The sequence below is a fragment of the Anabaena sp. WA102 genome, from assembly GCF_001277295.1.
In the GTDB taxonomy this organism is placed as follows: domain Bacteria; phylum Cyanobacteriota; class Cyanobacteriia; order Cyanobacteriales; family Nostocaceae; genus Dolichospermum; species Dolichospermum heterosporum.
Genome location: NZ_CP011456.1, coordinates 1 through 115,343, shown reverse-complemented (window position 1 = coordinate 115,343; position 115,343 = coordinate 1). Strand labels below are relative to the sequence as shown.

The 115,343-nt window shown below is 39.4% G+C and carries 79 protein-coding genes and 1 pseudogene (1 of these 80 running past the window's edge); 53 read left to right on the top strand and 27 right to left on the bottom strand.

Translation table 11 applies throughout. The features are described 5' to 3' along the window. From AA650_RS00390 to rnhA, 3 genes are all read left to right on the top strand, one after another. On the top strand, positions 1-2,476 hold the 3' portion of the coding sequence (locus AA650_RS00390) for an FkbM family methyltransferase (protein WP_053537526.1). Its footprint begins 1,649 nt before the window's first position; 2,476 of the gene's 4,125 nt are visible here — the last part of the coding sequence; the start codon falls outside the window, past its left edge; its stop codon occupies positions 2,474-2,476. Positions 2,477-3,017: 541 nt separating this feature from the next. After that, positions 3,018-3,452 (top strand): GNAT family N-acetyltransferase, encoded by a 435-nt coding sequence (locus AA650_RS00385; RefSeq protein WP_053537525.1) that lies wholly within the window; start codon positions 3,018-3,020, stop codon positions 3,450-3,452. Between the two features lie 87 nt (positions 3,453-3,539). Continuing rightward, the gene (gene rnhA / locus AA650_RS00380; protein ID WP_053537524.1) at positions 3,540-4,448 is read left to right on the top strand and encodes a ribonuclease HI; all 909 of its coding nucleotides are present in this window, start codon (positions 3,540-3,542) and stop codon (positions 4,446-4,448) included. A gap of 356 nt (positions 4,449-4,804) precedes the next feature. Here rnhA and AA650_RS00375 read toward each other — a convergent pair whose 3' ends face one another. The 4 genes from AA650_RS00375 to corA all read right to left on the bottom strand — a co-directional run bounded on the left by AA650_RS00375 (position 4,805) and on the right by corA (position 10,404). Next, a complete protein-coding gene (locus AA650_RS00375) occupies positions 4,805-6,685 on the bottom strand; it encodes an ABC transporter ATP-binding protein (RefSeq protein WP_053537523.1) in 1,881 nt (626 codons plus the stop codon). A gap of 47 nt (positions 6,686-6,732) precedes the next feature. After that, positions 6,733-7,197 carry a hypothetical protein gene (locus tag AA650_RS00370; RefSeq protein ID WP_053537522.1) on the bottom strand — a complete coding sequence of 155 codons (465 nt, stop codon included), beginning with the start codon at positions 7,195-7,197 and terminating at the stop codon, positions 6,733-6,735. Between the two features lie 484 nt (positions 7,198-7,681). Continuing rightward, positions 7,682-8,734: a uroporphyrinogen decarboxylase gene (hemE, locus tag AA650_RS00365; RefSeq protein ID WP_053537521.1), complete on the bottom strand. Its 1,053-nt coding sequence runs from the start codon at positions 8,732-8,734 to the stop codon at positions 7,682-7,684. Positions 8,735-9,252: 518 nt separating this feature from the next. Further along, positions 9,253-10,404, bottom strand: a complete 1,152-nt coding sequence (gene corA / locus AA650_RS00360; RefSeq protein ID WP_053537520.1) for a magnesium/cobalt transporter CorA — start codon at positions 10,402-10,404, stop codon at positions 9,253-9,255. A 110-nt stretch (positions 10,405-10,514) separates the two neighbouring features. On the opposite strand from corA, the gene AA650_RS27420 reads away from it, so the two are divergent. From AA650_RS27420 to AA650_RS00345, 4 genes are read left to right on the top strand one after another with little or no spacing between them, the layout of a single operon-like run. Beyond that, complete coding sequence (locus tag AA650_RS27420) at positions 10,515-10,691, top strand: hypothetical protein (protein WP_199924350.1); 177 nt, start codon at positions 10,515-10,517, stop codon at positions 10,689-10,691. Then, on the top strand, positions 10,628-11,002 hold the full coding sequence (locus AA650_RS00355) for a hypothetical protein (protein WP_053537519.1): 375 nt from the start codon (positions 10,628-10,630) through the stop codon (positions 11,000-11,002). The genes AA650_RS27420 and AA650_RS00355 overlap by 64 nt, the downstream gene beginning before the upstream one ends. Positions 11,003-11,031: 29 nt before the next feature. Next, the gene (locus tag AA650_RS00350) at positions 11,032-11,838 is read left to right on the top strand and encodes an SDR family oxidoreductase (RefSeq protein WP_053537518.1); all 807 of its coding nucleotides are present in this window, start codon (positions 11,032-11,034) and stop codon (positions 11,836-11,838) included. Between the two features lie 17 nt (positions 11,839-11,855). Continuing rightward, on the top strand, positions 11,856-13,124 hold the full coding sequence (locus AA650_RS00345; protein ID WP_053537517.1) for a hypothetical protein: 1,269 nt from the start codon (positions 11,856-11,858) through the stop codon (positions 13,122-13,124). Positions 13,125-13,393: 269 nt separating this feature from the next. On the opposite strand, the gene AA650_RS00340 is transcribed toward AA650_RS00345, so the two are convergent. Next, entirely contained in the window at positions 13,394-13,849 is a 456-nt protein-coding gene (locus tag AA650_RS00340; RefSeq protein WP_053537516.1) for a cupin domain-containing protein, read from the bottom strand. 52 nt (positions 13,850-13,901) lie between these two features. Beyond that, a complete protein-coding gene (locus AA650_RS00335) occupies positions 13,902-14,672 on the bottom strand; it encodes a cysteine hydrolase family protein (protein WP_053537515.1) in 771 nt (256 codons plus the stop codon). Positions 14,673-14,754: 82 nt separating this feature from the next. Between AA650_RS00335 and AA650_RS00330 the strand changes: the two genes are divergently transcribed. Next, complete coding sequence (locus AA650_RS00330; RefSeq protein ID WP_053537514.1) at positions 14,755-16,155, top strand: amidohydrolase; 1,401 nt, start codon at positions 14,755-14,757, stop codon at positions 16,153-16,155. Positions 16,156-16,730: 575 nt separating this feature from the next. Here AA650_RS00330 and AA650_RS00325 read toward each other — a convergent pair. Continuing rightward, the gene (locus tag AA650_RS00325) at positions 16,731-17,174 is read right to left on the bottom strand and encodes a BON domain-containing protein (RefSeq protein ID WP_039200626.1); all 444 of its coding nucleotides are present in this window, start codon (positions 17,172-17,174) and stop codon (positions 16,731-16,733) included. Between the two features lie 466 nt (positions 17,175-17,640). On the opposite strand from AA650_RS00325, the gene AA650_RS00320 reads away from it, so the two are divergent. Continuing rightward, positions 17,641-19,074: a sensor histidine kinase gene (locus AA650_RS00320; protein ID WP_053537513.1), complete on the top strand. Its 1,434-nt coding sequence runs from the start codon at positions 17,641-17,643 to the stop codon at positions 19,072-19,074. A 739-nt stretch (positions 19,075-19,813) separates the two neighbouring features. Here AA650_RS00320 and AA650_RS00315 read toward each other — a convergent pair. From AA650_RS00315 to cimA, 9 genes are all read right to left on the bottom strand, one after another. Beyond that, positions 19,814-21,304: a UDP-N-acetylmuramoyl-L-alanyl-D-glutamate--2,6-diaminopimelate ligase gene (locus AA650_RS00315; protein WP_053537512.1), complete on the bottom strand. Its 1,491-nt coding sequence runs from the start codon at positions 21,302-21,304 to the stop codon at positions 19,814-19,816. A 78-nt stretch (positions 21,305-21,382) separates the two neighbouring features. Continuing rightward, positions 21,383-21,817, bottom strand: a complete 435-nt coding sequence (locus tag AA650_RS00310; protein ID WP_027403415.1) for an HNH endonuclease — start codon at positions 21,815-21,817, stop codon at positions 21,383-21,385. Beyond that, entirely contained in the window at positions 21,814-22,203 is a 390-nt protein-coding gene (locus AA650_RS00305; protein ID WP_053537511.1) for a hypothetical protein, read from the bottom strand. The genes AA650_RS00310 and AA650_RS00305 overlap by 4 nt, the downstream gene beginning before the upstream one ends. A gap of 182 nt (positions 22,204-22,385) precedes the next feature. Continuing rightward, on the bottom strand, positions 22,386-23,726 hold the full coding sequence (locus tag AA650_RS00300) for a KAP family P-loop NTPase fold protein (protein ID WP_053537510.1): 1,341 nt from the start codon (positions 23,724-23,726) through the stop codon (positions 22,386-22,388). A 148-nt stretch (positions 23,727-23,874) separates the two neighbouring features. Continuing rightward, positions 23,875-24,138, bottom strand: a complete 264-nt coding sequence (locus tag AA650_RS00295) for a glutaredoxin family protein (RefSeq protein WP_053537509.1) — start codon at positions 24,136-24,138, stop codon at positions 23,875-23,877. Between the two features lie 519 nt (positions 24,139-24,657). Then, entirely contained in the window at positions 24,658-26,208 is a 1,551-nt protein-coding gene (locus tag AA650_RS00290; protein WP_053537508.1) for a hydantoinase B/oxoprolinase family protein, read from the bottom strand. Between the two features lie 72 nt (positions 26,209-26,280). After that, positions 26,281-26,961, bottom strand: a complete 681-nt coding sequence (locus AA650_RS00285; protein WP_053537507.1) for a Uma2 family endonuclease — start codon at positions 26,959-26,961, stop codon at positions 26,281-26,283. Between the two features lie 164 nt (positions 26,962-27,125). Continuing rightward, positions 27,126-29,225: a hydantoinase/oxoprolinase family protein gene (locus AA650_RS00280; protein ID WP_053537506.1), complete on the bottom strand. Its 2,100-nt coding sequence runs from the start codon at positions 29,223-29,225 to the stop codon at positions 27,126-27,128. Between the two features lie 457 nt (positions 29,226-29,682). Further along, positions 29,683-31,362, bottom strand: a complete 1,680-nt coding sequence (gene cimA / locus AA650_RS00275) for a citramalate synthase (protein WP_053537505.1) — start codon at positions 31,360-31,362, stop codon at positions 29,683-29,685. 784 nt (positions 31,363-32,146) lie between these two features. Here cimA and AA650_RS00270 point away from each other — a divergent pair. The 10 genes from AA650_RS00270 to AA650_RS00225 all read left to right on the top strand — a co-directional run bounded on the left by AA650_RS00270 (position 32,147) and on the right by AA650_RS00225 (position 43,439). Beyond that, a complete protein-coding gene (locus tag AA650_RS00270) occupies positions 32,147-32,578 on the top strand; it encodes a hypothetical protein (protein ID WP_053537504.1) in 432 nt (143 codons plus the stop codon). A 292-nt stretch (positions 32,579-32,870) separates the two neighbouring features. Further along, entirely contained in the window at positions 32,871-34,829 is a 1,959-nt protein-coding gene (thiO, locus tag AA650_RS00265) for a glycine oxidase ThiO (protein WP_053537503.1), read from the top strand. A gap of 617 nt (positions 34,830-35,446) precedes the next feature. Beyond that, complete coding sequence (gene psb34 / locus AA650_RS00260) at positions 35,447-35,626, top strand: photosystem II assembly protein Psb34 (RefSeq protein WP_015083315.1); 180 nt, start codon at positions 35,447-35,449, stop codon at positions 35,624-35,626. Positions 35,627-35,840: 214 nt separating this feature from the next. Further along, positions 35,841-38,003 (top strand): tetratricopeptide repeat protein, encoded by a 2,163-nt coding sequence (locus AA650_RS00255; RefSeq protein ID WP_053537502.1) that lies wholly within the window; start codon positions 35,841-35,843, stop codon positions 38,001-38,003. 23 nt (positions 38,004-38,026) lie between these two features. Next, a complete protein-coding gene (locus tag AA650_RS00250; RefSeq protein WP_053537501.1) occupies positions 38,027-39,898 on the top strand; it encodes an ABC transporter ATP-binding protein in 1,872 nt (623 codons plus the stop codon). 259 nt (positions 39,899-40,157) lie between these two features. Next, on the top strand, positions 40,158-41,132 hold the full coding sequence (locus tag AA650_RS00245; protein ID WP_053537500.1) for a cysteine synthase A: 975 nt from the start codon (positions 40,158-40,160) through the stop codon (positions 41,130-41,132). A gap of 540 nt (positions 41,133-41,672) precedes the next feature. Beyond that, positions 41,673-41,894 carry a hypothetical protein gene (locus AA650_RS00240; RefSeq protein WP_027403399.1) on the top strand — a complete coding sequence of 74 codons (222 nt, stop codon included), beginning with the start codon at positions 41,673-41,675 and terminating at the stop codon, positions 41,892-41,894. 4 nt (positions 41,895-41,898) lie between these two features. Continuing rightward, positions 41,899-42,315 (top strand): type II toxin-antitoxin system VapC family toxin, encoded by a 417-nt coding sequence (locus AA650_RS00235; RefSeq protein ID WP_053537499.1) that lies wholly within the window; start codon positions 41,899-41,901, stop codon positions 42,313-42,315. 152 nt (positions 42,316-42,467) lie between these two features. Next, positions 42,468-42,791 (top strand): (2Fe-2S) ferredoxin domain-containing protein, encoded by a 324-nt coding sequence (locus AA650_RS00230; protein ID WP_052149939.1) that lies wholly within the window; start codon positions 42,468-42,470, stop codon positions 42,789-42,791. A gap of 57 nt (positions 42,792-42,848) precedes the next feature. Continuing rightward, positions 42,849-43,439: a DUF5331 domain-containing protein gene (locus AA650_RS00225; protein ID WP_053537498.1), complete on the top strand. Its 591-nt coding sequence runs from the start codon at positions 42,849-42,851 to the stop codon at positions 43,437-43,439. Between the two features lie 149 nt (positions 43,440-43,588). Here the strand turns inward: AA650_RS00225 and ygfZ are convergent, their stop codons facing one another. Next, positions 43,589-44,569 (bottom strand): CAF17-like 4Fe-4S cluster assembly/insertion protein YgfZ, encoded by a 981-nt coding sequence (ygfZ, locus tag AA650_RS00220; protein ID WP_053537497.1) that lies wholly within the window; start codon positions 44,567-44,569, stop codon positions 43,589-43,591. A 796-nt stretch (positions 44,570-45,365) separates the two neighbouring features. After that, positions 45,366-45,899, bottom strand: coding sequence for a translation initiation factor IF-3 (gene infC, locus AA650_RS00215; RefSeq protein ID WP_015083285.1), 534 nt, complete (start codon positions 45,897-45,899; stop codon positions 45,366-45,368). Positions 45,900-46,450: 551 nt separating this feature from the next. Between infC and AA650_RS00210 the strand changes: the two genes are divergently transcribed. After that, positions 46,451-47,353 carry an alpha/beta fold hydrolase gene (locus AA650_RS00210; protein WP_027403394.1) on the top strand — a complete coding sequence of 301 codons (903 nt, stop codon included), beginning with the start codon at positions 46,451-46,453 and terminating at the stop codon, positions 47,351-47,353. Positions 47,354-47,431: 78 nt separating this feature from the next. On the opposite strand, the gene AA650_RS00205 is transcribed toward AA650_RS00210, so the two are convergent. After that, entirely contained in the window at positions 47,432-47,770 is a 339-nt protein-coding gene (locus AA650_RS00205) for a phospholipid-binding protein (RefSeq protein ID WP_053537496.1), read from the bottom strand. A gap of 362 nt (positions 47,771-48,132) precedes the next feature. On the opposite strand from AA650_RS00205, the gene ilvN reads away from it, so the two are divergent. From ilvN to AA650_RS27415, 23 genes are all read left to right on the top strand, one after another. Beyond that, positions 48,133-48,651 carry an acetolactate synthase small subunit gene (gene ilvN, locus AA650_RS00200; RefSeq protein ID WP_027403392.1) on the top strand — a complete coding sequence of 173 codons (519 nt, stop codon included), beginning with the start codon at positions 48,133-48,135 and terminating at the stop codon, positions 48,649-48,651. A 571-nt stretch (positions 48,652-49,222) separates the two neighbouring features. Then, positions 49,223-51,268: a polysaccharide biosynthesis protein gene (locus AA650_RS00195; RefSeq protein ID WP_053537495.1), complete on the top strand. Its 2,046-nt coding sequence runs from the start codon at positions 49,223-49,225 to the stop codon at positions 51,266-51,268. A gap of 58 nt (positions 51,269-51,326) precedes the next feature. Beyond that, complete coding sequence (locus AA650_RS00190; protein ID WP_053537494.1) at positions 51,327-52,310, top strand: glucosamine inositolphosphorylceramide transferase family protein; 984 nt, start codon at positions 51,327-51,329, stop codon at positions 52,308-52,310. Next, positions 52,246-53,673: a lipopolysaccharide biosynthesis protein gene (locus tag AA650_RS00185; RefSeq protein ID WP_325064594.1), complete on the top strand. Its 1,428-nt coding sequence runs from the start codon at positions 52,246-52,248 to the stop codon at positions 53,671-53,673. The genes AA650_RS00190 and AA650_RS00185 overlap by 65 nt, the downstream gene beginning before the upstream one ends. A gap of 55 nt (positions 53,674-53,728) precedes the next feature. Then, positions 53,729-53,947 carry a hypothetical protein gene (locus AA650_RS00180; protein ID WP_053537493.1) on the top strand — a complete coding sequence of 73 codons (219 nt, stop codon included), beginning with the start codon at positions 53,729-53,731 and terminating at the stop codon, positions 53,945-53,947. A gap of 12 nt (positions 53,948-53,959) precedes the next feature. Further along, positions 53,960-55,210: an O-antigen ligase family protein gene (locus AA650_RS00175; RefSeq protein WP_053537492.1), complete on the top strand. Its 1,251-nt coding sequence runs from the start codon at positions 53,960-53,962 to the stop codon at positions 55,208-55,210. A 163-nt stretch (positions 55,211-55,373) separates the two neighbouring features. Then, positions 55,374-56,735 (top strand): glycosyl hydrolase family 28-related protein, encoded by a 1,362-nt coding sequence (locus tag AA650_RS00170; RefSeq protein ID WP_053537491.1) that lies wholly within the window; start codon positions 55,374-55,376, stop codon positions 56,733-56,735. A 246-nt stretch (positions 56,736-56,981) separates the two neighbouring features. Next, a complete protein-coding gene (gene asnB / locus AA650_RS00165) occupies positions 56,982-58,946 on the top strand; it encodes an asparagine synthase (glutamine-hydrolyzing) (RefSeq protein ID WP_081424097.1) in 1,965 nt (654 codons plus the stop codon). Positions 58,947-58,983: 37 nt separating this feature from the next. Then, positions 58,984-60,261, top strand: coding sequence for a nucleotide sugar dehydrogenase (locus AA650_RS00160; protein WP_053537490.1), 1,278 nt, complete (start codon positions 58,984-58,986; stop codon positions 60,259-60,261). Positions 60,262-60,272: 11 nt separating this feature from the next. Beyond that, positions 60,273-61,283: an NAD-dependent epimerase gene (locus AA650_RS00155; RefSeq protein WP_027403384.1), complete on the top strand. Its 1,011-nt coding sequence runs from the start codon at positions 60,273-60,275 to the stop codon at positions 61,281-61,283. 136 nt (positions 61,284-61,419) lie between these two features. Further along, entirely contained in the window at positions 61,420-62,652 is a 1,233-nt protein-coding gene (locus AA650_RS00150; protein WP_053537489.1) for a glycosyltransferase family 4 protein, read from the top strand. A gap of 355 nt (positions 62,653-63,007) precedes the next feature. Further along, positions 63,008-63,691, top strand: a complete 684-nt coding sequence (locus tag AA650_RS00145; RefSeq protein WP_053537488.1) for a sugar transferase — start codon at positions 63,008-63,010, stop codon at positions 63,689-63,691. A 3-nt stretch (positions 63,692-63,694) separates the two neighbouring features. Next, positions 63,695-64,351 (top strand): acetyltransferase, encoded by a 657-nt coding sequence (locus tag AA650_RS00140; RefSeq protein ID WP_053537487.1) that lies wholly within the window; start codon positions 63,695-63,697, stop codon positions 64,349-64,351. Between the two features lie 61 nt (positions 64,352-64,412). Beyond that, a complete protein-coding gene (locus tag AA650_RS00135; protein ID WP_053537486.1) occupies positions 64,413-65,540 on the top strand; it encodes a DUF362 domain-containing protein in 1,128 nt (375 codons plus the stop codon). Positions 65,541-65,620: 80 nt separating this feature from the next. Then, positions 65,621-70,255 carry a MupA/Atu3671 family FMN-dependent luciferase-like monooxygenase gene (locus AA650_RS00130; protein ID WP_053537485.1) on the top strand — a complete coding sequence of 1,545 codons (4,635 nt, stop codon included), beginning with the start codon at positions 65,621-65,623 and terminating at the stop codon, positions 70,253-70,255. Positions 70,256-70,595: 340 nt separating this feature from the next. Beyond that, a complete protein-coding gene (locus tag AA650_RS00125; RefSeq protein WP_053537484.1) occupies positions 70,596-70,841 on the top strand; it encodes a phosphopantetheine-binding protein in 246 nt (81 codons plus the stop codon). Between the two features lie 34 nt (positions 70,842-70,875). Beyond that, positions 70,876-71,928 (top strand): 3-oxoacyl-ACP synthase III family protein, encoded by a 1,053-nt coding sequence (locus tag AA650_RS00120; RefSeq protein ID WP_053537483.1) that lies wholly within the window; start codon positions 70,876-70,878, stop codon positions 71,926-71,928. A 12-nt stretch (positions 71,929-71,940) separates the two neighbouring features. Further along, positions 71,941-72,561: an acetyltransferase gene (locus AA650_RS00115; RefSeq protein ID WP_053537482.1), complete on the top strand. Its 621-nt coding sequence runs from the start codon at positions 71,941-71,943 to the stop codon at positions 72,559-72,561. A gap of 256 nt (positions 72,562-72,817) precedes the next feature. Beyond that, positions 72,818-74,059 carry a hypothetical protein gene (locus AA650_RS00110; protein ID WP_053537481.1) on the top strand — a complete coding sequence of 414 codons (1,242 nt, stop codon included), beginning with the start codon at positions 72,818-72,820 and terminating at the stop codon, positions 74,057-74,059. An 11-nt stretch (positions 74,060-74,070) separates the two neighbouring features. Further along, the gene (locus AA650_RS00105) at positions 74,071-75,084 is read left to right on the top strand and encodes an ATP-grasp domain-containing protein (RefSeq protein ID WP_053541144.1); all 1,014 of its coding nucleotides are present in this window, start codon (positions 74,071-74,073) and stop codon (positions 75,082-75,084) included. Between the two features lie 13 nt (positions 75,085-75,097). After that, entirely contained in the window at positions 75,098-76,228 is a 1,131-nt protein-coding gene (locus AA650_RS00100; RefSeq protein WP_053537480.1) for a DegT/DnrJ/EryC1/StrS family aminotransferase, read from the top strand. A 28-nt stretch (positions 76,229-76,256) separates the two neighbouring features. Next, positions 76,257-78,443, top strand: a complete 2,187-nt coding sequence (locus AA650_RS00095) for a GumC family protein (RefSeq protein ID WP_053537479.1) — start codon at positions 76,257-76,259, stop codon at positions 78,441-78,443. Between the two features lie 593 nt (positions 78,444-79,036). Continuing rightward, positions 79,037-96,265, top strand: coding sequence for a Calx-beta domain-containing protein (locus AA650_RS27415; protein ID WP_053537478.1), 17,229 nt, complete (start codon positions 79,037-79,039; stop codon positions 96,263-96,265). Positions 96,266-96,393: 128 nt separating this feature from the next. Here AA650_RS27415 and AA650_RS00085 read toward each other — a convergent pair. Beyond that, a pseudogene (locus AA650_RS00085) lies at positions 96,394-96,660 on the bottom strand (transposase); the annotation flags it as partial. 585 nt (positions 96,661-97,245) lie between these two features. Here AA650_RS00085 and AA650_RS00080 point away from each other — a divergent pair. The 7 genes from AA650_RS00080 (at position 97,246) to AA650_RS00050 (ending at position 104,136) form a co-directional block, all read left to right on the top strand. Further along, the gene (locus tag AA650_RS00080; RefSeq protein WP_053537476.1) at positions 97,246-100,638 is read left to right on the top strand and encodes a phycobilisome rod-core linker polypeptide; all 3,393 of its coding nucleotides are present in this window, start codon (positions 97,246-97,248) and stop codon (positions 100,636-100,638) included. 383 nt (positions 100,639-101,021) lie between these two features. Beyond that, positions 101,022-101,147, top strand: a complete 126-nt coding sequence (locus AA650_RS29015; protein ID WP_255549956.1) for a hypothetical protein — start codon at positions 101,022-101,024, stop codon at positions 101,145-101,147. 54 nt (positions 101,148-101,201) lie between these two features. Beyond that, positions 101,202-101,687 (top strand): allophycocyanin subunit alpha, encoded by a 486-nt coding sequence (gene apcA, locus AA650_RS00070; RefSeq protein ID WP_039203384.1) that lies wholly within the window; start codon positions 101,202-101,204, stop codon positions 101,685-101,687. Positions 101,688-101,754: 67 nt separating this feature from the next. Further along, the gene (gene apcB, locus AA650_RS00065) at positions 101,755-102,240 is read left to right on the top strand and encodes an allophycocyanin subunit beta (protein ID WP_027402733.1); all 486 of its coding nucleotides are present in this window, start codon (positions 101,755-101,757) and stop codon (positions 102,238-102,240) included. Positions 102,241-102,567: 327 nt separating this feature from the next. Continuing rightward, positions 102,568-102,774 carry a phycobilisome linker polypeptide gene (locus tag AA650_RS00060; protein WP_027402734.1) on the top strand — a complete coding sequence of 69 codons (207 nt, stop codon included), beginning with the start codon at positions 102,568-102,570 and terminating at the stop codon, positions 102,772-102,774. A gap of 701 nt (positions 102,775-103,475) precedes the next feature. After that, positions 103,476-103,778 (top strand): DUF433 domain-containing protein, encoded by a 303-nt coding sequence (locus AA650_RS00055; protein WP_053537474.1) that lies wholly within the window; start codon positions 103,476-103,478, stop codon positions 103,776-103,778. Further along, complete coding sequence (locus tag AA650_RS00050; RefSeq protein ID WP_053541143.1) at positions 103,771-104,136, top strand: DUF5615 family PIN-like protein; 366 nt, start codon at positions 103,771-103,773, stop codon at positions 104,134-104,136. Before AA650_RS00055 ends, AA650_RS00050 begins: the two co-directional genes overlap by 8 nt. Before the next feature lie 121 nt (positions 104,137-104,257). Here AA650_RS00050 and dnaK read toward each other — a convergent pair whose 3' ends face one another. Both dnaK and AA650_RS00040 read right to left on the bottom strand, forming a co-directional pair. After that, positions 104,258-106,156 (bottom strand): molecular chaperone DnaK, encoded by a 1,899-nt coding sequence (dnaK, locus tag AA650_RS00045; protein WP_053537473.1) that lies wholly within the window; start codon positions 106,154-106,156, stop codon positions 104,258-104,260. A gap of 433 nt (positions 106,157-106,589) precedes the next feature. Further along, entirely contained in the window at positions 106,590-107,462 is an 873-nt protein-coding gene (locus tag AA650_RS00040; RefSeq protein WP_053537472.1) for a phosphodiester glycosidase family protein, read from the bottom strand. Positions 107,463-107,552: 90 nt separating this feature from the next. Between AA650_RS00040 and AA650_RS00035 the strand changes: the two genes are divergently transcribed. From AA650_RS00035 to AA650_RS00025, 3 genes are all read left to right on the top strand, one after another. Next, complete coding sequence (locus tag AA650_RS00035) at positions 107,553-108,125, top strand: rRNA large subunit pseudouridine synthase E (protein WP_053537471.1); 573 nt, start codon at positions 107,553-107,555, stop codon at positions 108,123-108,125. Between the two features lie 165 nt (positions 108,126-108,290). After that, on the top strand, positions 108,291-110,192 hold the full coding sequence (locus AA650_RS00030) for a serine/threonine phosphatase (protein WP_053537470.1): 1,902 nt from the start codon (positions 108,291-108,293) through the stop codon (positions 110,190-110,192). 50 nt (positions 110,193-110,242) lie between these two features. Beyond that, a complete protein-coding gene (locus tag AA650_RS00025; RefSeq protein WP_053537469.1) occupies positions 110,243-111,499 on the top strand; it encodes a protein kinase domain-containing protein in 1,257 nt (418 codons plus the stop codon). On the opposite strand, the gene AA650_RS00020 is transcribed toward AA650_RS00025, so the two are convergent. The 5 genes from AA650_RS00020 to dnaA form a co-directional block, all read right to left on the bottom strand. Beyond that, positions 111,485-112,102 (bottom strand): Uma2 family endonuclease, encoded by a 618-nt coding sequence (locus tag AA650_RS00020; RefSeq protein ID WP_053537468.1) that lies wholly within the window; start codon positions 112,100-112,102, stop codon positions 111,485-111,487. The genes AA650_RS00025 and AA650_RS00020 overlap by 15 nt on opposite strands. 377 nt (positions 112,103-112,479) lie before the next feature. Continuing rightward, positions 112,480-112,698, bottom strand: a complete 219-nt coding sequence (locus tag AA650_RS00015) for a DUF4327 family protein (protein WP_027402742.1) — start codon at positions 112,696-112,698, stop codon at positions 112,480-112,482. Positions 112,699-112,891: 193 nt separating this feature from the next. Beyond that, a complete protein-coding gene (locus tag AA650_RS27410; RefSeq protein ID WP_168635647.1) occupies positions 112,892-113,056 on the bottom strand; it encodes a hypothetical protein in 165 nt (54 codons plus the stop codon). Between the two features lie 153 nt (positions 113,057-113,209). After that, positions 113,210-113,641 (bottom strand): nucleoside deaminase, encoded by a 432-nt coding sequence (locus AA650_RS00010; protein WP_053537467.1) that lies wholly within the window; start codon positions 113,639-113,641, stop codon positions 113,210-113,212. Between the two features lie 246 nt (positions 113,642-113,887). Beyond that, positions 113,888-115,300: a chromosomal replication initiator protein DnaA gene (dnaA, locus tag AA650_RS00005; protein WP_051424346.1), complete on the bottom strand. Its 1,413-nt coding sequence runs from the start codon at positions 115,298-115,300 to the stop codon at positions 113,888-113,890. Positions 115,301-115,343: the final 43 nt, after the last annotated feature.

The following is a 115,343-nucleotide window of genomic DNA, read 5'->3' as shown; positions in this document are numbered from 1 at the left end:
AGGTTATGAACCTCTGGAAAATGCCCCGGAAATTACTGAACTTCCTAGCAAAAAAACGGGAATTTTTACTTTTTCATCTTTCAATAATTTACGCAAACTCACACCAGAAACTTTTGCACTGTGGATTGAAATTCTCAAAGCAGTACCTAATTCTCGCTTGGTATTAAAATGCGCTAGTTCTGATGTATTCAGTCCCTTAATTACTGAAAAAATTCAAACACCTTTTGTGGAACAGGGTATTGATCCTAAACGCATCTTCTTATATGGTGGATTTGCTACTGATGAAGACCATCTGAATCTTTATAATCAGGTTGATCTACATTTGGATAGTATTCCCTATACGGGATGTACTACGACTTGTGAAGCCCTGTGGATGGGAGTACCGACATTAACTCTCGCAGGGACTCGGAAAATGGAGCGGATGAGTGCCAGTATTCTCCATAGTGTTGGTTTAGATGATTGTATTGCCCATAGTGCCGCAGAATATGTTCAAAAAGCGATCGCATTAGCCCAAAATCCAGATTACCTCCAATCTTTACGTTCAACTATGCGCGAACGAATGCTGCACTCTCCTTTGTTGGATGTGAAAAACATCGCCAGCACTTTAGAAGCAGCTTATCGCCAAATGTGGCAGATTTATATTGAAAAAACCACAGGATCTAACAGCGAAAATCTCCCTAATCATGTTTCTATTCCGGTTGAATTAGAACCCGCTGATGCTATTAATTACTATCAGCAATATATCGAAAATCATCCTGATGATGCCCAGGGATATTATCATTTAGGTTTAGCTTATCAATCCTTAGATGATGTAGAAAATGCGATTCCATCTTATTTGCAATCTCTTACCATTAATCGCGGTTCTGCTGCCACTTATCAAGCTCTAGGTAAATTGTTAGAAGAACAGGAATTAATTGCAGAGGCTGAAAAATATTATCGCTGTGCGTTGTTATTAGCACCTGAAGATAGTGAAATACGAGAAACTTTCAAAGGTTTTTTACAACAGTATCGTTCTCGACCTGCTAATAAAACCATTCCCATTTTTCAGGAAAATGCTAACAATTCTGAAGAGCGTAAATACTTTAAATTCACTGATGCTGATCCTCATGAATGCCTAGTGGAGATTGAGGGTGGAATTAAAGTATGTGTTAAGAATGATATCAACAGCTTGACAACTTATGTTTTGCTAGAACAGGGTGATTGGTTTGAGTCAGAAATGGAGTTTATTCGCAAACTGATTACACCAGGGATGGAAATCCTAGATATTGGTGCTAATCATGGAGTCTATACCTTAACTATGGCTAAGTTACTCCAAGGAGAAGGTAAAATTACGGCTTATGAACCTGCTAGTTCAGTTGTTTCCTTATTGCGAAAAGGTGTAGAAGCTAATGGTTTCACGAATGTAGAGATAGTTAATGCCGGCTTATCAGATTGTGAGGGTGAAGCAACTTTATTTCTATCAACAAATAGTGAACTAAATTCTCTACAGCCTGATAATTTATCCCAACAACAAGAAATTATTCAACTGCTGAACTTGGATCAAGAATTGGCACTGCGTAAATGGCAGAAGATTGACTTTATTAAGTTAGACGCAGAAGGAGAAGAAGCCAAGATTCTCGCAGGTGGTAAAAGATTCTTCTTTGAGCAATCGCCATTAATTATGTTTGAACTCAAGCATGGCAAACATATTAATATGCGACTAATTAAGCTATTTCAAAATCTAGGTTATGAGACTTACTACTTAGTTTCTAGCATAGGTTGTTTAGTTCCTTTTGATGTGAATCAACCAGTAGATGGCTACCAATTAAACTTGTTTGCTTGTAAGCCAGAGCGATCGCAACAATTAGCTGAATGTGGTTTGCTAGTTACACAAGTTAAAGAAAAGCCTCTACTTCCACAACCATCCTACTGGTTAGAAGCAATAGCCACTTTAGGTTATGCAACTCCTTTTCTCAATCAGTGGCAAGAATATACAACGGTTTCCAATGCTGACAGTGAAGTTTACTTAGAAGGGCTTAATTATTTCTTTTTAGCAAAAACAGTGAGCCTTTCTCCAGGAGAAAAGTTTGCGGCTTTAGAACATTCCTTTAAATGTATTCAGCAAGCTGTTAAAGCTCAAGCTTCGTTGACTAGATATTGTAGTTTGGCTAGAGTAGCGACAGAGTTAGGGAAAAGACAAGTTAGTGTGGAAATACTGGAAAAATTAATTACCAATATCAATTCTGGTAGATTAATTAGGGTAAATGAGCCTTTTCTGCCTGTGAGTCAGCAATACGATCATCAGATATTTAACAATAATCTGCAAGACTGGTTCTTAGTAAGTGTTGTTGAAACCTGCGAGAATAGCCGCGTTTTCTCATCTTACTTCTCAGTTAAACAATCGGTATCTTTACTCAATCAGATTATTCATAAACCCTTCCATAGTCATCAGTCAGAAGGCCGATTACTTCTTGCCAACAAACGAATTGACGGATAACGATAGGATGAAATTAGTAATGCACCATTATCAAGGATTTGGTGCGTTACGCTGTCGCTAACACACCCTACGTATTTTTAACGTAAATTCGATAGCGTAGCGTGACGACGTAGGAGTGATTGAACCTCACCCCAACCCCTCTCCGACACGGAGAGGGGCATTTTAACTTATCATTATACTCAAAACGGCTAGAAGCTGGACTTTTTTATCATACAAAGAACAAGTTCAAAGTCTCTCCAGTATTAAATATTATTCCTTTTCCCTCTCCTCTTAGGAGAGGGTTAGGGAGAGGTGCGGGGAGAGGTTTACCAGAGGGGTTAAAAATTATTATATATTGAGTATATCATAGCCCCCTCATCGCTTGCGGGGAGGGGGTTGGGGGTGGGGTTCTTGTACCTCATAACATAAAATCCACATTACATATTTAGTAAGGTGCGTCAGATAGAGGAAATCTGTTTTTTACCAAATCATTGGGTCTGACGCACCCTACAAGAGATAAAATCCACATTAGATCAAAACTATGCACAATAAAGTTTAAAAAATGAATTACCAAGTTGTTAACCAATTAAATGAAACTCAAATCTTTGAACTTGTGGAATTATACAAACATGAATTTTGGAGTAAAAATCGGACATATCAAGGTGTTACCAAAATGTTGACTGCATCTGATATTATTATTGCTTTAATAAATGAGGAAAAAGAACTAATTGCTTTTTGTCGTGTTTTGACTGATTTTGTTTATCGGGGAGTTCTTTATGATGTGATTGTTAAACCTAGTTATAGAAAAATGGGATTTGGTGCTAAATTATTAGATGAAGTCGTTAATCATACCCAATTAAAAGCAGTAGAAGATATTGCTCTTTTCTGTTTACCAGAAATGATTCCTTTTTATGAACGGTGGGGTTTTATATATGATATAAATGCACTGAAAATAATGCACCAGTATGATTCAGTTATGGGAGGAATAGAACCATGATTATTAACTATGATAGTCTGAAGATTATTGACTAAAATTCGTCAGTAATGACTTTCTTGATGATATTTACAGTTTGATACTTGCACTATGTCTACTCAACGTCTGATTCAAAGTATATACACAGATGGTGCTTGCACAGGCAATCCTGGACCTGGTGGTTGGGGTACAGTTGTCTATTTTAGTGATGGTTCAGTTCACGAAATGGGTGATTCATCCCAGCACACCACTAATAATAAAATGGAAATGCAAGCTGCGATCGCCGCCTTGGAATTTTTCAAATCATCTCGACAAACTGAACCTATTACCCTGTACACAGATAGTAAATATCTAATTGATTGTGTGACAAAATGGGTAAAAGGCTGGAAAAAGAACGGCTGGAAAAAAGCAGATGGGAATCCCGTCCAAAACCAAGACCTCCTAGAAATTCTGGATCAACTCAATAGCCGACTGGTACAATGGGAACACGTTCGCGGACATTCTGGTAATGTTGGCAATGAACGCTGTGATGTCATTGCCCGTTCTTTCGCAAATCACAAAATCCCCCACCTCAAACAGTCATTAGCCGACTTTCTTCACGAAACTTTACCTAAAATTGGGGAAATAAGCGTAGTAAAAGTACCTAATGATCCAATAAACTCTACAATAACTAATAAAAACACACTAGAAAGCAGTCCGTCTGCATCAGATACAAGCACTATGGAACCATCTACAACACCAACTGCGACTACAACCAACGAACAACCCACTGAAATCAGGGTTTTACAACTTCGCAACTTGGTGGAAACCTTACGGATTGCAGACGAAATTGCCGAAAAAGGCTACCTAATTACCAGTTCAGAATTAGCAGACTTAATGGGTGTTCACTCCAGCGCCGTTACCAGCCGAGGTGATGAATGGCGTTGGCGAAATTGGATAGTTTCACGAGTAAGACGTGAAGGTAATCAAATTCTCTGGGAACTTGAACGTGGGGACAAAATAGCAACAGAAATAGATTAAAATAATTCAGGAATTTTTAATTAGGACTTGCTCTTTGGTGTCAACTTAACGTAAATTGATGTCTCTTCAAGCCAGGGAATAAATTCCCTGTCTAAAAGCTAAAGTCGGTTAAAACCGACTATCTTCGCGTCAATAGGATAATTTTTGATTTTGAGTTAACCAGAGTGCGTTTTAACGCACTTGAGCTTTCAGCCGGGAACTTAAGTTCCCGGCGGGTTTCTTTAGCCAAACAAATAAGCTACTTGTACTGAGATTGCCTAAGTATCCCTAGCCTAAGTTGACACTAATGAGCAATGCTAAACCCCTACCCGCAGAATCAAATAATTTAAGCCGTGTTGAGTATAGCACACCTTTGATTAAGCTCCTAACATTTGTAAATTGTGCAAAGTCGCATAAAATCCTTGTTGTTGTAATAATTCTTCATGACTTCCCTGTTCAATTAATTCCCCCCGTTTCAACACAAAAATCCGGTCTACATTCCGAATCGTCGAGAGACGGTGAGCAATAATAATTGAAGTTCGTTGGATTAACAACTGATTTAAAGCTTCTTGAACTAAAGCCTCCGTTCCCACATCTAAACTCGCTGTAGCTTCATCTAAAACCAAAATTTGTGGATTACGAATAGCCGCCCTCGCAAAGGCTAAAAGTTGTTTTTGTCCACTAGAAAGATTAGTTGCTCGTTCTCGTAACTGAGTATCATAACCTTGAGGTAATTGGTTAATAAACGTCGCCACATTTGTTTTTTCTGCTGCTTGTTGAATTTCTGCAAAACTGTAATTGTCACCCAAAGTAATATTACTTTTGACATCACCAGCGAATAAAAACGCCTCTTGTAAAATCACCGTCATATAACGTCTTAGTTCCACCTGGGGAATCTCGCGGATATCCACACCATCAATCAGAATGCGCCCTTGGGTTGGTTCATAAAGACGACATAACAGGCGAATAATCGAACTTTTCCCGGCACCAGTTGGACCAACTAAAGCCACCTTTTCCCCTGGGTGAATGGTAAAGTCTAAATTCTTAATAACGTAATCATCATCTTTATAAGCAAAGGAAACATTTTCAAACTTAATTTCTCCCAAAGCCGGAACGGGTGTAAAATCTTGAGATTCTAACTTAGAAGCTATCTCATTAATATAGCCAAATTCAAAATCTACATTTAAACTTCGAGGCTGAGAGTAATCTTTAATTTCGATAGGTTCATCTAAAATATCAACTACCCGTTCAATAGCCGTAAAACCAGATTGAATCACCGTAAACTTTTCCGCAAAATTCCGCAATGGTTCAAAAAATTGTTGGGCATATAAAATAAATGCTGATAAAATCCCAAAAGAGATTTGTTGATTTAATAATAACCAACCACCTAAACATAGTACCCCAGCAACGGCAATTAAACCAATCCATTCTAAGGTTGCAGAAACTGCGGAATCATACCAAATGCTAATATCTACTTCCTTAATATAACGTTGGTTAGCAGATCGAAATAACTCAACATTAAATTTTTCGCGGCGAAATAATTGAACTATATTAATACCGACAATATTTTCTTGAAGTTGAGAATTGAGTGTAGAAAGTTCTTCCCTGGTTTTATAATTAGCCCTTCGATACTGCTGTTGAAAATAAATTATCAACCAAGTTACTGGCAAGAGGATGAATATCAACAAAGAAGCAAGTTGCCATTGAATTGAAAACATCAATCCCACAATTACTACCATAGATAGTAAATCAGAGACAATGCCTACAGCCCCAGTGGAAAAAACATCTCCTAAACTTTCGACATCACTCGTTAGTCTAGTAATCAATTTACCTACAGGTGTCTGATCAAAAAACCGCACAGCTAAAGATGTCACATGAGTAAATAAATCCTCACGAATAGCCGCCGTAATTTTTTGCCCTAGTTTCTGAACTAAATAACCTTGGACACCTGTTAATACTAAGCGCAAGGTAGTTGCAATAAGCAACATTCCAATCAGGATATTTAAGCCTTGCCATAAAGGCATATTTTGCAGAAATTGATATGTACTTGGTTCTTTGCGAATTAAAGAAATTGCCTGTCCTACTAATAGGGGTTTGATAGCACTAGCAACAGCAATAGGAACAAGCATGAACATGGATACTGCTAATAGTTTGCCATGACGACGACCATAGGGAACTAAGCGTAAAAATAACCGCCAGTCATTTTCTCGACGACGGTATTCGGGATTGGACTTAGTTGGAGATGGAGAGATGCCCATAAATAACAATTTAGGAGGAAAATAATGTGAAATTCTGCCCTGGGAGACTAATTTTTTTCAAAATTTAAGCCATTGATTTCTTGACATTTGGCCTGTGCTGCTTGATAAGCTGTCAAATATTCTAGACCACCCAACATAACATCACCATAATAATCATAGGGGGCTTCACCATAAATAGGTAAAGGATCATCCTCTGGATAATCTTCTTTGGATTCTTCAATAATGGCTTTGAGCTTTTTGGCACTCAGGCTTTGGGCGGGAAAATAATACAGTTCTTGGGGATTTTTTTGTAAATGGGGAAGTGTCGGATCTATAATTACATCATTAACTTCAATCCAACCATGTTCAACTGGTTTATAAGGCTGACCTGCAAATACTAAAAAGCCTTGAATATACTTTGCCCCTTCGGTGATTAAAACTGCTTTATAGGCATTATCAAAAGGTTTTTTGGCTTTACTTTTGATAGTTTTGGCAATTTCATTGGATAGGGTTTCATCTAATAATTTGTTCATGGAGTAAATTCTCCTTTAATTATTTTGTCAATTATTAATATACACTGTACTAGGCAATTTTTAATCACCTGGACTATATAGCGATCCTAAATTAGTTATGAAAAACAAGATCCCCGACTTCTCTAAGAGGTTGTTTGAAAAGTATTAGATGAAACCGATAAAAGGTTTTTTATACCACAGTGATGTTTCTTTTTATAATATAAAAAAAGCACCAGAAGATCGCCTCCCTCACCTAGTGGTCGGTGGGTATCATTGTCCCCGTGGGTTGGTGTGTTCTCTCGCGTCGAGACTTGTGGACCGTAAAATCTAAAGATTACAGAAAAATATTTAGTCAGAATCAGGATTTAAGGATGTACAGGATGTTACCGTTAACCTATTCAAAAATAACAGAAATTTCTCTCTGTGTCCTCTGTGCCTCTGTGGTTCGTTATTTCCTCATCTGCGTTTAATAAAAATCAGGTGGGCAAAAAACCCACCCGAAAAACTAGACCAAAGCGTTGAGATTTTTGGCAGTTTCAAAGAAGAAAGCGACGTTTTCTTCTGGTGTTTCGGGGAGGACACCATGACCGAGATTGAGGATATGTCCCCAGTTACCAGCTTTGCGAACGGTGTCCAAAACGCGATCGCGGATAAATTCCTTAGAACCAAATAATACACCCGGATCAAGATTACCCTGTACTTTGACGTGCTTACCTAATCTAGCTCTAGCATCTGCCATATCTACTGCCCAGTCTACGGTAATGATATCTGCACCAGAAGCAGGCATTCTTTCCAAAAGTCCGGCACTACCTGTCACCAACAAAATTAATGGTGTGTCAGGATGAGTGGCTTTTACCTTCTGAAACACCATTTTTTGATAAGGTAGAGCAAAGGTATCATAATCTTGAGGGCTTAATTGTCCTGCCCAAGAATCGAACATTTGTACTACTTGAGCGCCACAATCAATTTGATAGCGGACATAATCAGCGATAGAATCAGCTAATTTAGTGAGTAGCTGATGGAGAATTGTCGGATCTGAGAAAGCCATGTTTTTGATGATGGAATAGGTTTTAGAACCCTTACCTTCCACCGCATAAGCTGCTAAAGTCCAAGGTGCGCCGACAAAGCCTAACACCGTTGATTGATTACCCACTTCCTGCCGTAATGCTTGCAAAATCGTTTTGATAAACGGCAGTGCTGTTTCTGGATCTAAGGAATGCAGTTGATCAACTTGTTGTTTAGTGCGTATGGGCGAATAAATAATCGGTCCCTTTCCTTCCGCAATATCCATATCAATCCCCATTCCTGGTAAGGGGGTGACAATATCGGAAAACAAAATTACTCCATCGGGTTGAAACGCTCTCCAGGGTTGGAGGGAAACTTCGATCGCCACTTCGGGAATTTCTGAGCGATCGCGGAATGAAGGATATTTTTCCCGCAAATCCCGGTAAGCTTTCATGTAGCGTCCCGCTTGTCGCATCATCCATACAGGGGGACGATCTACTACTTCACCACGAGCAGCCCGAAGGAGGAGAGGAGCCGTTAAGGAAACACCCATTTAACACTTCGTCCTAAGTCACTTTTATATTTCACCATTTAGCTTACCATCCTCAGATTCCTCTTGATCTACCTATCTATACAGGTCTTAAGGTTGCTTGACTTAACTTAATAAAACGTTATGGGTTTCTTTGCCCAGAAAAATATCTTGACATTTTAGCGTAAATGTGTAAATCAAAAATTTAAGAAAGATGTAGGGGCGCAGGGCCTGCGCCCTTTGTTAACGAAACTTTACGAAGCATCTTTTTCACCCATTTTTAAGCGATAATAGAAATATAAGAAAATGGAGTTGAGAAAAAAAGACTCCTTTTGTTAAATAACTAATTAACCGCTAGTAAGTAGAGGTAGAATATGACAACCCAAAATTTGCTCATCCCTCATGCTTATGCGTATCTGCTCGTAAAAATTAGTGTCTTAGTTTTAGCATTGTTGCTGTGGTTTGTGTTTACAGCCGCACCCGTTATTTAATTACATTTAAAACTTAGAGATGTTGAAGAAAACGTCTCTATTTTATGGACATTAGCGATGAATATCTTTTTGGAAATTAACAGAATTAGTCAGCCAACCCCGTCGCCAGAAAAAGTATATTAGACTGGTAGCAATTAACGCCATTGCTCCTAAACATAGGGGGTAGCCCCAATACCAATTTAATTCTGGCATATTGTGGGGCGATTTTTCAGTATTGAAATTCATCCCATATACCCCAGCAATAAAAGTTAAGGGAATAAAAATAGAAGAAACCACCGTTAGCAACTTCATAATTTCATTCATTTTATTACTGATTGCCGATAAATACACATCCATTAAACCAGCCACTAATTCTCGATAAGTTTCCACTATATCCATCACTTGGACTGCATGATCATAACAATCTCGCAGATATATTCTCACATCATCACTAATTAATTCACTACCATCTCTAATTAAAGAATTAATTGCATCTCTTTGTGGCCAAATTGCGCGACGTAGTTGTAATAATTCTCGCCGAATTTGATATATTTTTTGTAATGTTTGTTGACTAGGATTAACGATTACTTCTTCTTCTAAATCATCAATTCTTTCCCCATACAGTTCTAAAACTGGGAAAAATCCATCAATAATTGCGTCTAATAAAGAATAAGCCAAGTAATCACTACCTTGTCTGCGGATAATACCTTTATTCTTATTAATTCTCATTCTCACACCATCAAAACAATCATGTTCTGGTTCTTCCTGGACTGTCAAAACATAATATTTGCCTAAGACTAAACTTACTTGTTCACTATAAAAACTGCCATTATTATGATTAGGTACAACCATGTGGGCAATAATTACTAATTGATCTTCATAATCCTCAATTTTTGGTCGTTCTACCATGTTGACAATATCTTCCAAAATCAGAGGATGTAAATCAAAAGTTTGACCTAAACGATGTAAAATATCTTTACTACCTAAACCTTGAACATCCACCCAAGAAACTGATTCTGTATCCAAATAATTAAGACATTCTTCAGGGTAACTTATTTGTTTATGAATGAGTTCAGTTTGATTATAGTCAATGAGAAAAATAATTGGTTGTTCAGCATTTTCATCAACAATGATTGTTCCTGGTTGAGTTCCTGGTTCGTGATAGAATTCCTTCCCCCGTGACTTCTTCATAGCTTTGGTAGCGCGGCGAATTTTTCTAACCATGAATTTTTACTCTTTAGATATTACTGTCTAAAATTTTAACTCATATCATATAATTTTCTTAATTTTGCATTACGGAAATGGTAATTTCTATATACAAATAAAATAAAAATATGCTTATGCAACCAAATCAGCAAACATTTTGGTTAATTGAAACTGAAGCAAAACCATTGCAGCAGATTATAGGTGGTGGTTTTATTTTACCAGATGGACAAGTAGCGTACCTTTGGTCAGCGCAGCTATCGCTAGAATTTTACCACATTCCAGTTATGTCACCTTTCCATCTCTAGCATCCTTTCAACAACTGCAAAATCAAAGAGGGAGAACATTAGTATTTGGAGAAAACTCACGAGATAATTATCATCTACAAAGCTTTAAACTAGTAAGAGATAAAGATGTAACAGGTATCAGCGGTACTGGTATAGTTGCCATAGGATGTTATTTTCAACTTTTCCATCAAGATATTGGTCAAAATTCTGCTAATATTGCAATTATGCAATGGTTGAAAGCACCTAAATCCACAGCCTGGTATACTCAAGGATGGGAACAAATTATATTAATTCATGGACATAAAGGTAAAACCGAAATTATTGTAGATTAAATATCCCCTATTCCAGAAATCTTCCATTTATGAATACTAGTGAAAATCTCATCTTAGTTGTCGGTTCTACCGGTGGAGTTGGACAACTTGTAGTTAGTAAACTATTAGAAAAAGGCTTACAAGTTCGTATTCTCACCAGGGATGCCGAAAAAGCCGCCAAAATGTTTAATAACAAAGTAGAAATTGCAATTGGTGATATCTGTAAACCTAGCAGTCTCACAGCAGCAATGGTAAATATTACCTGTATTATTTGTTGTACAGGAACTACCGCTTTCCCCTCCGCAAGATGGGAATTTAATCAAACCCCCAACATAATCGAATTAGGAATTACCGTATTTAATCCCCAATTCCTAGAAGATAAAGCCAAAAATACCCCCACTAAAGTTGATACACAGGGTGTAATTAATCTTATATCAGCAGCACCAAAAAACCTCAACCGCTTCGTATTTGTTTCTTCCTGTGGAATTCTGCGTAAACATCAATTTCCATTTAATATTCTGAATCTTTTTGGTGTACTTGACGCTAAAGAAAAAGGAGAACAAGCCATTATTAATTCGGGAATTCCTTATACTATTATTCGTCCCGGACGTTTAACCGATGGACCATATACATCCTATGATCTCAATACCTTACTCAAAGCCACAAGTGGAGGTAAATTAAACATCATTTTCGGAACAGGAGACACAATTTCCGGTGATACTAGCCGCATTGATGTAGCTGCAACCTGTGTAGAAAGTTTATTTTATCAAAGTTCTGTGAATAAAGTTTTTGAAATAGTTAATCAAGGAAATAGACCGACTATAATTGATTGGCAAAATCTTTTTTCACAATTATAAAAAAGAGAGCAAAAAACATGAAATTGAATAACTTTAAAATCCCACTTCTTTTAATATTTGCTAGTTTTGTTTTTTCACCAGCAGGTTATACTCAAACACCAGAATCACAAACATCTCAACTATCTGAAGAAGTTACCAAATTACGGACACAAGGACAAACAGGATTACAAACATTTCTCAAATCCCATATTAATAACCTAACATCTCCACCAAAACCACAAATTAAAACAGCTTTAGATCAATTGTGTCAACAACGAGATTGTTATGCTTCCAAATTATATTGGTATACCGATTTAGAACAAGCCAAAGCTGCTGCTAAACTTAGTGGTAAACCAATCCTTTCTTTAAGATTATTGGGGAGATTAGATACAGACCTTAGTTGTGCCAATAGCCGGTTTTTTAGAGTAGCATTATATCCCAATGCTGAAATTTCCCAAGAATTAAGAGACAAATTTATCTTACATTGGCAAAGTGTTCGTCCTGTTCCCAAAGTAACAATTGATTTTGGTGACGGACGCAAATTAGAAAGAACCATCACCGGTAATAGTATTCATTATATTTTAGATAGTTCTGGTCGTCCCATTGATGCCATTCCCGGACTTTATGGACCAAAAGCTTTTCTTAAACAACTCCAGCAAGGCGAAGTAATTGCAAGAATTTTAAGTAATCAAAATGGTGAAAAATACAATTTATTATTACAACAATACCATCTGCGCCGTCTTGACGACATTCAAAACCAATGGAGAACAGATTTATCTAAATTGGGTATTCAATCTCTACCCCAGTTAGTTCGCACAAATAATCCTACATCATCTCCTAATGCTAGATTAGCAAGTTCCTTAGCAGTTTCTAAAGCAGTAGTTGAAAGACCAATTCTGAATTATATTCAACCAGAACCAGCAGAAGCTTCTTCAGAAATTCTTAACCAAGCAACTTGGAATGAATTATCTAGGCTATATCAAAACGATGCTAGACTGGATAAAAATAGTATAACTTTAATTGAAGATAAAAAGTTACCAAATACAACAGACAAAAATAATTTATCCAGAGTAATTCGTAATTTTGAAACCGTCATGGCTTTAGATACTGTCAAAAACGAATATCTGCTACACAGACAAATTCATCAATGGTTTTTAGCAGAAAATCAAACATCAAATATTAATCAGTTGAATGAAAAAGTTTATGCTGAATTATTTTTAACTCCCAGTTCTGATCCTTGGTTGGGTTTAGTCAACAATGATACTTATAGTGCCATAGATAACGGTGGTATTGTGGAAAAGAATTAGAGTTGAGGAGTGTAAATAACCTCAGCAAAAACTTTGATTTTCTGGCGTTGCTGAATGAAAGTATGAATTTTTCTCACGCAGAGACGCAGAGGCGCAAAGAGTAAGAGTTTGAGAAAGGGAATTTTTGATTTTCAGAGGATGTTTGAAAAAGGTAGGGAAGGGGGGTTAGGTTTCTGGAGATTATCAGTTTCATCTAATACTTTTCAAACAACCTCTCATACCGCCATTATCCAACGCCTATTTTCTTACCTGGTCCGGTTTTTTGTAATCTAAAAAAACTTCAAAGAATCTAATCTTCCCAGAATAGTCATATCTTCAGCATCTAATTCTACGGGAATACCACTGCGAATTAGTTCCGAAAAATCCTCATTGGGAACCATAATGGTTAAGGCATAAAGACGGTTTTCACCAGTATTTTTAATTAAATGCATCCCTGTTGGTGGTACTAATAAACTATCTCCAGCTTTGATATTTACCGTTTTCCCGTCACAAATTGCAATGCCTTCTCCTTTGAGAATAAAAAACATTTCTACAGCCCATTGATGCCGATTTGGTGGTGTTTGTCCACCGACATCAAAGATTTCTATACAACAAGTTAAAGAAGTATTTGCACTTGCAGAATCAAAGATAATTGCTAATCGGTTAGAGTCATGGGGACTAATCCGATATGCTTGATAATCTTTGGGAGATTTGATAATGGGAATTACACAACGAGTATCGTACATATTGGTAATGGGTAATTAGTAATTGGTAATTGGTGTTTTTACTCCAATTAAATTAATGATGAATTGCGGTTACAATTGCAGAAGAATCTGTTACAAAACCGAAACATTGTTGGACATTATATAAAGTCGCTAACCAACAATATTCCGGTGAAGTTGTCGCGGTACAATCTTTGACTAAAATACAGTCATATCCTAAAAAATTGGCATCACACAAAGTTGATAAAACACATTGATCAGCATTTACACCAGCAAAGAATAGTGTAGTTAAACCTAAATTTCGTAAAATACTGTCTAACGGTGTATCCCAAAATCCACTCATACGATACTTATCAACCTGGATGTCTTCTGGTAGCTGTTCTAGTTCTTCCACCACAGCAGCAGCCCAACTGCCCTGCATTAGTACCTGAGAACCGTTGCTGGGAAGGGGATCACCTAATCCGACTCCTGCCCCCGTGGGGTTGTATACGTGCAATAAACCGGCACTGATATTTAGTAAATCTGGACGATTTCCCCAATTTAGCCAAATTATAGGTATATCAGCAGCCCGCAGTTGTGGTAACAATTGTTGCAGGGGGGCAATCGGTTGACGGGCAGGGTTAACATCTACACCAATGTGTGCTAACCAACCATCAGGATGACAAAAATCATTTTGCATATCAATGACAATGATAGCAGCTTTGGATAAGTCGCAACGCAGAGTTTTAGTTTCTGTGGCTAAAATGGCTGGTCGTGGAGTCTTTTGAGGACGAGTAATATCTGCAAATGTCTGATTTACTTGCCAGTTATTGGGTGCAAATCCTAATTTCTGAGTGGGTAGATTCATAAATGCCAATTCTCGATATCGTTTTTTACGTTGTAGCTTAAAATTATGTTAATAGATCAATTACTTAATTAAGGTTAAAATCATGAACTTTACAATTAAGAATACTTTAATTAGCGTTGCCGATAGTTACGTAACTACAGACGTACAGGTTATAGATGGTAAAATCACCGCTATTACCCCTAATTTAGAAATAATTGGCACAGAAATTAATGGAGAGAACAAACTGCTGCTTCCTGGTTTTTTTAATGCCCATACCCATTCTTCGGAAATGTGGCAACGAGGAGTAATTCCCCCTTTACCTCTTGAATTATGGTTAGCACATTTATATGATTTTACTCCTTTAAATACAGAACAAGTTTATCTTAGTGCTTTGGGAACGGCAGTAGAAACTTTACTTTCTGGGGGAACAAGTGTAGTAGATCATTTAGTATTAATTCCTGGAGAAGAATTAGAAACTATTGCTACAGCAGTTCGCGCTTATCAAGAAGTAGGCATCCGGGCTTTTATTGCCCCTCTAATTCAAGATGAATCTTTGAGTATGGGCATACCTAATGGAGAATTACAAGCAAATCATGAACCTTATTTTCGTTCTTCTGGGGAAACTTTAGCAATTATGGAAACAGCGGTAAAACAATTTCATCAACCAGAGGTAGGAATTAATATTTTAGTTGCCCCGACGGGGATTCAATTATGCAGCGATGATTTATTTACAGGATGTATTTCATTAAGTAATAAGTATGATCTTTGCCGTCATACCCATTTATTAGAAACCAAAGCCCAGGAAAACCTGGCTAAAGAAAAGTATGGTTGTACTGCGGTTGCCCATTTACAACGACTTGGTTTTTTGAACAGTTGCACAACTTTAGCACATTGTGTATGGTTGAAGGAATCTGATATTAATATTCTTGCCCAAACACAATCTACAGTCGTCCACAATCCTTTAAGTAACCTCCGTTTAGGCAGTGGTATTGCCCCAATTATCAAATATATTCAAGCGGGGGTTAATGTCACCTTTGGCTGTGATGGTGCTTCTAGCAATGACTCCCAAGACTTGTTAGAAGCTATTAAAATTGGTTCGATTCTACATAATCTTACAGAACCAGATTATCAATACTGGATCACACCCAGGCAAGCTGTAAAAATGGCATCTTTAGGGGGTGCAAAAGGTTTAAATGTAGAAGAGGAACTTGGTTCTCTTACTGTTGGTAAAAAAGCTGATTTAGTTTTATATGATCTCAATAATTTATCATTACTTCCCCGCACAGATCCTATTGGTTTATTAGTTTTAGGTCGTCCTGTCAATGTTGTTAATAGTGCTTGGGTAAATGGTAAGCAAATTATTAGTAATGGGAAAATTACTACAATTAATATTGATGAACTACGACAAGAATTATTTAACCGAAGTCACTGGGAAACACAGCCTAAATCAGCTAATGTAGATAAATTAACACCTCGTTATCGGCAAGTTATGGGATTAGATTAATGTTAAGCAATATACGGCACTTCCTTAGAGGATGTTTAAAAAGTGGTATCCCGTAATTTTCATCATATTGTTACCCCCCCTTTCCCCTTGTAAAGGGGAGAAACAATAAAAATCCAGTTCCCTCCCCTTTATAAGGGGAGGGTTAGGGAGGGGTAAAATATTTAATACAGCAATCATGACTTTTAAAACACCCTCTTGTGTTATGAGGTACACATAGCTGCCAAGATGCCCGCACCACAAGAGTCATTAAGGGCGAGGAAACCCCGCCCCTACAGATTTTACGATTTGCTGAATGTATCTCATTCAAGTGCATACCGCTATAGCAATCTCATAGCCTAACTTGCGGGTAAGTGAGAGTGGTATAAAATCAAGCAGCTAGTACATCATGGCGTAAATAAAGCAACCATTTTTAAGCCTTGTAATCAATAGACATCTCCAGAAATTAAAGATACGTGACCTGAAACCCTTGTAGAGACGTTACATGGGTAGGGATTCTCGGCTGTACAATCTTTTTTGGAGATGTCTAATCAAATTTTCAGAGCTTTTAATAGTCATGTTATTTACGCCAACCTGTACTAGGGTTTTTTCTCGGTCTTTACAATAGCTTCTAACTTGACACTTTTAACGCCAGGTATTGCTTTAATGAAAGTTTCAGCCTGTGTGATTTCTTTTTGAGAAGTTGCTGTTCCTTTGAGGATAATTTCACCGTCTTTGTTAGTTATTTCTAACTTGTTTCCGGGTAGAACTGTTTTCAGTTTTTTGCTAATTTCAGTTTTTAAGTCGGTTGTGGATTTAGAAGTTGTAGTGGGAGTTGTAGTGGGAGTTGTAGTGGGAATTGTAGTGGGAGTTGCGGTGGAATTATCTATAATTCTTGTGGTATCAGAAGCAGGTTTGGCTGGAACAACGGGGGTTGTGCTGCTAGTACCAGTAGTTTCTGAACCTGTTTTTGGTGCTTCTTGACAACCAACCATGCCAGCTACTAAAACGCCACTAACTAGAAAAGGAATGAGCTTTTTCATGTTGATTTCCAAAGTTGAATACTTGAAGTGATGGAGTTTACTGTGAGTGATACCCAGGAGCAAATCTTAAAAAAGAATTAAATTTCTACAACCAAAAGTCATGAACCAAACATCCAGATAACTGATAGAATGACAACTTTTCAATAACTAAATTAAAACGCTTTTATTGAAAAGAGCCAATTTAATTGTACTCATGGCTATCGAATATTAACGGTTTGATGCTCACAGGTAGCCACTATCTATATATTCTCTATCCTCAAGACTTAGCCGCATCTTTTTTGGGATTGGTTTACTGGTGATTGGTAATGGGTGACTGATTCGGTGACAAAGAGAGGATATTGCACCTTGAAGGTTCGGTTATACCACTTTCTATCTTTACCCCAATGACGATAATCTCGTGGATATAGAGTGCAAATGTCTAATATAACCACCATTAGCTGCTGAAGCAATCAAGAGGTTAAAAACTGTGTACGAATGGATTTTGCCGAGTCTCAAGGAAGTTTTATCTAAAAATCAATCTCCTGTCGCTGAGTGTTCTACGGCTAAGGCGGAGCAGCAATGGCGTGTGAGTCTGGCAGCTACGGAGAACTTGCTATTGAAAACTTTAGCCACAAGTTCATCTCATGATCCTCAAGGTTTGGTATTAGCCGCACCTGCACCTTTATTTAGTCACCCCGAACTAGCACAACGATTACAAACAATAACTTTTACAGCTAGACCTTTTAATCCTTTGGCGTTGATGCCATTTATGATGCCGTCAGAAGTGGCGCAGCATATAAATAATATAGAAACAAATACTTTCCATACTGCTACTTTTCAAGAATCTATTTTACCTTTATTGCCGGCTGATCCTCTAGGTGCGGAACAGTTTTGTTTGATATTTACAGATAAATTTAGATTAGTTTTGGTTTTGGCGGAAGATGAAAATGGTAAGAAGGAATTTTTGTTTTCTTTTGAATCAGCGGTTGTCCAAAAAGCTTGGGAATCTATAGGTGCTAGGGTGGTTTTGACTAATCCTGAATTGTTTACTGATTTAGATATTAAGGTACAAAATTATCCTTTTATTGCTCCAGATTATCAAGTTGTAATTCAATTTAGTCAGTTATTACTGCAAGAGTTAACTATTCCCACAGAAGTTACGCATACTTCATTATCCTTTCATTCACCTACTCCACCGCCAAAATCTCCATCTCGTTCGGATGTGGAGTTGCTCCAAGCTTTTGCCCATGAGGTTCGCACTCCGTTAACGACTATTAGGATGATGACGCGATTACTATTAAAAAGGAAGGATTTGCCTGTTAATGTTATCGGTCGTTTGGAGGTTATTGATCATGAATGTACTGAGCAAATTGACCGGATGGAGTTATTATTTAAGGCGGCAGAGTTAGAGAATTTATCACAACCTTCAAAATTTGCTAATTCCCAATTATCGCCGATGTGTTTGGATGAGGTTTTACAACAGAGTATTCCCCGTTGGCAATTGGCGGCAACTCGGCGTAATTTAACTTTAAATGTGGTTTTACCGAAGCAGTTACCGACGGTGGTTAGTAATCCGGCGATGCTGGATAGGGTACTTACTGGTTTAATCGAGAATTTTACGCGCAGTTTACCTCCTGGTAGTTGTATTCAGGTGCAAGTAATTCCTGCTGGTGATCAGTTAAAGTTGCAATTGTCTCCTCAGTTTGATTGTCAAGATCAAGGCTACCGGATAACGCCACCAATTCGGAAGTCGTTGGGTCAATTATTGATGTTTCAGCCGGAAACAGGGGCAATTAGTTTAAATATGGCGGCAACTAAGCATTTATTTCAAGCAATTGGGGGGAAATTAATTGTGCGTCAACGTCCCCAAAATGGGGAAGTGTTGACTATTTTTTTACCTTTGGAAGTTAGAGGTATCTGAATGTGAATATGCTGCTGCCATATATTAATTGGGTTACTATTGTTAATTTTGGATCTTTCAGAAGATGTTAGTCTCAAACCCTTTATTGACAGTAGTTTCAGAAATTAATTTCCCAGGCTAATACAAAACTTTACAAAATTAATAGCTATTCCCTCAACAATTTTAGCCATGAATTCGCTCAGAAATGATCTAATTCGAGCGATCGCAAAAATTTCCTATTGACAAATTGACAAAAAAGTGATATTTAACCTGGCAATGTTATTAATTTTAGTGATATTTAGGGTTGGCTGATAGCGCAGCGTGGCGTTAGCCATACTCCTGAATGGGCGCAGGCCCTGCGCCCCTACTCCCTGAACTTCGATATATCGTAGGGGTTTAGCTCATGCTTTACCCTTACATATCTCATCAATTACAGGATGGTTTAATGCTGATGTAGAGATTTTTCATGAACCGTCTCTACAACGTGGTTTGCCTAAAGGATACCAGAAGCTACACCAAGGTGGTTGTAAAGTTATTGAGTCCTAAAGTACCAGTTAAACCTGTCACCTCAATGATGGCAATAAGCACCTCTTTTTTCAACGTGGCTTTCAGGCTCTATCCCTTATGAAACAAGCTGTTTAGTCACCTTGTCACCCGTTAAGGGCTTCGCCTCCCGTTAGGGATACGCGGCTACACAAACGTTCGCGTAGCGTCCCGTAGTGATAGTCCGCCTACGCGGACTAACGAAAAATTAAGGAACCTAATTTTGGCTTTTTATTCTTTCCTGTAAAGCTTCTCGTGCTTGTTCTCTGTCGTCAAAGTGGATTTTTTCAGTACCGAGAATTTGATAATCTTCGTGACCTTTACCAGCCAATAATACACCGTCTCCAGGTTGAGCCTGTAAAATAGCTGTCCGAATGGCGGTAGAGCGATCGCTAATCACCATTGCCTGTACCAGATCAGGAATACCTGCCACCACATCCTGCAATATCTTTTCCGGGTCTTCCGTGCGAGGATTATCTGAAGTCACCACAGCCATATCTGCGAGTTCCGCCGCAATTTTCCCCATTTTCGGGCGTTTAGTGCGATCGCGGTCTCCCCCACAGCCAAATACACATATCATTTTACCAGGAATAAACGGCCGAGCCGCCTTGAGCAAATTCTCCAAACTATCAGGAGTATGGGCATAATCCACAATCACACTAATATCCTGTTGTGAACTAATTTGCACCCGTTCCATCCGTCCAGGAACACCGGGAAACCCAGGAATAGCACCTGCTACCAATTGCAAATCTAACCCCAAATGGACAACCGCCCCCACAGCAGCCAAAAGATTTTCTAAATTATATTGACCAACCAAAGGCGAACTAAAAGCCACATTACCTTGAGGAGTATGTAAAATCCCACTCACCCCATGGGGTTGATAACTTAAATCACTCATCCAAAAATCAGCCGTACTATCATTAACGCTATAACTCCAAACCTGTTCCCCATGCAAAGATGCAATTATTCGTTGACCATAGGCATCATCAGCATTGATAATTGCTCGTCCGTGCAAATAATTAGGACTAAATAACAACGCCTTCGCCGCAAAATAATCCTCCATATTCAAATGATAGTCCAAATGATCCTGAGTCAGATTAGTAAACACCCCCACCTCAAAAGCACAACTCAAAACCCTACCCTGGTGCAAAGCATGAGAACTAACTTCCATCACCCCAGTATCACAACCGGCATTCATCGCCTTAGCCAATTGTTGCTGTAAATCCACCGCAAAAGGAGTAGTATTCACAGCGGTTTCCTCAAAACCAGGCCAGCGCGTATACAGCGTACCTATTAACGCCGTCGGTAAATTAGCCTGAGTTAAGAAATATTCAATCAAATGAGTCGTGGTAGTTTTCCCATTTGTCCCCGTCACACCCACCATTTTCAGCTTTTGTCCAGGATAACCATAAAAAGCCGCAGCTATTTGAGCGCAAGCCTGAGTCATATTCTCAGCACCAATCACCACAGAGTTTCCTGTCGGCGGATTTTTCTGAATTGCTTCCGAAGAAACAATCGCTGCCACAGCACCAGCAGCCAAAGCCCCCGGCCAAAACTCCCCACCATCTACCCTAGTTCCTGGCATCCCAATAAACAAATCGCCCACACCACAGGTATGAGAATTAGTTTTCAGTCCTTGAATATCAATATCTGGTATATTTACAGACTCAATTCCACCTACAGCCGCTAATAATTCCCGCAATTTCATCTAGTGAACCTCGCCACAAGCTTGTCTTGCGCCTATTTAAACATTATTTTTTGTTTATTGGGAGAGATACAACAAAATTCAAGAAACGTCTTCAGGTGGATGCCAACCAGCAGAAACCCAGGCTTGTCTCACAGTCACTGCGTAGATATTATTAAGTTGTAAAGCTAAAACTGTAACACGACCACAGGCAGTTAATCCTATGATATGTGTACCATTGTTAGTCCAAGCAAAGTGAGATGACCATGTTTGCTGACGAGGATTAAATAGTTTTACCTTGCTGTCAGTAACTTGATCTAGACCATGAGTTTGAGTACCTTTGTATCCGTTGCATAGTCTACAAGCAAGCCATAAATTTTCTTCGTTATCAGTCCCACCTTTGGCTTTGGGAATAATATGATCAATCTCTAAAATACCCAATACATACTTTTGCAGACTAAGACAGTAACCACATTGATGATTAGCCTGGTTTCGCACCTTAACCCGAACTTCTTCAGAAATTTGACTAGAACTCACGCACCTAACTCTTTTATTAATCCACGTTTGACAGCTTCACTTAATGCAGTAGCTTTTCGCAATAGTCCCTCTTGATAAATTTGCATTAGTGTTTGTAATTTAGAATGTTCTGATTCTGTAACAATACCAGCTTGTTGTTTATCCAGTAACTCACTTAAACGAATATCTTCTTCAGATTCCATTTGTAATTCTGTCAAAGCTAAAACTTGCTGGTCAGAAAGTGCTGATACAGGTTCAAGGGTTGTTGCTTCTAGGCTAATAGGTGGGATAGAAAACTGGATAGTATCAACTAAGATGCTGGCTAAATCCCTGTTTGCTAGACGTGCAAAGTGTTCAGCTTTTTGATAAACGTCATCTGGTAGAGTAATTGTGATTTGGTTACTCATATTTTTTAGATAGGTTTCCTTTATATTATTGATTATAAATATTTGTTATATCTTATAAACCTTTATTTTTATAAAAAGTTACAATATAACTAGTCATACAAAATCCAAACCATGTCTGAATCAGTGCAGTATATAACTAATACCCAGGGAGAAACAGTTGGTGTATTGTTAAATCTGGAAACTTACCAACAACTAACCAACTTATCAGCAGATACTGAATTATTAATTGGGTTAAGTTTAGATGAATTACAAGCTTTGGTAGAAAGTGTATTATCTCCCAAAAATCGTGCAAAATCTGATGTAGTTGGTTGGGGGATTTGGAAACGAATCTGAACAAATTTCTCAAAAAAATTATAGCCGTATTCTATGGCTCTTATGGATAAACTACGATTATTTCTAGAGTTAGCATCAAATCCTAGATAGGGAATTATTTCTTTATACTTCACTGCAATACCCGCAGCTACTTTATCCACATCCATACCCAAAATGAAAATTAATTGTGGATCATTTGCTATCATCATATTGATAGCTTGCATTAGTTCAGCAGATTTGGTAATTTCACAACGGTCAAGATCATCTATAAAAACATATACTTTATTTTGTCCTGAAAACGCCTCTACAATCTTTTTGAAGTCTGCGTGAAATTCTTCAATAAACTCAATCTGGTTTTCGTATTTGGGTGATTTAAGATAGTTGTTTAAATCATTTTTGGGGTTGCCAATATTAAAAATTTTTAATACTAGAGATACAAAGCCTATAAAAGGAGAAACATATATGATAACTCTAGTAATTAATCTAGGAAGTTCTAATTCTGGTTGAAAAATAAATGTTATGAATTCTTTAATTTCCTTTAAATTCTTAACTACCTTTAATACATTATTTTCTACCCTAATAGCATATACAACTGATGCTATCAGGACTAATAAACCAACAACAACTAAGAATAAATAATAAATTCCTTGAATCCAGTTAAAACGCAGAAAAGATAGTCTAATATTACCTTTAAAGATAGGCAATACATCACGCTTATGGCGAATCTGAGAAATTTGCCGCAGAAATTCTAATGAAAAAGCTGCCCAAAGTGCTTCTGCTTTATCATGTCTCCAAGCATTAAACCAAACTGTGGTTGGAGGACGAAATGTAATAATTTTTAGTTTTAATTTCAGCCATTTTAATAAATTATTTAGTAGAGAAGATAAACTTAATATCTTGTTTTGGACTTTTTTCTGGTTAAATTTTTCTAAGTATTCTTTTAATTCCTTTTTTTCCTGATTTATCTCATCATCAAACTTTTTTTTCTCAGTTTCTTGAATAGCTTTTTCTAATTGCTTCATAAAAGAAGACTTACCGCTACCCCATTCACCTTCTATAGAAAGAGTCAGAGGAGGTTTAGTTTCAGGATTAGTTAAGAACTCAGCAATAGCTACAACGTAAGGTTCAAAACCAAGATAGTCATTTTCCGACGCTTGATCACCTACACTAGCATTAAGAATAGATTGATGATTATTGGTGTTATCTGCCATGAGGATCTTAGAATAGGCTAAAAAACAGGAATATTGGCTTTATCCTGTTTAAATTTACCATAGATGGGATAAAAAATATATAGGGAATAGTTACGTGCTTTTAGATACCCGAATTTTTTAAACAGTCGGGGATCTGAATATTAGAGTTTCAAGTTTTCACATAATCACTTAACATTTTTTCCAACCGTTCCACACTCAGACGAGGAGAAGGACGAGGTATCAGTTTTTCTTTACCGTCACCAATGAGTAAATGTAGTACCGGAATTTCATATTGATATGCGGCAAACCAATCATCACGGGTGGTAATATCCCGTACTTCCAACTCAAAACTAAGATTTTTGATTTGTTCCAGTTTTTCCTGTAATCCTTCACAAAGATGACAACCGGGTTTGCTGTAGAGAATTAATTGCATGAATTGAGATTAAACAATGAAAATGTGTTTTATACTTATTTTAACTAAAAATACAATTTTATAGAAAAATATCTGACTCAGGATAAGTAGGTTGGCGTTGAAAATTGTCGTTATGGCAAGGCAAAAGGCAATACTTCGACTTCGCTCAGTAACCAGAGGCAAGAGGCAAGAGTGAAGAGGGTTTGGGCGATTTTACGTTTCTTTACACAGTTTGGTTTTATTGTGTTCACCTACTTACTCAGGATTACAAGATTAACAGGATAAAAGAATAGATGATAATTAATGATGATAAATAACAACCCCAATTACAGCGATTTCCAATCATATAAGGTACATCCTAGCCCCCTCATCGCACCCCCCTAAATCCCCCCGCAGCGGGGGGAAGAAAAGGATAAGCTTTTGATACTGGAGGGGGTTGGGGGTGGGGTTCTTGTTCCAGGTTTGATGACAATTTGCTGTAAATCATCATCTGTTACAAAATTAATATCAACGTAATGCACCCTACAATAATACTGACATTCACAAAACCTTACCAAATCCTCCACCTCCAGGAGTTTCTATGATAAAAATATCCCCTGAATTCATCTCTACTGTAGCTGTATTACCTAAATTTTCTTCAGTTCCATTTTCACGTTTTATCCAGTTTCTTCCTACTTTTCCACTTTCTCCACCATCCAAACCAAAGGGAGGAATTAACCGATGACTAGAAAGAATATTAGCTGTCATTGGTTCGAGAAATTTAAGACGACGAATTACGCCATTTCCACCTGTGTATTTACCTTTACCACCACTATCAGAACGCAAACTAAAGCTTTCTACTTGGATAGGATAACGAGTTTCTAAAACTTCTGGATCAGTTAAACGGGAGTTAGTCATGTGTGTATGAATTGCATCAGTACCATGAAAATTCATCCCCGCACCTGAACCACCACAAATGGTTTCATAATATTGATATTTTTCATTCCCAAAAGTAAAATTATTCATCGTTCCCTGGGAAGCAGCCATGACACCTAATGCACCATATAAAGCATCAACAATTGTTTGTGAAGTTTCTACATTTCCTGCTACCACTGCTGCGGGATAGATTGGGTTTAACATACAGCCTTCAGGAATTATAATTTCTAAAGGTTTAAGACATCCAGCATTGAGAGGAATATTATCATCAACTAAAGTACGGAACACATACAAAACTGCTGCTTGTGCTACGGCTTTGGGGGCATTAAAATTACTATTTAGTTGTGCAGATGTTCCCGTAAAATCAATTTTAGCACTCCGATTTTCTCGGTTAATTGTCACTGCAACCTGAATTTTTGCACCACTATCCATTTCATAAATAAATGCACCATCTTTCAAAACATCAATTGCTCGTCTGACGGATTCTTCAGCATTATTTTGGACAAACTGCATATAAGTTTGTACTGTTGTTAGTCCATATTGATTGACCATTTTACCAAGTTCTTGGACTCCCCTTTCATTAGCAGCTATTTGAGCTTTAAAATCGGCAATGTTTTGGTCAGGATTTCGACTAGGATAGAGATGATTTAAGAGATAATTTCTCACGGCTGTTTCTTGAAAGTCTCCCTGTTCAACTAAGAGAAAATTATCAAATATAATTCCTTCTTCTGCGACTGTGGTACTGTGAGGAGGCATAGAACCAGGAGTAATACCACCTATATCTGCTTGATGTCCACGAGAAGCAACATAAAAGATAATTTGTGTTTTTTCTCCATCAAAAATTGGGGTAATGGCTGTGACATCAGGTAAATGTGTTCCTCCGTTATAGGGGTTATTTGATAAATAAACATTTCCCGGTTTAATATTGTCACCTTGATCATTAATTAAACTGCGGACACTTTCACTCATTGAGCCTAAATGTACAGGAATATGAGGTGCATTTGCAACTAATAAACCGGAAGCATCAAAAATAGCACAGGAAAAATCTAGCCGTTCTTTAATATTAACTGATGTTGCGGTATTTTGCAGCACAATTCCCATTTGTTCGGCGATGAATTGATAGAGGTTTTTGAATATTTCTAAACGAATGGGATCTGGTTGAGATATGGTATACATTTTTTCACTTAATTAATTTCAAGATAAACAATATGTTGGGTTTCCTTGCGTCAACCCAACCTACATTTTTTATTAAATTGTATCTGGATCTATATTTAATTCCCGCAGTTTTGTGGCCAAACGTTCTGCTTTTCTTGCTTCCTGTTCTGCGGTTTCTTCAGGTGTGGGGACTAAATTGCCTTCTGATGTGAAATAACGCAATAAACCTTCATGAATTCCTAAATATAAACCTAATTGTTGACTCCATAAATGCCCTTTTTCGGTGGCTTTTATAGGTTGATATTTTCCGTCTGTGATATGAAATCCTGCAAATTCTAATGTATAAGGATCAAACCAAAAATAGTCAGGTGTGCGGAAAGTTTCTTGATAAAGTTCTTTTTTTGATTCTCTATCTATTTTGGCTGTTGTTGGTGAGAGAATTTCGACAATTACATGAGGATATTTACCGTTTTCTTCCCACACTACCCAACTTTTACGAGTTTTTCTGTCAGTTCCTAAGACTACAAAAAAATCAGGCCCACGAAAATTTTCTGTTTTCTTCTGATGTGGACTATAATAAATACTCAGATTTCCCGCAGCATAGAAATCAGTTCTGTCTTTCCATAACCATTCCAAACATTTGAAAAGTAGGATTATTTGTCGTAGGTGTAGTTCTGTTTCCACGGGAGGTTCATCACTATATAGGTCACTGGGAGGAAAAATAACATCTGGAGAGATGATTTTTTCAGATGCTATTTCTTGAGTAATCATCATGATATGATACCAAGTAGTTATTTGTTTATTCTAACATTAATTACCAATTGATAATTAATCCATTCAAGGTCTTATCTGTGTTTATCTGCGTTTATCTGCGTTCAAATATTCTGAAAATCTTATTTTCTTTGGAAATGTTGGGTTTCGCAAAGGCTCAACCCAACCTACGAAAAATGGCGTTGTAAAATTAAGTGATTTTGTTTCGTTAATGTTGCTTCCCAGTGAGGTTCAACGACAATTGTGCTGATTTTTTCGACAATGATAGCAGGTCCGATAATAATATCTTCTGGTTGTAAATTATCCCGGTAATAAACAGGAGTATCATGCCATTTATCAGCCGTAAACATTTTTACTATTTCCACAGGTGTGGGATTTTGATCAAAAGGACGATTACGAGTAATTAATGGTTCTTCAGGAGTGTCCATTTTTTGAATTACTTCTACTGAGACTGATTCGACAATTAAGGTTTTCTCGGTTTGAATAAAACCATATCTATTTTTATGTTCAGTTTCAAATTCTTTTCGCATTAATGCCACATTATCGGCGAAATTAATGTTTAATGTAGAGTTAGTCCCATCATACTTTAAGTTAATTTTTTGGACTATTGTTTCTCTACTTGTTTCATCGGAGTTAATAGTAGTTTTTGCTTGGGTCTCTAAGGATAACATCAATTGCTGTAATTGCGGAATTAATGTTTGATTCAAAGGTTTTTCTACGCCTGTTTCTTTAATTGAGCGAATGTCAGCTAATCCCATGCCATAAGCAGAAAGAACTCCTGCGTAGGGGTGAAGAAATATCTTTTTCATGCCTAAAGTATCGGCAATTAAACAAGCAACTTGTCCACCTGCACCACCAAAACAACAAAGGACATATTCGCTGACATCATAACCTTTTTGTAAACTGATTTTTTTGATGGCATTTGCCATATTTTCCACAGCGATCGCTATAAATCCGGCTGCTACTTGTTCGGGTGTAGAAGTGTTGTCTGTGGCGGCTACAATCGCCTGGGAGAGTTGGATAAATTGTTTTTTGACGATATCTTTATCTAAGGGTAAATTGCCTGCAATACCAAACACAGAGGGGAAATATTGAGGGTGAATTTTTCCTAACATGACGTTAGCATCTGTGACGGTTAATTGTCCTCCACGTCGGTAACAAGCTGGTCCTGGATTTGCACCCGCAGATTGGGGTCCAACACGATAACTAGAACCATCAAAATATAAAATTGAACTGCCTCCAGCCGCAATAGTGTTAATTGCTAATACGGGAACTCGCATCCGCGCACCTGCAATTTCTGAGTCTAATTGGCGTTCATATTCTCCTTTAAAGTGGGCAACGTCTGTACTTGTTCCGCCCATATCAAAGGTAATTACTAATTCAAAACCTGCTCTTTTGCTGGTTTGAACTGCACCGACAATACCACCAGCCGGTCCACTTAAAATACTATCTTTTCCTTGAAATTGTTGTGCGTCGGTTAAGCCGCCATCAGATTTCATAAACATTAATTTAACTCCAGGTAGTTGACTAGCTACTTGGTTAATGTAGTGCCGCAAAATCGGAGTTAAATAAGCATCTACAACAGTTGTATCTCCTCGACTAACTAATTTCATTAATGGACTAACTTGATGGGATATGGAGATTTGTGTAAAGCCGATTTCTTGAGCTATTTGTGCTACTTGTTGTTCGTGGTATGGATAGCGATCGCTGTGCATGAAAACAATGGCACAACTGCGAATTCCTGTGTCATAAGCTGCTTGTAAGCCATTTTTATTTTGTTCAATATTTACGGCTATTAATTCATTGCCATGAGCATCATAACGTTCTTCTATTTCAATTACCTGCTCATACAGCATGGTGGGTAAAATTATCTGTCTAGCAAAGATATTTGGACGATTTTGATAACCAATTCTCAACGCATCTTTAAAGCCTTTAGTAATAGCTAGAACTACCCGATTTCCTTTTCTTTCTAACAGGGCATTTGTGGCTACTGTTGTCCCCATTTTGACTATTTCTATGGCTTCCCTAGGAATAGGTTTTTGGTTGGAAATACCCAAAATATCCCGAATACCTTGAATTACTGCATCTTGATATTGTTCGGGATTTTCTGAGAGTAATTTATAGACTATTATCCATTCTTGATTAGGGAGAGGAACGATTAAAAACCGTTCTTGATGTTTTGAAAGTCTGTTGATTATTGTTTGATTATTAGTGACAGCAACTATATCTGTAAACGTGCCACCCCGGTCTCCAAATACTTTGAACATTATTTAATTTCCTCAATATTATAAAAATATAGGAATCCGGTTTGATTCTGTGAATTTACTTGTGTGGTCAGGGAAGAGGAAAGACAGAATTGATACCTACTGTTAGGTTTCTGGAGATTATCGGTTTCATCTAATACTTTTCAAACAACCTCTTACAGCAAATTGTCATCAAACCCGGAACAAGAACCCCACCCCCAACCCCCTCCCCGCAAGCGATGAGGGGGCTAAGAGGATGTTTGAAAAGTATCAGAATTAATCGAGATCCCCCCAACCCCCCTTACAAAGGGGGGCTAAATTCCTCAAAGTCCCCCTTTTCAAGGGGGATTTAGGGGGATCTGCGGGTGTCAGATCCCACACGAAAAAGTTTTCAAACAACCTCTAAGATGTACCTCATAAGATTGGAAATCGCTGTAATTAGGTAGAGACATTAGACATCCCTACCAAAATTTATCAACTCCTAAACTTTCAACGTCTTTTCAGCTTGGAAATGCAGCAATAATCCATATTCTAAACCCTCAACCACAGCTTGATAAGAAGCCTCCAAAATATTACTAGAAACTCCTACAGTAGTCCACCGTTGTTGACCATTACCCGATTCTACTAAGGCACGAGTTTTGGCAGATGTTCCCGTATTTCCGTTAAGAATTCTCACCTTATAATCAGTCAACTCAAAATCGGCAATTTGAGGATAAAAATTCACTAAAGCCTTACGCAAAGCCGCATCTAAAGCCGCTACTGGTCCATTACCTTCTGCGGCTTCTAGAATATTTTTACCATTAACAGCTACTTTAACAGTCGCTAAAGAATTAGTAGTTTCTTTCACCTCTACTAAATCACAATGAACCTGAAAACCTTGAACTTCAAAAAACTGTTGACGACATGATAAAGCCTCATACATCAAAAGAATAAAACTAGCCTCTGCGGCTTCAAATTGATAGCCTTCACTCTCCAATTCCTTCATGCGTTGGAGAATTTGTCTAGCTTGAGGATGATCTTTATCTAATTCAATCCCACAAGTTTTAGCTTTAGCTAAGACATTACTTAAACCAGACTGTTCAGAAATGACAATACGGCGTTGATTTCCTACCAATTCTGGTTGAATATGTTCATAGGTTAAAGGATTACGTTCCACCGCAGAGACATGAATCCCACCCTTATGAGCAAAAGCTGAAAGTCCAACAAAAGGTGCGTGTTCGTCAGGTGCGAGATTAACAACCTCGCTCACAAACCGACTAGCTTCTGTAAGTTGATTTAGCTGGTGTTCACCGATACAACTATAACCCAATTTTAGTTGTAAATTGGGAATCACAGAACACAGATTTGCATTCCCGCAACGTTCCCCATAACCGTTAATTGTTCCTTGTACCATCTTAGCTCCAGCCATAACTGCTGCTAAGGCATTAGCAACCGCCATTTCTGAATCATTATGGGTATGTATGCCGATTTTGGGAAGTGGTAATTGGTGATTGGTGATTGGTGATTGGGTAAGAGTTTTTTCCTCATTCCCAGTCCCCAGTCCCCAGTCCCCAGTCCCCTTGACAACATCTTCCACAATTTGCGAAACTTCATGAGGTAAAGTCCCCCCATTGGTATCACATAAAACTAACCATTCTGCACCTGCTGTGACTGCTGCTTTGAGCGTCTGTAGAGCATAATCAGGATTTTGCTTATAACCATCAAACCAGTGTTCAGCATCGTAAATTACCCGTCGTCCTTGAGAACGGAGATACTCGATGGTATCACCAATCATGGCTAGATTTTCCTCTAGGCTGGTCTTGAGTCCGGTTGTAACGTGCAAATCCCAGGATTTACCGAAAATTGTCACCCAGCGCGTTCCTGCTGCCAAAATCCCTTGCAGCATGGGTTCATCTCCGGCTTTGGTATGAGGACGACGGGTGGAACAAAAGGGGACAACTTCTGCTTGTTTGAGGGGATTTTCTCGAAGTTGCCAGAAAAATTGGACATCTTTGGGATTTGCTCCCGGCCAACCACCTTCAATGAAAGGAATACCTAATTCATCAAGTTTGTGAGCAATGCGTAACTTATCTTCTATGGACACTGACAATCCTTCCCGTTGAGTCCCGTCGCGGAGAGTAGTGTCGTAGAGCCAAAGTTGATTTGAGGGAGTTTTGGTCATAAAAATTTGGTGAACCTTTGCTTCAACACTTACACCTAAGAGACAACTTTGCGGCGATATGCCAACATACTACAAAACGCTATTTCGGTAATTTCAATATGCCGATAAAAAAATGCTAACAATGGCTAACATTTTTTTCCTGTTTCCCTCTGAAAGTGTTGGCAGTACCAATCCATAAGCTAACACAGTCTACCTGACCACTATATGTATCGTAGAAGCTGCGAAAACTTCTATAGGGTGAGGATTTAATGACTATTGTTAATAACTCAATTCTAGTACAGCACTGCGTAAATAAACCAAGCATTCTCAATCGCCAAAAAGCTTGCTCAATATTACCTTTGACTTTTGACTTTTGACTTTTGACTTCCGCTTTGCGGTACTAGGCTGTTTTAATGCAAAAGACAACCCAGGGGAATACTACCCAAAATCCTGTTAAATCTGAGTAGAGGCATTGGCACTTATGGTACTTATGCGGTTAAGGTAGAAGGTGAGTAGCCGCAGCAAATTGGCGTAAGTGAACACGACGTTCCCTTCTTGCCAACTTTCCTGCAAGTTGCTTGGGTTTAGCTTGTCACTTGATTTGGGATTGACGATTTTGGACTTCGACTTCGCTCAGTCGAACGATTTGGGATTGACTCCACCCTCAAGGACGGGGATTGTACCAAATTTTTGTAATCTAAAATCTAAAATCTAAAATCTAAAATCTAAAATTCTTTTCATGGGTTTTGGGATCAAGGTTCTCAATTAGTTTGGACACCAGAAGGTTTACAAGGAGAGAAACAAGATGGGTAGATGGACACCCTTGATTTTAATGGCTGGCGGCGTAGCAATTTTGCTAGGTACGTTACTGGGGATTAATTTTCCTATGGGCGGACAACAAACTGCTAATGTTCCTCAAGGACGGAAAGCATCTAGTGTTCTCCCGGCTAATATTAATGTTAATAGTGCTGCCAATGGGAAGGATTCAGAAAATATTAGTGGTAATGAGTCAGAAACTTCCAGCGGAAGTAATTCTGCCAGTGAAAGCCGCCGTACTAGTGTAGCTCAAGGTAATTTTTCTACGGAGACTACTAACAATTCTTCTAATACTACTCAAGAAACAAGTGGTAGTAATGACAGTTCCAGTTCTACCAATGAAACTGACACTACACAGAGTAACTCAAGTGCTAGTGGTAATGAAGGTCAGAAGAAAGAACCAATTCGCGCTTTGTGGTAATTAGGGAAAAATTAAGTCAAAGGTCACTCGATTTGGGATTGACGATTTTGGACTTCGACTTCGCTCAGTCGAACGATTTGGGATTGACGTTAGCGAAGCGTACGCAACGCAGCGAGTATTTTTCCGTCCTCAAGGACGGGGAGTTATACCAAATTTTTTTCATCTAAAATCTAAAATCTAAAATTCCCGTGACCAATGACCAATTTTCGCGCCCCTTGTGAGCCATTTATGAGTTATTAGTTATTTACTGATGACTAATGATTGGGCGCAGGCCCTGCGCCCCTACTGACTAATGACTAATGATGTTTTAATTATTGGTGGTGGTATTATTGGGTTGGCTTGCGGTGTTGAACTGCGATTACGGGGTGCAAATGTAACTGTACTTTGCCGTGATTTTACTGCGGCAGCCAGCCATGCCGCAGCGGGAATGTTAGCTCCTGATGCGGAAAATATTCCTAATGAGGCAATGTTGGATTTATGTAGGCGATCGCGTAATTTATATTTAGACTGGACACAAAAACTAGCAGAATTAACTACGGGAAAAGATTTAAACAATACAGGCTATTGGTCTTGTGGTATCCTCGCACCAGTTTATCAACAACCTAAAGACACAGGAGACAAAACGGCTTGCTGGTTAGATCAAGATGCTATTAACCAATATCAACCAGGTTTGGGTGCAGATGTGGTGGGGGGGTGGTGGTATCCTGAAGATGGGCAAGTTGATAACCGGGCGTTAATTAAAGTTCTGCGGACTGCGGCTGACTCTTTGGGTGTTGTCTTCCAAGATGGAATTACAGTGGCGGCGATTTCTCAACAACAGGGAAAAGTTATTGGTGTACAAACTAATACTGGTTTATTTCGCGCTGACCATTATCTTTTAACTGCCGGTGCTTGGGTAAATCAGTTGTTACCTTTACCAGTGCGTCCCCGCAAAGGACAAATGCTGAGTTTGCGAGTCCCAGATTTTCTGACTGAATTACCCTTAACTAGGGTGTTATTTGGTGAAAATATTTACATTGTTCCTCGAAGGAATCGCTCTATCATTATTGGTGCAACTAGTGAAGATGTAGGATTTACTGCCGATAATACCCCTGGGGGAATTCAAAATTTACTACAATCAGCCATTCGCCTATATCCGCAATTAGAAAATTATCCTATTCAAGAACTGTGGTGGGGATTTCGTCCCGCTACCCCCGATGAATTACCTATTTTGGGTCATAGTGATTGTGATAATTTAACTTTTGCGACTGGTCATCACCGCAATGGGATTTTACTTGCACCAATTACAGCCACATTAATTGCTGATTTGATTTGTGAACAAAAAGCAGATCCTCTTTTAGCTAATTTTCATTATTCTCGCTTTTCTACTGTGTCATCTACTACTACACCGATGTTAATTCACGCAACTCCTGCTACTAACGGACACCGTAACCCAGAAATATCAGATTTAATTGTTCCCGATTCACCATTAATTATTGCGGGAAAAAGCTTTAAATCTCGGTTAATGACGGGAACAGGTAAATATCGTAATATCCAAGAAATGCAGCAAAGTGTCACTGCAAGCGGTTGTCAAATTGTCACGGTGGCTGTGCGACGGGTACAAACTAACGCCCCAGGACATGAAGGTTTAGCCGAAGCCTTGGATTGGAGTAAAATCTGGATGTTACCCAATACTGCTGGCTGTCAAACTGCGGAGGAAGCTATTCGGGTGGCACGGTTGGGACGAGAAATGGCTAAGTTATTAGGACAGGAAGATAATAATTTTGTCAAGTTGGAAGTTATACCTGATGCCAAGTATTTACTACCTGATCCCATTGGCACTTTGCAAGCCGCGGAACAGTTGGTAAAAGAAGGTTTTGCTGTATTGCCTTATATTAATGCTGATCCTATGTTAGCCAAGCGGTTAGAAGAAGTAGGTTGTGCCACAGTCATGCCTTTAGCTGCCCCCATTGGTTCGGGACAAGGGCTAAAAACTACCGCCAATATTCAGATTATTATTGAAAATGCCAATATTCCGGTAGTGGTAGATGCTGGCATCGGTGCGCCCTCTGAGGCTGCTGAGGCGATGGAATTGGGGGCGGATGCGTTATTAATTAATAGTGCGATCGCCCTGGCTGAGAATGCTCCAGCAATGGCTTATGCGATGAATTTGGCAACAGTAGCCGGTCGCATGGCTTACTTAGCCGGCAGAATGCCCATGAAGAATTACGCTAGTGCTAGTTCTCCTTTGACGGGAACGATTACAGGTTAGTTTTGTTATCCTCTCAAGGGTGTTTGAAAAGTATTATATGAACCGATAATCTTCAGAAACCTAACCCCCCCTTCCCTAGCCCTCTCCTCAAAGGCTACGGTGTCACACAAGTTAAATTACCCCCCTTAATCCCCCCTTATCAAGGGGGGATTAAGGAAAAATTAGTTCCCTCCCCTTGCAAAGGGGAGGGTTAGGGAGGGGTAATTTGAGGAATAATGGTGATTAGATAACTTGTGTGTACACCGTGGCCGATGGAAGGGGAGGGAACTGGATTTTTCTTGTTTCCCTTCATAAGGGGAAAGGGGGGGTAACAATGTGATAAAAATTACGGGATACCACTTTTCAAACATCCTCTTAATTTTGTCTTTTTTATGTCTACCAAAAGTGAAAAGAGATAAATCAAAATACCAGGAATGTAGATTCATGTAAGAGACTTCCAAGAAATAAATTATCCTAAGAAACGAACCACAGAGGCACAGAGTACACAGAGAGAGAATTTCTGCATCAGTTTTGGGACATTTTTTTATTTGGAAGTCTCTAATTATTTTTTTATTTTTATGAGAGTGCTGTAAAATTTATTTAACATTAAGTAAAGAAAGATAATAAGGAATCACTTCATGCCTTACACAAACGAAGAGGGTGGTCTTCTCAATAACTTTGCTAAAGAACCCAAGCTTTATCAAGCTGAACCACCAACAAACTCCCAAAAGCGTACTTATATTATCTTAGGAATTGCAGCGGTGCTTTTAATTGGAGGGGTAATTTTTGTCGCTTTCACTGTCTCTAATGTTAGCTAATTGAAAAACTGCCCTTTAATCGCCTTTTCTGATTTCAGGTTCTTATTTTGATCAAGAGCCTGATTTTTTGCTAGAATGGCAAAATACAAGTATAATTATAGTCTTTTTTTTGATATTCTAGCCCGTAAAACTTGATTCATCCTGACAAAGAGAGCATCTCCGTGAAAATCCAAATTATGAGATGTGACATTAATATTTAATTTATTCAGTCGGGATGTATACAGAAACAAGGGGTAAAACCCAACTAAATACAAGCGTGAATGAAACTGTCCACACAGAAAACACTGGTTTGAATCGGCAAGTATATCAACGCCTAAAACTTGCTCTGAGTCTGGGTTTACGTAGACAAATTTTATTTGCTATATGTGATGATTTACACTTAAGAAACCGGATAGCAGCACGTTTACACTCGACCCTTGCTTATCCAGTGGGCAAGGTTTTATATCAACGAGATAATGTGGGAGACTTTAGCACACCAGCCTATCCACGATTGGTGACAATACGATTAAATCTCAGTGATCCTAATCCCATCGCGCAAATTAACCAATGGTTAGCTAATTACCCACCTCCACTGGTTGGAGGTTCAACAGAGAATCCTGGTCGTCCTTTACCAATTCCAGGATTTCAGATTGTGGGGGTGGAAATGCTGACTAAAGAACCAGTTGCAGTCCAACGTTTATTTTTGAATTATCTCCATTTAAGTGAACAACATTTATCTGGTTATAAATCTAGTCGCTTTTTAGAATCTAGTTTGTTATTTTGGGTTTCTCGTCCTTGGTTGTCGGCAATTCAGCAATCAGCACCCAAATTTTGGCATTGTCGCACGGGTGTATTTGTATTTGAGGGAGAACCGACACCAACTATAGATAATAGGGGTTATTCAGAGGTTGTGGCTGACTCCCGTAGTTTAGAACGAGAAAATTTAGATAATTTAATTGTGAATGAGGAAAAAATTTCTCCAGACATTAAAGCCACAAATAAACCTGATTTACCTTTAACAACAACTACATATTTAAGCACAGAAATACCAGAAAAATCTCCTGTTCCATCTCCTCAAATTACGAATAATCAGCGCGAACTTGCCTTATCTCATATTAATCAGGAGTTGCAAGGATTAATTAAGGAAACAATAACTGCTGATAATAGTGATCAAATTCAACAAATACTTGGAGAAATTGAACAGTTACATATTCAAAAGGCTAAGGAGGAAGAGTTAGGGATAGCTTATCAGAATCTTGGTAATTTCTATCGGTTGCAGATTGAGGAAGGAAAAGCAACGGCGGAAAATCTAATGATAGCAATTCTAGCTTATCAGGAGGCTGTTAGTTATGATGAAAGTTCTCCACAACTTCCAGATGTTTTGAATGATTTGGGGACTCTTTACTGGATGTTGCACCGTATCCCCGATAATTCTGAAGAAGCAAAGATTTATATTCAGCAAGGGATAGATTTTTATAAGTTAGCACTCAAGTTGATTACAGGTGATACTCAGCCGGAAACTTATACTCGTATTCAAAATAACCTTGGTACTGCCTATGGTGATTTAGCTAGGTTTGCTGACGCGGTGGAAAACTGGAGTTTTGCGGTTGTGGCTTATGATGAGGCGTTGCGTTACCGACAGGAGGATATAGAACCTTTAAAATATGCTGCTTGTCAGAATAATTTAGGTACAGCTTACTGGCATCTAGGACAGTATAATCAGCCTGTGGAACATTTGACAAGGGCGATCGCTGCTTATAAATTAGCAGTTATTCACTATCAACCGACAGATGAACCCCTAAAATATGGCATGATTCAAAATAATATTGGTACTGCTTATTGGAATCTTTCCCAGTATGAACAACCAGTAGAAAATCTCCAGTTAGCAATTCAGGTTTATAATGAAGCACTAAAATATCGGACATCTGCTGATGTTCCCCAAGCCTATGCTGCTACTCAAAATAATCTGGGTATCGCTTACTGGCATTTAGCAAATCAGCCGCAAACAACAAAGGAAGATCAACAAAAGCTCATAAAATTATGTATTAATGCCTATGAAGAAACTGTGAATATAGCTCACTCATTTAGTAATCTGCCTTTAAATTTTGATTTATATGTGACACACAATAATTTAGCATTAGCTCATCATGATTTAGTGACAAATTTATCTTTTAATGGTGACAAAAAAACACTGTCTCAACATTTAGAAGCTGCTTTAGAAAATCATTTACACGCGCTCAGTGGATTTGATAGAAAAACAGAAAACTATCAAACAACAATCGGTTATATTGTTAACACAATTCGTACTTTTCACAATGAGTTAGGAATTCAAGGACAAAATTTAGCTTTGTCTAAACTTCCAGGACAATTGCTACCAGATGTTTTGCGGAAGTTGTAAATTGGTAATTGGTAATTGGTGTTATGAAAGAAATAGTTTTAGGGGTTCGCAATCTACAAGTTGAATTTATCAGTGATAGCAGTAAAGTAAAAGCTATTGATGATATTAGTTTTCAGCTACATCAGGGTGAGACTTTAGGAATAGTGGGAGAGTCGGGAAGTGGAAAGTCAGTTACGGCTTTAGCAATTATGGGTTTGTTGCAATATCCGGGAAAAGTGAGTGGAGGGGAAATTTTATTTTCTCGGACAAGTGGACAACCGTTGGATTTATTAGCATTATCACCTGACGAAATGCAGCTTTATCGAGGTGGTGATATTGCGATGATTTTTCAAGAACCAATGAGTTCTTTAAATCCGGTTTATAGTATCGGGTTTCAGCTGCAAGAAGCTATTATACGCCATCAAAATGTGAATGCAACTGAAGCAAAAAGAATTGCGATCGCCGGGTTGCAAGAAGTTAAACTTTTACCTAGTGATGAACAAATTGAGGAACAGTATCTTGATCATGATTTGTCAGCACCCGGTAGTTTTAAATTGGCACAGTTGGTGAAAGAACACAAAGAAGCTATGTTGGAAAGATATCCTCATCAGCTATCTGGAGGACAATTGCAACGAATCATGATTGCAATGGCTATTTCCTGTAATCCATCTGTATTAATTGCTGATGAACCAACCACAGCTTTAGATGTAACTGTGCAAGCGACAATTCTAGCATTGTTATATGAACTGCAACAAAGTCGCAATATGGCAATGATTTTTATTAGCCATGACTTGGGTTTAATTTCGGAAATTACTGACCAAGTAGCGGTAATGTATAAAGGTAAAATTGTTGAATATGGTGCAGCAACACAAATTTTTAATAACCCCCAACATCCCTATACTAAAGGACTTGTAGCTTGTCGTCCTAGTCTGAATCGTCGTCCCCACAAACTACTGACTGTTTCTGACTACATGAGTGTAACAGAAGATGAATTTGGAAAAGTGACAATTCAGACTAAAGAACCTGCACAACCAGCGGAAATTACTGGGGAAGAGATGAACGCCAGATTAGCAAATATTCGTTCACAACTACCTCTATTGTCCGTTAGTAACTTGGAAGTCGGTTTTCCAGTCAAGGGAGTATTTGGCAGCACAAAACGTTACCATAAGGCTGTAAATGGGGTTTCCTTTGATGTTTTTCCGGGAGAAACTTTGGGATTGGTGGGAGAATCTGGTTGCGGTAAAACTACTTTAGGGAGAACGTTGCTGCGATTAATCGAACCGATGAGCGGTAAAATATTATTTAATGGACAGGATATTACTCACCTGACTGGGAAAAGTTTGCAGCATTTACGACGGGAAATGCAGATTATTTTCCAAAATCCTTTTAGTTCCCTCAATCCCCGGATGAAGATTGGGGAAGCGATTGTAGAACCTCTGTTGATTCATGGGGTGGGGAAGTCGAAACAACAGCGACAAGCTAGGGTAGTGGAATTGTTGGAACGAGTGGGCTTAAGTGCGAATGATATGAAAAAATATCCTCATCAGTTTTCCGGTGGTCAGCGTCAACGGGTTTGTATTGCTCGCGCTTTGGCTTTAAATCCTAAGTTTATTATTTGTGATGAATCTGTTTCAGCTTTAGATGTATCTGTGCAAGCGCAAGTTTTAAATTTATTGAAAGAATTACAAGAGGATTTTCAACTAACTTACATTTTTATTTCCCATGATTTAAGTGTAGTCAAATTTTTGAGCGATCGCATTTTGGTGATGAATCAAGGGAAAATAGTGGAGTCAGGGACATCTGAAAGTATTTATCTCCACCCCAAAGAAGAATACACCCAAAAACTAATTGCTGCAATTCCTACAGGTAGTCCAGAAAGGATCAGAAATCGGCACAATGAAATTATGCGGTCGTGAAGCTTAAATTCCTGGATGAAAAAAGGCTGAAACCTCTGCCAGGATTACTTGTGTGTACACCGTAGCCTTTATAAGGGGAGGGTTAGGGAGGGGTAAAATATTTGATACAGCAATCATGACTTTTCAAACACCCTCTTAGCGACTTTGCGGGAAACAAAATCAAGATTTGGTTCATTCACATAAAAATGGCTAGAAATGTCAAAATTTGATAGCGAAGCGCTGCTGCAAGCAGATCGGGAAAAACTCAGGTAGATGCAAAATGGATATCAAAAATGGATTTGTTGGTACAATTGGTAACACCCCATTAATTCGTTTAAACAGTTTTAGTGAAGAAACAGGTTGTGAAATATTGGCTAAAGCCGAATTTTTGAACCCTGGTGGTTCTGTCAAAGATCGGGCTGCGCTGTATATTATCGAAGATGCAGAAAAAAAAGGACTCCTCAAACCCGGTGGTACAGTAGTAGAAGGAACAGCGGGAAATACGGGAATTGGGCTGGCACATATCTGCAATGTCAAAGGCTATAAATGCTTGATTTTTATTCCCAATACCCAATCCCAAGAAAAAATAGATGCTTTAACTACCCTGGGTGCGGAAGTTCGTCCTGTTCCTGCTGTACCTTACAAAGATCCGAATAATTACGTCAAACTATCTGGTAGAATTGCGGCAGAAATGGAAAACGCCATTTGGGCTAATCAATTTGATAATTTAGCCAATCGTATTGCCCATTATGAAACCACAGGTAGAGAGATTTGGCAACAGACTCATGGTAAAATAGATGGCTGGGTAGCGGCAACTGGTACGGGTGGTACTTATGCTGGTGTGGCAATGTACCTGAAAGAACAAAATCCGGGCGTTAAATGTGTGGTGGCTGACCCTTTAGGTAGTGGACTATATAGCTATATCAAAACTGGGGAAATCAAAATCGAAGGTAATTCTATTACTGAAGGTATTGGGAATAGTCGGATTACTGCTAATATGGAAGGCGCACCCATTGATGATGCCATCCAAATTGATGATTCTGAAGCCTTGCGTGTTGTTTATCAACTATTAAGAAAAGATGGTTTATTAATGGGTGGTTCAACAGGAATTAATGTCGGTGCGGCTGTGGCTTTAGCTAAACAATTGGGTCCAGGACATACTATTGTGACTATTTTGTGTGACAGTGGTTCTCGCTATCAGTCACGAATATTTAATAGTGCATGGTTAGCCAGTAAAGGATTAGTGATCAGTTAGGATTTTTTAGCGATCGCCACACATACAACATATAGTATCATAGTGGCGATTTAGCCTATTTTTAAGGCAAGGAAGGACGAGGAGGTAATTCCGGTTTTGGTGGCTGTTTTTGCTTAGTTGATGATGGTGGTGACGGTTTTCCTGTTAATGAACAAAAACGAATTAATATTGATTTCCCAATTTGGATGATTGCAGCTTTAGAACATGAAGCTAAGAGGATGTTTGAAAAGTATCAGAATTAATCGAGATCCCCCCAACCCCCCTTACAAAGGGGGGCTAAATTCCTCAAAGTCCCCCTTGGAAAGGGGGATTTAGGGGGATCTGCGGGTGTCAGATCCCACACGAAAAAGTTTTCAAACAACCTCTAAGGGTTTGGGTGTTACTTCTGATTCTATTATTAAATTATGGCTGGCTGAACGTCTGGATAAAAAAGTTACTAGCGGGTAAAAACAGGGAACGGTCAACAGTTATTACTGATCGAAATGATATAATCAGAATTATTACCGTTGTCCGTTTTCCTAACTAAGGGGTAAATCCATCATGGAAAAAATAGAACTTGAATTAGATAGACTGACTTTTGAACGGGCAAAAACTATTGCAATAGTCAATCAGTCAACGTTATCAGAATTGATTACTCAAGTAATTGAACGTTTAGCAGAAATTCAGGAAAAGAAAGATCCCTTAATGGGATTATATGCGGATGTTCCAGAAATCGTTGATGAAATTGTCGTTGAGGCAATGGAAAAAAGAGGATATAGTTGATAAAATGAATAAAGTAGAGAAATCCCTACTTGATACTGATATTCTTTCAGAAATTATTAAACGGGCAAATCCTCAGATTATTGCCAAAGCCGATATTTACTTAAGCCAGTTTGAGAAATATACAATTTCTGCAATTACAGTTATGGAAATTGTCGAAGGATGGCAGAAACGTCAGCAAAAAGAACGTCTTCAGCAATTTTTAAACATCCTAATTTCACAGGAAATATTATCTTTTAATTTAACAGCTTCTGTATTAGCCGGAAAAATTTATGCTGATTTAGAAATAACAGGAAAGAGGATTGGTTATCCTGATTGCATGATTGCTGCTATTGCTATTAGTCATAATCTTACCTTAGTTACAGGTAATTTATCTCATTATCAAAGAATTCAAGATTTGGGTTATTCACTAATAAGTAGGTGAACACAATAAAACCAATTTGTGTAAAGAAAAGTAAAATCGCCCAAACCCTCTTCACTCTTGCCTCTTGCATGAGTGCCTCTTGCCTTGCCATAACGACGATTTTCAATGCTAACCTACTTACTAAATAACTGGCGTTTATAGTCAAAAAGGCGATGAATGAATTAATATCAAATATCCAAACCCAGGAACAGCCTCTTCTGATTTCTGTAAAAGTATGTCAACATCGTACTTGTAGAAAACAAGGTGCAAAGGAAGTTTTAGCAGCTTTACACGATTTACCTATACCTAATGTGACAGTTACATCTAGTGGCTGCTTAGGTCAATGCGGTAATGGTCCAATGGTGCTAGTTTTACCCGAAATGGTTTGGTATTGTCGGGTGTTACCCGAAGAAGTACCCAGATTGGTGGAACAACATTTATTAGGTGGTAAAAGAGTGAAGAAAATGCTTTATTATCGGTTTCATCCCCAGGGATAAAGATCACTGAAAATATATAAATGCTGTAATTTGGTACAGTAAGAAGTGAGGGAATGAATGGATATTCAGCATTTACGTCAATCATTAAAAAAGAAGTGGCTAATTTATTACGAACAAAATCGTTCTTGGCTAGTGAAAATGCGGATATGGAAAGATTATTATGGTATTCGCCGACCTTCTTCTGGTTACATCTTAGCGACTTTATCTACTTTAGAACCAGAGTTAAAAAAAATTCTCCCTTTCATTTTGGATTTAAACAATGATCCTGATCAGATAATTGTAGCTTTGTGTTTACACTTCAATCCTGAACAGGAGCTAAACTTATTAAAATCCCAGCATTCTACCGCCAAAAATGAGATTGTTAGTACCTCTCCGGCTCATATAGTCCTGACAGATTCACCTGTACCCAAAGAACATAAACAGGTGTTATTGAAAATGACTACAGGCATTTCTGTGATTGCAGTTGCTACACCAATTCATGACCATTCTTCAGTTAAGCTGCCTCTAGGATTGGGAAGGGAACAAATAAATAAACGATTGATAACTACGGGATTTCCCAGCCCAAATATTACCCGGATTTCATCTACTCATAGCAATATTTTGCCTTCTTGGATAGATGAATTGTGTCCAGGTAGGGGAAATGGGTAATGGACAATTATACTCAAAACGGCTAGAAGCTGGACTTTTTTCTCATACAAAGAACAAGGTTCAAAGCCTCTCCCCGTTGCGGGGAGAGGTTTACCAGAGGGGTTTCATATTTGGTTAAACTATGAACCGTTTGCAGTATAGACATGAATTTATGGATATTCGTGGGAGACAAAGGGAATAGCAATTATTTCTCCTGCTGCTTCTCCAACTTGCACTTTTAAGCCAACTCCACCAGCTTTACTCCTGATGTAACCTAGTCCAAAATGACCATCAGGAGTGGTTGTATGGCTAGTGAGTTTACCTACTTTTTCTTCGCCAATGGTGATTACTGTTCCTGGTTCAGCCCCAGCACTAAGACGAATTCCCCAAAGGTATTGTTTTACACCTTTGTATGTATTAAGTCTGGCAATGGTTTCTTGACCGATATAACAACCTTTATTAAAGGAAACTGCCTGCCATAAGCCCACTTCCAAGGGGTTATAATCATCCGTGAGTTCCGAGTCGGGAGCGGGACGACCTTGTAATATTCGTAACATTTCCCAATTGCGATCGCCCAATTCCACAGCCCCCAATGACCGTATTTTCTCCCACCATGTTTGTTTTTCAGCGCGGGGTAAAATCAGTGTATATCCGGGTGCAGCCAAGCCGCTACCCACCGCAACTATCACCCCACCAACCAAAATGTGATTACCATTTGGTTGACCAATTAAATCACCAGCCCCCAATTTTTCGATAACAGCATGACTTTGGGGTCCAATGAGGCTTAATATTGCTGTTTCTTCTGTCACATCAGTTAATTTAACCTGATCAGCAGGGAAGATATACCGATCTAACCATTTCATAAGTTCCTGACGACGGTTAGGGGAAACCAATAATAAAACAGCATCATTTAAGACATAAGCAGTGACTAAATCTATCGTGCGGGCTGTAGATGTCACCATCACAGTATCGCAGCCCTGACCAGGTTTGCGAGATTGAAAATCATTAGTGCTTTGATTGTGTAAGAAGCGAAGACGATCATCGCCAGAAATACGGATAAGTCCCCAGGGGGAGCGATCGCACACTACCACCCCTTCCTGTACCGATTGCATAGCATTTACATCTTTAGTATCAATTGCGGATGTTAACATAGTGGTACAAATTTACCTTAATTTTAATATTATCTTTTGAAAAATATTAGCAAATAATTTGGTAATTAGCAAAAACTCTTGGCAATACCCTATTCTGCCATACAATAGCGATCGCGTCCCTGTTCTTTAGCATGATATAACCGTGAAGGCAGGAAACTCTTAACAGAGAACAGAGAAAATTTTAATAGTCATATTATTTCCGCCAAGCTGTACTAGTAGATTCTGACCATGAAAAATTCAGAAAGTAGGGGCGCAGGGTCTGCGCCCAGAAACGATTCATCAATAACAGCATGAAATTTATTTACCCCAACCCGTAATGGCTATTAAGAATGGTTGCTTTATTTGCGCCATGCTGTACTAGATTCACCCATAAACTTTCCTGTGCTTTAATAGTACCCGGTGACTCTTGTTTCATAACATAGCAAAAGTCCTGAACAACTGAGGATTATTTTTCGCACTCAGCCGTCAGGACTATCATTTTAGAATAAATTGACATAAATCTAATTATGGATGAATGCTGAGGGAATGGGACAAATCTTCCCGGTGTCAATTTTAGATCCTATTAGTGACATACTCCACACACTCCCTTATGCCTTGCGGCACGCTTGCGCGAACAGGTGAGTGTGGGCTTCTCGGCTACTCTTCCATGAAGACATTGACCGAGCTTTAAAGCCATAAGCTCTAGTACAACACGGTGTAAGTGAACGAACCATTTTCAAGCCCTTAATCAATCAAATTTTCGGAGCTTTTAATAGTCATATTATTTACGCCAACCTGTACTAGGTTGTTGACAAAATTATTTTTTTGGTGAAATCAGCATCATCATATTCCGCCCTTCTTTCTTCGGTGCTTGCTGAAGTTCACCAAAAGGCTCTAAATCCGTAGCCATTCGTTTAAGCAACGTTTCTGCCAAGTCACTGTGTTGAATTTCCCGCCCTCGGAACATCACAGTAGCCTTAACTTTATCGCCATCTTTGAGGAAGCGTTCGGCTTGTTTAACGCGCACATTATAGTCATGTTCTTCTATCTTGTAGCGCATCTTCACTTCTTTTACATCAGCTGTGTGCTGCTTCTTCCGGGCTTCCCGCGCCTTCTTCTCCTGCTCAAACTTATATTTCCCATAGTCCATTATTCGACATACTGGCGGATCAGCCTTGTCACTAATTAGCACTAGGTCTAATTCCTTTTCCTCTGCTAATTGTATCGCTTCCTGCGGAGTTATAATTCCCAGTTGTGCGCCATCAGTGTCAATCACCCGAATTTTCGGGAAGCGAATCCGTTCGTTAATTTGGGGCAGATCGCGAGTTCTTTTTTTCTCAATCACAGGCATTATGATTAGTGGCAGCTCTTTAGTTAAGATTTTGGACTGGTCTTGATTTAGTTAGTTTAGTCTGATATGCCATTGAAGGCAAAATACAACAGTAACTCAGAATTGGAAAATGAATATCCCTCTCTAGTGTAGCAAATTTATAAGAGAAGTTCGATCAAGTCGTTGACTGTATAGCCGGACTCTGAGTTGATTCCACTGCATTATTTAATGTAAATTACATGATATTTGACACTAATAACTATTGTTACAATTTTCTTCTGAGATACATAGAGGTATGATATCTAGAAGATGTTTCTATGATAGCAAAATTAGGTATACATTGAAGCTAACCAAATATAATGTAACATATTAAGAAACAACGCACAAAATTAGTAGTTTCCAACTAAGTAGGTTGGCGTTGAAAATTGTCGTCATAGCAAGGCAAGAGGCAAGAGGCAAGAGGCAAGAGGCAAGAGGCAAGAGGCAAGAGTAAAGAAGTTTTCAGCGATTTTACGTTTCTTTACACAGTTTGGTTTTATTGTGTTCACCTACTTAATCACTAAGAGATAACTGTGACTACCGCAAGAGATTGGCAGCAAAGAGTTGGTAATCAAAGGGATTGGGTGTGGCGTGGTTGGCAAACCCGTTATACTTATATTCGTCCTCCCCATGATTATGCAAGAACAACACCCTTAATTTTACTTCATGGTTTCGGCGCTTCCATTGGTCATTGGCGACATAATTTAGAGGTTTTGGGTAAGTCTCACACGGTTTACGCTTTGGACATGATTGGTTTTGGGGCTTCGGAAAAAGCTGCAACTAACTACAATGTGGAACTGTGGGTAGAGCAGGTTTACGATTTTTGGAAAACTTTTATCCGTCAACCAGTTGTTTTGGTAGGTAATTCCATCGGTTCACTGATTTCTCTCGTCGCAGCCGCCAACCATCCTGACATGATACAGGGGATAGTGATGATCAGTTTACCTGATCCTAATTTGGAACAAGAAATGATTCCGACTGCTTTGCAACCTCTTGTCAGCGGGATTAAAAGTATATTTACTTCCAGATTAATATTGAAACCGATATTTTATTTTGTGCGTCGTCCTAGTGTGCTGCGCCCTTGGGCTAGTTTAGCTTATGCCAATCCCGAAGCTATTACTGATGAACTTATAGATATTTTAGCAGGACCACCCCAGGATAGGGGATCTGCTCGTGCCTTTAGAGCCTTGTTCAAAGCCACAACAGGGATTAACTTTAGTCCTAGTGTCAAGAAAATTTTACCAAACTTAACAATTCCTATGCTGTTAATTTGGGGAACAAAAGACCGATTTGTGCCGCCAAAACTAGCAAATCAATTTGTGGGCTACAATGAAAGATTGCAATTGCTATATCTGGAAGATGTCGGTCATTGTCCCCATGACGAATCACCAGAACAAGTTAACCAGGCGATTTTAGATTGGATTGGTAATGGGTAATGGGTAATGGGTAATTGGTAAACATCTACCCCTACTTCCTGTCCTCATCAACAACTTATTCAGCAAACCCTAATTAATCTAATTTAAATTAACTTGTGTAGTATCAACATTTGTAGTGCCATCAACAGTGTGAGCTACGGCAACTAGTTGATTAAGAATATCCTGAGTGGGAACTTGACCTTTTAGTACCACAATGCTACCTGTTTGAGCAACCCAGAGAGTATCAATATCATTAAGGTCAGGATCTTGATCAAATGCTAATGCTACTCGCTTGGCTAAACCACTTTGATCATATTCTCCATTTAGTCCTATACGTTCTGGCTCTATGGTTTGTGTATTAGCATCATAGCTAGAATTTGGATTAACTTGGGTGCTTTCCGATTTTTCTAAGCCAAACATTCTTTGTAACCAACCCATAAATACTTTGTTCCTGTCAATTTTCACTGCTGATGACAATATATGGCGTTAATTTAAAGGCTGCATCTACCTTTGAAAATAGATATATCTAAATTAGTAATATTCCTGCTAAGAGTTAGATATTTATGATCATGGTGTATTACTCTGTCGCCAACACATCTTACGGATATTTATGGCTGATACCTCCCGTAAGGGATACAAAAATTAAATATTATTCTTATAGATAAGTTTTCCACAGGAACGGAATGATTGCAATTATTAAGTATAAAATAAAAATTCAGACCGACAATGCAGCGTAGTAGAAACTCGCTTTGCAGTCATGAGTGCCGGTCTGCGTTCATGTCATGCTCCTTTAGTCGCCGATGAAACATACGCTGTCAGTTATTGTGGAAGATGAAGCGGGGGTTCTATCCCGCATTGCTAGTTTATTTGCTCGTCGGGGTTTTAATATTGAAAGCCTGGCTGTGGGACCTGCGGAACAGAATGGAGTATCCCGAATTACGATGGTTGTCCCTGGCGATGATCGCATTATTGAGCAACTTACTAAACAACTATATAAGTTGGTTAATGTTCTCAAAGTGCAGGATATTACAGAAATTCCTTGTGTAGAAAGAGAATTGATGCTTCTCAAGGTTAATGCTACTAGCATTAATCGTTCGGAGATTATTGAATTGTCTCAGATTTTCCGAGCGCGAATTGTAGATGTGGCTGAAGATTCTTTGACCTTGGAAGTTGTTGGTGATCCTGGTAAAATGGTAGCGATTGTGCAAGTGCTACAGAAATTTGGATTGAGAGAAATTGCTCGCACAGGTAAAATTTCTCTGACTCGTGAATCGGGTGTGAATACTGAATTACTGAAGTCGTTACAAGCAAAAGTCTAGTAACGCAAAACAGAATTAAACATTAGTAATTAAAAATTCACACAGCAAATTCAACAGGCTGTTTATGAATTTTTAATAGTTGGATTAAAAGTCAACAATCGGAGTTTTCGCTCCAATCAAGCAGCAGATATGGTGTAAACACTATACTTGCTGCTATTATTTTTATTTAATAGGGAATTTGTGTCAAACTGGCATGACTTAAGCAGTGGAAATTTGATAAAACCTCTATAAGTTCAAGATAAAAAATAATAACCCATACATTAATGTTTATGTTTAGTTGATATTTATCAACGCTATGACATTTTCATTTAATTGGTGAAGATTTATTTTTGTAAATCACCACATAATTAATTATTTAAGAGGGTGATTGGAAGGGAGCAGATTGCAGATTAATGAGGTACAGAATCTAAATTTTAAGCCGGACAGTAAGCCAGTTTTACTTCTGAATCCTGAATCCTGACTTCTGCTGCAAGACGGTGATTTGAATATGTCATGTCTTTGAGATTAACAATTAAAATCTCAGGTGTTTATCTAGTGAAAAGATTTCATATATTTTCCTGGAGATGTTGATGTGAATATCCTGTTTTTCGTCTCTCATTTTACTGTTCAGAAAACAATTAAAACCTTATCCCATCAATTAAGTAAAGTTAGAAATAGACATTGGTTTATTTTTGATATTACTATTTTTGCGATGACACCATTGTTAGCATTATTCTTGCGTTTAGATGGTGATCTGAATTTGCAAGAATATATTTCACAGTTAGAAGTTGCTACAATTTTATTTTTAGTAGTTAAACTAATTGTTTTTTGGGGCTGTGGTTTTTATAAACGCTATTGGCGATATGCAAGTATTGAGGAAGTAATCTATATAGTCATGTTGATGATGGGTGTGATAGTCATCCAAACAACGCTATTTAATATATTGGATAAAACATTCAATATGCTATTAGGTAATCTTCCGCAATCACTACCGATTTTGGAGGGAATACTTTCTGGTATTTGTGTGATTGCGCTACGGTTTAGTGTGCGGGTTGTAGAAAGGGTAAATCATAGACAGAAAATATCTAAGCATAGGGAGAGAGTGCTGATTATTGGTGCGGGTAATGCGGGGGTTTCTCTTGTGGAAGATATGCAAAGAAATCCCCAGTCTGGGGTTTATCCTGTAGGCTTTATTGATGACGATATCAAAAAACAGCATATACATTTACGGGGAATTCCGGTATTGGGCGATCGCTATAAAATTTCTGAGGTAATCAAAACATTAAAAATTCAGAAAATTATTATTGCCATGCCTACAGTTTCTGGACAAATTATTCGAGAAATTGTTGATATTTGTCAAGCCAATGGAGTCCAACCTAGCACTTTACCAGGAATACATGAAATCCTCAATGGTCGTGTCCGATTGGATAGTATTAGAGATATCAAAATTGAAGACTTACTCAGACGAGAACCTATTCATATAGACATTAAAAGGGTGTCTAAATTTATTAAAGATAAAACAGTTTTAATTACAGGTTCAGGAGGATCAATTGGGAGTGAACTATGCCGGCAAATTTTCCGTTGTCATCCAGCTAAAATCATCCTGATTGGACATGGAGAAAATTCTGTTTTCAATATCCAACAAGAACTAGAACAACTAATCCAAATTCTCAAAAATAATGGTCAATCAGTCATCAATATACCGCAGATTTATACATTCATTGCTGATATTCGAGTGCGGTCGAGATTGGAATACGCTTTTGAGAGATTTAAACCAGATGTAATTTTTCATGCTGCTGCTCATAAACACGTCCCTCTGATGGAATTAAATCCCGCAGAAGCAATTACTAATAATGTGATTGGTACACGGAATTTAATACAGGTAGCACTGCAATATAATGTTGAACATTTTGTGATGATTTCCACAGATAAAGCAGTTAATCCTACTAATGTCATGGGTGCTAGTAAGAGAGTAGCCGAAATGTTAGTTTTACAAGCTGCAAAACAAAGTGGTAAATCTTATGTAGCTGTGCGTTTTGGGAATGTTTTAGGGAGTCGAGGTAGCGTAGTTCCTACTTTCCAAAAACAAATCTTAGCAGGTGGACCAATTACAGTTACTCATCCCGATATTTGCCGTTACTTTATGACCATACCAGAGGCAGTGCAACTGGTTTTACAAGCATCTGTCCTGGGTCGTAGTGGTGAAGTCTTAATGCTAAATATGGGTGAACCGGTGAAAATTGTAGATTTAGCAAAAGAACTAATTCATCTTTCAGGATATGAGGTTAACAAAGATATTGACATAGTATTTACAGGTTTAAGACCAGGGGAAAAGTTATTTGAAGAATTGTTTATTGAGGGAGAAGAATATGAAAAGACGGAGCATGAAAAACTGTTAATTGTGAAAAATGCGAGCCAGATTATTCCTAGTTATTTGGATATTACGGTAGAAACTTTACTGGGAGTAGCAGCTAAAAATGATGCTGATTCGATTATGCTATTGCTGTCACAATTAGTGGCAGGTTATAAACCAAAATTGCCAGAAGAAATAAGTTTGTTAGAGCCTGGTCAATTTACTAATCACACATCAAATAGTTGGATAAATATTCCGAAAAGTACCAAACCCAAAATTGCCTAAATAGATTAAGATTTTTGCTGCTTTTATCTTCGTAGTGTTAATAAATCTGTAGAAAAATATGAAATCAAGCAATAAAGTTCAGACAGAAAATTTGTCAATGTCAACATATTTATCTTCTCTTAAAAAGATTGCAAAAATTTTTGTCCGGAGGAAATGTGATTGGTCAATAGGAATTTATACAGGGGAATCACCTTTTAAGTTAAGTTCTCAAGAGAATATCAAAAATCCAGTTTTAACAGCTAAAGATGTTATAGATGTTTCAGCAGAGTTTGTTGCTGATCCATTTATGGTTTATGAAAATGGGACTTGGTATATGTTTTTTGAGGTTATGAACATTGAAACAAATAGAGGAGAAATTGGCTTGGCAACAAGCACTGATGGCATAGAATGGAACTATCAAAAAATTATTCTGCGCGAATCTTTCCATTTGTCTTATCCCTATGTATTTAAATGGGATAATAGTTATTATATGGTTCCAGAAAGCAACGCATCAAATTCTATTCGCCTTTATCAAGCAACTGATTTTCCTGAACAGTGGTCATACTTAAACACCTTAATTGAAGGGCAGAATTTTAAAGATTCATCCGTTGTTTATTTTCAAGATAAATGGTGGCTATTTACAACTACTGGAAACAATGATTTTTTGCGGCTATACTATGCTGAGTCCTTAACGGGAAAATGGATTGAGCATCCTAAAAGCCCTATTATTCAAAGAGATTTCCATATCGCTAGACCTGGTGGAAGGATGACAATATTTGATAATAAGCTTTTTAGATATAGCCAAGATTGTCAGCCATTCCGCTATGGAAACAAAGTTCGGGCTTTTGAAATAACAGAATTGAGTACAACAAATTATTCAGAAAAATCAGTAAATGAAAATCCAATCATAGGTGCAAGTGGATATGGTTGGAATGCTGATGGAATGCATAATATTGATCCTCATATAGTTAATAAAGGTGACTGGATAGCTTGTGTAGATGGCTATCATTCTTCCTTCAATTTTGGCTTCAATAGCAGTGATTTCGAGAAGATATTTTCATGATATTATTTCGGAGTATTCCACTGATGCAGGGATTTTTGATCTTTCACTCGTCAAATCTCAAGATGGTATCCCTCATACTATTTCCTCTGACGAAAGACTCAATCTCATGACTAAAGCCAATGCAAAAAAAAATAATTCCATGAGTCTACGTCGTAATTTCTCTTGGACTTTTGTTGGTAATTTTGTTTATTCAGCTTGCCAATGGGGAATGTTAGTAGTTTTGGCTAAACTTGGCGGCCCAAAAATGGTAGGGCAGTTTACCTTGGGGTTGGCTGTAACAGCACCTATAATCATGTTTACAGATCTCCAACTAAGGGCTGTCCAAGCAACAGATGCTCAAAAACAGTTTTTGTTTAGTGATTACTTTGGGTTAAGGCTAATATCAACAACACTGGCACTTCTAACTATTACAGTTATTAGCTTTTTAGGTGGATATCAAAGGGAAACATCTTTAGTAATCTTCCTCATAGGAACAGCCAAGGTATTCGAGTCTATTAGTGATATATTTCAGGGGCTAATTCAGCAGCATGAACGAATGGATCGGATTGCCATTTCGATGATGATTAAAGGACTTCTGTCATTGCTGTTTTTAGGCGGAGGAATATATATATCCGGTAATATTTTGTGGGGTGTATTTGGGTTAGTCTGCGTTTGGGCTGTAGTCCTACTCGGCTATGACCTTCCTAGTGGTCTTTTGATGCTAAAAGATATCTCAGAATTGCAACCTCGTTGGCACCTGAAAACTCTAAAACATCTAGTATGGCTTTGTTTCCCATTGGGGTTTGCGATGATGCTAGTTTCGCTCAATACCAACATTCCTCAATACTTGATTGAGTATTACTTGAATGAAAGGAAACTGGGTATTTTTACGGCTTTGGCTTATATGATGATGGCTGGAAACATAGTAGTGAATGCCTTGGGGCAGTCAGCCAGTCCCCGTCTAGCAAAATATTATGCTAGTGGAAATCTTATAGGTTTTCGTAACCTCCTGCTGAAACTAGTGGGAATAGCTGCTTTACAAGGCGGAATAGGTGTTTTAGTAGCGGTGACGAGTGGACGACAAATTCTAATGCTGCTGTATAGCTCTGAATATGCCGAGCAGACAACTTTATTTATTTGGCTGATGGTTATTGCTGGGTTTAATTACATATCATCTTTCCTAGACTGTGGAATGACGGCAGCTCGATATTTTCGTATCCAAATACCTTTGTTTGTTACTGTGACAAGTATTTCAACTGTAGGTTGTCTATGGCTGCTGCCGAAGCTGGGTTTGGTAGGGGCAGCGATCGCTTTATTGATTGCCGCAGTTATTCGCATAGGTTTTACGTTTACAGTTATTCTTCATTTACTACACAAGCGATGATGGGAATTTCTAAACGATTAAACTAAGCAATCGCTATGAGTATTTTCATTTTTCATTGGCTCTAATTCATAGAGGACTTGCTGATAAAAATTATTTTTTATTTTGGGGAGTAATAGAACAAACTGCTAAATCTTTAGTAGATATTTTTGCTATTACTACAGGTCTAAAGTTTAAGATACTAAAGCATCGTGTTGGTTCTCCATTAAGTGAAGAAAATTTAAATGAATCGCAGAGATTTTGGGCTAATTGCGTTGAAAAACATTATTTAATTTAATGCTCCAATTTGATGAAAAATACAAACTTAGAATTAATTTGGTTAGTAACTGGAATCATACTTACAACTGCAACTCAACTCAGATTCCCTGGAATTCCGATTGGCATTGGCGAAATTATTTTATTTATTTGGATAATATTCGTTCTTGTTAAACTTTTAACTAATAAATGTCTATTGATTACACCAATTGTAAAATTAATTTACTCGTTTTGGGGAGTTGGATTTATTTCTCTTACCTTGGGTTTGTCAATTGCAGACTCACTAAATTTAAAAAGTAGCGCATGGCATCATGATTATTTTGCTTTTGGCTTTTCATTTATTTTTTCACTATGTTTAGCTAATTCTTATTTTTTTTATTTGGAAATAAAGAAAATGATTGATTATGTGATTTCTTTCTCATTATTAGCTTTGTTGACTTTATTTTTATTTCCTTCTTTTATACCTTTTTTAACTTCTTGGTATGGAGGAGTCAGATTTCTAGGTTGGTCTCAAAACCCCAACCAATTAGCTTTATTTTTAACGGTAATACCATTTTTTACTTTCTATCTTTTCAGAAGTAGTAGTCAATTTTTTTCAAAATCAAAATTTATATTTTTAATAGTTATTTGCTTTATTTTAGGTACAGCTACACAGTCTGATGCCCTATTCTTTGGATGGATAATTGGATTTACTTTAATTATATTTCTAGAATTATATTTATTAATTGACAAAAATCTTGTGCTTAAAAAAAATATTAAATTAGAAATGCAAGGACTTATTCGAGCTATTATGGGTATATCAGCAGCTATTATTATATTAATATTGGCGGAATTTAGCTATCAACAACTATATAGTAATACTGCCAATGTATATGATCAGGGTAATCAAGGAAGCGTCAGAGTGACATTATGGAAAAATGGCATCACTGCAATCTCTTCTTCCCCTTTATTTGGTCTTGGTCCTGGCGCCCATTCAGGTGAGACTAGACCTTTTTTAGATGAGGAAGCACACAATACGTTTATAGATTGGGGTAGTAGTTCTGGAATTGTGGGAATAATAGCCTATATTTCATTACTAGGATGGATAGGTTGGCAAGCATGGAAAAAGCAATCATTTATCATGTTCGCAGCCGTTATATGCTTAACGATATTTAGTTGCTTTCACTATGTATTACGACAGCCAATTTTTTGGTTTTATTTACTATCTATAAACTCTTTAACTAACCAGACTTCCAAAACTAAATCTCAAATTTATAAAAATCAGAGGAAAATAATAAATGTGTGATACAACTGATTTCAATAGTAATCAGAGACATACAACATATTGTAAGTAAATGAGATACAAATTTTAATCACAAAACCTTTTATATAAAAGGTTTTACGGTTGATAGCTGTTGTCAAGCTTTTTTCCCCTCCTATAAAAATAAGTTACCATTGTTAGGTGATATATGTTGATTTATCAAAAATTAGCTAAGATGTTTTTCCGCAAATTTCGTTTTTGGTTATTTTGGAGTTTATTAAGCTTACTGATTATACAATCTCTCCACTTTAGCCAATCAGTTACCATATCGAAACCTCAAGTTTATTTCCTAAAGAGTCAATCTATAACCTCTAAAAATACATCTAATGCCAATGTGTCCGGCAATAAATTACATACCATGCAAATATTAGATAATGACATAAAAAACATTGTATCTGTTAAAAGATTTGGTGCTAAAGGTAATGGTGTTAATGACGATACTAAGGCAATTCAAACAGCAATAGATACAGTGTATCAGCAAGGAGGAGGAGTAATATTATTCCCTGAAGGCGTTTATATAGTAACGTCTGTAATTCTCAAAGATAACATTACTTATCAAGGATATGGAGCAACTATTAAACGACCAGATAAACAAGGAAAGTGGACTCGAACTTTCACTACTAATTATAGTAGTCAGAAGAATTCTCAACCTTTAATTATTCAAGGGTTTACCTTTGATGGTAATAGCCAAAATCAAGGTCATTATAAAAAATATGAATTAGAACAAGCGCATCTGATATTCTTGACTGCTGACCCTGAACTTCCTGGTAAATTGCAAGTATTTATTGAAGATTGCAATTTTAAAAATGGGGTTGCTGATGGAATCTCTGTATATACAAATGTTGATGTTAAAATGAATAATTGTCAAGCTATTGATGTATTTCGAGGTGGGTTTGTCTTAACTGGTGGAAATTCTTCGGCTGAAGTTTATAATCTGACTACACAAGGCAAAATTGATCCGACCGGAATTGATATTGAAGTTGATGGACGAGGTTATGGAGAAACATTAAAGGTAGATGTTAAACTTGAAAACCTAAACCTAATTGATGGGGATTTTGATATTGCTGTTGATGAAGGTTCTACAGTCATTGGGAATAATATCATTTCTGGCAATGCACCTTTTTATATTTTTAGCTTGAATTCAACAATGAAATTTACGAATTCTCAATTTAAAATTGGTGCAGCGGATACTTACATGAACAGGATTTTATTTCCTCATAATGTTACATTTGAAAATTGTCAATTCACTATCACGAGAAAATTAACAGGCGAACAATACGATTTTTTTGCTGGTGCTGATATTTGGTGGCAACACCCTAGCTTTTCTAATCAAACTAACCAGCGACTGGTATTTGATAATTGTGACTTCAACATAGATAAAAATATTCAGAAAACTGATCAAGTTTATGCAATATATCTCCGCGAAGATCAAGAAGTAAACAACAATCGTTTAATTGTCCGTGGGGGCAATATTTCCAAAGATTTTTTAGTTCCTATTCTTAGGGAATAGCTAATTTTCAACAGCTTAGATCGGCGAAAATTTACATAAAGGTACATCTTAGCCCCCTTCATCGCTTGCGGGGAGGGGGTTGGGGGTGGGGTTCTTGTTCCGGGTTTGATGACAATTTGCTGTAATTCAAAAAATCCAGAATTTATTTATTCTCACTTAGTGAAATTTTGATCTTTTTCTGCATATATCACGCCAAAGAAATAACCTCTAAAAATTTATATATTTCTTGAAGGAGTAATTCAATAAATGTGTGGAATAACTGGTTTTTTTACCAATGAAAAACAACTATCTAGTGAAGAAATTGGCAATATAGTCGAAAATATGTGCCAATCTCTGATTCATCGTGGTCCTGATGATGGTGGAATTTGGATTGATGAAGAGGTGGGGATAGCTCTAGGACACAGACGATTATCTATAGTAGATTTATCACCAGAAGGACATCAACCGATGATCTCTGCTAATGGTCGCTATGTAATTGTGTTCAATGGTGAAGTTTATAATTTTCCGGAATTAAGAAAGCAGTTACAAAGCCTTGGATATAACTTTAGAGGTCATTCTGATACGGAAGTAATGTTAGCTAGTTTTTGCGAATGGGGGGTTATAGAAGCAACCAAACGATTTAATGGGATGTTTGCGTTTGTATTGTGGGACAAAGCAGAACGCATTTTACATTTGGGACGCGATCGCATTGGTGAAAAGCCTTTATATTATGGTTGGTGTGGTGATACTTTTATATTTGCTTCGGAATTAAAAGCTTTTAAAGCCCATCCTGATTTTCAGCGAGAAATTAACCGCGATGCTTTGGCTTTATTCCTGCGTTTTTCCTATATTCCTGCCCCTTATTCCATCTATAAAGGTATCTATAAATTACCCCCTGGGACTCTCCTCAGTTGGAATGGGAGTAGAACTCACCCCCAACCAGTGGCCTATTGGTCGGCAAAAATTGTAGCAGAATCAGGTGTTGCTTATCCCTTCACAGGCTCAGAGAATGAAGCTATAGTAAACCTGGAGGAATTATTAAAAGATGCAGTGGGAATGCGAATGCTGGCAGATGTGCCTTTGGGTGCATTCCTATCTGGGGGAATTGACTCCTCTATAGTTGTAGCTCTCATGCAAGCTCAAAGCCATCAACCTGTAAAAACCTTTAGTATTGGTTTTTATGAAGATGCTTACAATGAGGCTCAATATGCTAAAGCTGTAGCCCAGCATTTGGGTACAGACCATACAGAATTTTATGTAACGGCAAATGAAGCACTAGCAGTTATACCCAAACTACCCAGTTTATATGACGAGCCGTTTTCTGATTCTTCCCAAATTCCCACATTTTTAGTATCTCAACTTGCTAGAAATCATGTGACTGTCAGCCTTTCAGGTGATGCAGGTGATGAATTGTTTGCTGGATATAATCGCTATTTTTGGGGACGTAGTATTTGGCAGAAAATAGGCTGGATACCGAAAACAGTTCGTCATTCCACCGCAAAAGCTTTAACAAGTGTTTCCCCCCAAACTTGGAATCAAGGTTTTGCATCTGTAGATGCCATGTTGCCTACAAAGCTTAAAGTAGAAGCTTCCGGTTATAAATTACATAAGTTAGCAAGCATTTTAGCAGTTCCCAACCCCGATATTATGTATGCGGGTTTAGTATCCCATTGGCAAGCGTCAGAGGAAGTTGTTATTGGTAGTTCTGAACTTAGCACAGTTTTGAATGAGCGCAATTTGTCGGACAGCCTACCAGATTTCACAGAACGTATGATGTACTTGGATTTAATCAGCTACTTACCAGATGACATCTTGGTGAAAGTAGATCGTGCCAGCATGGGTGTGAGTCTAGAAAGTCGCATACCTTTTCTAGACCATCGGGTTGTAGAATTTGCTTGGCAAATCCCCTTATCCATGAAAATACGTGGTAATCAAGGGAAGTGGTTATTACGCCAGCTTTTGTATAAATACGTACCCAAAGAATTAATCGAGCGTCCCAAAATGGGCTTTGGTATTCCCATTGATAGCTGGTTGCGTGGACCATTACGAGAATGGGCAGAAGATTTGTTGAATGAGTCTCGATTGAGACAAGAAGGCTATTTCAATCCTCAACCAATTCGGCAAAAGTGGGATGAACACCAAAGTGGCAAATTCAACTGGCAATATTATCTTTGGGATGTACTGATGTTCCAAGCTTGGTTAGCTGAAAACCAATTAGGGCTTGCTGAATAAATAAAAAATTTTCAAATTCCATTCAGAAAATAAAAACATGAATAATATCGCAGTCATTGGTCTTGGCTACGTTGGGTTACCTGTGGCTTTAGCAATTGCAAAAAAATTTCCCAATACAGTTGGGTTTGATATTAATCAAGAGAAAATTACCGCATTAAATCAAGGCATAGATTTTACAGGAGAAGTTACTAGTGATGAACTCAAAAATACATCTCTCAATATTACTTGTGATCCAATTGATTTAGCTGATTGCAACTTCTTTATTGTTGCAGTCCCCACGCCAATTGATGATAACCGTGTTCCTGATTTGACTCCATTGATTAAAGCTTCGGAAACTATTGGTAAAGTTCTTAAAAAAGGTGATGTAGTAGTTTATGAATCCACTGTTTATCCAGGAGTCACCGAAGAAGTTTGTGGTGCTGTTCTAGCACGGGTATCTGATTTACAACAGGGTATTGATTTCAAATTGGGCTACTCACCCGAACGAATTAACCCAGGTGATAAAACACATACCTTAGAAAAAATTGTTAAAGTAGTCGCAGGTGAAGACCCGGAAACATTAGAACAAATCGCTAATGTATATGGTGCTGTTGTTGACGCTGGTGTTTACCGCGCCCAATCAATTAAAGTAGCTGAAGCGGCAAAAGTCATTGAAAATACCCAACGGGATCTTAACATTGCTTTGATGAACGAACTAGCGATAATTTGCGATCGCCTGAATATTCGCACCCGTGATGTCTTAGCGGCTGCGGGGACAAAGTGGAATTTTCTACCCTTCACTCCAGGTCTTGTCGGGGGTCACTGCATCGGTGTAGACCCTTACTATCTCACAGCCAAAGCCCAACAAGTTGGCTATTATCCCCAGGTAATTCTCGCGGGACGACGGATTAACGACAACATGGGTCAATTCTTGGGTAGTCGGTTGGTGAAACTGCTTGTAGAAGCCAATGTGACCATCAAAAATGCGCGAGTGGGGATTTTGGGACTTACCTTTAAAGAAAATGTCCCAGATTTAAGAAATAGTCGCATTCCGGATATCATTCATGAATTGCAACAATTTGGGATTGACCCCCTAGTACATGACTCTTTAGCCGAAAATAGTCATGCAGTACATGAATATGGTATTCAATTATCTGATTGGAAAGAACTTACATATCTTGATGCCCTAATTTTAGCAGTTCCCCATCAAGAATATTTAGAAATGCCAGCAGAGAGACTATTTGCTCACATTCGTCCAGGTGGAATCTTCATGGATATCAAATCAATATTTGAACCTGCGGATATACCAGCAAATATTAATTATTGGAGTTTATAAACGGTGAAATTATGGCGAAAATTTTAGTTACAGGTGCGGCTGGTTTTATTGGTTTTCACCTCAGCCAACGCTTACTAGAAAGAGGTGATCAAGTTGTAGGTTTAGATAACCTCAACGATTACTACGATGTTACCTTAAAAAAAGACAGATTAGAGCAACTTTTAGCGAACCCCAATTTTAGCTTTCATTTATTGGATTTAGCAGACCGAGAAGGCATCCCCAAATTATTCGCTCAATCTAGTTTTGATAAAGTCGTCAATTTAGCTGCCCAAGCCGGAGTCCGTTATTCATTAAAAAATCCCCATGCTTATGTAGATAGTAATCTAGTGGGATTTGTGAATATTCTCGAAGGTTGTCGGCATACCAACGTTCAACATTTAGTATTTGCTTCTTCCAGTTCAGTTTACGGTGCAAATACAAAAACTCCCTTCTCCGTTCACGACAATGTAGATCATCCCGTAAGTTTGTACGCAGCTACCAAAAAAGCCAACGAATTAATGGCACATACCTACAGTAGTTTGTATGGCTTGCCGGCTTCAGGATTGCGATTTTTTACAGTTTACGGTCCTTGGGGTCGTCCTGATATGGCATTATTTCTGTTTACCAAAGCAATTTTGGCAGGACAACCAATTGATGTTTTTAATTACGGGAAAATGAGGCGGGATTTTACGTATATTGATGACATTGTAGAAGGCGTAATTCGTGTTGTTGATAACGTGGCTGCATCAAATCCCAACTGGTCAGGAAATGCCCCAGATCCTGCCACAAGTTATGCCCCCTACAAAAATTATAATATCGGTAATAATCAGCCGGTGGAATTAATGCACTTTATCGAAACCTTAGAAAATTGCTTGGGAATGAAAGCAGAGAAAAATTTGCTCCCCATGCAAGCTGGTGATGTACCAGCAACCTATGCCGATGTTGATGCCTTAGTGACAGATGTGGGTTTTAAACCGAATACCTCAATTGAGGAGGGAATCGAGCGATTTGTGAAATGGTATCGGTCATATTACCAAGTTTAAAAAATCCGGCGTTGGCGAATGAAAGTATGAATTTATCTCACGCAGAGGCGCAGAGGCGCAAAGAGTAAGAGTAAGAGAAATGAAATTTTTGATTTTCATATCTTAATTCAGCAACGCCAGAAATACTTACCTTTCTATGTCACAAAAAATTAAATTGCTGCACATTACCACCGTTCCCGAAACCTTTTCCTTTTTTCGTGGACAGATTGCTTATATGAAAGCACGAGGATATGATATTCATGCTCTATCCTCACCTGGAGAAGCTGTAGAAGAAGTTAGTTCCCGTGAAAATATACCATTCCACACGGTGACAATGCCCCGACGGATCACACCACTCCAGGATATTGTGGCTATTTGGCAAATTTGGCAACAAATCCGCACTATCAAGCCTGTGATAGTACATTCCCATACTCCTAAAGGTGGATTATTAGGAACTATTGCGGCTTGGTTAGCACAAGTACCTGTGAGAATTTATCATATTCGGGGATTGCCCTTAATGACAGCAACAGGATATAAACGCATCCTACTATCATGGAGTGAAAAGGTTTCCTGTTTACTGGCACATCAGGTGATTTGTGTGAGTCATTCCCTGCGAGAAGTGGCAATTAGTGAGGGTCTTTGTCCCCAGGAAAAGATTACCGTATTAGGTGGAGGAAGTAGTAATGGGGTGGATGCAAGCGATCGCTTTAATCCCGCTAATCTACCACCTCAGACCAGAAAAGAAGTTCGTCAACAATATGGTATTCCTGATGATGCCATTGTCATTGGCTTTGTCGGTCGGATTGTCCGCGATAAAGGTGTGGAAGAATTGGTTGCAGCTTGGAAAATTCTCCGCGCAGAGTTTCCCAATTTGCATTTACTCCTAGTTGGGTATTTTGAATCTCAAGACCCCATATCTGCTCAAACCAAGGAAATACTGCAAACTGACGATAGCGAAGCGCTCCGCAGGAATCGCATCCATGCAACGGGGGGCAAAGATCACACACCACCATTGTACGCGGCAATGGATGTGTTTACTTTACCAACTTATCGTGAAGGCTTTCCTAATGTCCCTCTGGAAGCTGCGGCCATGAAACTACCTGTAGTCGCCACCAAGATTCCTGGTTGCATAGATGCAGTTGAAGATGGAGTAACAGGGACACTTGTACCATCCCATGATGGGTCAGCTTTAGCCGAAGGAATTCGTCATTATGTGGTTAATTCCGAACTCCGACAACAACATGGTTTGGCTGGACGAGAGCGGGTTTTGCGAGAATTCCGCCAAGAAGATATTTGGAATGCGCTAGATCAGGAATATGTGCGAATTTTAAAAGCGCAGGGATTACCTATTTCTAATCTCCCTCGTCAGATAGAAGAAATATTGATGTAGAAGTAGTTTAAGTTTGATTCTATAAATAGGGGTTTAGCAATGCTAAACCCCTACAAATTTAGGTTTTTCTTAATCTTCTAAAAATGCTCATCTCAGTCGTTATAAATACACTGAAAGTATCAAATATTTCCCAAAATAATTGAGATAGGAATAATGTCAAAATGACAAGATTTTTATTTACATCTTAGTTATCTTTTAAAAACAAGTCTGGTTTTGCAATTGCTCAGATATTTGCAAAATCATAGAGAATTATCGTGGTTTTTAGTGCCAACAATCTCAAGGAATCCCAAATAAATAATTGGCAATTGATTGGGTTTTTACCTCAAAAAACACAGTAATAGTTCAAGGAAGTTCTATGATCAAGGGAAATTTTAAGGTTTGGAAAGCAATCAATTTTAGTCAGTTTATTAAATATTTATTGGATAGAATAATAGCAGCAATCGCCTTAATTATTTTAGCTCCTTTAATGCTAATGATTGCGATCGCTATTTATTTACGGATGGGGCAGCCAATTTTCTTTATCCAACCCCGTCCAGGTAAAGATGCGCGAATTTTCAACTTTTATAAATTCCGCACTATGACCAATGATCATGATGTCAATGGTAATTTTCTACCTGATGAAAAACGTCTCACAACTTTGGGTAAATTTTTGCGGCAAACAAGTCTTGACGAACTTCCTCAACTGTGGAATATTGCTAAAGGAGACATGAGTTTTGTCGGACCACGCCCATTATTAGTCAAATATCTTGACCGTTATACCCCAGAACAAGCAAGACGGCAAGAAGTCAAGCCAGGGATTACAGGTTTAGCTCAAGTTCGAGGTCGAAATTCTCTGAGTTGGGAAGAAAAATTTAACCTAGATATTTTCTATATCAACAATTGGAGTTTATTACTAGACTTACAAATAATTTTCCTCACTGTTTGGACAGTCATTAAACAACAAGGAATCAGTCAAGATAATCATGCAACGATGGAAGAATTTATGGGAGATCAAACCGTTCATGACTATCAGCACAAACAAGATATTATTGGAGGATAATTTATGGCTAAAGTGGTTATTTTCGGAACTAGTGAAATTGCAGAAATAGCTCACTTTTATCTCAGCCGTGATTCTGAACATGAGGTAGTTGGCTTTACTGTTGATGAAGCTTATCTAAAAACAGAGAGTTTTTATAATTTACCAGTAGTCCCCTATGAAAAACTGGAAAAATATTATTCACCTGATGAGTATAAATTATTTATCGCCATTAGTTACCAACAAGTGAATAAATTACGGGCAGAAAAATATTTAAATGCCAAAAATAGAGGATATAGCTTTATTTCCTATATTAGTTCTCAGGCATTTTATTATGGTAAATCAGTGGGAGAAAACTGCTTTATCATGGAAAATAATGTTATTCAACCTTTTGCTTCCATTGGTAATAATTGTCTGCTTTTGGGTGTAAATTCTATCGCGCACCACTGTATAATTAATGATCATTGTTTTCTGACTTCTAATGTTGTGCTTGGTGGTGGAGTAAACATAGGAGAATATACTTTCCTTGGTTTGAATACTACGATTAGAAATTACATCAACATTGGCAAAGAAAATATTATTGGGGCAGGATCAATTATTCTCAGTGATACAGAAGACAGGGCTGTTTATTCCCCAGGAGAAACCCCAAAATTTGAAGTACCCAGCGACTTAGTACGTATTTGAAAAAGATTGATATTTCTGTTATCAACTCTTATATAAACACATTCCCTTAATCAGTTGTGTTATGCGTACTAAATCTTCTCACCCCAAGCACACAAGACGGAATATTCTCCGAGTAGCTGGACTTTTTGCGGGAGCAGCAATTGTTCCTCCTATTCTTCACAGTCTCAAAACCCTGGGTGTTTCCCCCGCATCCCTTCTTCATACCCTGAAAACATCTAGATATATTCTGGATGCTGCCAATGCCAAGAACGTTCAGGCAATGAAAGTGTTGCCATTACCCAAACCTACAGGGATCAGCAAAGTTGCATTGGTTCACACTGAAGATCGGGTATCGGGAACTCAACGAATACTTGATTTGTTGCAGCCAGGGGGGATGGAGGGAAAAAGCATTTTTCTGAAGCCCAACTATAATACTGCCGATCCAGCTCCAGCATCAACAGATACAAAATTGTTAGCAACTTTGGTAGAAAAACTCCAAAAAGCTGGAGTAGGGCAAATTACCATAGGCGATCGCTCAGGAATGGCGCAGACTCGTGAGGCCATGAAGCTTAAAGGAGTATTTCAACTTGCAGATCGCTATGGGGTGGAAGTCATTGTTTTTGATGAAATGTCTACTGAACAATGGCAATACTTTTCCCCATCGGGAACTCACTGGCAACAAGGTTTCGCTTTTGCCCGACCAGTTCTCCAAGCGGGAGCAGTGATCAATACCTGTTGTCTAAAAACTCATCGAGGAGCGCACTATACACTGGCATTAAAAAATACTGTAGGCATGGTAGCTAAGTATGTTCCGGGTGATCCATTTAACTATATGGGTGACTTGCATCGTTCACCGTATATGCAGCAAATGATCGCGGAAATTAATGCAGTTTATCGGCCTAGTCTGGTGTTAATAGATGGTGTGGAAGCCTTTGTGTCAGGGGGACCAGATGCCGGCAAGAAAGTGGCGGCAAATGTCATGTTGGCAAGTACAGATCCCATAGCCATTGATGTCATTGCGTTGGCAATGTTGCGTTCACTGGGAACAACAAATGAGGTAATGCAAGGATCTATTTGGAAATTAGAACAGATTCGCACAGCAGTGGCCTTGGGTTTGGGGGCATCTAGTCCAGAACAAATTGAATTAGTTACTGCTGATCGCACCAGTCAAAAAATTGCGGATCAGATTCGTCCATACATACTGGGATGAGAATGTATGATTTCTGATCTATCCTCAGTCTCTCATTCATACCCAGAAAATTTGTGCAAATTCACGAGGATAAATGAACTATGTCCAGCTTTTCCTGTTTTGTTGTGGGCAATGGTATTCTAGCCTTGAGTTGCTTGGAAATCCTGTTACAGAAAGACTGCCAAGTGTTGGGAGTGTATTCCACAGATAATTCACTACAAAAGTGGTCTCAGGAACATGGCATTACTCATGCTGCTTCTCGCTCCATGTTTCACAAAACACTTCTGGGTGTTAAATACGATTATCTTTTCAGTATTAATAACGTCCAGTGGATCATTCCAGAGGATGTGATCACACGGGCAAAAAAAGCCTCTATTAACTACCATGACTCGCCGTTACCCAAATATGCTGGTTTGTATGCCACTACTTGGGCTTTGCTGAACGGTGAAACTGAATATGCTGTTACCTGGCATGAAGTCTCTGCTGAAATTGATGCTGGACGGATATTTAAACAAGCATCTGTGCCAATTTTGGCAGATGATACAGTATTTAACCTCAATCTGCGATGCTTTGATGCAGCAGTTAATTCCTTCAGGGAACTGGTAGAAGAACTAGTAATTGATGTTGCCAAGCCCTATCCTCAAGACCTATCGCAACGGAGTTATTTTAGTCCTAGAGATCGCCCAGAAGCCGCCGCTCTGATCTCCTATGATGTTACTACTAAAGATATCTGTAATCTAGTCAAAGCATTAGATTTTGGTCCAACTCGTAATGAATTGGGTCTACCCAAAACTTGGCTACCAGGAGGGGTGATTGTTGTGGGATCTGCCCGTTCAATTGCATCTGAGTATGGTACTCCTGGACAAGTGCTAAAACTGGATTCCCAAGGGATGTGTGTCGCCACCATAAATGGGGCTGTGCAGTTAAGTGAGTTCAGCACATTAAACGGCAAGGATATTTCCCTAGAACAGTTGCAAACAGATTATGGTGTCCGCGTCGGTGATGTCTTACCGGCAATTGACACCAATATCAGAAAGGCAATTACTGAACGGAATGCTTTCTTATGTGGTCATGAACAAGCTTGGGCAAAACGGTTGATGCAGCTTGCAGCTTTTCGGCATCCCTATTCACCATTGACAACATCTGGTCAAAAACCAGATATCTCTATGCACCGCTATTCTATTTTGTCGCTGACGGGGCAGGTAGCAGCGAAATCCCTGTTGTCTATGTTTGCTGCTTACTGTGGGCGACTGACAAGCGAAATGGAATTTGATCTGGGACTACAAACCGATGCCCAGCGTGGTATTGCTCCCGAAATATTTGCCCAACGAGTTCCTCTTCGCGTGCAAACTCAGGTTAATGAGTCTTTCCATGATTTTCAACGGCGATTTGAAACAGCCCTAGATGATACCTGTCGTCTGGGTAGTTTTAGAAATACGCTGTTGAGACGTTATCCACAATTGCATGGTGATGGGAATGGACGTAGCGATGATAATTTTCTGCCTGTGGCGATCGCCCTTGTTGCGTCCCCTGATCAACTAGATTGGCAGTCCCTGGGAGCGTCTATGGCGTTGGTGGCTTATGAAGATGGAACTTTACCGGAATTAGTACATACTGGGTCACTCAATAACACTGACTCTAAAGCCATTGTTCAGCAACTTCAGAGTTTAATCACCGCCTGTATTGAAGATCCTCAACAATCACTGCATCAATTACCACTACTCTCCGTTGCCCAACAACAGCGAATTTTGGTGGATTGGAACGACACAGCCGAACCCTTCCCGACTGATCTGTGTATCCATGAGTTATTGGCAATTCAGGCAGAACTTACTCCTGATGCTGTAGCTGTCGTCTTCCAGGACCGAGAATTAACTTACCGGCAATTAAACGCCCAAGCCAATCAATTAGCGCACTATTTGCAACTACAGGGGGTTGGCCCCGATGTAATCGTCGGTCTTCAGATCGAGCGATCGCTAGAAATGATGATCGGCTTATTGGCAATTCACAAAGCCGGTGGGGCATATCTTCCCCTTGATCCCGATTTCCCCGCAGATCGTCTGGCTTTCATGGTAGAAGATTCCCAAGCGACCGTCATCTTAACCCAGGAAAAACTTGATCAAGATCCCCGACTTCTCAAAGAAGTCGGGGATCTGGGGATGACCCGCATTATCCCCATTGATACGCTGTGGGCAGAAATTACTCAACAACCCACCACGAATCCTCATAGTGGAGTTAAACCCGAAAATCTGAGTTATGTAATTTACACCTCCGGTTCTACGGGGAAACCCAAGGGTGTGATGGTAGAACATCGTAACGTGGCTAACTTCTTCACGGGTATGGATGCTGTCATTGACCATGAACCACCGGGAGTATGGTTAGCAGTTACAAGTTTGTCATTTGATATTTCTGTCTTGGAACTGTTCTGGACATTGGCTAGGGGATTTAAAGTAGTTATCTATAACCCCAAACAAGAACGGCAGCAGTCTAAGTCCCAACAACCCATAGCTGTAAATAAATTACAAGATACCGATTTTAGTCTCTTTTACTTTTCTAGCCATGAACAAGGGCAAGATGCAGCGGCCAAGTATCGGCTGTTGTTTGAGGGGGCTAAATTTGCTGATGCCAACGGCTTTAAAGCAGTTTGGACTCCAGAACGTCATTTTCACGCCTTTGGTGGCCTATTCCCCAATCCTGTAGTCAGCAGTGCAGCGATCGCCACAACCACCAAAAACATCCAAATTCGTGCAGGTAGCTGTATTTCCCCCCTACATAACACCGTGCGACTCACAGAAGATTGGTCTTTAGTAGATAACTTTTCTAACGGTCGGGTAGGAATATCCTTTGGGGCTGGCTGGCAACCCAATGACTTTATCCTCTCTCCCCAAACCTTCGAGAACCGCAAGGAAATTATGTTCCAGCAAATTGAGGAGGTACAGGCACTTTGGCGCGGAGAAACCTTACCATATCCCAACGGTAAAGGCGAAATCATCGAGGTGCAAACCCTACCTCTTCCCATTCAACCCAACCTCCCCGTTTGGATCACAGCCGCCGGCAACCCCGAAACCTTTCAAATGGCAGGAGCGAGAGGCTTTAATATTTTGACTCACTTACTGGGGCAAAGTTTAGACGAGTTAGCCGCCAAAATTGCCATCTATCGGCAAGCTTATACAGAAAACGGACATTCTGGCGAAGGTATTGTCAGCCTGATGATACATACTTTTGTGGGAGAAAGTGATGATATTGTCAAAGAAATTGTCCGTCAGCCCATGCGGCAATACCTAGCTAGTTCCCTGGATTTAATCAAGCTTGCAGCTTGGTCTTTCCCCACTTTTAAACAGAAAACCACCAACGACAAAGGACAGTTTGCAGTATCTCATCTATCTGAACCGGATATGGCGGAAGTCCTAGATTTCTCCTTTGAACGGTACTTTGAAACTAGTGGTCTATTTGGAACTGTGGACACCTGTTTGCAGATGGTTGATCGGATTAAAGCCATTGGTATCAATGAAATTGCCTGTCTGATTGACTATGGGGTAGATACGAATACAGTGCTATCTCAACTACCCTTGCTGAATGAATTGAAGACACGGGCTAATTATCAAATAAGGGAACAGGGCAAAATTGAATCTATAGCGGATCTCATCAACCGTCATCAGGTAACACACCTGCAATGTACCCCTTCTATGGCTGGTTTATTGATGGCAGAAACCGCTAACCACGAGGCTATGGGGCAACTTCGGCAAATGATGGTTGGTGGTGAAGCCTTGACTGAAGCCTTAGCAAATCAACTTCAGCAAATTATTCCCGGACAGATTCACAATATGTATGGTCCGACCGAAACCACCATCTGGTCAGCAACCCATACTCTGGCTGAAGTTGATGGTGTAGTTCCCCTGGGTCGTCCTATTGCCAACACTGAGTTATACATTCTCGACAAGAATCAGCAACCTGTGCCTGTTGGTGTCGCTGGTGAACTATATATTGGCGGTCAAGGCGTGACACGGGGCTATTTGCACAGACCAGAATTAACCCAGGAAAGGTTTGTACCTAATCCCTTTAGTGATGATGCCACTGCCCGTTTATACCGGACTGGCGACCTGGTTCGCTACCGAAGAGATGGCAATGTAGAATTTTTGGGACGGATGGATTTCCAAGTAAAAGTACGGGGACACCGCATTGAATTAGGAGAAATTGAGACGATTTTAAGCCGCCATGAAGCAGTTCGGGAAGCCGTGATTATCGTTCGTGAAGATATGCCCGGAGATCAGCGCCTTGTAGCCTATCTACTCCCACAGCCAGGGTATCAGCCATCTCATGCAACTATGCGAGAATACTTGCTCTCTCTATTGCCTGAGTATATGGTTCCTTCTAACTTTGTTGTTCTGGGGAAATTTCCCCTTACTCCTAATCATAAAGTTGACCGCAAGGCTTTACCGGCTCCCCTATTAGTTGTTCAGTCTGAGGATAGTGTAAATACAACAATACCTAAAAACGATATTGAGCAAACCCTCATGGAAATCTGGCAAAAAGTGCTTCAGATACCTCAAGTGGGAACTCAAGACAATTTCTTTCATCTAGGGGGTAATTCCTTAGTGGCAGTTACATTAATTAGGGAAATTCTCTCAGCATTTAATGTGGATTTACCATTAATTAGCTTGTTCCGCTCTCCAACTATAACCGATCTCGCCCAGCAGATTTCAGCACAAACTTTTGCGAATAAATCTCATAATAAGTAATTGGACAAAAATATTTCCAGTTATTTCGTAGCCATATTAGCATGAAGCAATCGCAATGACATTGTGTAATTAACAAAGTTTGGGGGTTTAATTCCCCTGCCTCTCAAGGCAGCAAGTTTCGTGTCGAGGTCTAAATCTCCGTTGCAAAACTTAATTATAAATTACGGATTAATTTAACCCCTGTATTTTTATTCAGTAATTTATTGATAAAGATAATGCCAGGATGACAAGATTATTCCACGAAATTTAGAGTATATTATTTAGAAATTGGTAATTAATAGATGCGAATAATAATTTACTGTTCAGAGTATTACAACAATACAACTTTATGGGATAAAAGATGATAGATCACCAAGAAATATTGGAAATTTTAGGCGAAGCCATGGAAATCAGCAGTGCAAATCTTACGGAAGAAACAGTGCTAGAAAACTTAGGAGATGTGTGGGACTCACTGGCTATATTATCTATAATATCAATCATTGATAGTTATGCTGATCGGGCTATTCCTGTGAATTCTATAGTCGAGAGTAAAACAATTAAAGATTTGATTAATCTTATTTGCGTAAATGATAAAGTAAGAATTTAAACAGAAATATCTGTTCTCAATTTAGGAAAATACTATGCAACAAGTGATGATTTCCAACATTAGTATGCGAAGTATAGCAATTGCTTTACCTGAAAAAACTGAATTTAATTATGAATTATCTGATGTGTTAGATTATGAAGAAATAGAGCGTCTCAGTCAAAGAATTGGCATTTACAGTAGAAGAGTTGCCGAAGACGATATAACAGCTTTTGATCTGATGTACCAAGCCGTCGAAAATCTTCTTAAAAATACATATCTTAAGAAAGAAGATATAGACTGTATTGTATGTGTTACCCAGACTCCAGATTATTTGATTCCTGGTAATTCATTCCTCTTATGTCATAAATTAGGATTAAAAGCAAGCATTTTTACACTAGATATAAATGCTGGATGTGCGGGCTTTACACATGGTCTAATTGTACTGGGAAGATTAATTAATAATGGTGATATGAAATGCGGATTGTTGGTTGTTGGAGATACACTTACAAGATTGGTAAATCCCAAAGATAAAACTGAGCGATTGTTATTTGGTGATGGTGCGGCTGCGTGTGTTTTAGAATTTGATCAAAAAGGCAGAGGGCTAACAGCTTGCTGGCGAACTATTGCTGATGATTATGATAAGTTAATTGTCCCTGCTGGTGGCATGAGAAAGCCAAATACCGAGGAAACAAACATTACTAATTTAAGAAAAAATGGAATCTACAGAAGCGAGAATAACCTTGCTATGGATGGTGCTGCTGTTTTTTCATTTTCAATTCAAGAAGTGCCAGATATCGTCAATTTTGCGCTGAGAAGTTGCAATTTAAGCAGTGACGATATTGATTTATTTATATTTCACCAAGCTAATAAATTCATGGTTGATTCTATCCGCACAAAATTAAAGATTAGTGCAGAAAAAGTTCCCATATTTGTAGAAGGGATAGGTAATACAAGTTGTGCCTCCATACCAATTGCTATTAGTCGCTATGCCTTAAATCAAGGAATTAATAAAATTAGTGGTCGGCTATGTCTGACTGGGTTTGGGACTGGCTTGTCTCTTAGTAGCATAATTATCGAAGTAGAAGATTTAATTGTCACTTCACTATAATTTCACGATGTTATGAATAAAGAAAGAATAGCTGTAATTGGAGCAGGAGGTCATGCCAAAGTAGTAGCAAGTACGCTCATGGCAGCAGGCCACCAAGTAGTAGGTTTTTACGATGATAATCTGCAAAAGAGAGGAACGAATATTTTTGGTATTCCAGTTATTGGTCCAGTCAGTGAGCTGACATCTGGCAACTTCTCTCATGCAATCATTGGTATTGGTCAAAATGAGACCCGGAAGCGTTTAGTAGAAAAACTTCATCTTAATTGGATAACAGTGATTCATCCCTATGCTTGGGTTCATCCTGAAGTTTTATTAGGTGCAGGTACAGTAGTTTGTGCTGGTGCAATAGTCCAGCCCTATTCAAGAATTGGATCGCACGTAATTATTAATACTAAAACCAGCGTTGATCACGACTGCTGCGTAGGAGATTATGCACATCTGGCGTTCTCCCACCTTGCTGGCGGTGTAACAGCCCATGAGGGAGCTTTTCTAGCTTTGGGAAGCACTGTATTTCCAGGAGTTCAGATTGGAGCTTGGGCTACTGTGAGTGCAGGATCGGTAGCAATGAAGGATGTTATGCCAAAAAGTACAGTAGCAGGTGTGCCTGCTCGATTAATTAAAGAAGCTAAGTAGGTGAACACAATAAAACCAAACTGTGTAAAGAAACGTAAAATCGCTGAAAACTTCTTTACTATTGCCTCTTGCCTCTTGCCTTGCTATAACGACAATTTTCAACGTCAACCTACTTACTTTTAATTGAGTGAAGACTAGTACTGCCGTGAAGTCAAAAGTCAAAATGAATAGGTCGTAAGCTTTTGAGAGATTGAGAATGGTTGATTTATTTAGGCCGTTGTGTACTAGCAATCCATACTGAATTGAGGAACTAAAAATGCAACTTTCTTGGAAAACACTTCAGAATTTAGAGCAAGAATTTGGTGATGCTTTTTTTATCCTTGATTTAGATAAATTCAAACGCAATTATCAAGAGTTCCTGCATGGTTTTCGCTCGATTTATCCCCATACCAACTTAGGCTATTCTTATAAAACTAACTACATTCCCAAGTTGTGTCAAACCGTAGATTCTTTGGGCGGCTATGCGGAAGTTGTTTCTCAAATGGAGTATGATCTAGCTTTGCGTATTGGTGTCTCTCCAACTAGAATTATCTTCAATGGTCCGCTAAAGTCTCCAGAAGACCTGGAAAATGCAATTCTCGCTGGTTCTATTGTTAACTTGGACTGTTTGGAAGAAGTAGAAATAGTTGCAGCATTAGCACGAAGATTACCAGAACAAAAAATTGCAGTCGGTTTAAGATGTAATTTTGATGTGGGTGCTGGGAGGATATCTCGCTTTGGATTTGATGTGGAAGGAGGCGCACTAGATAATGTTTTTAAAACATTCCGAGAATTAAATAATTGCTCAGTCTTGGGATTACATTGTCACATTTCTACGTCAACAAGAAGTTTAGAATCCTATAAGTTACGCACGCAGAAAATTATCGAACTCAGCGATGATTATTTCCCAGATAAACCACCTCAATTTATTGATGTTGGTGGTGGTTTCTTTGGCAGAATGAACGATGATTTAAAGGAACAATTTGACTGTTATATTCCCACTTATCAGGAATATGCAGAGGCAATTGCCCCGCAATTAAGCAGTAGATTTTCTGATAATCCTAAACCAGAATTAATTATTGAACCAGGTGTAGTTATTGTTGCAGATGTTCTCAAATTTGTCGCTAAGGTGGTGGGAATTAAAACAATAAAATCACGCCAGATTGCTCTTGTGGTTGGCAGTATTCACAATGTTAAACCAACTTTAACTGATAAAAAATTATCACTACAAGTTTACGGTGATGCGGAAAATTCTCAAACCAAGAAACTAAGTATTCCAGTAGATTTAGTTGGCTATACTTGTATGGAACATGATTGTTTATATCCAGATTATCCCCATGAAATTGGGATTGGTGATTATGCAGTTTTTGATAATTTAGGTGCATATACAGTGGTATTTAAACCACCTTTTATTCGCCCAAATCCTCCGATTATTAGCTATGATTCCACCCTTAAGAATTATACATTAGTCAGACGGCAAGAAACTTCTCAAGATGTGTTTTCTACTTATGTAATATGAGTGACAAAAATATGAACGTTATGTTGACCTGTGCAGGAAGAAGAAATTACCTTTTAAAATTCTTTCAAGCAGCTTTAGAAAATAGAGGATTGGTATTTGCTGGTGATGCTAGTCTAGAGGCCCCAGCATTAAAGGAAGCAGATGAAAGTTTTTTATTACCATCTGTAAATGATAGTGATTACTTTGATAAGCTGCTGGATATCTGTCAGAATAAAAAAGTCAAGTTACTAATTCCTCTCAATGATTTGGAACTACCATATTTAGCAAAACAACGTGATCAATTTCTTAAAATAGGAACTATCCCAGTTGTCTCTTCACCGGAAATTATTAATGTTTGTTTTGACAAGTGGTTAACTTTTCAATTCTTAGAAACAATCGGTATACCGACTCCAAAAACTTATCTTTCTCTTGCAGAAGCAAAAGCAGCTATTGAGCGAGGAGAAATAGATTTTCCTGTAGTTATTAAGCCTCGGTGGGGAAGTGCATCAATTGGTATTGAATATCCTGAAGATTATGAAGAATTAGAATTAGCCTACCGATTTGTGAAAAAAGCTATTCAAAAGTCATTTTTAGCGACGGTAAGCTCTACTGATTTTGAAAAATGTATCTTAATTCAAGAAAAGCTAATTGGACAAGAGCATGGTCTTGATATCATTAGTAATTTAGAAACTTCCTACATTACCACTTTTGTGAAGCGTAAGCTAACCATGCGAGCCGGAGAAACAGACCGGGCTATCACAGTGGAAAATCAGGAACTTGAAAAAATAGGTGAGAAAATTGGACAAAAACTAGGTCATATTGGCAACTTAGATTGTGATGTAATTGTCGGAAAAAAGGGGAACTACGTATTAGAAATGAACCCGCGTTTTGGTGGTGGATATCCATTTTCTCATGTAGCCGGAGCAAATATTCCCGCAGCTTTGATTGCTTGGGCTAATGGGGAAATGCCAAATGACAAATGGCTGAAGGTTCAAACTAATATAATAAGTGCCAAATGCGATCGCCTGATCACTTTTAAACGATAAAGAATAAAAAACCATGAAGCCAATTCTCCTCTCCACTCCCCATATCGGAAACCAAGAATTAGAATTCGTCAAAGAAGCATTTGCTACCAATTGGATTGCCCCTATTGGTCCCCATGTTGATGCTTTTGAACAGGAATTTTGTCAAATAACTGGCGCTAGTCATGCTGCTGCTGTAAGTTCGGGAACTGCGGCTTTACATTTAGCTTTGCAATTAGTTGGAGTCACCAGAGGAGATGAGGTTTTTTGCTCCACCTTAACCTTTGCAGCCACCGCTAATCCGATTACTTATTTAGGCGCAAAACCAGTATTTATTGATAGCGATCGCATTTCCTGGAATATGAACCCAGACTTGTTGCAAGAGGCTTTACAAAAACGCGCCTACTTTGGTAAATTACCCAAAGCAGTTATAGTTGTACATTTGTATGGTCAAAGTGCAGATATTGAACCTATTCTCAAAGCTTGCAATCAATATGATATTCCTCTAATTGAAGATGCCGCCGAAGCTTTAGGTGCTACCTACAAAGGGCTTTCTCCCGGTACATTTGGGCGGTTTGGTATTTACTCCTTCAATGGTAATAAAATTATCACTACATCCGGTGGAGGAATGCTAGTTTCTGATGACGATCAACTAATTGCCAAAGCCAAATTTTTAGCAACTCAAGCCCGCGATCCTGCCCCCCATTATCAACATTCAGAAATAGGATATAACTATCGTCTTAGTAACGTTCTAGCAGGTATTGGTCGAGGTCAATTACAAGTTTTAAATGAAAGGGTAGTCGCTAGACGGCGCAACTTTGAAATTTACCAATCTACTTTGGGAAATCTACCAGGAATAGAATTTATGCCCGAAGCTAATTTTGGCTATTCTACTCGCTGGTTAACGGCTTTAACAATCACCCCAGAAGCTTTTGGTGCAGATCGAGAATACATTCGCATCCAACTTACTAAACAACAAATTGAAGCTCGTTCTGTATGGAAACCATTACACCTGCAACCCGTGTTTTCTGAATATGAATGTATTGGTGGTAAAGTCGCCGAAAATTTATTTTTACATGGTCTTTGTTTGCCTTCTGGTTCTAATTTAACGGACGAAGATTTAGCAAGAGTAATTAATGCCATTAAAACCATTCACTCCACAACTTGAAAAACATACATAAAAAAGTTAATTTATTATGGAACTACAAGAATCTTCTATATCACCGCAAAAATATTGGACAATTCTCAAACGTCGTTGGCTTGCCACTTTATTAATTACTATTTCCGTTTTTATCATAGCACAATTGGCTGCATCTTTGAAAAAACCTATTTATTTTGCAGAAGGTAAATTGCGGTTTCAAAGAAGCAATATAGCCTCATCTATCACAGGATTAGGTGCAGAAATAGGCAAATTAGATCCTTTAATGGAACAAAATAACCCCCTCAGCACAGAAGTAGAAGTAATAACTTCTTACCCTATTATAGAAACAACTATTAAACGACTAAATCTCAAAGATAGTCAAGGTTTTACCCTAAAACCTAAGCTATTTCTCAAAAATCTTGTTGTCAAAGAAGTTAAAGGCACTAATGTTATCCAAATTAGCTACAAAGATACTAATCCCAAAATTGCCGCCCAAGTTGTAAATGAAATAATTAAAGTTTATTTAGAGCAAAATCTGTCTTCACGGCGAGCCGAAGCAAGCGCAGGACGTAAATTCATAGAAAAACAATTACCCAAAGCCGAATTAGTAGTCCGTCAAGCCGAATCTGAATTAGCAGATTTTAAAGAAAAAAACAAAATTATTTCCTTACAAGAAGAAGCTACTGAAGCAGTACGAGTTATTGGTAATTTACAATTAAGGATCAACGATACTCAATCTCAATTAGCTAATGTTAAGTCACAGTATCAAGTAGTCATTCAGCAATTGGGAATGAACCCAAAACAAGCATTAACAATGACTTCTATTAGCCAAATCTCTGGAATTCAAGATATTCTTAGAGAAATCCAACAACTACAATCACAACTAGCAAACAGACAAACAATTTTACAGGAAAATCATCCACAAATCATAGATTTACAGGATAAAATTGCTTCTCTAAACAAGGTTATTGACAAAAGGATAAATCAGTCCATAGGTAAAAATAAACTACAAGCAGAAGATAATTTACAATTGAGTGCTTTACAGCAACAACTCTCTAGTAAACTCGTAGAATTAGAATCCAACCGTCTAGGTTTAGCCAATCAAGCTAATTCCTTATTAAAATTACAATCTACCTATAAACAAAGATTGAATACGTTACCTAAATTAGAAGAACAACAGCGTCAATTAGAACGTAAACTTCAAGTAGGACAATCTACCTATTCCTTATTACTTCAGAAACTCCAAGAAAGTAGGATAGCTGAAAATCAAAACTTAGGTAATGCAACTAGAATATCCGAAGCTCAAGTTCCTGATGAACCTATTTCTTCTGTCATAATTTCCTATCTCAGTTCAGCATTACTGAGTATACTGGCAGCTCTTATGACTATATACATCCTAGAAATGAAAGATAAATCTATTAAGACTATTGATGAAGCCAAAAAATTACTAGAATTAACCTTGTTAGGAGTTATCCCTACCGCTACTAAGTGGAAAAGAACCTCTAAAAATAATGAACCAGATGAATGCTATAGTCAAAGAATTATAATTCGAGATTTTCCTCGTTCTTCTATTAGTGAAGCTTACCGAATGTTGAGGGCAAATCTTAATTTTATCAGTGCTGATAAAGAGCTAAAAGTTATTATTGTCACCAGTTCTGTACCCAAGGAAGGTAAATCAACAGTAGCAGCTAATTTAGCTACAGCAATGGCACAAATGGATAAACAAGTTTTATTAATAGATGGAGATTTGCACCGTCCAGTTCAGCATAAAATTTGGGACGTAATAAATAATCAAGGTTTAAGTAATTTAATTTTCAAACAGGAAGAAATTACTGCGATAATTAAAAAAGTCATGCCTAATTTAGATATTTTGACTTCTGGTATAGTTCCTCCCAGTCCAGCATCTCTTCTCGACTCACAACGCATGGCAACTTTAATGGCTAACTTCTCTGACAAGTATGATTTTGTCATTGTTGATACACCAGCTTTAAATGTGGCTGCTGATGCTGTTACTTTAGGACAAATGGCTGATGGTGTTTTATTGGTAGTGCGTCCTGGTGTAGTTGATTCTGTGAATGCGACTTTTGCTAAAGAACTATTGGCAAAATCTGGTCAAAATGTCTTAGGACAGGTAGTTAATGGTCTAATTGTGAAAAATGAACCCCATAGCTATTACTACTTCCAAAAAGAAGACTATTTACAAACAATCAATGTAGAGTCTCAGGAATCTGTAAAAATTTAACTAATTAGGGTTTGCTGAAAAAGTTGTCTGTGAGTGCTAGTACCGCAAGGCGGAAGTCAAAAGTCAAAATGAAGACAGTATAGGCTTTTGGAGGATTTAGAATAGTTCATTCACTTACGCCACAGTGTACTAGGAGTATGGCTAACGCTACGCTATCAGCAAACCCTACTTAGGGATAGGAGGTAGGGGCGCAGGGCCTGCGCCCAGTCAGGAGTGAGAAATGAAGATAGAATCAGCCACCAACACTATCTCAGTATATTGAGTCATATTTTTACTTATTTATCTTAATTTTACGTTTTAAACTCAAAAATTAGCATTATTCCTACCTCCAATCTTATACTAAGTAGGTTGGCGTTGAAAATCGTCGTTATGGCAAGGCAAGAGTGAAGAGGGTTTGGGCGATTTTATGTTTCTTTACACAGATTGGTTTTATTGTGTTCACCTACTTAGATGTTTAATGGGTAATGGGGATTAGGTACTACAGTGAACAATTATTAATTTGTTCAAAGTAACACTTGCTTGTATTTACGCTTTAGTGTATTGTCAATTACAGGTAATCTGACAATATCTACACCAAGCACCCAGTTAAACCGATGATCCTAATCAAATCCTCTGAAACACTGAACTTGAATGGGCTAACCCATAATGATCTATTAGGTGTTGTGCAAATAGCAATTCGAGATACTGAGGAACAGCTTCAGAAGTTTACTCAAAGACCGGATTTTCGTGAAAAGATGATACTGGCCTTTGGTAGATTACCAGCAGGTTTACAGGGTGCTTGGGCAAATGGGGTGAGGAATGTGGGATTTAAGACAAAAGAAGATTCAGGAATAGTTGTCTTTATTGATCCATCTGTTTCCGATTATCAAACTCTACAGGCGGGAGTTGCAGAGGGGGTAGAAGCGATCGCTCTTAACCCAAATCAAGACGGTATCAAACAAATCACCGCATTTTTACGACAGCATCCCGAAATTACCACTATTCATATCGTTTCTCACGGTGCGCCCGGATGTTTATATTTAGGAAATAGTCAACTTAATTTAGATAATATCAGTAAATATGCTGATTTATTACAGCATTGGCAAAGCAATAGCATTTTATTTTATGGGTGTAATGTGGCTGCTGGAGATGTTGGGGAAGAATTTATTCGTAAGTTACATCAGATTACAAAAGCAAATATTAGGGCATCGGCAACAAAAACAGGCAATGCAGCTTTAGGCGGAAATTGGCAGTTAGAGGTGAGTTTTCCCGTTACAGATGACAGAAAATCCGTAGTTTTAGCTTTTTGCCCGGATGTATTAGCAGCATACAGTGGCATCTTAGCAGTTGATGAGCCATACTTAGTTACAGATATCAATGCAACCATCTATAGTTCTAATACCATCAGTTTGATCAATGATATCCTGACTGGAAATGAAGGAAATGATACCCTAAGTGGAAGAGAAGGAAATGATGCTCTTTCAGGGTTAGGGGGGAATGATTACCTTTTTGGTGAAGCAGGTAACGATACCCTCAATGGGGGAGACGGAGACGACTATTTAGCTCCAGGAACAGGTGCAGATAGTATTGATGGGGGAAATGGCAGCGACTATCTAGACATTGACAACGGTAACGACACAGCCGACACCACCATTATCTATACCAATATCAACAACGGCAGTATCACGGGTGGGTCAAATAACGGCACAGTCTTCCAAGGAATAGAAAGAACTCGACTCAAAACAGGTTCAGGGAACGATAATATCAACGTTTCGGCTACAGATAATTACGATGGCCATTGGAAAAATCAAATTTATGCGGGTGCAGGCAATGATACGGTCATTGGTAGTGCAACGGGATGGAACCAACTGTTTGGAGAAGCCGGAGATGACAGTCTACAAGGAGGTGATACCAATCGAGATGACCTCTATGGTGGGGACGGTAATGATGCTCTTTCAGGGTTAGGGGGGAATGATAACCTTTATGGTGAAGCGGGTAATGATAACTTAAATGGGGGAGACGGAGACGACTATTTAGCTCCAGGAACAGGTGCAGATAGTATTGATGGGGGAAATGGCAGCGACTATCTAGACATTGACAACGGTAACGACACAGCCAACACCACCATTATCTATACCAATGTCAACAATGGCACTATCACAGGTGGGTCAAATAACGGCACAGTTTTCCAAGGAATAGAAAGAACTCGACTCAGAACAGGTTCAGGGAACGATAATATCAACGTTTCGGCTACAGATAATTACGATGGCTATTGGAAAAATGAAATCTATGCGGGTGCAGGCAATGATACGGTCATTGGTAGTGCAACGGGATATAACCAAATGTATGGAGAAGCAGGAGATGACAGTCTACAAGGGGGTGATACCAATCGAGATGACCTCTATGGGGGTACAGGTAATGATGCTCTCTCAGGGTTAGGGGGGAATGATCTACTTTTCGGTGAAGCAGGTAATGATACCTTAAATGGAGGAGACGGAGACGACTATTTAGCTCCAGGAACAGGTGCAGATAGTATTGATGGGGGAAATGGCAGCGACTATCTAGAGATTGACAACGGTAACGACACAGCCGACACCACCATTATCTATACCAATATCAACAACGGCAGTATCACGGGTGGGTCAAATAACGGCACAGTCTTCCAAGGAATAGAAAGAACTCGACTCAAAACAGGTTCAGGGAACGATAATATCAACGTTTCGGCTACAGATAATTATGATGGCCATTGGAAAAATCAAATTTATGCGGGTGCAGGCAATGATACGGTCATTGGTAGTGCAACGGGATGGAACCAACTGTTTGGAGAAGCCGGGGATGACAGTCTGCAAGGGGGTGATACCAATCGAGATGACCTCTATGGAGGAACAGGTAATGATGCTCTTTCAGGGTTAGGGGGGAATGATTACCTTTTTGGTGAAGCAGGTAATGATACCTTAAATGGAGGAGACGGAGACGACTATTTAGCTCCAGGAACAGGTGCAGATAGTATTGATGGGGGAAATGGCAGCGACTATCTAGAGATTGACAACGGTAACGACACAGCCGACACCACCATTATCTATACCAATATCAACAACGGCAGTATCACGGGTGGGTCAAATAACGGCACAGTCTTCCAAGGAATAGAAAGAACTCGACTCAAAACAGGTTCAGGGAACGATAATATCAACGTTTCGGCTACAGATAATTATGATGGCCATTGGAAAAATCAAATTTATGCGGGTGCAGGCAATGATACGGTCATTGGTAGTGCAACGGGATGGAACCAACTGTTTGGAGAAGCCGGGGATGACAGTCTGCAAGGAGGTGATACCAATCCAGATCACCTCTATGGGGGAACAGGTAATGATGCTCTCTCAGGGTTAGGGGGGAATGATAACCTCTATGGTGAAGCAGGTAATGACACCTTAAATGGGGGTGAGGGAAATGACTATTTAGCCCCAGGAACAGGTGCAGATAGTATTGATGGGGGAAATGGCAACGACTATCTAGACATAGACAACCGTAACGACACAGCCGATACCACCATTAGCTATACCAATGTCAACAATGGCAGTATCACAGGTGGGTCAAATAACGGCACAGTCTTCCAAGGAATAGAAAGAACTCGACTCAGAACAGGTTCAGGGAACGATAATATCAACGTTTCCGCTACCGATAATTACAATGACACTTGGAAAAATGAAATTTATGCGGGTGCAGGCAATGATACGGTCATTGGTAGTGCAACGGGATGGAACCAACTGTTTGGAGAAGCCGGGGATGACAGTCTGCAAGGAGGTGATACCAATCCAGATCACCTCTATGGGGGAACAGGTAATGATGCTCTCTCAGGGTTAGGGGGGAATGATAACCTCTATGGTGAAGCAGGTAATGACACCTTAAATGGGGGTGAGGGAAATGACTATTTAGCCCCAGGAACAGGTGCAGATAGTATTGATGGGGGAAATGGCAACGACTATCTAGACATAGACAACCGTAACGACACAGCCGATACCACCATTAGCTATACCAATGTCAACAATGGCAGTATCACAGGTGGGTCAAATAACGGCACAGTCTTCCAAGGAATAGAAAGAACTCGACTCAGAACAGGTTCAGGGAACGATAATATCAACGTTTCCGCTACCGATAATTACAATGACACTTGGAAAAATGAAATTTATGCGGGTGCAGGCAATGATACGGTCATTGGTAGTGCAACGGGATGGAACCAACTGTTTGGAGAAGCCGGGGATGACAGTCTGCAAGGAGGTGATACCAATCCAGATCACCTCTATGGGGGAACAGGTAATGATGCTCTCTCAGGGTTAGGAGGGAATGATAACCTCTATGGTGAAGCGGGTAATGATGCTTTAGACCCCGGACTAGGTGTTGATAATGTTGATGGAGGTGCGGATATTGACTTATTAAAAGTTGACTACTCCACCCTTAGCACCAATATAACCTCCACAACCCCTAATAATGGCGGTGGAACAATCTCCACCACTGGAAACTCTGTAAATTACGTCAATATCGAGAAATTTGACATTACAAGTGGTAGCGGTAACGATAACCTCATCGGTGGCAACCTTGAAGATACCTTAAAAGGTGGTGCAGGGGATGACACCCTCAACGGTGGTACGGGTATTGACATCCTTGAAGGGGGTATCGGCGATGATACTTACATTATTGATGAACTAGGGGACACCATCAATGAGAATGTTAGTGCAGGAATAGACATCATTCAAGCTTCTATTTCCTACAGCGTTGAAACCCTCGCTAATGTTGAAAATATCACTCTCACAGGCACAAATAACCTCAATGCGACGGGTAACACCCTTAACAATACCCTCACAGGTAACAGTGGCAATAATACCCTCACAGGTAATGCAGGGAATGATACCCTAGAAGGGGGTACTGGTAATGACTCCCTTAATGGTGGGGATGGAAGCGATCGCCTAATTGGTGTTAATACTACTGCGGCTGCTCCTGGAATCGGTGAAATTGATACATTAGAAGGGGGAACAGGAAGCGATCGCTTTATCTTAGGAGATGCGACAAAAGCCTATTATGATGATGGCAATACTAGCACTAATGGTATTAGTGATTATGCCCTGATTAAAGACTTTAATATCAATGAAGATAAGATTCAATTATTCGGGGCAAAAAGTAATTATATTCTCGCTAATTCTCCCATTGCTGGAGTGTCAGGAACAGGAATATTTATTGATAAACCAGGCACAGAACCCGATGAATTAATTGCCGTTGTTGAAGGAGTAACAGGATTAGATATTAATTCTAATTACTTTACGAATCCTAGCGTAGCTTCTGGTGGATTAGCAGCACAATATTACGATGGTTATTGGAACGATAATTTTAATTTCTTTGCTCAAAATCAACTCGTTCTCAGCCGCAATGATAGCACGATAGACTTTGCTGGTAATTCTTGGAATCTTGGCAATACTTCCCTCGCAGATTTAGACACTTTTAGTGTTCTTTGGCAGGGATATATTAATATTCCTATAACTGGAAATTACACATTTTATTTGAATAGTGATGATGCTAGTTATTTATTTTTAGATGGTGCAGCATTTTCTCCGTCTGCTAGTAATTCTACAGTTAATAATGGAGGATTACACGGCACGATAGAAATAAGTGGTACAGCATTTTTAACCGCAGGATTACATGACATTTTAATGCTCTACGGTGAGGCCAATGGAGGCGAAGTCATGAATTTTTCTTGGTCAAGTGTTGATGGCAATATTCCCAAGCAAATTGTTCCTGATAGTGCTTTATTTACTTTACAACCTGATCCAATAAGTAATCCAGGTACATTATCTTTTAATACTGCAAGTTACAGCGTTAACGAAAACGGAACAGCTAATATAACCATAAATCGTACTGGAGGAAGTGACGGCGCAGTTAGCGCAACCATTACCTATACAGGGGGTACAGCAACTGCACCATCTGACTACAATAACACCCCTATTACGGTTAGTTTTGCTAGTGGAGAAACCAGTAAAACTATCACCATTCCTATCGTTAATGATCTTCAATTTGAACCCGATGAAACTATCAATTTAACGTTAACAAATGCCACTGGTGGTGCAACATTAGGAACGCAAACAACAGCCACATTAATCATCATTAATGATGATCCTTTACGACCGGGTACAATTGCTTTTAATACGAGTAGTTATAGTGTTAATGAAAATGGTACACCAGTTACTAACATAACATTAAATCGTACAGGGGGAAGTGATGGCATAGTTAGTGTTACTTTAACCCCTAGTAATGGAACAGCAACGGCAGGAAGTGATTATAATAATTCACCTATTACGGTTAATTTTACTGATGGAGAAACCAGTCAAATTGTTAATATTCCCATCAATAATGATACGGTTTATGAACCCACAGAAACAGTCAACTTAACCCTATCAAATCCCACCAATGGGGCAATATTAGGGACACAAACAACAGCCTTTTTAAGTATCATTGATAATGATGCAGTGCCTGGTGTTTTATCCTTCAGCAATGCCACTTATGATATTAATGAAAATGGCACACCTGTCACTCAAGTTACTATTAACCGCACTGGGGGAAGTGATGGGGCAATTAGCGCACAAATATTATTAACAAATGGTACAGCAACATCAGGAAGTGATTATGTTGCTACACCTATTACGGTTAACTTTGCTAACGGAGAAACCAGTAAAACAGTTACTATTCCCATCATCAATGATACGGTTTTAGAAAATACAGAAACCATCAACTTAACCCTAACTAACCCGACTGGAGGAGCAACAATTAATGATGCACAAAAGAGCGCGATTGTCAACATTTTGGATGATGATTTTAAACCCACTTTAACGGTTAATATTAATTCCCAACAAGTCAACGAAGGTAACACCATTCAGGGAACAGTCACCCGTAATACAGACACGACAGCACCCTTAACAGTCACCTTAGTTAATAGTGAAAGTAGTCAAATTACTGTACCTACAACTGTTACCATTCCAGCAGGTGCAACTTCAGCAACATTTAATATTACTGCCGTTGATGATACCTTAATAGAACTGCCGAAAAACTATACAATTATTGCCTCAGCTTCTGGGTTTATTAGTGGTCAGAATACTGTAGCAGTGATAGATAATGATGGGGTGATTTTAACCTTGACCCTAGCTGCTAATAGTATCAGCGAGAATGGGGGTAAAGCGATCGCTACAGTCACCCGAAATATTATTACCAATACTCCCCTAGAAGTTCAACTTAGTAGCAGCGACACCACAGAAGCAACTGTTCCCACCAGCGTCATTATTCCTGCTAATCAAGCATCAGCAACCTTTGAAATACAAGGGGTTGATGATACCATTTTAGATGGCATACAAGCGGTTGTAGTTACCGCTAAACCTACCTATACAGGCACAAATATCACAGTAGATGCAGGACAAGCAACTGCTAATCTTAATGTTACAGATAATGAAAGTCCTAGTTTAACTCTAACCCTCGATAAAAACATTATCAGCGAGACGGGAACTGCTACCGCTACCATTACCCGAAATACCCCCACAACAGAAGCATTAACCGTTAACCTCACCAGTAGCGATACCACAGAAGCAACCACACCCCAAACCGTTACGATTCTTGCCGGAGAAACTTCTGCTACCTTTATTGTGACGGGGGTAAATGATGGGGTAAGCGATGGTAGTCAAACCGTTACCCTGACTGCAACTGCGAACGGGTTTAATAATGGTGTAAAAACCGTCGAAGTTAGTGATATTGATGTTCCTGACTTACAAATTACCAATTTAGCACCGACAACTATTCCACTTTTTACAGGAAAGCAGTCTTTCTTAACTTATAAAGTCGAAAATAAAGGCTTAACGGGTGCGACGGGAAGTTGGACGGACAAGGTTTATCTATCTACGGATAATAAATTAGATAGCGGCGATACTCTGATCACTGAAACCACCTTTACCCCCAATATTCCCTTTGATTCCTTCTATGAGCGTAATATTCCCTTCTTTGCACCGAGAACTGCGGGACAATATTATTTAATTGCCACCACAGACGCGAATAATACTGTTAATGAAGGCGCAGGGTTAGGAGAACAGAATAACACCGTCATCACTCCCATTACTGTTACCCCTGCTTATAAAGCCACCGTTTCCACTGATACGGTAATTGGGACAAATGGACAAGCGGTGACTTTGCGAGGAAGTGCGGTTAATAATGCGGATAATTCCCCTGTACCTTTTGAATTTGTCACCATTAAGATTGAAAATAACGGCACAATTCGGGAGTTAAGCGCGTTTACCGATGGTAACGGTAATTTTGTTAAGGCATTTAATCCCCTACCCACGGAAGGGGGACAATATAACATTAATGCCTATTTCCCCAGTAACCCTACTGAAGACACAGCACCAGAGGACAGTTTTAAGCTGTTGGGAATGAAGTTTAATAGCAATCAAGTCACTAATAAAATCATTGCAAATTCTCCCTTTACTGGTTCTGTGGGACTGGAAAATATCACGAATATTGGTTTAACGGGAATTACCGCGACGGTTGACAGTGTGGTGGAGGGGTGGAATGTTCAGGTTAATACTCCCTCCGTCTTGGATGGTTCGGGGAATAATACCGTTAGCTACACGATTACTGCGCCTAATGATTCTTATATTACCCAAGATACTTTTAATATCAAGCTTACCAGTGCGGAAGGCGCGACGGCGGTTTTACCTGTTAATGTCAATTTAGAGCGGATTGTCCCCCGTTTAGTCGCTTCTACTAATTTGGTGAGTAGTGGGATGTTACGGGGAGATCAGACGGTTGTTGAGTTTGAGGTGACGAATGAGGGGGGAGGAGTTGCAGAAAATATTGAGGTGTTGTTACCGAATGAACCTTGGTTAAAGTTGTCTTCTCCTGTGACAATTTCGGCATTAAATCCAGGAGAATCAACGAAAGTTACTTTATTACTGACTCCTGATGCTAATTTCCCGCTTACTTCCTATCAAGGAAATCTCTTTTTAGATGCAGAAGGTAATGATGGAGATTTATCTTTAGCCTTTGAATTTCGTGCTGTTTCTGAAGCAGTTGGGGATTTACGGGTTAATGTCGTTGATGATTATACCTTTTATGTTGAAGGCGCACCCAAGGTTCAAAATGCGAAAATCCAATTGCTCGATCCTTGGAGTCAAAATGTAGTTGCTGAAGGGATCACGGATGCCACTGGTTCAGTATTTTTTGATGATATAAGTGAGGGAACATATACATTAAAAGTAGGGGCTGATAAACACGGCGGATATACAAATTTGTATACTATTACTCCAGGTTCGTTTGGCGAAACAGAAATATTTTTACCAAGACAGACTGTTAATTATCAATGGACAGTTATTCCGACTGAGATTCAAGATGAATATAATATTACTTTAGAGTCTGTTTTTGAGACAGATGTGCCTGTTCCAGTTGTAACAATGACTCCTGGAAATATCGATCTCTCCAAACTCTCTCAACTTCCAGGAGAAGTCAATCAAATTGATTTTACTGTTACGAATCATGGATTAATTGCAGCAGAAAATGTAGAGTTGTTTTTTCCCAACAATCACTTACTCTGGGATCTAAAACCGCTAATTACAGACATAGGTGTATTACCAGCTAAGAGTTCGCTAACAATCCCTGTGATTATTACTAATCGAGGATTCCAAGGCTTTAATTTGTCTGAAGGATTGTCTCAGTCTTCAACAACAAATATTTATAGTGCTGAGATTTCAAATGTAGTAGAAGAGAATAATTCAGAATTTCAATCGAATCCATTCCAATTTTTAGGTATATCAAATTCTAATAGGCTTACATATAACACTCAATTGACTTTGTTCAATAGTGTTGAACCCCAACCAGATCCTTACTATAGTCCAGGTAGCGACCTTGGAGTATATTACGACCCAGATATATACGGTAATCCCATCGCTCCCGATTTAACGCCAACGGAGGTCTACAACCTTGAGTTTGGTGGAACTTCTCCTAATTTTCACGATGATTTTCTTTCTGAGATTGGGTACTATTTCGGTAATCAATCGAAAGAACTTTATCAACTCTACTTAGATGCAAGTCGTAGTAAACCTGCTCCGTTCAAACAATACAAAGATGGAGATCCAATAGTTGAAGGGGAATCTGGAATTTTTGGGACAGGCTTTAAATACTCAAGTCTTACTCAGAAATTCGTCAAAGGAATATTCGATATAATGCTAGATGAAATTTCCGATGAAATTATACAAGATTTAAAAGATGATTGCAAACTTAAAGAAAAGTCATGGAAGGTTGAGGATTTACTACCTGACTATTATGTAAATCCAAATCATAACGCTGATGGCAAAGATAGGAATGGAATTCCGGTTCCTGGTTTACCAGAAAATTTTTTGCATTTAAGTTACTCTGTTACTGACTTAAGTATTCCAGGTTTAATTGCTGGAGGTGTTGGGTATGGTGGAACTGGTACACTTCCTCAAGTTTTTGATAAAGATGACATTAATGGCAATGGAGATACACAAGAAATATTACAAAATCCAATGGGATCAAATCTACAACCAGACTATAGACAAGTAGTTGGTAGTATTGAACTCCGTTTGAAGAAAGGAACAGACTGTGTTTATGAGTTGGTTCCTTCTGATGATTTTAGAATTAAGGTAGCTGACACAGTTGACTTTGCTCCTGGCAATCTTTTAAGAAAAGATTTTCTAGAACAATTAGAAAAAGGTTTGTTATCTACATTTTTCTCCATCGGTAAATTAGATACATTACAGCTTTTAGAAACTAATGGAGGAGCTTTTGATGTTCCTTTTGATGTAGAATTTAAGCCAGATTATGAACTAATTTTTTCCACTTGCTGCGATATTTTAGCAGGACTTTCTTACTCTTATCCCTGCGGAACTATTGATAACTTTAAAAGAGAAATCGTTCAAATTCTAAATGCTAGTGACTGTTGCCCACCAGGAGTACCTGGTGGTAACGGTAGTGCAGGTGGTAACGGTAGTGCAGGTGGTAGTGGTAGTGGTAGTGCAGGTGGTGGTTATAGAACGCCCCCACCTGTGATAATTCCCTGTGTTCCTGAAAGTCCTCCTGCCCCAACAACAGCATTATTTGCGGAAGATGTTCAAAAGAGTGTTTGCGCTCAAGTCCGCATTACCATTGACCAAGAAGCGGTAATGACTCGTTCCGCCTTCCTCGGCGCACTAGAAATCGACAACGGCAACGCCACCAACCTCGAAAACCTCTCCGTCACCCTCCAAATCAAAGACCAAAACGGCAATATCGTTAACGATCTCTTTGGCATCACCAACCCCACCCTAAAAAACATCACCGCCGTAGATGGTACAGGTATCCTGACAGGCGATGACCCCAATACCCCCCAAAACGAAGGCTTAGGCAGTGCCGAATGGACATTCATCCCCACTAACCTCGCCGCCCCCCAAGTACCCACCACCTACAGCATCGGCGGCACACTTTCCTACACCGAAAACGGACAAGTCATAAACGTCCCCTTACTTTCCACTGGTATCACCGTACTACCCCAAGCGGAACTTTACCTCGACTACTTCCAATCCCGCAACGTCTATGGAGACGACCCCTTCACCGATGCCACCGAAGTATCCGTACCCTTCGATCTCGCCGTCTTAGTCCAAAACAAAGGTTATGGAGACGCTAAAAACCTCAATATTACTTCATCTCAGCCCAAAATCATCGAAAATGAAAAGGGCTTACTCATTGACTTTAATATCATTGGTTCTCAACTCAACGGACAAGACGTTACTCCCTCTCTCGCAGTCAACTTTGGCGACATCCAAGCAGGAGAAACCGCCGTCGCTAACTGGTTGCTCAAATCCACCCTCCAGGGTAAATTCATCGAATACAAAGCCACCTTTGAACACATTAACGGACTCGGCAACAAAGAACTCTCTCTAATCAAAGAAGTCAAAATCCACGAATTAATCCAAAAAGTTGCAGCAGACAGTGATAATCTGCCTGATTTCCTCGTTAACGACACCTTTGATGCCAAATTCTACCCCGATACCCTCTACTTCAGCAACGGCACAACCGCACCCGTTACCACCATTGACACCGCCACCGTTGACGCACCCGTTACCATATTCGACCTAGAAGCACAAATCACCGTAAACTCCCCTCTCCTCATAGGAGAGGGGTTAGGGGGTGAGGTCGGTTGGACTTATATCACCCTCGCAGATCCCGCCAATGGACAATTCCAGATCAAACAGCTATTACGTTCCGATGGTACTCTAATCAATCTAGATAACATCTGGCGCACAGATAGAACCTTCCCCGCCACTGGACGACCCGTATACGAAAATATCTTACATTTCCTCGACAAAGACAGCACGGGCAGCTACACAATCATCTACAACAGCAACGACAACGCAGCCCCCCAAGTCCGAGAAATCGTTGACGTTTCCCCCAACCCCCGCAATACAGTCGTTGATAACTTAACCGTCGTCTTTAGTGAAGCCATTCGTGCCAATACCTTTGATTATCAAGACCTAAGCTTAACCCTTGATAGTGGGGCAAATTTAATCACCAACGGGGTGACAATCAGCCAAATTGACCCGATTACCTTCCAAATCAACAACCTAACCGGCATTACGGGCAATATTGGACAATATCAACTCAGTGTTAATGCCACAGGTATCCAAGACTTAGCAGGTAACGCCGGGGCAGGTATTGTCAACGAAACTTGGACATTTACAGGCGACAGACCCGCTATTGCCTCAATTATCGGCTTTAACTCCACCTTACTTAACACTGCCGTTAATACCTTCGATGTCACCTTCACAGAAGCCATTAACCCCAGTAGCTTCGACTATACCGACATCACCCTAAGACGCAACAACGGCGAAAGCTTAGTTAACAACACCGTCACCATCACCCCAATTGATGCTACTACCTTCAGAGTCGGTAACTTTGCCCAATTTACCAACACCGAAGGCGACTATCAATTATTAGTCACCGCTAATGGCGTACAGGATACCGATGGTAACAACGGCGTAGGCGGTAAAGGCTTTAACTGGGTACTGGACAACACTATTCCCACCCTCACCAGTATTACTAACCTCACCAGTCCTCGCAATACGGCAGTTACTAGCGTAGAAATCAGTTTTTCTGAGGAAATTAACAAAGATACACTGAATTTTAATGACCTGATCTTAACCCGTGATGGTAGTGCCAATTTAATCACCAATGGTGTCACCCTAGAAAAACGCAACGAAACCACATACACCATCAAAGGATTAAGCGGATTACAAACGGATAATGGCGTTTACACCCTTACTGTTAACGGGACAGGAATTAAAGATGCAGCAGGGAATAGCGTCAGTAACTCCCTAAATCAAACCTGGATATTAGACAGCATTGCCCCCAATATTCCCACTAATATTCAAGTTACCGCTACTCCAACAGCCGAACTACAAACCGCTTCACTAGGAATTCTCAATCAATTCGGACAATTCCGAGTTAATAGCCAAAATATCACCATTACAGGCAATTTACCCGAATCTAACCTCCGGGTTTATATCACAGACCTAACCACTAACCAAGACTTAGGACAAGCTAACGTCACCGGAACGCAATTTAGTGGCAATATTCAACTCCCCTCCCCCGGTTCTCGTAACCTAGAAATTCGGGTACAAGATGCTGCCGCAAACATTTCTACTGCTACTCTTGGCGTTTTTGCTGATGTTACTCAACCCGCTATTACCCAATTCCCTAACCTTCCCACCTCAACCCTTAACCCAGTCAATACTATTGATGTTCAATTCTCTGAACAAATTAACCTCAATACCTTCGATCAGAGTGATCTTACCCTTACCCGCGACGGTGTTAACCTAACTTTACCCAATACCGTCACTGTTACCTATCTCTCCGATACAACCTATCGCATTAAGGGGTTAGATAGTTTAACTAACACTCCTGGTCTTTATAGCTTAAAAGTTGATGCTACTACCATCCAAGATAATGCGGGTAATAGTGGTGATGCAGCCAAAACCGCAACATTTACCATTGCTGCACCGCCAACCCCCGGCATTACTTTAACTCAAAGTGGTGGTAGCACCGCCGTCACCGAAGGCGGTAATACTGATAGTTATACCCTTGTTCTCAAAACTCAACCGACTGCTGATGTGACTGTTACCCTAAACGGTGGTAATCAAATTACCATTGATAAAACTACCGTCACTTTCACATCTGCTAACTGGAATACTCCCCAAACTGTTACCGTGAGTGCCGTTAACGACACTATCGCCGAAGGCAACCACACCAGTATAATTAGCCATAGTGTTAGCAGTACAGATGCTAATTACAACAATGTCACACTTCCTAATATTGCGGTCAGCATTACCGATAATGATGCCGAAATTCGCGGCATGAAATGGCATGATCTTGATGGCAATGGGCTAAAAGATGCTGGAGAAGTTGGTTTACAAGGTTGGACAATTTACCTCGATACCAACACCAACGGACAATTAGACAACGGCGAAATCTCGACTATTACTGACGCAAACGGCAATTATCAATTTACTAATCTGCGTCCTGGGATTTATACTATCGCGGAAGTGCAGCAAACAGGATGGAAGCAAACCTTCCCTGGTGTGAATATTACTACCACTAGCGCGGAAATTCCCCTTTATACGCCAACTTTAGATATTATTTCCCCCCTCGACTCAACTAACGAGGTTCAACTCAACTTTAATGCGGCTAATTATATAGTCAAGGAAGACGGCACAGCAGTCACAGAAATTTGGGTAACTCGCACAGGAAACGCCAGTAATACGGTTAGTGCCACACTTAGCTTCATTGATGGTACAGCCAAAGGGTGTGGATGTGCGGCTAGTTCCGTCAATAATGATTTCAACAATATTCCGATTACTGTCACCTTTGCTGCCAATGAAACCGGCAAACTTGTTTATGTGCAGAATGCCCTGTTAGGTAATCCTAATGCCATCAAAATCCGTAACGATGACAAAGTTGAGGGAGACGAATATTTTACAATTAAACTAACTAACCCCACAGGTGGCGCAACCATCGGTAATCAAAGCAGTGCTACTGTGACTATTGTTGATGACGATGCCTCTGCCAATACTACAGTAACGCCTCCTCTGGAAACTCCTAGCACCACAATTTCCAGTTTGGTGGATAGTCAGGCAACTTCTTTAATTAATCTGGGTAATTTCTGGGCAGATAGCCGCTTTGCTAACATCAAAGGCAACGGTTTAACTACGGTTATCATTGATACGGGTATAGACTTAAATCATCCTGTCTTTGGGACTGATGCTGATAATAACGGTATTGCTGATAAAATCGTCTATGAATACGACTTTGCCGATAATGACACAGATGCCAGTGATAAAAATAATCACGGTTCTCACATTGCCAGCATCTTTACCAGCGTTGCCCCCGATTCTAATATCATCGCTTTAAAAGTCTTTAAAGATAATGGTTCTGGCAGCTTCTCCGATTTAGAAAAAGCCCTGCAATGGGTCGCCGCCAATAGCAATACATATAATATTGCATCTGTCAACCTTTCTCTGGGAGATAGTCAAAACTGGACAACGGCCACGTCTCGTTATGGCATTGGTGATGAATTAGCAGCGATCGCTTCCCAAAATATCATTATCAGTGCTGCCGCAGGTAACAGCTTCTACCAGTATGGCAGTAATCCCGGATTGGCTTACCCGGCGATAGATCCCAATGTCATCGCCGTTAGTGCGGTTTGGGCGGATAATTCTGGCACTCAGAAAAACTTTGTTGGTGGTGCAATTGATTACACCACAACTGCTGACCAAATCGCTAGTTTCTCCCAACGTGATCCTAGCCTATTAGATGTATTTGCTCCTGGTATCTTAATTACAGGTGCTAATGCCAGTGGTGGTACTACCTCTATGGGAGGAACTAGTCAAGCAACGGCATACATGACAGGCGTGGCAACTCTCGCGCAGCAGATAGCAGAAGAAAAACTTGGTCGGAAATTGACAGTTAATGAGTTCCGCAATCTCCTGAGTACAAACAGTGTCATTATCAACGACGGTGATAACGAGAATGACAACGTTACCAATACTGGTAAAAATTATCCCCGTGTAGATTTATTGAAACTCGCAGAAGGTATTCTCAATCTCAGTGATGCAACTTCTAATCCCAATCCTGTTGATCCTGGTAACAACAATAACAATGGGGCAACTACCATATTCGACAATACCATTAACCTTGTTCATACCGTCAACCTGACAGCAGGTGAAGTCCGTACAGGAATTGATTTTGGCAACCAACAAATCATAGTTAATAATCCGCCTACAGTTACTAACCTTATCGCCCCTCAAACGGCAACTGAAGATACAGCCTTTAGTTTCACTATCCCAGAAAACACTTTTACTGATATTGACGCTGGTGATGTTCTTACTTATTCCGCAACATTAGAAAATGGTAATGCTTTACCAAGTTGGTTAACCTTCAATCCTACAACTCGCACCTTTAGCGGTACTCCCACTAATGATAATGTAGGGAATTTGAATGTTAAGGCGATCGCAATAGATAAAGCCGGAGCAAATGTTAGTGATATCTTTGTAATTACCGTTGAAAATGTCAACGATGCACCGATTCTAAATAGTGCGATCGCAGATCAAACCGCCAAACAAGGTGACGCTTTCAGTTTCCAAATTCCTACCAATACCTTCACAGATGTTGATGCTGGTGATGTTCTAACTTATTCAGCAACATTAGAAAATGGCAATGCTTTACCAAGTTGGTTAACTTTCAATCCTACAATTCGCACCTTTAGCGGTACTCCCACTAATGATCATGTAGGGAATTTGAATGTTAAGGCGATCGCTACAGATAAAGCCGGGGAAACTGTTAGTGATATCTTTGTAATTGCCGTTGAAAACATCAACGATGCACCGATTTTGAGTAATGCGATCGCCGATCAAAACGCTAAACAAGATAACCTCTTTAACTTCCAAATTCCCACCAACACTTTCAGCGATATTGATGCTGGTGATTTTCTGACTTATTCCGCAACATTAGAAAATGGCAATGCTTTACCAAGTTGGTTAACCTTTAATCCCACAACTGGCACCTTTAGCGGTACTCCCAGTAATGATAATGTTGGTAGTTTGAATGTTAAGGCGATCGCTACAGATAAAGCCGGAGCAAATGTTAGTGATATCTTTACTATTACAGTTGAAAAGGAAGCTGATATTGTGATTCCAGGTTTGGCTATTACCGATAATTCAGGCAATGCCGATGATTCTAGTATCAAATTCACAACAGAACTATCCCAGTTTCGTAAGGGCTACCAAGACAGCGATTATGTCCGCCCCAATTATGCTGATATCACCAAATACTTTGATATCAACAATACGGGGACAGGTATCCTGGTGGTTTCCGATATTCAGATTAATGTCAGCGGGGTGACTGTGAATAATCTGGATTTGTCAGGGGATAAAGACCTATTCCTGAATCCGGGTTCTAGTCAACGGGTTGAGTTGACCTATGATCCTTCAGCAGCTAAGGAAAACTTTGATCTTACTAATGGTCTGGTATTGTTTACCAACGTTCCTGATTGGTCTCAGTACGAGGTTAAATTGTCCGGTAAATCCACCTTTAACTCAGACATCAACTATGATGGCAAAGTTAATACTGGTGATTTAGGTTCACTGAACCAAGCAAAAACGAACTTTAATAAGGGAATTTTTGATGCCACTGCTGATATCAATGGTGATGGGTTGATTAATACCCTTGATGCAAGTGCCTTGACTGCTGACATCAAGCTTAAATTGTCAGTTTAAGTTCTCAGTGTCTGTTCAGTACTCCAACTAATGATCATGTAGGGAATTTGAATGTTAAAGTCATAGCTATACTCAAAACGGCTTGATTGTTTGATTCTAAAAGTAGATACAAGATACTGTCTTGAAAGTCAAGTGGTGGGAGAAAGAAAATTAGGGTCAAAAGCGGTCTGAGACTTGAGAACACCAAAAACTTGGCGTAAAAGCTTGTGCATGGCTGCACCAATGACAGACTTTTTAGATTTACCTTTAGCCAAAAGACGTTCACAGAAGGAGTGAATCAAAGGATTATAGCGACGAGCAACAATCGCAGGCATAAAAAGAGCCTGACGCAAACGGGAATTGCCAATTTTAGACAAACGAGGTTTGCCATGAACGGAAGAACCAGAAGAAAACTCTTGAGGAGTAAGCTAGTACCGCAGGGCGGAAGTCAAAAGTCAAAAGTCAAAACGAAGACAGTATAGGCTTTTTAACGATTTAGAATGGTTGGTTTATTTATGCCGTGTTGTACTAGTATGTTAATTTTGTGGGTTTTGGAGCGATTTCCTGGGAAATTATTGGTGTTACCGTAGTTTACACCGAAAGCATCTGTTCCAGGCACTTTCTCATAAAAATATGCGACATATTTTGGGCATGAAGTCTTATGGGATAAGGGATTCAGAATTAACACACTAGTTTTTAGCCTGTTTTCTTATAAATAAGTTTAAGAATTAAATTGGTGCAGAATTTGGGATAAAATCTGTGTTCAGCCAAGAAAATCCAAGTATGTATCCTCTTGAATATCAAAATTTAGATTACAGATTCGACATACTTCTTAATAAACCAACAGCGTAAACGCAAAACGTTCTAATCTAAAAATTGACCGAGTTAATTTACTGGGTTTTATAGGCGTAAAATCCATAGATACGCACAAATGTCAAGCCTTAAAATAAATAACTCAGGCTTAACACATAAACAGTTATGATAGGAGTCTTAAAAAACCCATGAGTGTTAAGGCAAGCGGTGGAAGCTCAGTTGCGCGTCCGCAACTATATCAAACCTTACCTGTCTCTACCATTTCCCAAGCGGAACAACAAGACCGCTTTTTGGGAAGAGGTGAACTAAGTGAACTTAGCAGCTATTTTGCCTCCGGTGCAAAGCGGTTAGAAATTGCCAAGATTTTGACCGACAATTCCGAAATTATCGTTTCTCGTGCGGCTAACCGGATTTTCATTGGTGGTTCACCAATGGCTTTCTTTGAAAAGCCCCAAGAACGAGAATTGGCAATGGTCGGCGCAGGTGTTAATGTCCAAGAGGGCATGAAACTAGGAACAGTCACCTACGTTGAAAGTAGTGGTGGTTTCTTTGAAAACCTCCGTTCTATCTTCAATACTTCTGCTGGTGGACCAACACCTCCAGGCTTTAGACCTATTAACGTTGCTCGTTATGGTCCTAGCAACATGGCCAAGAGTTTACGGGACTTGTCCTGGTTCTTACGCTATGCCACCTACGCCATTGTCGCTGGCGACCCCAATATCATTTCTGTGAATACCAGAGGTTTGCGGGAAATTATTGAAAATGCTTGTTCTGGGGAAGCAACCATCGTTGCTTTGCAGGAAATTAAAGCAGCGTCCCTGTCTTATTTCCGTAAAGATGCCGCAGCTACAGAAATTGTGACTCAGTACATGGATGTGTTGCTGACGGAATTTAAAGCACCAACACCTTCTACTAAAGTTCGTCAACGTCCTTCCGGCGACCAACAAGGGTTACAACTGCCACAAATTTACGCTGTTGCCGCAGAACGTCGTCCCAAGTACGTCATGAAGCCCGGTTTGTCTTCTAGCGAGAAGACTGAAATTATCAAAGCTGCTTATCGTCAAGTATTTGAGCGCGATATTACCCGTGCTTATAGCTTGTCTATTTCTGACTTAGAATCTAAAGTTAAAAATTGCGAGATCTCCATGCGGGAGTTTATTCGCCGTTTAGCTAAATCCCCCCTTTACCAAAAACAGTTTTATCAGCCTTTTATTAATAGCCGGGTGATTGAATTGGCTTTCCGTCACATTTTAGGACGGGGTCCAAGTAGCCGGGAAGAAGTGCAAAAATACTTTGCCATTGTCTCACTCAAAGGTTTAGCAGGTTTAGTTGATGCTTTGGTAGATTCTACCGAATACAGTGATTACTTTGGTGAAGAAACAGTTCCCTACATTCGGGGTCTGGGTCAAGAAGCCCAAGAATGTCGTAACTGGGGACAACAGCAAGACCTGTTTAAATACAGTGCGCCTTTCCGGAAAGTTCCTCAGTTTATTACAACTTTTGCTGCTTACGAACAACCATTACCTGACCAACATCCCTACGGTTCTGGTAATGACCCCTTGGAAATCCAATTTGGGGCGATTTTCCCGAAAGAAACCCGCAACCCCAGCAGCAGCCCTGCACCATTTAGTAAGGATACCCGTCGGATCTTGATTCACCAAGGACCTGGTATCAATAACCAACTCAGTAATCCTGGTGCGCGTGGTGTTGCTCCTGGTACTTTGGGTGCTAAGGTGTTCAAGTTAGACCAGTTACCTGGAACTATTGGTAAAAAAGCTGCCAAGGGTGCAAGTGTTAAGTTCTCCGAAAGTTCTACCCAAGCGGTAATTAAGGCTTGTTACCTGCAAGTTTTCGGTCGTGATGTTTACGAAGGTCAACGTCTGAAGGTTGCAGAAATTAAGCTGGAAAACGGCGATATCACCGTCCGCGAGTTTGTGCGGATGTTGGCGAAGTCGGATTTATTCCGCAAGATGTACTGGACTTCTCTCTATGTCTGTAAAGCGATTGAATATATTCACCGTCGCTTGTTAGGTCGTCCTACCTACGGTCGGGAAGAAAACAACAAGTATTTTGACATTGCTGCTAAGAAGGGCTTTTATGCGGTCGTTGATGCCATTCTTGACAGTGACGAATACAGCCAAGCATTTAATGAAGATACAGTTCCTTACGAGCGTTATCTAACTCCTGCGGGTGTGTCTTTACGTCAATTACGTGTGGGGACTATCCGCGAAGATTTGGCGAATGTTGAGAAACAAGAAACTCCTCGCTTTGTGGAATTGGGTGCAGTCACAGAAATGCGGACTGAACCAGATATTGATTTCCGCATTAACCAAGGTGTTACTAAGCAACGTGAGCAAACCAAAGTCTTTAAACTGACAGCAGTTAAAAATGACAAGGTTGCGGCGGAAATTGTGATTAGCGGTGCTTATCGGCAGATTTTCGAGCGCGATATTGCTCCTTACATCTCTAAGAACGAGTTTACAGTTCTAGAAAGTAAGTTGGTGAACGGTGAAATCAGCGTTAAGGAATTTATTCAAGGTTTGGGTTACTCTAGCCTGTATCAGAAAGAGTTCTACACCCCTTACCCCAATACAAAAGTAATTGAGTTGGGAACTAAGCATTTCTTGGGTCGCGCTCCTATTGACCAAGCAGAAATTCGTAAATACAACCAAATTTTAGCTACTCAAGGGATTCGGGCCTTTATTAGCGCGATGGTTGAAAGTGCTGAATATGGTCAGGTGTTTGGTGAAGATACCGTTCCTTTCCGTCGCTTCCCCACTTTACCTGCGGCTAATTTCCCCAATACTGAGAAGCTTTACAACCAGTTAACCAAGCAAAATGATGATTTGGTTGTTCCTAGTTTTGAAACTGTGAAGCCACGGATTAAAACTGAGAATACGCCAATTCTAGCGAAGGCGATCGCAGATTTAGCAGCCCAAGCCAAGAAAATGGACAAGACAAAACCCTTGTTTATTGAGTTGGGTCGTTCTTTCAACGATGGTCGTGGTCAATCTGTAGAAGTTGGTGTCGGTACAAGCCGTCGCAAACCAGCCCGGATTTACCGTGCTACCACTGGCACAAATTCCCCAGAAACCAATCAGGTCATCAATGCTATCTATATCCAAGTTATGGACGTATTTAGCGGTCAAGTACCTGCTTATTTCCGCCGTTCTGACTTAGACAGCAAATTGCGTAACGGCGAAATTACCGTGCGGGAATTTGTTCTCGAACTAGCCAGTTCCGAAATCTATCGCAAACGGTTCTACACCCCCTATCCCAACACCAAGGTAATTGAATTCCTATTCCGTCACCTCTTGGGACGCGCACCCGCTACTCAGGGCGAAATCCGTCAATATAACAAACTATTGGCTGATAGCGGTTTACGGGCAGCAGTAGAGGCAATTGTTAACAGTCCTGAGTATGCTCGTTACTTTGGTGAAGACGTTGTTCCCTACAAACGCTATCCATCTTTACCAGCAGGTAACTATTTAGGCAGTGTTCAAGCTGAAGCTGACCTAGTGAAGCAATCCTGGTCTAGCTTATCTCCTTCTGTTTTAACAGGTGGTCTTCCTAATAGATAGGTGACAGGTGACAGGTGACAGGAAGAAGGCAAGAGGCAAGAGGCAAGAGGCAAGAGGCAAGAGACAAGAGACAAGAGGCAAGAGGCAAGAGGCAAGAGGCAAGAGGCAAGAGGCAAGAGGCAAGAGACAAGAGGCAAGAGGCAAGAGGCAAGAGGCAAGAGATAATTCTTCCTTTCTTCTCCCTCATGATTCAGAAAAGACTGTTTAATCTGGATTTCACAGGCTTTTTACTGTTCCCTGTTCCCTGTTTCCTGTTTCCTGTTCCCTGTTTCCTGTTTCCTGTTTCCTGTTCCCTGTTTACTGTTCCCTGTTCCCTGTTCCCTGTTCCCTGAGAATGAGCAAATCTGAAAATAAGTGTTACAAAATATTAAGAGCAGTAATAAATGCTCAACATAATACTGGACAATATTTTGCGGGAGGTAATTGAGTTTTCCACCTGGTTTACACCAAATCCAGACAATCTGGCTAAAAATGTCAACCAAGTTGTCAAGTCACTATCAACCACATAAAGTCGTACCAGTTTAATCAAATTCTGGTTCCATTAGTTTTGGAGGAATCCATTAATGAGTATCGTCACGAAAGCCATCGTGAATGCTGATGCGGAAGCTCGCTACCTCAGCCCCGGTGAATTAGATAGAATCAAAGGTTTTGTTGCAGGTGGCGCACAACGTCTCCGCATCGCTCAAGTATTGACCGAAAACCGCGAGCGCATTGTTAAGCAAGCTGGCGACCAACTGTTCCAAAAACGTCCTGACGTTGTTTCCCCCGGTGGTAACGCTTACGGTCAAGAAATGACAGCTACTTGCTTGCGTGACTTGGACTACTACCTCCGTCTCGTTACCTACGGAATCGTTTCTGGTGATGTTACAGCCATCGAAGAAATCGGTATCGTTGGTGTACGCGAAATGTACAAATCTTTGGGTACTCCCATTGATGCAGTTGCTGGTGGCGTTGCCGCTATGAAGAACGTTGCTGCTACCTTGTTGTCTGCTGAAGACTCCGGTGAAGCTGGTTCTTACTTCGACTACGTTGTTGGTGCAATGCAGTAAGTTTTAGCTGTAACTCGGCTCAAACTAAAACTGTAGCAATAAGGTTGGAAATAAGGAAAAAACAACAATGCAAGACGCAATTACCTCCGTTATCAATTCTTCAGACGTTCAAGGTAAATACCTTGATACCGCTGCTCTCGAAAAGCTAAAAGGCTACTTCGCTACTGGTGAACTGCGCGTTCGTGCAGCTACAACCATCAGCGCTAATGCTGCTGCGATCGTTAAAGAAGCTGTAGCTAAATCCTTGTTGTACTCTGACATCACCCGTCCCGGTGGTAATATGTACACCACCCGTCGTTACGCAGCTTGTATCCGTGACTTGGATTACTACTTGCGCTATTCTACCTACGCTATGTTGGCTGGTGACGCTTCCATTTTGGACGAGCGTGTATTAAATGGTTTGAAAGAAACCTACAACTCCTTGGGAGTACCCGTAGGCGCTACAATTCAAGCTATCAGTGCTATGAAGGAAGTAACCGCTAGTTTGGTTGGTCCTGACGCTGGTAAGGAAATGGGCGTTTACTTCGACTATATCTCCTCTGGCTTGAGCTAGGAGTTAGCTTTGCACTTAGTGATGTAGGTGCGGCATTATTAAGGTCTGGAGATCAATCATGATTGCTAGAAGGTTCTCTTGCTAATTGATTGTAAGTGTTATCAGTCTGGTGCTGATGGTTGATTTCCAGCCTTGGAAAAAATAATTGTCAGGAGTCAGGAGTCAGAATATTTGATATATTGATAAGTAATCAAATATAGTTTTTGGCATAAAATTTAGAAAAGCTGACCACTGATAGCTAAATCCTTACAGATAAATTAAAGATTTTCACTCAAGACATTTGAGATAAAAAAGTTTCCCAAACAATATCAGGAGATTTAAAACAAAATGGCTCGTTTATTTAAAGTAACTGCTTGTGTTCCTAGCCTATCTCGGACTCGCACCCAACGCGAATTACAAAATACTTACTTTACTAAGTTAGTTCCTTATGAAAATTGGTTCCGTGAACAACAACGGATTCAAAAAATGGGTGGCAAGATTGTTAAAGTGGAATTAGCAACCGGTAAACAAGGTACTAATGCTGGTTTGTCTTAATTTCTATAAATCAAACATTATTTTATTTTGATTTTGGAAGGGGTCTAAAAAGACCTCTTTTTTTGTGCCTTTGATTTGATATAAGTAATTGGACAAAAATATTTAGGTTCTTCCGTACCTGTTATGCCAAATATGAGTTTATTTACCCCACAACCCATATAAATAAAGGATTTTATTGTTTTTGATACCAAATTTGTCAAAATAACCAATAAATTAATGTAAAATCCTTATATAACAAGGATCTTGGGATTTAAAAAAAATAATTTAGCATAACAAGTACCGAAGAGCTAATATTTACAGTCATTGCGAGCGAAGGGAAGCAATCACAACCCTTGCAATTGCTTCATTTCACTTCGTTCCATATGGCTAACGCCACGCAACGATTACGCAATGACATTGTGTAATTAATTCTGTCTCACTACTTATTAAGAAGCAATTTGCATTAGAGAACTCCACAAAAAAGATGAACTGCTTGCAGCAGCGCCTCGCTATCCAATCTTGTGGGATGTGGGATGCCCGTCCTTGTATTATTAGCGGGCAAGACTTGTACTGAGCTTGTCGATAGCGAAGCGTGGCGTTAGCCATAGTATGCCCGCACCACAAGAAATTTTAGGATATTTTTTTAATTGGAAGTCTCTTATTAGCTGAAACGCTTATGATAGACTAAAGTGAAGTAAAATAAGCAAGTAATTCTGTCAACTATGGCAACTGCTACTAACATTGGTACGCTAGTAACCTGTTCTCCAGGTGTGAATAATGGTCGTCCCATGATTACAGGGACTAAAACTTCTGTAAGTCGGGTGGTTATTCTTTACAAACAAGGTGCAAATGCTGAAGAAATTGCCCGCCGGATAAGTCACCTTAACCTTGCTCAAGTATATGCGGCTTTAGCTTACTATCACGCTAATCCTAATCAAATTGAGACTGAATTGGCTGAAGCAGACGCTGAATACTGGAATTTGGCAACTTTACATAGCCATAAAGATAAAAATGCAGATGAATAAAATCCGGTTGTATATTGACGAAGACGCAATGGATGAAGATTTTGTTCAAGCCTTACGTTCCCGCAATGTAGATGTATTAACAGTTGCCGATGTGGGAATGTTGTATAAATCAGATCCAGAACAGCTAACTTGGGCTAAAGAAAATAACCGAGTTATATTTAGCTTTAATGCTAGGGACTTTTACCAGATCCATACTACTTTACTGGAACAAGGTTTGTCTCACGCTGGAATAATTTTAGCACCTCAACAAAGATACGGAATTGGCGAATTAATGCGTGGAGTTTTGCGGCTGATTAACACTAAATCAACGCAAGGTATGCAGGGACAAATAGAATTTTTAAGCAACTGGGTTTATTAATAATCACTATCTCGCAATAACTAATTTAATTACCATTAAAAAATACCCATCCAGTTATTGCGCTAGGTGGGTATTAATAGTGTAGGGACGGGGGTTCCCCGCCCTTGATGAGAATTTATGACTACTTGCTTTCAGTGAAATCAGCATCAATAACATCATCACCAGAAGGAGCAGAACCACCGCTTGGAGGTTCAGTACCACCAGCACCGGCAGCATCACCAGCTTGTTGATAGATATTGCTACCAATAGCAAACAGAGCTTGTTGCAATTCTGGCATCAACTTCTGGATTTGAGCATCATCTTCTTTAGCAACAGCTTCCCGTACTTCCTTAACTAAACCTTCAACCTTAGTCTTATCAGCATCAGGGACTTTATCACCCAACTCTTGTAACTGCTTTTCAGCTTGATAAGCTAAAGAATCAGCTTGGTTTTTGCGTTCAATTTTTTCACGACGTTCCTTATCAGAAGAAGCATTTTGTTCAGCTTCTCTCACCATGCGTTCTACATCATTCTTATCCAGAGTAGAAGCACCAGTGATACTAATAGATTGTTCCTTACCAGTTCCCTTATCCTTAGCCGCAACATTGAGAATACCGTTAGCGTCAATATCAAAAGTAACTTCAATTTGGGGAACACCACGAGGAGCAGGAGGAATACCATCCAAACGGAAAGTTCCTAAGCTCTTGTTATCATTGGCGAATTCTCTCTCACCTTGGAGAACGTGAATTTCCACATTGGTTTGTCCGTCTACAGCAGTAGAGAACACTTCTGATTTCTTGGTAGGAATTGTAGTATTGCGAGGAATAATTTTAGTCATCACACCACCCAAGGTTTCTACACCCAAGGACAATGGTGTTACATCTAATAACAAGATGCCTGTAACATCACCAGCTAAGACACCCGCTTGAATAGCAGCACCAACAGCTACCACTTCATCAGGGTTAACGCTTTGGTTAGGATCTTTACCTAACACCCGTTTGACCACATCTTGAACTGCGGGAATCCGGGTAGAACCACCAACGAGAACAACTTCGTCAATATTGGTCTTATTTAACTTCGCACCTTTAAGTGCATCTTCTACAGGAATGCGGCAACGGTCAATTAAATCAGCGCAGAGTTCTTCAAACTTAGCGCGAGTAAGAACTGTATCCAAATGCTTTGGACCGTCCTGAGTAGCAGTGATAAATGGTAGGTTAATTTCTGCTTGAGTAACGCTAGAAAGTTCAATTTTGGCTTTTTCTGCGGCTTCAGTCAGACGTTGTAAAGCTTGTTTGTCCTTACGGAGGTCAATACCTTCGTCTTTTTTGAACTGTTCAGCTAGGAAGTCAACGATTTTTTTATCAAAGTCGTCACCACCCAGGTGAGTATCACCGGATGTTGATAATACTTCAAATACACCGTCACCTACTTCTAGAACAGATACGTCGAAAGTACCACCACCCAAGTCAAATACCAGGATAGTTTCGTTACTCTTTTTATCAAAGCCATAAGCTAGGGAAGCTGCGGTAGGTTCGTTGATAATGCGGAGAACGTCAATACCAGCGATTTTTCCCGCGTCCTTAGTAGCTTGACGCTGAGAGTCGTTGAAGTAAGCGGGAACGGTAATTACAGCTTGGGTAACAGTTTCACCCAGGTATTTACTAGCATCTTCAACCAATTTGCGGAGAACTTTCGCAGAAATTTCTTCAGGAGCAAATTGTTTACCAGCACCAGGAGAATCTACCTTAACGTTACCGCCACTGCTGAGAACTTTATAAGAAACTTCTGTAGCTTCGTTGGTAATTTCGTCGAAACGACGACCAATAAAGCGTTTCACTGAATAAAAAGTATTTTCGGGGTTCATTACCGCTTGGCGTTTAGCGATTTGACCCACTAAATTGTCGCCATTTTTAGCAAATGCAACTACCGAGGGTGTTGTCCGAAAACCTTCCGCATTAGCAATAACAGTGGGTTTACCACCTTCCATTACTGCTACACAGGAGTTAGTCGTTCCTAAATCAATTCCAACTACTTTTGCCATTTTGGGTGTTTGCTCCGTATAAAATTACTAAATGAACTCAGAGAGAATATAAAATTGCATTAACTAACTGCTAATAACAATCAGTTGCCCAAAAAGAAACTGATGGCTTTGCTGGGAAGACAATCCCAAACTAGGCTACCCAGGGCAAGAAATAGAAATAAACTCAGTGGTAGCCATTCCATGCAGGGTGGTTTACCGAACCGTCAGGGGAACGGTGAATTTTATAAATTATGTCTAGTGGTTTCATGGATTTATGTGCTTTCACATTGACTAATGTATGGGAATTAATACTTTCAGGAATTGGGGTGAACCGTAACTTTATAGTCGTATTTGCCGTCAAACCCCATTAAAAATTAAATACTATACCCCTGACTCCGTAATCAAGGGCTGGCTAATTGGTAATTATTCCTCTAATTCCTGAACCGTGCCTTATTTACGAGGCAGGTATGGAAGGGTATTCTCCTTTTTGAAACTTCAGCCATGCCTGTTCTAAGGCTGTGGGAGCGGGATTTGTGGCATCATAAATGACGATTACATTGGTTAAAGGTCTACCCGCGGGAACTACAATATTAGTCTTGTTGGCTAAGGCTCTGGATGCTCCACCATCTAAATTCATAGCTTCATAACAACCGATCGCTTTCATTGCCTCTGCTTCCTGCTGTAAAGTGAGGTTAATTTCAAAATTGGCTAAAATCAGCTTTGTGCCGTCCTGAGTAAAACCAATGGCTGTGCGATCGCTATTGCCTAAAACAACAGGATCTTTAAAGCCTTCAATACTGGGATTTATCCATATTTCCCCCTGTCGCAATAATCTCGGTCCACAGGTTAGGGAAAACCAATGTTTATTCCATTCCGGTTTACCGTCTACTCTGGCTGTTACCATTTCTGGTTTATTGTCAACTCCTAATCCCAAGGTAGTCCCAAAATTTTCCCAGCGACTGTATTTGACAAATTTTCCCCCAGCTACCATGTTACCCATCACTGTTTTTTGAGGATTTTTGGCGAAGAATGTGCCATTAGCAACTACAGCAGCCTTATAACGCGCTACTAATTTACTAAATTCTTCATCACCACTGGTTTTTTGAATGGTGTTCGCAAAGCTGGCATTTTTGGCTAAACCCATTGTAATCAAGGTTTTTGGATCTGTGAGATCAACTATGGTTTGATAAAAAGGGATACCATTAATTTGACTTTTGTTTACCTGAACTGGTTGAGCATAACTAGGTAATGTTAAGGTTAATCCTTGTGCTAAGGTTGCCCCACCCAGAAATAAAAAGGATCTGCGGCTGATTTTGCTAATTGTCATAATTGATGTTTATTAATCCTTTCTTCTTTTTCCTGAATCCTGAATGGGCGCAGTCCCTGCGCCCCTACCTCCTGACTCCTTCTATATTTTATGAATAATCGGTATATTATTTTTCACAAACCCTATGGGGTTTTGAGCCAATTTACTCAAGAAAGTCCCAAACATATTACGCTAAAAGAGTATATAGATGTTCCCGATGTTTATGCTGTGGGGCGTTTAGATTGGGATAGTGAGGGGTTACTGTTACTAACAAATGATGGACAGTTACAGCATCGTCTAGCACATCCGCGCTTTGGTCATCAACGTACTTATTGGGCGCAGGTGGAACGTATTCCTGATGTTGATGCAATTCATCAGCTACAAACTGGGGTAGAAATTCAAGATTACCGGACTCGTCCTGCTCAAGTTAGGTTATTGTTAGAAGAACCATCCGTAGTCCAACGTATTCCCCCCATTCGATTTCGGAAAAGTATTCCCACAGCTTGGCTAGAAATGACCTTAACTGAAGGTAAAAATCGCCAAGTCCGTCGCATGACTGCTGCTGTGGGTTTTCCGACTTTGCGGTTAATTAGGATAAGTATTGGTAATATTCAATTAGATGATTTAGCACCAGGACAATGGCGAGAACTCACTCCCTTAGAAGTCACAAGATTAAATCATTAACCGGAAAAATAGATTAAGGTACTGTAATACCAGTATACAAAAAGAGTGTCAACAATAGCACTTAGTTCTTAGGTTACATAATTTTAATTTTAGTTATTTAATTGTGGACTGTTTGAATATTTGTAGCTAAAAGCACCTTACCAGGAAAATCAAGGAAGTCCGACTATGCTGATTTGCCCCCAGTGTAAATTTGAAAACGGTGATAGTAATAAGTTCTGTCAAAGCTGTGGTATATCCTTAGCTCATAAAATCTGCTCTGAATGTAGTGCCGATATGGCTTTAGATGCACAGTATTGTTATAAATGTGGTGCAGAATCTAGCACAGTTTGGTACGCGCTCATTACTCAGGCAGTGGATAAGGTAGTTTCTGTTGTGGCGGAAACTGCGAAATTAAGCCAAAATCTAGAAAATATAGCGGATGGTGGCGGAGATTCTGGTCTGTTATCCAAATTTGTTTTAGATGCTTATTTAGATCCTTGGCAACGTTATCGCTTGTTAGAATCTCCACAAGAATTTGCGGATTATATAGAAGTCAAGGTTCTAGATTGTCAACCTTACAAAATATCACTGATTGGGGCAATGCTTTTGCACGAAACCAAGATGGATATAAGGACAATTCCGGGTCTGGCGGAAGCTTATCTAAAATTGCAGGTAGATAAGCGCCCAGGAATACCAAATATTCATGATGCTTGGCAGCAAGATCATTTTCAAGTAGTCTTGTTAGAAGACAGATCCAATTTCCCGACGTTGCTTGATGTTTTGCGACGAGATACAGTAAGTCCGTTGGAAATTTTACATTGGTTTTATCAAATGACTCAACTTTGGGAGTTGTTAGAAACTGTAAATTGTCGCCAAAGTTTGTTGGAGTTGTCGAACTTGCGCTTAGATGAAGACCAAACTCTAATATTACAAAGGCTATATATAGAGACACCGTTACTAACACCACAACCACCCGAAGTTTTAGATTTGACGAAAATACGAGAGAATGGACAACAAGCTTTAACTCTTAAAAGTTTGGGTCGGATGTGGCAAACTTTGTTTAGAGAATCCCAACACACTCCATTGGATTGTGTGGTGCAGATGTTAGAGTATGTGGAATCTGGGAATATTCAAACTCTGGCGCAATTGCTATCGCATTTACAAGAAATAGCAGAAGAATGTCATCAGGAACAACCAACTTCATCACCTGTCTTGGCACTAAGTAATGATACAAAAAATAAAAGTGATGAAGCCCTAACTCTAGTTCTATCCATGCAGCTAAGTAGCGTGGAATATGCAGCAGCTACTGATGTGGGTCGTCAACGCGACCATAATGAGGACTATTTTGGTGTTGATAGTCAAGTTCACAAGATAGAGTTACCAGGAAATAGTCAAGTTACAACACAAGGTTTATATATTCTTTGTGATGGTATGGGTGGTCATGCTGGAGGTGAAATAGCTAGTCAATTAGCGGTAAATACTATCCGTCAATACTTTCAAAAAACTTGGGTAGATACAGAATTGCCTCGCAAGGAGTCTATTCTTCACGCAGTTTATCTGGCTAATCAGGCTATTTATGAGCTTAATCAAAAAGAAGCTCGTTCTGGTATTGGTCGCATGGGTACTACTTTGGTCATGCTACTAATTCAAGATAATCAAGCGGCAATTGCTCATGTGGGAGATAGTCGTCTTTATTGGCTGACTCGCAAGCAAGGACTAGAACAAATAACTATAGACCATGAAGTTGGTCAACGAGAAATTGCTAGGGGTATAGAACCTAGTATTGCCTATGGACGTGCAGATGCTTATCAACTTACCCAAGCTTTAGGTCCACGCAACGAAGATGCTCTCCATCCTGATGTGATGTTATTTGATATCAATGAAGATATGCTTCTGGTATTGGTTTCAGATGGTTTATCAGATAATGACTGCTTAGAAACTCATTGGCAAACCCATCTCCAACCCTTATTAAGTTCTTCTAGTAATTTAGTCACAGGGGTTCAAGATTTAATTGAATTGGGTAATGAACACAATGGTCATGACAATATTACAGCTATACTAGTGCGAGTGAAAGTCAGACTATCTTAGCAAAGTTGCTTCTAAAATTAGTTTTTTGATCTTAAATTTTAGGTTGTATTGTGATTACTTTGACCCTATTAGAAAAAAGCACAAAAACACCGCTGAAACAGTGGTGCTTTGAGGGTTCTACCGTCGTTCGCATTGGTCGGGCGGTAGATAATCACGTTGTTTTGGCTGACAATTTAGTTTCTCGGTATCATTTAGAACTGAAATTAGTTACTAATGCTGGAGGGGATGATTGGGAGTTAATTAGTCATGGAACTAATGGCACTTTCCTCAATGGCTTTTTGGTTACTAAATCTATCGTTGCTGATAATTCTTTGCTGCAATTAGCTCAGGGTGGTCCTGTACTCAAGGTACAAGTTCAGGAATTATCTCCTCTACTTATCCGAGCTTCAGGTTCAGGAAATGGAGAAATTAATCAAAAGATAATTCCAGAATATTCCAGTGCTGGTTGTACTCACGAAGGGAATCGTCCTCAAAATGTGTTTTGTGTTCACTGTGGTCAACCAATTTTGGTGCAAAAGACTATTCGTCATTATCAGGTATTACGCACTTTGGGAAAGGGTGGTATGGGTACTACCTATTTAGCTTGGGATGGTGTTGGTGAAATTACTGGTGTACCACAATTACTGGTAATTAAGCAGATGAATGCTGATATGGTGAAAATTCCCAAAGCTCAAGAGTTATTCATCCGAGAGGCTAGTATTCTCAAGCATCTTAATCATGGGGGAGTTCCCAAGTATTATGATTTCTTTGTGGAAGATGGTAAAAAATACTTGGCTATGGAGTTAATTCATGGACAAGATTTAGACAAACGGATTCGCTTAACTGGACCTGTAACTCCGAAGCAAGCGATCGCTTGGATGATCCAAACTTGTGATATTCTAGATTATCTGCATCACCAACATACACCATTAATTCACCGGGATATTAAGCCGGCTAATTTGATGGTGCGAAGTGGTAATAATAGTATTGTTGTATTGGATTTTGGTGCTGTTAAGGAAATTGGCACAAAACCAGGGACAAGAATCGGGGCTGAGGGTTTTTGCGCTCCTGAACAGGAACGGGGACAACCGCTTACCCAATCTGATTTGTATGCTATTGGTCCGACGTTAATTTTTTTATTAACTGGGGAAAATCCTTTAAAATTTTATCGGCAAAGGGGGCGTAATTTTCGCTTTGAGGTTAAAGGGATACCAACAATTAGTGATAAATTAAGACAGGTAATTGATTGTGTGACAGAACCTTTACCACGCGATCGCTATCATACTGCAAAGGAGTTGGCTCAGGCATTAATATCAATCAGCAGTTAGCAAAATCTGGTTAGCGGTTAGGTTCAATTCGGGAAAAGTGCGGGAAATTATTTGCTCATTGTCTCTAAAATGGTTAATTTCATACTCATCACCAATTAGAGAACAAATTGATATGGTAGGTTGTTTTGGTTCACCCACGAATTTACCAGCACCAAAGGGTTGATAATCAACAATCCAATATTCTTTAATTCCCATTTCTTCATAATCACTATATTTTCTATAGTAATCAACTCGCCAATTGCTACTCACCACTTCGATGATTAATGGCACAGAATCACCTTGAGTTACTGTTGCTTTTTTTTCCCAAAGCGGTTCATTGACTAGATTTGTGGAATTTATCAACAAAACATCTGGACAATAGGCTGATTCCGTTGTTGGTGGTTTAACTAATGCCTGTTTGGGAATAAAATAGGGAAGATTTAAGCGGCGGCACTCTATAGCCAATTCTATAGTTAAAACCCCGGTTCTGCTTTCGTGTTTTCCTAATGGTGGATTCATCTCAATAATTTCCCCATCATGCAGTTCATAAAATCCGCCTTCTGGTTTCCATTTAATAAACTCTTCAAAGGTTACTAACTGGGTTTTAGGTAAGGTTTGAACCATAATTTACCTACCTTAATAAAAATGCTTGAGTATGTGTTTGGACGGGGAATTTTAGATTTTAGATTTTAGATTTTAGATTTTAGATTAAAAAATTTGGTATCAGTCTCCGTCCTCTACTGATGGAAAAATACTCGCTGCGCTGCATACGCTTCGCTAACGTCAATTCTAAATCCAAAATTTTCCAGCCCTACACTTGAGGGTGGAGTCAATCCAAAATCGTTCGACTGAGCGAAGTCGAAGTCCAAAATCGTCAATCCAAAATCGGGTGACGAAGAAATTGCACCCACCATAAAAACAAGGACAAAGTTCTATCATTGCTGGAGGTAGGTGTATCTACGTCAAATCTATCCTAGATATAGCCAATCTAATTTAGATGTTTAATCGTCGTCCCACTTTTCTACCGCTAATAAATCGCCAATTGGATCTTGGGTGCTAAATCCAAAGTCCAGCAACTCCTGTTTCCAATGTTGCCAATCATCGCCATAGAGTAAGGCAATCTTCCAAATCCTATCATTGGGTTTGATAATATTGGATTCTACGAGTGATTGCACGTTGCGCTGCAATTTCACCATTGGGTGAATTACTTGCTGAATCATAAACTCGGTGTATTTCAGATTTTTGTGTGTAAATTCTTGATCAAAACAGCCTTCCGCTTGCAATTATTACCTGCGCGTAGAGCAATTATAGTTTGGTAAAGCTAGTTCTAACTTTTCCACTATACCATAAATAACAAGAGTAAGCTGCTTGGGAATTCGGTTTTGTACGGTAATTACCACTACTAGACGCTATTTATGCTGAACAGTCGTGGCAATATCCAGCCAACAAGGTTTTTAGGCTTGCGATCGCCATCATAACGCAACTGGAGAAAATTGACACTAATTTCTCAATTTTAATTGTGGGGTCAATATAAATGGGTAATGGGTAATGGGTAATGGGTAATAGGTTTTTGGACAATTTTACAGGAATATCCGGTAAGCGTAAAGCTCAGTGGCTTGGCTCCCTGAGAGTGTCAATTTTCATTCATTTCTTCTTCCTCCTGAACTCCTGATAGCGCAGCGTGGCGTTAGCCATACTCCTGAATGGGCGCAGACCCTGCGCCCCTACCTCCTATCTCCCAATATCTTCATCCCAAAGTTCCGGGTTAGTTGTAATAAATTCACTCATCATTTGTTCACATTCATCTAAATTTAGATCTATGACTTCCACACCGTGAGATACCATAAACTCTCTAGCGCCAGGAAAAGTTTTTGATTCTCCAGCAATAACTTTTTTAATCCCAAACTGCACCACAGCACCGGCACACAAATAACAAGGCATTAACGTAGAGTAGAAGATTGTACCTCTGTAGTTACCAATTCTGCTCGCATTACGGAGACAATCAATCTCCGCATGAGTTACAGGATCACCATCTTGGACGCGCTTATTGTGTCCCTGTCCGACAATTTTACCATCCTTAACCAAAACAGAGCCAATGGGAATTCCCCCTTCTTGTCTACCTTGTTTAGCCTGGAAAATTGCAGCACTCATAAATTCATCCATTTGTCAATACTCATGATATAAAAAAACAAATAATCTGGATAGTTACCTGTGGAAAAACTGTGGAAAAACTATCCTGAATTTTCCCAAAATCATCATACTTCATGAAACTGATAAATAATAAATTAAAGTTTTCCACAGCTTTGCGGCAAAAAATTGGATTTTGACCGCAATTTTAAATAAAAATTAATCATTTATTATATTTTTCTTAAAATTCGGACTTAATAGTGCAGATTTTAATGGGATAAGTTAGTTTTTTGGGTTGTGGAAAACATCAACGATATTAATTCTATTTTTGGTAGTAGCCATTTGGATGCGATCGCTCAATTGGTGTAAAGTTTGAATTAAACTCTGATCACTCTCCTTTAACTGGGTAATTTTCTCACAACTATACATCACCGTCGTATGATCTTTACCCCCAAACTCCTCCCCTATCTTGGGTAAACTCAAATTCGTAAGTTGTCGCATTAAATACATTCCTATTTGCCTAGCCCAACTTATTTCTCGACGACGGGAATTACCCTTCAAATCCTCAATAGAAACATTCAAAGCATCTGCAACTATATTTAAAATTATCTCAGGAGTAGTTTCTATTTTCTGACTAGGAGTGCCTAAAATCGGTGACAGATTTTCCACAGTCATAGGTAAACCCCAAATAGAAATATAAGCCAAAGCTCGAATTAACGCCCCCTCCAACTCACGGATATTAGAAGTACAATTAGAAGCGATGTATTCAACCACCTCTCGTGGTAAACGAATATTTTCATACTCAGCTTTTTTTTGCAGAATTGCCATTCTCGTCTCTAAATCAGGCATTTGCACATCAGCAATTAGCCCCATAGAAAACCGTGAACACAACCGTTCTTGTAAACTGGGAATTTGATTAGGAGGACGGTCTGAAGCAATTACAACTTGCTTACCCGCCTCATGTAAAGTATTAAAAGTATGAAAAAATTCCTCTTGAGTATATTCCTTCCCCTCCAAAAACTGAATATCATCAACTAGCAGCATATCAGCAGCCCGATAATGTTCGCGGAAACTCTGCATACTATCTTGACGAATTGCAGTAATCAAATCATTTGTAAACTGCTCCGTAGACACATAAAATATCTTAGAATGAGGACAGATTTCCCAGCGATAATTACCAATAGCTTGCATTAAGTGAGTTTTCCCCAAACCCACACCACCACATAAAAATAACGGATTAAATTCCCTACCCGGATATTCTGCCACGGCTAGAGAAGCCGCATGAGCCATGCGATTATTAGCTCCGACAACGAAACGAGAAAAAACATATTTAGAATTTAAATCTGAAGTCTTTTGCGAATTTATGGGAGCATTTGCCAAAATATGATTTATTGCTGGTAATTTCCCCTCCACTTCCGGTTTATCCACATGAGAAACTCCCTTATCCTCAACTACAGTAATATAAATCTCTATTGGATAACCCACAATATCGTGGACTACATTAGCAATAGTATTAATGTAATACTTCTGAAGCCAATTGCGAGCAAAAGGATTAGGAGCATATATTACCAAACAGTTATTTTCTAGCTGCTGTGCATAAGCTGTTTTAATCCAAGTTTCAAAGGTAGGCGGAGCTAACTCTAACTGTAACCGCTCTAATACACGATTCCATAAATCATCTATGGGAATTTCCATTAACGCCACCTTTATCCGTAATTCCTAATTCCTAATTCGTAAT

Bases quoted from the DNA above. Each gene is read 5' to 3' on its own strand.
- AA650_RS00385 (WP_053537525.1), top strand. From the start codon at position 3,018: ATGAATTACCAAGTTGTTAACCAATTAAATGAAACTCAAATCTTTGAA.
- rnhA (WP_053537524.1), top strand. From the start codon at position 3,540: ATGTCTACTCAACGTCTGATTCAAAGTATATACACAGATGGTGCTTGC.
- AA650_RS00375 (WP_053537523.1), bottom strand. From the start codon at position 6,685: ATGGGCATCTCTCCATCTCCAACTAAGTCCAATCCCGAATACCGTCGT.
- AA650_RS00370 (WP_053537522.1), bottom strand. From the start codon at position 7,197: ATGAACAAATTATTAGATGAAACCCTATCCAATGAAATTGCCAAAACT.
- hemE (WP_053537521.1), bottom strand. From the start codon at position 8,734: ATGGGTGTTTCCTTAACGGCTCCTCTCCTCCTTCGGGCTGCTCGTGGT.
- corA (WP_053537520.1), bottom strand. From the start codon at position 10,404: ATGGTTAGAAAAATTCGCCGCGCTACCAAAGCTATGAAGAAGTCACGG.
- AA650_RS27420 (WP_199924350.1), top strand. From the start codon at position 10,515: ATGCTTATGCAACCAAATCAGCAAACATTTTGGTTAATTGAAACTGAA.
- AA650_RS00350 (WP_053537518.1), top strand. From the start codon at position 11,032: ATGAATACTAGTGAAAATCTCATCTTAGTTGTCGGTTCTACCGGTGGA.
- AA650_RS00345 (WP_053537517.1), top strand. From the start codon at position 11,856: ATGAAATTGAATAACTTTAAAATCCCACTTCTTTTAATATTTGCTAGT.
- AA650_RS00340 (WP_053537516.1), bottom strand. From the start codon at position 13,849: ATGTACGATACTCGTTGTGTAATTCCCATTATCAAATCTCCCAAAGAT.
- AA650_RS00335 (WP_053537515.1), bottom strand. From the start codon at position 14,672: ATGAATCTACCCACTCAGAAATTAGGATTTGCACCCAATAACTGGCAA.
- AA650_RS00330 (WP_053537514.1), top strand. From the start codon at position 14,755: ATGAACTTTACAATTAAGAATACTTTAATTAGCGTTGCCGATAGTTAC.
- AA650_RS00325 (WP_039200626.1), bottom strand. From the start codon at position 17,174: ATGAAAAAGCTCATTCCTTTTCTAGTTAGTGGCGTTTTAGTAGCTGGC.
- AA650_RS00315 (WP_053537512.1), bottom strand. From the start codon at position 21,304: ATGAAATTGCGGGAATTATTAGCGGCTGTAGGTGGAATTGAGTCTGTA.
- AA650_RS00305 (WP_053537511.1), bottom strand. From the start codon at position 22,203: ATGAGTAACCAAATCACAATTACTCTACCAGATGACGTTTATCAAAAA.
- AA650_RS00300 (WP_053537510.1), bottom strand. From the start codon at position 23,726: ATGGCAGATAACACCAATAATCATCAATCTATTCTTAATGCTAGTGTA.
- AA650_RS00295 (WP_053537509.1), bottom strand. From the start codon at position 24,138: ATGCAATTAATTCTCTACAGCAAACCCGGTTGTCATCTTTGTGAAGGA.
- AA650_RS00290 (WP_053537508.1), bottom strand. From the start codon at position 26,208: ATGTATACCATATCTCAACCAGATCCCATTCGTTTAGAAATATTCAAA.
- AA650_RS00285 (WP_053537507.1), bottom strand. From the start codon at position 26,961: ATGATGATTACTCAAGAAATAGCATCTGAAAAAATCATCTCTCCAGAT.
- AA650_RS00280 (WP_053537506.1), bottom strand. From the start codon at position 29,225: ATGTTCAAAGTATTTGGAGACCGGGGTGGCACGTTTACAGATATAGTT.
- cimA (WP_053537505.1), bottom strand. From the start codon at position 31,362: ATGACCAAAACTCCCTCAAATCAACTTTGGCTCTACGACACTACTCTC.
- AA650_RS00270 (WP_053537504.1), top strand. From the start codon at position 32,147: ATGGGTAGATGGACACCCTTGATTTTAATGGCTGGCGGCGTAGCAATT.
- thiO (WP_053537503.1), top strand. From the start codon at position 32,871: ATGACTAATGATGTTTTAATTATTGGTGGTGGTATTATTGGGTTGGCT.
- psb34 (WP_015083315.1), top strand. From the start codon at position 35,447: ATGCCTTACACAAACGAAGAGGGTGGTCTTCTCAATAACTTTGCTAAA.
- AA650_RS00255 (WP_053537502.1), top strand. From the start codon at position 35,841: ATGTATACAGAAACAAGGGGTAAAACCCAACTAAATACAAGCGTGAAT.
- AA650_RS00250 (WP_053537501.1), top strand. From the start codon at position 38,027: ATGAAAGAAATAGTTTTAGGGGTTCGCAATCTACAAGTTGAATTTATC.
- AA650_RS00245 (WP_053537500.1), top strand. From the start codon at position 40,158: ATGGATATCAAAAATGGATTTGTTGGTACAATTGGTAACACCCCATTA.
- AA650_RS00240 (WP_027403399.1), top strand. From the start codon at position 41,673: ATGGAAAAAATAGAACTTGAATTAGATAGACTGACTTTTGAACGGGCA.
- AA650_RS00235 (WP_053537499.1), top strand. From the start codon at position 41,899: ATGAATAAAGTAGAGAAATCCCTACTTGATACTGATATTCTTTCAGAA.
- AA650_RS00230 (WP_052149939.1), top strand. From the start codon at position 42,468: ATGAATGAATTAATATCAAATATCCAAACCCAGGAACAGCCTCTTCTG.
- AA650_RS00225 (WP_053537498.1), top strand. From the start codon at position 42,849: ATGGATATTCAGCATTTACGTCAATCATTAAAAAAGAAGTGGCTAATT.
- ygfZ (WP_053537497.1), bottom strand. From the start codon at position 44,569: ATGTTAACATCCGCAATTGATACTAAAGATGTAAATGCTATGCAATCG.
- infC (WP_015083285.1), bottom strand. From the start codon at position 45,899: ATGCCTGTGATTGAGAAAAAAAGAACTCGCGATCTGCCCCAAATTAAC.
- AA650_RS00205 (WP_053537496.1), bottom strand. From the start codon at position 47,770: ATGGGTTGGTTACAAAGAATGTTTGGCTTAGAAAAATCGGAAAGCACC.
- ilvN (WP_027403392.1), top strand. From the start codon at position 48,133: ATGAAACATACGCTGTCAGTTATTGTGGAAGATGAAGCGGGGGTTCTA.
- AA650_RS00190 (WP_053537494.1), top strand. From the start codon at position 51,327: ATGAAATCAAGCAATAAAGTTCAGACAGAAAATTTGTCAATGTCAACA.
- AA650_RS00185 (WP_325064594.1), top strand. From the start codon at position 52,246: ATGGCTATCATTCTTCCTTCAATTTTGGCTTCAATAGCAGTGATTTCG.
- AA650_RS00175 (WP_053537492.1), top strand. From the start codon at position 53,960: ATGAAAAATACAAACTTAGAATTAATTTGGTTAGTAACTGGAATCATA.
- AA650_RS00170 (WP_053537491.1), top strand. From the start codon at position 55,374: ATGTTGATTTATCAAAAATTAGCTAAGATGTTTTTCCGCAAATTTCGT.
- asnB (WP_081424097.1), top strand. From the start codon at position 56,982: ATGTGTGGAATAACTGGTTTTTTTACCAATGAAAAACAACTATCTAGT.
- AA650_RS00160 (WP_053537490.1), top strand. From the start codon at position 58,984: ATGAATAATATCGCAGTCATTGGTCTTGGCTACGTTGGGTTACCTGTG.
- AA650_RS00155 (WP_027403384.1), top strand. From the start codon at position 60,273: ATGGCGAAAATTTTAGTTACAGGTGCGGCTGGTTTTATTGGTTTTCAC.
- AA650_RS00150 (WP_053537489.1), top strand. From the start codon at position 61,420: ATGTCACAAAAAATTAAATTGCTGCACATTACCACCGTTCCCGAAACC.
- AA650_RS00145 (WP_053537488.1), top strand. From the start codon at position 63,008: ATGATCAAGGGAAATTTTAAGGTTTGGAAAGCAATCAATTTTAGTCAG.
- AA650_RS00140 (WP_053537487.1), top strand. From the start codon at position 63,695: ATGGCTAAAGTGGTTATTTTCGGAACTAGTGAAATTGCAGAAATAGCT.
- AA650_RS00135 (WP_053537486.1), top strand. From the start codon at position 64,413: ATGCGTACTAAATCTTCTCACCCCAAGCACACAAGACGGAATATTCTC.
- AA650_RS00130 (WP_053537485.1), top strand. From the start codon at position 65,621: ATGTCCAGCTTTTCCTGTTTTGTTGTGGGCAATGGTATTCTAGCCTTG.
- AA650_RS00125 (WP_053537484.1), top strand. From the start codon at position 70,596: ATGATAGATCACCAAGAAATATTGGAAATTTTAGGCGAAGCCATGGAA.
- AA650_RS00120 (WP_053537483.1), top strand. From the start codon at position 70,876: ATGCAACAAGTGATGATTTCCAACATTAGTATGCGAAGTATAGCAATT.
- AA650_RS00115 (WP_053537482.1), top strand. From the start codon at position 71,941: ATGAATAAAGAAAGAATAGCTGTAATTGGAGCAGGAGGTCATGCCAAA.
- AA650_RS00110 (WP_053537481.1), top strand. From the start codon at position 72,818: ATGCAACTTTCTTGGAAAACACTTCAGAATTTAGAGCAAGAATTTGGT.
- AA650_RS00105 (WP_053541144.1), top strand. From the start codon at position 74,071: ATGAACGTTATGTTGACCTGTGCAGGAAGAAGAAATTACCTTTTAAAA.
- AA650_RS00100 (WP_053537480.1), top strand. From the start codon at position 75,098: ATGAAGCCAATTCTCCTCTCCACTCCCCATATCGGAAACCAAGAATTA.
- AA650_RS00095 (WP_053537479.1), top strand. From the start codon at position 76,257: ATGGAACTACAAGAATCTTCTATATCACCGCAAAAATATTGGACAATT.
- AA650_RS27415 (WP_053537478.1), top strand. From the start codon at position 79,037: ATGATCCTAATCAAATCCTCTGAAACACTGAACTTGAATGGGCTAACC.
- AA650_RS00080 (WP_053537476.1), top strand. From the start codon at position 97,246: ATGAGTGTTAAGGCAAGCGGTGGAAGCTCAGTTGCGCGTCCGCAACTA.
- AA650_RS29015 (WP_255549956.1), top strand. From the start codon at position 101,022: ATGCTCAACATAATACTGGACAATATTTTGCGGGAGGTAATTGAGTTT.
- apcA (WP_039203384.1), top strand. From the start codon at position 101,202: ATGAGTATCGTCACGAAAGCCATCGTGAATGCTGATGCGGAAGCTCGC.
- apcB (WP_027402733.1), top strand. From the start codon at position 101,755: ATGCAAGACGCAATTACCTCCGTTATCAATTCTTCAGACGTTCAAGGT.
- AA650_RS00060 (WP_027402734.1), top strand. From the start codon at position 102,568: ATGGCTCGTTTATTTAAAGTAACTGCTTGTGTTCCTAGCCTATCTCGG.
- AA650_RS00055 (WP_053537474.1), top strand. From the start codon at position 103,476: ATGGCAACTGCTACTAACATTGGTACGCTAGTAACCTGTTCTCCAGGT.
- AA650_RS00050 (WP_053541143.1), top strand. From the start codon at position 103,771: ATGAATAAAATCCGGTTGTATATTGACGAAGACGCAATGGATGAAGAT.
- dnaK (WP_053537473.1), bottom strand. From the start codon at position 106,156: ATGGCAAAAGTAGTTGGAATTGATTTAGGAACGACTAACTCCTGTGTA.
- AA650_RS00040 (WP_053537472.1), bottom strand. From the start codon at position 107,462: ATGACAATTAGCAAAATCAGCCGCAGATCCTTTTTATTTCTGGGTGGG.
- AA650_RS00035 (WP_053537471.1), top strand. From the start codon at position 107,553: ATGAATAATCGGTATATTATTTTTCACAAACCCTATGGGGTTTTGAGC.
- AA650_RS00030 (WP_053537470.1), top strand. From the start codon at position 108,291: ATGCTGATTTGCCCCCAGTGTAAATTTGAAAACGGTGATAGTAATAAG.
- AA650_RS00020 (WP_053537468.1), bottom strand. From the start codon at position 112,102: ATGGTTCAAACCTTACCTAAAACCCAGTTAGTAACCTTTGAAGAGTTT.
- AA650_RS00015 (WP_027402742.1), bottom strand. From the start codon at position 112,698: ATGATTCAGCAAGTAATTCACCCAATGGTGAAATTGCAGCGCAACGTG.
- AA650_RS00010 (WP_053537467.1), bottom strand. From the start codon at position 113,641: ATGGATGAATTTATGAGTGCTGCAATTTTCCAGGCTAAACAAGGTAGA.
- dnaA (WP_051424346.1), bottom strand. From the start codon at position 115,300: ATGGAAATTCCCATAGATGATTTATGGAATCGTGTATTAGAGCGGTTA.